The following is a 114809-nucleotide window of genomic DNA, read 5'->3' on the forward strand; positions in this document are numbered from 1 at the left end:
AGCAGTTCACGGTCGTCGGGGCCGAGTGTCTCTGTCGCGCGCTCGAGAGCGGATCGGTCGAGGAGCAGGTCGTCGCCCGGCTCGAGGTCGCCGAGCCGCTCGGCATGCTCGCGGAGCGCCGGCTCTCCGCGCCGCTCGACATCGTCCAGGATCGTCCGCGCGACCTCGAGGGCTGCCGGGTCGAGCGCCGGCGAGCGCACCGCCCGCACGGCTTCCTCGAGGCCGACCGGCGGCAGGATCCCGCCCGCAACCGTCGCGGCGGGGGCCGCAGCCGTCCGACCGGTCGGCCCTCCCGGCGGCCTCGGAGCTCGACGACGCACCTTGAGGGCGCGCCGCTCGAGTTCGAGGCGCACGTCGTCGAGGGAGCCGCCGGCCTTCACGAGGCGCGTGAGCGCGAAGTAGTACAGGTCCGCGAACTCCGCCACCGCGTCGGCCTTCGACCCGGCTTCCGCCAGTTCATGCGCTTCCTCGACGAGTTTCCCCCGCAACAGTTCCGGATCTCCGGCGAGTCGCGCGGTGAGCGACCCCGGCTCCGGATCGGCGAGTCGCTCGCGGAGACGGGTCTCGAGATCGGGCGCATCGTCGAAGCAGGTCGGGGCGCCCGTGTGACAGAAGCCGGTCCCGCGCTGTCGCACCGTGAAGCGCAGCGTGTCGCGGTCACAGTCCGCCGCCACGCGGACGAGTTCCTGCGTGGCGCCGGAGGTCTCACCCTTCCTCCAGAGTCCCCGTGATCGGCTCTGGTAGACGCCGCGCCGTTCGCTGACGGCGGTGCGCAGGCTCTCCGCGTTCGACCAGGCCAGCCCGAGCGCGCGCCCGGCCGTGTCCTCGACCAGCGTCGCCCACAGCCCGTCGGCCCGGTCGGACCGCAGCGGAGCCGAGATGGCGTCCGCCAGGTCCATGCGCCCGCTGTAGATCGCCATCCCCACCTGCGCGTCCGCGCCCATTCGGTCCAGTGCCGCGATCTCCGAAACCTCGCGGACTCCCCCCGCCACCGTAACGCGCGCGGATCCCGCGGCGCCGACGAGGGCGGATACGCGATCCAGCGGGATTCCGCCCAGCGTGCCCTCCACCTCCACGAAGGTGACCAGGTAGCCGTCCGCGAGGCCATCGAGTTCCTCCATCCGCCCGATGACGTCGCGGCCCGTACCGCGCTGCCAACCCTCCACGACGACCTCGCCATCACGGGCGTCCAGCGCCGCGATCACCCGTTCCGCGGGAAGTCCGTCCAGGACTTCGGGACTCGCCGCCGTGCCCAGGATCACGCGGCGCGCACCCGCGTCGAGCCAGTCGAGCGCCGCCTCGCGGGACCGAATGCCGCCGCCCACGCGACAGGGAGCGAGCGGGAGCAGTTCCCGGATGAGGGCGGCGTTGTCTCCACGGCCGAGCGCCGCGTCGAGATCGATGACCGCGACTTCCCCCGCGACCGCGAACCTCTCGGCCAGGGGCCGCGGGTCGCCGGCATCGATTTCCAGCGTGGAGCCCTGCCGAAGCTGCACGGCCCGGCCCCCCATGAGATCGATGGATGGGATGATCATCGACGCACCGCGACCCCGAGCTGCTGCAGTCGATCCTTGAGTCTGCCGATCGACCAGTCGCCCTGGTGGAAGATCGACGCCGCGAGCACGGCGTCGGCCCCGGCCTCGACCGCCGCGCACATGTGACCCGCATGGGCGCCCCCGCCGGAAGCCACGATCGGCAGCGGCACTGCCTCGCGGATCACGCCGATCAGGGCCAGGTCGTAGCCGCTCCGCGTACCGTCGCGGTCGAAGCTCGTGAGGAGGATCTCGCCCGCGCCGAGTGCCGCCGCGCGGCGACTCCAATCCGCGGCATCGAAGCCGGTGCGTTGCCCTCCCGAGTGCGTCAGAACCTCGAAACCGCTCGGACACGCCTCGTCCGAGGTCGCGCCGGCGTCCAGCGCCAGCACGACGCACTGGGCCCCGAAACGAGTCGCGATCTCCGACAGGACTTCCGGTCGCTCGACCGCCGCCGTGTTGACCGCGACCCGGTCCGCCCCCGCCTCCAGCAGAGCGCCCGCGTCCTCCGCCGTCCGCACGCCGCCGCCGACCGTGAGCGGAATCGAGATCTCATCGCGAACGCGGCCGACCGTCTCGAACCGAGCCACCCTTCCCTCCGCCGTGGCCGAGACATCCAGGATCACGAGTTCGTCCGCCCCTTCGCGCTCGTAGCGTCGGGCGAGCCGGGCGGGGTCGCCCTGATCTTCGAGGTTGTCGAAACGGACGCCCTTCACGACCCTGCCGTCCCTCACATCCAGGCACGGAATGACCCGAACGTTCAGCATGCCGCCGCGAGCGTGGGCCGTTCCACGCGCCGTTCGAACTCGGCTGCCGCGCCCGGCGCCTCTGCGAGCCATCGCTTCAGCAGGCCGGCGCCGACCTTCCCCGACAGCTCCGGGTGGAACTGGCAGGCGAGGACTCCGCCGCGCTCCAGTCCCGCCACGAACCGGCTTCCGTGCCGCCCCATCGCGGCGGTCCAGCCGGCGGGCCCCGCTTCGAGCCCGTAGGAGTTGGCGAAATAGACGATGGATGACCTCAGGAACGTGGTCCCGGCCGGGGCACCGAGACGGTTCCAACCCAACTGGGGAACCCGGCAGTTCTCCGCCAATCGGACCACGCGGCCCGGCACACACCCAAGACCGGCGGTGCCCGGAGCTTCCTCGCTCTCCTGGCACAGGAGTTGAAGCCCGAGACAGATGGCGAGCGTCGGCCGTCCCTCCGTCACGCGCCGGCGGACGGCCTCCGCCCATCCACGCCGGCGAAGTTCCGCCATGCCTCCGGCGAAAGACCCCACGCCGGGGAGGATGACGTAATCGGCGCTCGAGATCCCGGCCGCGGAATCCAGCAGCCGCGGGGTTCTTCCCAACCGCCGGAAAGCGGCCGCCACCGCCTCGAGGTTCGCCACGCCCGTCGGGACGATCCCCACATCGTCCGGGCCCGTCGCCACGCGCGCGGCGCTCATCGGGACACCGTCTCGAGGGCCCCGGCCCCCGCGTCCTCTTCCACGTCCTCTTCCACGTCGGCCGCGGGCAACTCGCCCGATCCGAGCACTCCCTTCGTGCTCGGGACTCCGGCCGCGGAGCGTTCCGCCACCGCTTCGGCGAGGGCGAGCCCGAAGGCCTTGAAGGCGGCCTCCGCGCGATGGTGGTCGTTATCGCCGCGGATGACATCCAGGTGAAGCGTCAGGCCTCCCGCCGTGGCGAGCGAGGCGAAGAAATGGGTGAGATTTTCGGTCGCGACGGCCCCCAGCATCTCGCGCCGGAGGCCGAGGTCCACCTTGGCGAAGGGGCGTCCGGAGAGGTCCACGACCGCCCGGGCCAGCGCCTCGTCGAGAGGCGCGTAGGCGTACCCGAAGCGGCGAATCCCCTCCCGGTCCCCGAGCGCGTCGCGGATGACCGAACCGAATACGAGCCCGCAATCTTCCACTGTGTGGTGATCATCGATGTCGAGGTCGCCCTGAGCGCGCAGGTCCAGCGTCATGCCGCCGTGAAAGACCGCGGCGCCGATCATGTGATCGAGAAACGCCAGCCCCGTATCGATGCGGCTGCGTCCCCGCCGGTTCAGGTCCAGCCGGGCTTCGATGCGGGTCTCGAGCGTTCGGCGCGACCGTTCTCCCACCCGCCGGGTGGCCGAGCGACCCTCTCTGGAGTCCGCGTTCATGGAATCCCCTTCACGAGATGTGTCCAAGCGTCGTGTCGAGCACACGGAGGACGCGGCGGAACGTCGCCTCGTCCCCCGGAAGCGTGATCCGGGCAAGGTCCGGGAGGTTCGGAAAGCGTCGGATGGCGATGCCCCGCTGCCGAAAGCGGCGGTACAGCGCAACCGCCCGATCCGTGGATGCGAGCACGAAGTTCGCCTGCGACTCGAAGGGCGCCGCCCCTGCCGCGAACAGCGCCGAGACAAGCTCCTCGCGCTCGCGGCGCACGGCGGCCACGTACGTCCCCGTGACCCGGTCGCCCAACGCCAGCGCCCGTTCCGCCAACCAGATGGAGGGGGCCGAGAGCGGGAAGGGCGCACCGCAGGCCCGCAGCTCCGCGATGACCGCCGGCCGGCCCAACGCGAAACCCACGCGAAGCCCGGCGAGGCCCCAGGCCTTGGACAGCGTCCGTACGACCAGAATGTTGTCGTGCTGCAGCAGTTCGGGTGTCGGGTCGCGGTCGGCGAACTCGACATACGCGAGATCCGCGAGCAACATCGCCTTCGCCGGCAGGCGGTCGGCGATGGTCAGGACCCGCCCGACCGGGACCGCCTTTCCCGTGGGGTTGTGCGGGGAGATCACGGTGACCAGCCCCGTCCGTTCCCCGAGTCGATCGAGTATGGGTTCAAGAGGAGCGGGGTCGTTCAGCGACGGTATCGACCGCACCCGCCCGCCCGCGAGCGCCGCGAACATCGGCACCATCTCGAACGTCGGAGCCACCGTGATCAGTTCCCGGCCTCCGGCGAGACAGCGGCGGCAGGCGCGGTCGATCGCGTCGTCCGCCCCCGCCGTGACGAGCACCCGATCCGGCTCGATCCCCATGGCTTCAGCCAGTCGTCGCTCCAGCCTCGAGGCATCCGGATAGCGCGTCAGCGTGCTCGCCGGAACCTTCGGGAGGAGACGGACGAGTTCCGGCGCCGGAAACAGGCGCTCGTTGTGATCGAGCCGGAGCCGTTCGCCCGGTCGCGCGGCCACCGCCATTCCGTTCATGCGACGATCTGTCCCGGCGTCGTCACGACGAGATCGGTGCCGCCGCGCGCCTTCACGCGGGGGATCAGGCCCGGAAGGGCTTCGCGCAGCACTGCGACCCGGATGGCGTACCCCTCTTCGCCGTGCAGACGCGAAACGGTCGGCTTGCGCATGCAGGGAAGCACGGCCACCAGGTCGTCCAGTCGCACCGCATCCACGTTGACTTCGAGCATGACCCGCTGCCGGGCTTCCACGACCGACTTCAGCACCACGACCAGGTCGTCGATTCGCTCGCGGTGCCGCGGATCCTCGAGCGCCCGCGGGTTCGCGTAGAGGCGAGTCGATGAGGTCATGAGTTCGTCGACGATCTCGAGCCCGTTGGCGTCGAGCGTCGCGCCCGTCGCGGTGTTGTCGACGATCACGTCGGCGTCCTCCGGCGGAAACACCTCCGTCGCGCCGTACGATCGCACGAGCGTCGCATCGAGGCCCCGGGTTTCGATCCAGCGCGAGGCAAGCCGCGTGTATTCGGACGCTATCGTGAGGTGGCGGCCGGCGGCGTGCAGTCCCACCCGGGCGACCGGGGTCGGAGCGGCGGCCACGACGCGCACCGGGTCGAGCCCGGTGTCCAGCAGCTCGACGAGCGATCCGTTCAGTTCCGCCACCCAGTCGGCCCCCGCGAACCCCAGGTCGCGAGATCCCGCATGCAGCATCTCCACGACGTTCTGCGGCTTGAGCAACTTGGCGCCGAAGCCGGGGACCGAGATGACCGGACGGTAGCGGCGCTCTCCGAGATCCACCCGCACGCCGCCGGCGGTCAGCAGTTCGAGCACGCCGGACTGCATCCGACCCTTGGGCAGGGCGAGTCTTGTCGTCTTGTGATTCATGTCGTGGGCTGTCGTGGACTCTGGAGGCCGACACCGACGGGGAGGCAGCGACAAAAAAAGCCGGCCACCCCGGGCCGGCATCGATCGTTCGCAACCTGTGTTCAGGAAACAGCTAGACGATCACCGGCCTCCGCGCACGCGGTGGATAAAATAATGGCCGAAAAACGGATGGGTGTTCGTCATGGGCGCGGAGGATCGCATCGCGCCGTTAGCTTGTCAAGCCGGCGACCCGGCGCGCCCCCGCGGCGTCGACCGGCTGCCGGACCCAGGACAGCTCCACCTCAACCCCGGGGAAACCATGACCGAACCTCCGGCCTCCGGCACCCGGCCCCTGACGCCGACCGAGAGCCGCGAGACACGCGCGCGCGTCGCGCCGTGGATCGAACGCACGCCCGTACGACGCTGGGTTCCCGATCGCGACGTCGCTTCTCTGCCCGAAGGAATCGAGCTTTTTCTCAAGCTGGAACTCTTCCAGCGCACAGGTTCCTACAAGGTCCGGGGCGCCCTGAACAACGTCCTCTGCGCGGAGGCGGAGACGCTGCGCCGAGGCGTCACGGCCGTGAGCGCCGGGAACCACGCCATTTCCGTGGCGTACGCCGCCCGTGCCGCCGGTACGACCGCCAGGGTCGTCATGCTGTCATCCGCCAATCCCGCCCGCGTCGCGCGCTGCCGGAACTTCGGGGCGGAAATCGAGTTCGCGGACGACGGGGCGGCCGGCTTCGCGCGCATGGAGGAGATTGCCCGGCAGGAGGGCCGGCTCGGGATCCATCCGTTCGAGGGCGAGGCGACCGTTTCCGGCACTTCGACCGTGGGTCTCGAGGTCGCGGAACAACTTCCCGACCTCGATGCACTCGTCGTTCCCGTCGGGGGCGGAGGCCTCATCTCCGGCACGTCGAGCATCGTGAAACAGCTTGCGCCCGCGTGCCGGGTCTACGGAGTGGAACCCGTCGGCGCCGCCTCCATGCGACGCAGCCTCGATGCGGGCGAGCCGGTGGCCCTCGATCGCATCGACACGATCGCGGACAGCCTCGGCGCACCCCACGCCGCGCCGTACAGCTTCGGCCTCGTGCAGCGCTATGTGGACGACGTCGTGCTCGTCGATGACGACGCGATTCGCGCCGCCCTGAAGGCGTTGTTCCTCGACGCGAAGCTGGTCGCCGAACCCGCCTCCGCCGCACCGCTGGCCGCCGTGTGCGGCCCCCTCCGGGAGAGGCTGGAAGGTTGTCGCGTCGGCCTCGTCCTTTCCGGGTCGAACATCGATCTCGACACGTTCTCCGCGCACATCCGGGCAAGCAGGTGATGCCCCGCCTCGGCGTCGGCCCGGCCTGAGCCACCCGCGCCTCCGGCACTCGCGGCCGTCGTCCCGGACCGGGCCAGCTACTACAATCAGGTGCGCCGGCACTCCTCGGAGACCGGCCGCCCCTGAGAATCATCGGAGCTTTCTGCCGCGAGGACTGGAGAAACGGAATGAGAGCAGGAGTCGTGAGACGTTTTCCGGCGGTGACCACCATGGGGCTCGCTGCGCTCCTTTCCGGCATCCCGCTCCTCCCCGTCGCCGGGCAGTCGATCACCGTCGTGTCCTGGGGCGGCTCCTACGGCCGCGCCGTCAACGAGGGCGCCAACATTCCCTTCACCGAAGCGACCGGCATCCGCATCAGCGTGGAGGACTACAACGGCGGCCTGGCCCAGATACGGGCCCAGGTGGACATCGGCAACGTCCATTGGGATGTGGTCGACCTGGAGATCGCCGATGCCGTGCGCGGTTGCGACGAAGGGCTGCTCGAGCTGATAGACATCGACGATCTGCCTCCCGGACCCGACGGCACCCCCGCGGCCGACGACTTCGTGGCCGAGAGCCAGACGGAGTGCGGCGTGGGCAATCTGTACTGGTCGACCGTGTACGCGTACAACAGCAGGGATTTCCCGGGCGAAAAGCCCACGACGATGGCCGATTTCTTCGACCTGGAGAGGTTCCCGGGTCGCCGCGGGATGCGGCGCGTGCCGCAGGTCAACCTGGAGTTTGCCCTGATCGCCGATGGCGTGCCGCTTGATGAGGTGTACGCCACGCTGGGAACCCCGGAGGGCCTGGACCGGGCCTTTGCCAAGCTCGAAACGATCAAGGACGAGGTGGTCTGGTGGGAAGCCGGCGCTCAGCCACCGCAGATGCTGGCCGACAGGGAAGTGGTCATGAGCACGGCGTACAACGGCCGCATCTTCAATGCCCAGGTCCTGGAAAACCAGCCGCTCGTGATCGTGTGGGACGGGCAGTTGCTGGACGTGGGTCAGGTCGGGATCGTCGCGGGTACGCCCAGGCTGGAAGAAGCACTGAGATACGTGGCCTTCAGCACCAGCGCCGAGTCTCTGGCGCGGATCGGCCGCCGCATCTCCTACTCCCCGGCGCGTAGATCGGGCATGCCGCTGGTGACGACCCATGTCGTCGCGGGGGTCGACATGGCGCCCCACATGCCGGCCGGCGCGGGCAACGCGGATCGTGCGCTTCGTTATGACTGGGAGTTCTGGGTCGACTACCAGGACGAACTGAACGAGCGCTTCAGCGCCTGGCTGGCGCGCTAGAGGCGGCTGGCGCGCCGGAAGGCGATCGCGGGAGCACCGCGGCCGGTGTACGCGCGCTGGCGCGTCAGAACACCACGCGATAGCTGACGTTCAGCCCCCGCCCGGCCTCCGGCATGATTTCCTTCACCCGGGAGAGGTGGTTGCGGTACACGGTATTCCCGGCGTTGACGAGGCTCACGGTCAGGACGTTCAGGCGCCCGCCCAGCGTTAGCCGCACCCCTGCGGTGGCGTTGAAGACGGTGTACCCACGCGTCGGCGTCTCGAATTCGCCGACCCGGTCCTGCTCGTCCGCCATCTCGGCCTCCGCCCGGACATACCACGACGGCCGCTCGTACTTCAGGGCGACATGTCCCTTGAGCGGAGGAACGAGGGGCAGAGGCCGATCGGTCTCCTTGAGACTGCCATTCACCAATGAGGCCACTCCCTCCAGCGCCAGCCCCCGTCCGGCGTCAACGTCCACGCCGGCTTCGAAGCCGCTGAACACGGCGTCGTTGCCCCGGAACTGATAAATGGGGAGGCGCACGCGGCTCAGGCGGCCCGTGTCCTCCCCGTAGATGTGGTTCCTGATGTCGTTGTGGAAGCCGGTGACCTCGGCCCTCACCCGGTCGGACTCGAAGCGGAGGAAGACATCGAGCCCCCTCCCGACCTCGCTCTCCAGAGATGGGTTTCCGACTTCGAAGACGTAGGCCGCCAGATGGGGCCCCTCCGAATAGAGTTCGGGGACGTCGGGCGTGCGGACCGCCCGTGCGACGCTGGCGCCGAGCACCAGCCCCGAGGCGGACTTGTAAAGGACACCCAGGGACCCCGACAGGGAGTGGAATGTGCGGTCGCGAATCTCACCGATGTCCGAAACCCGATCTTCCGCCGGATCGGCCAGGGTCCAGTCGTAGCGTAGCCCCGACTCGATCAGGACGGAGCCCAGGTCGACCTCCTCGAGCAGGTACAGGGCCGCCTTTAACCGACGCGTGTCCGGCGTGTGCAGGGATCCCCCGTATCCGAAGTCCTCCCAGGACGCACGGCCGCCCATCGCACCCGCCGTAAACGGTCCCCACCTTTCATGCCGACCCAGGATGTCCGCGCTTGCGCGCTGTTGCTCGAAGAGCGTGCCCAGAATGTCCGATGCTTCGAGCTCGCGGTGCGTGTACCAGGTGTGCGTCGCGTCGAAGCGGAGGTTGTGGAAGGGTCCGACCGGCTCCTCGACCACGGTCCGGAACTTCGAGGAGACCCGCTCCATTTCGATGCGCACCCCTTCCTGGTGCCCACCCACGAAACCACCCGGGATGCCGTAGTAGTTGCGGTAGCCGCGGAAGGACCCCCCCAGGCGACCCCAATCGGCCACGTAGGCTGTCCCCGCCCCCCCGCTGAACAGTTCGCCGTCGGTGTTGAGAAGCGTGCCGACGGGGGTCTTCAGATCTCCCGCCGTCCGTGCGGCCACCTCCACCCGCAGCGGCACGCGCCCCGCGAGGGGGAACACGGCCGATGCGCTGCCCGCCAGCGAGCCGGTCGAGGTCTCCGTCTGCAGTGTCGCCGCGCCCGTCAGGCGGTGCGGCATGGCCGTCGGAATCTCATCGCGGATCACGTTGATGACCCCGCCCAGCGCGTTGCCCCCGTAGAGCAGCGCGCCCGGACCCCGCACAACCTCGATCCGCCGTGCCGAGGACGGATCGAGTGCGGTGGTGTGATCCGAGCCCGAGTTGGAGGCATCCCCGACCGCAGTTCCGTCCTCGAGCATCAGTACCCGATCGCCGCTCATTCCCCGGATCACCGGTTGCGCAACCGATGGACCCATCCTGGTGGCGGCCAGCCCCGGCATTGACGCCAATGTCCCCGCTACGGTCGCCGTCAGCTGGCGCTGCAAGTCGTCGCCCGCCATGACGCTGACCGGCCGGATCGCCTCGGCCGCGGTCCGCTCGCTGATCGTCGCCGTCACCACCAGGTCCGCCAGCCCAATGGGAGACGGCACCAACTCGATCACGATCTCCGCCGACTCCGCCACCGCTCGGCGTGCGCGCACGGTCCCCACGGTGACATCCACGGTGGCGCCCCGATACCCCAGGCGCTCGGCTCGAAGGGTGTACACGCCCGCGGCCATCCCGGTCAGGTGGAAGGTCCCGTCCCCGCGGGTCACCGCCCGGGTTTCCCTCCCGACCACCGATACGTGCGCTCCCGCCAGCGGTTGACCGGTACCCGCGTCGCGCACGTTGCCCTCGAACACATGCGCTTGCCCCGGCTCCTGCGCGGCGACCTGGGGCATCGCGAGTGTGGGAGCGACCGTAAGACACAAGACGAGCGCCAGCGGATGGCGTCGGATTCCGCCGACACACGCACGAGCCACCATGGACAGCTTCACGTCGGCTTCCACCTGCTCCCCGTCCGGGTTGACGACACGGTCCCTCGCGCCCCTGCGTTCCGGGGCGTGCGCAAGGGCCACAAACTGAATCGCGGGCACGGGACGTTAGGCTGGCGTTGCGGCTTCGGGCAACCTGGCGCAGCAGCGGAAACCCTTTGGTGCCCCCGGGGCGTCATAGACGGTGTGAGAGACAGCGGAAGGGCTCGGCGGAGGCTCCCGTCGAGAGGGAAGATGCGCAGGGGTCGGCGGCTCACGCTCCTGGCCGCGGCGATCCTCGCCACCGGCCTCGGCTATCTGGCCTTCGAGGCTCGCGTGGCACGCGAGTTCGAAGCGCTCGATGCCTCTTCCCCGGAGCGCATCCTCGCGCGACCGTGGACCCTCCGCGCCGGCGACCGGGTCGACCCCCGGCGCGTCATCGACCATCTGAAGAAGGTCGGCTACCGGTCGGTCTCCGGCAGTACGCCGCAAGCCGGAGAGTTCAGCGCACGCGGCCGCGATCTTCTCGTGGGCCGCCGCACGCTTCGCTTCGGAGCCTTCGTCGACCCCGGCGTGCGCGCGCGGGTGCGTTTCCGGAGCAGCTTCCGGAGCAGCCTCCAGAGCAGCCTTCAGAGCAATGCGCGCATCTCGGCGATTCGGGACGCCGATGGCAACGACATCGCCCACCTCCTGCTCGATCCGGAGGTGATCGGGGCGTCCCTCGGAGAGCGCAGCCGGGACCGGGTGCCCGTCCGGCTCGACGAGGCGCCGGAACACCTGCTCGACGCGTTGTTGACAGTGGAGGATCGTCGCTTCTACGAGCACGGCGCGCTGGATCCTCGCCGCATCGCCGGCGCCGCGCTCTCGAACCTCCGGCAGCGGCGGGTCGCCGAGGGGGGGAGCACGATCACTCAGCAACTCGCCCGCACGCTCTTCCTGTCGACGGACCGCACCGTGCTCCGAAAGCTGCGCGAGGCGGCGATCGCGGTGGCGCTGGAAAGACGTTTCTCCAAGCAGCGCCTGCTCGAGGCCTACGTGAACCATATCTATCTCGGGCAGCACCGGGGGACCGCCATCCACGGCTTCGGGCGCGCCGCGCAGTTCTACTTCGGCCGCGACATCTCGGAGTTGACGCTGGGCCAGTCGGCGATGCTGGTCGGGATTGTCAGGGGGCCGAGCGTGTACTCGCCCCATCGGCACCCGGAGCGCGCCCGGGCACGGCGCGACATGGTGCTGCGGCAGATGCACGCGGTCGGGCGCCTCGACGACGATCGGCGCGACGCCGCGCTCGAAGCCGATCCGGAGATTCGACGTCCTCCGGAACGGAACTTCGATGCTCGCTGGTACCTGGATTTCCTGAGGCGGGAGCTGGCGGCCGGCGATGCTTCGCTGGAACTGGGGGGTGGCGGTCGAACGGTGCTTTCTTCGCTCGCACCGGAGCTTCAGCGCGCTGCCGAGACCGCGGTGTCGAACGGGATCCTCAGCATGGAGCGTCGGCGTCCCCGCTTGAAGGAGCAGTCCGGCCCGCTCCAGGCGGCGCTGGTCGCCCTCGACCCGCGGACCGGCGACATCCTGGCGATGGTCGGCGGTCGCTCGTACGGCACCTCGCAGTTCAATCGCGCAGTGGACGCCCGCCGTCAGCCGGGAAGCGCCTTCAAGCCGGTCGTGGCGCTGGCCGCCCTGGCGCCGGAAGCAGAGCCTTCTTTCACCCTGGCTTCCATGCTGAGGGACGAACCGCTCGCACTCGACACGCCCGCCGGCGTGTGGAAGCCGGCGAACGCCGACCGCGCGTTCCTCGGCCCCATCAAGCTGCGCGAGGCGCTCGAGGGGTCTCGCAACGTGCCCTTCGCCCGCCTCGGCCTGGCGGTCGGTCCCGACAGGATCATCGAGACGGCGCGCCGGCTGGGCATTGGGAGCCCCCTCGCGCCATATCCGAGCCTGGCGCTGGGCGCCTCCGAGGTCACGCTGCTCGAATTGACGGCGGCCTATGCGGTGCTGGCGGCGGAGGGCCGGCGCACTCGGCCGGCCTCGGCGCTAACGGTGCTCGACCGCGGCGGTACCGCGCGCCGGGAGACCACGGCCCCCCGCGAGTCGGTCGTCAGTCCGGCGGAGGCGTACCTGATCACGTCCGCGCTCAGGGGCGTCGTCGAACACGGGACCGGGAGCGGCGTCCGTGCCGCGGGGTATCGGGGTCCGCTGGCGGCGAAGTCCGGGACGACGAACGACTCCCGCGATGCTTGGTTCATCGGCTACACGCCGGAACTGGCGGTCGGCGTATGGGTGGGATTCGACGACGGGACGCCGGTCGGTCTCCCCGGCTCCCGGGCCGCGCTCCCGATCTTTGCCGATTTCATGATCCGCGTTCTGGGACCGCGGGGCGGTCGGGACTTCCGCTTCCCCGCGGGAGTGGAATGGGTCGATGTCGAGCCCGCGACCGGACGGCGCGCCGGGTGGGGGTGTCGAGGCGAGCCCGAACTGTTCCTCGCCGGCACGGCGCCCGACGCCTACTGCGGCTACGGCCCCGAACCGTGGCGCCGACGTACGCTGTCTCCCGAGTCGCCGGCGACCGGCGACGACCCCGGATCCTTCAGACGTGGGCGTGTCCGGGTCGGTGCTGATGGTCGCGGCGGCCCTGATGCAGGACGACGTGCAGCAACGAGCCGCTCACGAACGCCTGATACATCTCGAGGACCGAGTGGTCGTCCGGCAGCAGTTCCGTCCCCGCGAGCGCCCCGATCACCGTAGCCACGATGATCGCGGCCACCCCGATCAGGGCGCCCCGCACGCCGTGCCGGGGTTCGAGCAGCCACCATATGAGCAGTCCGACCGCGACGCGGTGAAGGACGAGGGCGTACGTGAAGGGTGTGCTCGAGGGCCCGACCAGCAGGGCGCCGCCCTCGAGGAGGGCGTGCAGCACCATCGATAGCACGCCGAGCAGGATCGTCGCGTTGTCCGCGTGCCGCGCAAGGGTCTCGGAGAGTCTCTCAAGCAGGTAGAGGAGACCGACGCCGGCGCCGACGGCGAGGAGGGGTGCGATCCGACGCTCGAGCCAAACGTGGGGAAGCACCTGCCACGCGATGAGGAGCGGCAGCGCAACGAAGACGATCGTGTCGATGAGCCGCATCGTGCGCGGCCTTCGATGCAGCACAACGTACAGAACGGCGCCGATGGCCGGCGCCACGAGCACTGCGATCAGCTGAACCACTCAGCGTCCGGGCTAGCCCTTCACTGCCGGTCCGTGATGATCGCAGTGATCGCCGTGCTGATGGTGCAGATGGCCGTCGACGACATAGTCGACGTGCCCGTCGTGTTCCACCGCTTCGTGGCCGCAGCCCTCGCCGTGCACATGCGCGTCGTCGTGGCTCTCACAATCGTGATCGTGCCCCGGCGCCGGGCCGTGGTCGTCGCAGTGGTCCCCGTGGACGTGATGCAGGTGGCCATCGACGACATAGTCGGTGTGGCCGTCATGCTCGACGGCCTCGTGGCCGCAGCCCTCGCCGTGCGCATGGCTGCTGTCGTGGTGTTCACAGTCGTGGTCGTGCCCGTCCATGATCTTTGCTCCTGTTGGTTCGCCTAGTGCGGCCGCGCGGTGGCGACGAGGTGGTCGACGTGGTGGTCCTCGTTGCAGTGTGCGGCCGAGCTCTCCACCTGAACCGTGATGTGTTGGATGTTGAACTTGTTGTACGCAATCTCCTGAATCTCGCGCAGTAGCTTCGCCGAATCTCTCTCGTGTTCGGGGTCCACCAGAACATGCGCGGTGAGCGCGTCGTAGCCGGGCGCGAGCGTCCACACATGAACGTCGTGGATGACCGTGACTCCCTCGAGATCTTCGATCTGGTGGCAGAGATTGTACACGTCAACGTGTTCCGGCGTCCCTTCGAGCAGTACGTGCACGACCTTGGCCAGCAGGCGCCACGTGCTGAGCAGGATCAGGATGCCGATGAGGACGCTGAGGATCGGGTCGGAGATGTACCAGCCGAAGGCCCACACGAGCACGCCGGAGACGATGACCGCCACCGAGCCGAGGATGTCGGCGATCACGTGAGCCAGGGCGCCCTCGACGTTCACGCTGTGCTTCGCCGACCGGTGGAGGACCCAGGCAGCGGCGAGGTTGGCGAGAAGTCCGAGAACCCCGATGATCAGCATCAGGCCACCCTCGACCTCCGGAATCTCCCGGAAGCGGTGGTACGCCTCGAAGATCACCCAGGCGGAGATCAGCCACAGCGTGAGGGCGTTGATGAGGGCGGCGAGGATCTCCAGCCGGTGGTACCCGAAGGTGCGCTCCACGGAAGCGGCACGCGTCGCGAAGTGCACCGCGAACAGCGCCAGGCCGATCGAGGCCGCGTCCGTGAGCATGTGTCCCGCGTCGGCTATGAGCGCCAGGCTGCCCGACAGGATGCCGCCGATGACCTCGACGAACATGAAACTCGCGATGATCACCAGCGCGATCGTGAGATCCCGCTTGCTGGCGTTTCTCAGTTCCTCCGAGTGATCGTGGGCCCCGAAAATGCCGTGGTGGTGATGGTGGTCATGATCGTGGCCATGGTGGCCGTGATCGTGGTGATGGTGTCCATGATCGTGGTCATGGTCGTGACCGTGGTCATGGTCGTGATCGTGCCCATGGTCGTGGTCGTGATCATGGTCGTGATCATGATCGTCATGACTGCCGTCGTGGCTCATCGGAACCATGCCCAGCCAGGGTTGAACATCAGCCTGCAGTCGGACGGGGAACCTGTCCCGCCGCTACCGGGTCGAACCACCCTCTCGCAAGAACGGCGATTCGACAAATCTCGTCAAGGGATCGCGGTGTAGTGGCCGTGGATGCAGAGCCAGCGGCCGGCCTCCCGCACGAAGATCCTCGTCGACTTCCCCCTGCTCGTGAAACGTCCCGCGTCGGTGTAGCCGGAATCCGTCCAGTAGTAGGTAATCCAGGCCACATCGCCCCGTATCGTGACTTCGGGTTGGTGCATCTCCGTGTGTACGTCGCGCGCGCGCGTCAGGTAATCTCCGTAGCTCCTGAGTTCGAGCGCCCGGCCTTCGGCGAGGTAGACGTCGTTTTCCCCGAAGGCGGTGAAGTCCGGGTGGATGTACTGCGCGTAGGTGTCGAGGTCGCCGGCTTCGATCGCGGCCCACATTGCGACGAGCGTATCGATGACGTCCTGTTCGTCGCTCTGGGCCCACGCCGCCGGCGGGGCCAGCGCGGCCAGAGCGAGGACGAAGGAGACCGGAAGCCCGACCCGCCGCCCCGATCTCCGCGTCGCTCGGCCGGCCACGGACGTCAGCGGCTCTCGTAGACCGACATGCTGCCTGCGGCGTCGAACTGGATGACGTCGTAGGGGTCGACGCGGTCCCCGAACTCCATGCCCGGGGAGCCGACCGGCATCCCCGGCACCGCGAGCCCGCTCGCGGAGGGCTTCTCGGCGAGGAAGCGGGCGATGACTTCCGCCGGGATATGGCCCTCGAACACGTAGCCGCCCACGAGCGCCGTGTGGCACGACTGCAGTTGGAGCGGCAGGCCCGCGTCGATCTTGACGCCGATCATGTCGTCGGTGTCCTCCACGTCGAGTTCGAACCCGGCTTCCCGCATGTGGTCCACCCAGAGCGCGCAGCACCCGCAGGTGGGCGACTTGTAGACCTTGATCGTCGGGGTTTCGGCGATGGTCGCGGCCAGTGCCGCATCGACCGTCGCCCCGACCGTCCCATCGGCCATGGCGTGGGCGGGGGTCGCGGCCGCCGCGTCTCCGCTGTCCGCCGACGCCTCCGGCGCGCACCCGCCGACGAGCAGCGCCAGGCCGATCGAGGCCGCTCCGACGCCCACCTTTCCGAACTTTTCGTTCAACATCATCACTCCCGGTTCGATTCCTGCCGCTCGATCCCCCAAGTTATCCGTGAGGGGGCTCGCACGGTACCATTACGATACGATGGTGCGCGGCATCATGGGGCTCTCATGCATGCGGATGCGGGCGCCACGCGGGTGGCGGGCAAACCCTGAAAGCGGCGAGGCGTGATGGAGAGACTGTCACAACTGTGGAGCGAAGCGGTGGCCTTCATGGCTCCGCGCTGGCTGCCCAGCCTGATCGTGATCGCGGTCGCCGGCCTCGTCTACCTCGTGGCGCTGATGGTCCTGGGCCGCGCGCAGAAGCATTGGGTCACGCGAACCGCGACCCAACTCGACGATCTCGCCGTGCGGCTGCTCCGCCAGGCTCTGCTGCTCTCGAGCGGGGCCTGGGCGGTCTGGCGCCTGCTGGAGATCTGGACCCTGCCCACCGTGGCCCAGTGGGTCTACGCCATCTGGATCGCCGTCCTCTTCTTCCCGTTGAGCCGCTTCGTCGGGGATCTCCTGACGGCGCTCGAGACCGAGGTCGTCTCCCGCACCTCGACGCCGCTCGACAAGACGGCGCTCCCGATGGTCAACAAGGCGATCCGCTTCGCGATCATCGCCCTCGGCATCGTCCTCGCGCTGGCGGAACTGGGCATCAACATCGCGCCTCTCCTCGCCGGCGCCGGCGTCATGGGTCTCGCTCTTTCGCTCGCCGCCAAGGACACGCTCTCCAACGTGATCGCGGGAGTGCTCCTCATCGTCGATCGCCCCTTCCAGGTCGGGGACCGGATCGAACTTTGGACCGCGCCCAACGAGACGGGGTCCTGGGGCGACGTGATCGAGATCGGGCTCCGGGCCACGAAGATCCGAAATCCCGACAATCTCGTCGTCGTCGTCCCGAACAATCAGATCATGCAGCGCGACATCATCAACTACACGATGTCGGGCGAGGACATCCGGCTGCGGATCCCGTTTTCGGTCGCCTACGAGTCGGACATCGAGCGGGCGAAGTCGCTGCTGGTGGACATCGCCCTGAGCGTGGAGGGGGTGAAGGCTGATCCCGCGCCGATCGTCATCGCCCGGAGTTTCGGCCCGTCGGAGGTCAAGCTTCAGCTGCGCGTCTGGATTCTGGAGGCGAGAGCGAGACGGCGCATCGCCGACGACATCAGCGAGAGGGCGCTCCCCGCCTTCGAGAAGGCCGGCGTGGAGATCCCCTATCCGAAGCGGGAACTCTACATCCGGTCCGCGGATGGGTCGCTGGCCGGCAGGGCCTGAGTTGAGGCGCGCCGGGACGCCCGGACGCCGGCCGCTCCTCGCGATCTCCGCGGCAGTGGCGGCGGGTCTCCCCGGAGGGTTGGCCGGCGCCGGCCAGGACACATTCATCGCGCTGCAGTCGGAGTTGTTCACCAATGTGACGGTGATCGACGGCCGCGGCGGGCCACCCCGGCCTTCCTCCGCCGTTCTCGTGCGGGGCGGCCGCATCCAGGACGTCGGCGCCCAGGGTTCCGTGGCCGCTCCGGAAGGCGCCGTCGTCGTGGATCTCTCGGGCTCCTACCTCATCCCCGGGTTCATCGACGCCCACGCCTCGCCTCGAACCACGGACGAATTGCGGGCGCTGCTGGCGGCCGGGATCACGGGCGTGCGCGACGGAGCCGTTTCGCTGGCCGCCTTCGCGGAGCGGGGCCGTGGAGGCTTCGGCGAAGACCCCGTTCCCGCCCTCTACATCGGCGGGCCCGTCCTCGATGCCGGGGACGCGCCGCGCGGCGCGGCGCTGGCATCGGAAGCCGCCGCCGTCGCCGAGGTGGCGCGGCAGGCCGCGGACGGGGCCGACTTCGTCTCCGTCGCCTCGAGCGTGCCTCCGTCGTGGCTGGTCGGGATCGCGCGGGCCGCGCGCCGGGCGGACGTGCCGCTGTGGGCCGACCGCCGGGATGGGGGCTGGCTGCTGGCCCTCCGTGCCGGGTCCGCCGTCGCGAGCCCGCTGGTCTCCGGCGACTCCGAGTTGCTGCCGGAGCGCGCGCGCGGACCCTTCGAGGCGCTCGCGGACGCCGGGCGGGTCCCGGGCCGGATCGCCTGGCTGGAGCGGCTGGAGCCGCACGGACCCGATGTCGACCGCGCCGTCACCGCGCTCCTTTCGAATGATTCGGCCCTCATGCCGTTACTGGCCAGCGCGTCCGCCCCCCTCGACTGCCCGGCCGAGTCCGCCACCTGCACGCCGCTGTCCGACGACGAACGGACCGCGCTTCAGGCGGTCTGGCCCAAGGCCGAGGCGCTGGTCCAGGCCTTCCACGGCCACGGGGTCCGCCTGCTCGTGGGATCCGATGCGCCGCGAACGAGGGCGTGGGGTGAGGGTTTCCATCGTGAGATGCAGTTGCTCGTGGAGGCCGGCATCCCTCCCCTCGAAGTTCTCGGGATGGCCACGAGGAACGGCGCCATAGCGCTCGGCCAACTGCACGAGCGGGGGACGATCGAGATCGGGAAGCGCGCGGACTTCCTCGTCTTGGAGGCGAATCCCGTCGCCGACATCCGGAACGCGCGCCGCATCTCTCTCGTCGTGATGGACGGGCGGGCCTGGACCCTCGGTCCCGATGACGCCTGGAGACGCGTCCGTTTCAACTGACGCAAACGCCCGCTCTGCCGCATCGCGCTCTGCCGCTACGGGCCGCTATCGGGTGCGGTAACAGTAGGCGTCCCGCCGGCGCGTCAGATCCTCGATCACGGCCACCTTGAAGGCTTCCGCGCACTCCGAGCCGCCGAGTGCTCCGCGGTATTCCCCGATGTCCACGACCTCGGCGCCCAGCCAGGCGCGCCGGAAGGGTCGCGGGAAGCGTTCCCCCGGCGCCTGAATGTGATGGAGCCCCCCACTGTAGGCGATGAACAGGCGGCCGTCCGGCGTCGCCCGGAGGATGTCCGCGATCCCCCCGCGTATCGTCATCGGCTTCCCCTCACGATCCAGCCCGGTTCGGCGCATCATCCGCCCTTCGGGGAGGATGATGAGCACGGCCTCCGGATCGCGAACCTGCCGCAGCACTTCCTCCCAGGTGTCATCCTTCTCGCGCGTCACCGGTACCACGTGTTTGGCGATGAGCAGAAAGAGCCGTCCCAGTATCGGCCGGGCCGCGGTCTTGTCCGCCAAGGGCACCACCCCGTGCGTGGCGAGTTGCCAGAGCAGGCGGTTGGGCACCGCCGCGAGGAAGACCGGCTCGAAGAGACTCGTGTGATTGAGCAGCGCGAGCACGCGCAGATCCGCCCACGGTTCGTCGGCGTCCCGAACCCACTCCAGCCGCACCCGGCAGAACGCCTTCCCCGCGACCTTGATCGAAAGGAGAAGAAGAAAGACGATATAGCTGCGCATTTCGCTCAGTGTGCTTCCGGGATTGGCGGGCGGTCAAGAGTTCCGGCGCTTCGGCCGGAGGAGGAGAACGGCATGTTCCGAGTCTGTCGGAGAACGGTCGGAGGATGGCCGCGAACGCTGATTCTCGCCGCGACCGCAGGGGTCGGCCTCTGCGCTCCCGGCGTGGCCGTCGCGCAGGATCATACGATCATCGCCCTGAGCCACGACGATTTCACCGCCTACGAGATCGATCCGAAAACTGGCCGCATCATCAACCGGTTCACGGCCGAGAACCAGCCGCATGAAGCGGTGGTGAGTCCCGATGGCGGCACGATCTTCGTGGCGATCCCCCGCGACCCCCCCTACGTCGTAATCCTGGACGCGAAGACGTTCGAGGAGAAGGGGAGGATCGAGTCGGCGTACTTCCGGCGGCCTCCGGACCTGCGGCCGTACGGCTCCGAGATGATCACCAACCGGTCGGCGCTCCCGCACGGCGTCGCGCTGAACCGGGACGGGACGAAGCTCTACGTCGGCGTGGAGTGGTCCGAGGTGCCCGGCCTCGTCATCTACGACGTGGCGCGCGGGGAGGTGGCGGGGAAGATCGACCTGCTCCTCGAAGGCGGACACTTCCTCGCCGTCGACCGGCGGACCGACAAGCTGTACTACCCCCACCGCGACGATGACCGGGTCGTCGTCATCGACACCCGCACCGACGAGATCGTGAAGATCATCGATGTCCCCGGCGGCCCGGTCGGCGTCGACTTCACGCCCGACGGGGAGGCGTGGGTGCACTCCGACTACGACGGCGCCGTCACGGTGATCGACACGTCGAGCGACGAGGTCGTGGCGACGATCGACACCGGCGGCGGCGGGGCCGGCCGCATCGCGATCTCGCCCGATGGGCGGTTTGCGGCGTCGACCCGGAACGATACCGAAAACGTCGCGATCATCGACGTGAAGGCGCGGGAAGTCGCGGGGCATGTGACGGTCGGCCCCGGTCCCGGGTTCCCCCTCTTCTCGCCCGATGGCGAGAGGCTCTATGTGATGGTGCGCGGACGAGGGGACGTCGCGGTCATCGACCTGGAGGCGGACGGTTCCGGCGCCATTGCGGCCCGCTATCCGGCGGGCGTGACTCCGTTTGGCGGCACCCTGCTGCCGAAGGGCTCCAACTGAGAAAACAAGAGTTTGCATGCAGAGTTGGCATTGGCTCAGGCATGGCCCCATCTTCGGGCGCCCGGCGGTACGCGTCGGGCGCTACGCGGCGTCCGTATCCAGGTCCGTATTCAGGAGTGCATCCCATGAAAGCTCGACCTTTTTTTGCAGCTCTTTCTCTCGCGACCCTGTTCACCGGTCTCTTCTCCACCCCCGTCCTCGCGCAGCGTGATTTCTCGGCTGTCCGGATCGAGGCGACGCATGTGGCCGGCAGCGTCTGGATGCTGGTGGGGAGCGGTGGCAACATCGGCGTGTCCTCGGGCTCCGATGGAGTGCTGATGGTCGACGACCAGTTCGCGCCGCTGGCGGACAAGATTCGCGATGCGTTGCGCGAGGTCGGACAGTCGGAGGAGGCTGCGGAGCCGCAGTTCCTTCTCAACACCCATTTCCACGGCGATCACACGGGCGGGAACGTCGAGTTCGGGGACGCTTCCACCATCGTGGCGCACACGAACGTGCGGACGAGGCTGGTGGCGGGCGGATCGCCCGAGGTGGCCCTGCCCGTCGTCACCTTCGATGACGCCGTCTCCATCCACTTCAACGGCGAGGAGATCCGGGCGTTCCACATCCCGCACGGACACACGGACGGGGACGCCCTCATCTACTTCACCGGCTCGAACGTCCTCCACATGGGAGACGACTTCTTCGCCGGACGCTTCCCCTTCGTCGACATCGACAGCGGCGGGAGCGTGGAGGGGCTCGCGAACGGGATCTCGGACGTGCTGGACAACGTGCCCGCCGACATCCGCATCATCCCCGGGCACGGCCCGCTCTCTTCCGTGGACGACCTGCGCACGTACCACCGCATGATCACCGAGACGATCGCGATGGTCCGCGGGAAGATCGACGCCGGGATGAGCAGCGAGCAGGTCCAGGGCGAGGGCGTCGCCGAGGAGTGGGCGGACTGGGGCGCCGGGTTCATCTCAACGGAACGTTGGCTCGACACCGTGCACCGCAGCCTTTCCGGCGCGGCGGGCGGTGAGGACGTCGAACACGGCCACGGCCACGGACACGGACACCATTAGGTGAGCGAGGATGGAGGCCGCGCCGCTGTTGACGGCGGCTGGGCCGCGGACGGCTACAACGCGGGATACGCCGAGAGGCTGGTCGAACGGGCGCTCCGCGACCGGGGTGTGATCCCGCCTCCGCTGGCGGGCTGGGATCCGTCGGCCGGGGCGGCCGTTGAAGCGCCACCGGGGACGGCCCTTCCTGCCCCTCCCCCCGCTCCTCCCCCGCCCGAACCCACGCCGGCCGAGGCGGAGGTCGTGGCGACGGAGGACCTGCGGCTCGCCGCCATCGCCGGGGCGCTCGTCGAGGCCTACCGGGCGTACGGACACCTCGGGGCGCGCATCGACCCGCTCGGCTCCGAGCCTCCGAGGCACCCGCTGCTCGAGCCGGAATACCACGGCATCCGCCGCGAGGAACTCGCGCGCGTGCCCGCCACCGCGGTCTGGCTCAAGCACCTGGGCAACAACGCCGCCGAGGTCATCGACCGCCTCGAGGAGATCTACTGCGGCCCCATCGGCTACGAACTCGACCAGATGGAGAACCCGACCCAGCGCGACTGGCTCGTGGACTACATCGAGTCGCACCGCCACCGGCTCCTCATGAGCCGCGTGCGGGCGCAGGCGTGCCTCGAGTGGCTGACCCGCGTGGAAGGGCTCGAGACTTTCCTGCACCGCACCTACCTCGGGAAGAAGCGCTTCTCCGTCGAGGGGCTCGACATGCTCGTGCCCATGATGCGGGGGATCATCGGGAGCGCCGGGCGGCGCGGGGCGCGACAGGTGTTCGTGGGGATGGCGCACCGCGGCCGGCTGAACGTGCTGGCGCACGTCATGGGGCTGTCCTACGAGTCGATCGTGGCCGAATTCGAGGAACAGGCCGCGCGCGGCATCATGACCGCCCTCCCGGAGCATGGCTCCGGCGACGTGAAGTACCACGTCGGGGGCCGGTCGCAGGTCGCGGAGGACGAGGTTGAACTGGACGTGCGCCTCGCCCCCAACCCGAGCCACCTCGAGCATGTGAACCCCGTCGTCCTCGGCATGGCCCGGGCGGCGCGCTTCACCGGCGAGGCCTCCGACTCCTCGGCGATTCTCCCCATCATCATCCACGGCGACGCCTCCTTCGCGGGACAGGGGGTCGTGGCGGAGACGCTGAACCTGTGCCGGCTGCGGGCCTACGAGACGGGCGGCACGCTCCACATCATCACGAACAACCAGCTCGGCTTCACCACACTGCCCGGGGACAGCCGCTCGACCCGTTACGCGAGCGACCTGGCGCTCGGCTTCCGCCTCCCCGTCGTGCACGTGAACGCCGACGATCCCGAGGCGTGCATGGCCGCCGTGCGGCTCGCCATCGACTACCGCTTCGAGTTCGGAGAGGACCTGGTCATCGATCTCGTGGGCTACAGGCGCTACGGGCACAACGAAGGTGACGAACCCTCGTACACCCAGCCCATGATGTACGAACGAATCGCCTCGCACCCGCGCGTGCGCGGGCAGTTTGCGGATGTCGTCGTCGAGCGGGGGCTTCTCTCCCGCGACGAGGTCGACACCATGGCCGCGGACGTGAACGCGGAACTCGAGGCGGCGAGGGGGACGATCGCCGCGCACAAGGAAGCGGACGCACAGGGGGGAGCGGCGCCGGACCCGAAGCGGCTCATGGATCCGGCGGAACCGGCGCGGCCGACCGGCATTCCGGAGGCGCGGCTGCGGCGACTCAACGACGCGATCCACCGCTGGCCGGACGACTTCACACCCTTCCACAAGCTCGAGCGACAGCTGGAACGGCGACGGGCCGCGCTGGATGCGGGGATCGACTGGGGGCATGCCGAGGCGCTCGCGCTGGCGGGCCTCCTCACCGAGGGCGTCCCCGTGCGCCTCACCGGCGAGGATGCCGAGCGCGGCACGTTCAGCCACCGCCACCTCGTGCTGCACGACGCCGAGGACGGGCGCCCCTACACGCCCATGGCCCACCTCGAACAGGGGCAGGGGGCGTTCAGGATCGCGAACAGTCCCCTGTCCGAGATCGCCACGCTCGGCTTCGAGTACGGCTTCTCCACCATCGCCGCCAACGCGCTCGTCATGTGGGAGGCGCAGTTCGGCGACTTCGCCAACGTCGGACAGGCGATCATCGACCAGTTCATCGTGTCCGGGCGCACGAAGTGGGGGCTGGAGTCGCGGCTCGTCCTGCTCCTGCCGCACGGCTACGAGGGCCAGGGCCCGGAGCACTCGAGCGCCCGGCTGGAGCGTTTCCTGCAACTGGCCGCCGAGGGCAACATCCGCGTCGCGAACTGCACGACGCCCGCGCAATTCTTCCACGCCCTGCGCTGGCAGGCGCTGCGCGCGACCTGTCGCCCCCTCATCGTGATGACGCCCAAGAGCCTGCTGCGCCATCCGCGCGCCCGTTCCACGATCGGCGACCTCACTGGCGGCGCCTTCCGCCCGGTCCTGCCGGACCCCGACTTCCAGGCCGATCCCTCGCGCGTGAGCCGGATCGTCGTGTGCAGCGGGAAGGTCTACTTCGATCTCCTCGCCGAGGCTCCCCCCGCGCACGACATCCCGATCCTGCGCGTGGAACAGCCGTATCCCTTCCCGGTGGAGGAACTTGCCGCGGCCCTGGCCCGGTATCCCCGCGAGGCGGAGATCTGCTGGGTACAGGAAGAGCCGGAAAACATGGGCGCCTGGACGTCCGTGCGCCCGCACCTGCGCCAACTCATCGGCCGCGAGCCGCTCTACATCGGCCGCCCCGAGCGCGCGAGCCCGGCGGAGGGGTATTTCGGCAAGCACGTCCGCCGCCAGCGCCGCTTTCTGAGAGCTGCCCTCCGACTGGACTGACCGCCGCAAGGAAGCAGTTCGGACGCCGTACCGCCTCCCCCCCCCGGGCCTCGCGCGTCCGGTAATCGCAAGACAGTCAGTTACATACCGTGTTGAGAGTTCCCAACTTCCTTCAAGAGTTTGCGTGATACAATTACTTAGCTAGAACATCTGCAATATTTGCACCTCTTGACGTATAGGTCCGGGGCTGCGCATACATACACATGGACCGGAGATTCCCAGCCTCCTGCCTGAGCCGACTTGCTCACCGTGACGTCCTCATTCTCGCGTCGCTCATCTCCAGTTTCTCCCTGAGTGGGTGCCGCCCGGACACCGCCTTGACGGAACCGGCGGGTACGCCCCCCGCCCTGAACGCCGTACCCAACACGGACATTCCGCTGGGCACGGAGTTGCAAGTGGAGCCGCGGCGGGCCGCGTTCTTCACCCGGGCTGGCGCCCTCCCGCGGGCGGTCACGGTTACCGCCCGACTGCTCGACTCCGCCGGCGTTGCCATGAATCCACCCTCCCCGGGCGTGCGTTGGATCCGCGCCGAGCGAAGCGATCTGACCGTCGCGCCGCCTCGCGTGTCCAGCGATGGCCTCACGGCGTCGGTAGAGGTGTTCGCGGGTCGCGCGGGCCGGGACAGCCTCGCCGCCGCCGCCGGTTACCTGTCCGCACACAGCGCTCTGACGAACTGGGAATGGGTCCATGGTTCCGTCACGGGTCCGAACTGGACGCTTCCCGGCCGCTCCTCGTGCTTCGGAGTGTCCGGCGTCAATGCGGATGGGGATACCGTCCGCCTCGAGGACTACGACTACGTGTCCATCCTGTCGCTGGATCCTGAAGTGTCGCGCGTCGATTCGCTGGTGTTGTCCGCTGATGGCGCGACCGCCCGGCTGTGCGCCACTGCGGAGGGAGTCGGCCGGACCCGGTTGGGCGTTGTGGCGTGGGACACGACCTCTTTCCGGTACTTCGGCGAGTACCGGAACTACTACGTCCTCCAGGAACCCCTCGCGTTCGAAGTTGACGCGGAGGAGTGGCAACTGGGCGTGAGCCAATCCCATTTGGCATCGCTTAGGCTCACGGACGCCCACGGCACGACGGTCTCCATCGATCCTGCGTGGATCGACTCGTGGGAGAGTTCCAATCCATCCGTCGTGACCCTGAAGGCCGGCATGGTGACCGGCACAGGTGCCGGCTCGGCCGAATTCCGGGCTGACTATTTGGGCCAGCGGGCCGCGGCGAAGGTGGAGGTGTACGCGATCACCGGCTTCCGCTTCAACCAGGATGTCGTGTGCGTCCTGGTGCAACGCGGGGAGGTGCGCTGCTGGGGCAACCGGAACCACCCGCTGTGGGGGTACGGTACGCAGATGGCAGGGATCGTCACCCCGACCGAGGTGCATGAGAGCCTGGATCTGGGCGGAGCGGTCGCGAGGCTCAAGGGGGGCACCCTGCACGAATGCGCCCTCCGCTACGCCGGCGATGTCGTGTGCTGGGGACGGGCGGTGGGCGGGCTGCTGGGCTACGGCAACCTGAATGACATCGGGGACGGCGAAACCCCCGCCTCGGCGGGACCGGTGCCCACCGGCGGATCCGGGAGAGTGGTAGACATCGGCGGCGGCTCCGACACGGTCTGCGCGGTCTACGACAACGGGAGCGTCCGCTGCTGGGGGAGCAACCACGCCGGACAGCTCGGACTGGGCCACCAGGAGCAGATCAACGTCGGAGATGACGAGAGGGCGGAGACGTACGGCGAGGTGCTCCTCGGCGGCCGCGCCGTGCAGGTGGCGGGCGGCCGCTACAAGGTGTGCGCCCTGCTCGACACCGGGAAGGTGAGGTGCTGGGGGCTCAACGGCGAAGACTGGGATTGGCGGACCGGGGAGCTGGATGGAAGAAGCTTCGGCCTCGGGTACGGTGAGTTGGGCACCACGGAGCCGATCGGGGACGACGAAGCCCCCTCGGAAGCCGGCGACCTGGAGTTGCCCGGCCGGGCGACCAAGGTCGCGGCGGGCGGATACCACATGTGCGCGCTGATGGAGGTTGGCGCCGTCCGCTGCTGGGGAAGCAACACCTACGGCCAGTTGGGCCATGGGCTCGGCCACTGGTTCCATATCGGTGACGACGAGACTGCGGCGGAAACGATCCCGCTGCACTTCGAGGCGCCGGTGGTGGACATCGTGGCGGGCTATTGGCACACGTGCGCACTCCTGGTGGACGGGTCCGTCCGGTGCTGGGGTCTGGGTACGAGCGGAAGCAGCCAACTCGGCCTGCTGGAGAACCTGCGTGTGGGCGACGACGAGGCGGCTTGGGAGGTGGACCCCGTGGACGTGGGAGGCCCGGTCACACGGATCTTCGCCTTCGAAGATGGTACCTGCGCCGTCATGGAGTGGGGCGGTTTGCGCTGCTGGGGATACAACGGGGGGCTGCTGGGCTACCCGTTCCGCAGCGGCATTGGCCGGTTCGAGACGCCGGCCTCCGTGGGGGACGCCACGATCTTCCCGGGCCCCATTCCGCCTCTTTCCGGTCGGCCGGCCCGGTCGGCAGCGGTTGCGACCGCGCGGGCCGGTTCGGCACAGGCCGCGTCCCTCCTGATCGTGCCGGCGAGTCGGACCCACGGTGAGGGTGCGCCGGGGGGGTATCCCGAGGGAGGTCCCGGTCCGCTGGACGGGCCGGACGGCGTCATCCTGCCGGCCGCGCTCGCGCCCGCCACGGTCCGTCCCGTGGATACAGGCGGATCGCGCACCGCTCCACGGATTGACGAGAGCAACGAAAGGAACCGAGGCAGTCCGTGAGGATGAGAAGCCGAAGATCCATCCCGCTCGCGGGGCTGGGACTCGCCCTCGTCCTCGCGTGGAACTGCGGCGAGCCGACGGCGCCGCCACCGATGCCCGATCCGGCGCCGCCACCGATGCCCAATCCGCCGCCGCCGCCTCCTCCTCCTCCCCCGCCCCCGCCCCCGCCGGAGGCAGTGTCAGTCTCCGTTACCCCCGAGGCCGCGGCGTTCAGCGCACTCGCGGACACGGTCCGGCTGGTCGCTCGCGTGCTGGACCGGCACGGACAGGCCATCGCGGGCGCCAGCGTAACGTGGACGAGCGAGGACGTATCGGTCGCGGTCGTCGATGCCGGTGGCCTCGTCACAGCCGCGGGGAACGGGGCGGCCATGATTCGCGCCACTTCTGGGCAGGTCGGCGGGGATGCCGCCATTACGGTGCGCCAGTTGGCTGCCGACGTGGCGGTCATCGCGCCGGTCGACACCCTGTATGTCATCGGCGAGACGGCGGCCTTCAATGCCGAGGCCAGGGACACCAACGAGTTCGTGATCGAGGACGCCAGCTTCGCATGGGAGACCTCCAATCCTCGCATCGCGACGGTCGACAGCGCTGGCCTCGTCACAGCGACGGGTGACGGCGAGGTGCGGATTACGGCCACACGGGATGACAAGAGCGGCAGCGCCCTACTGGTCTCCTCCACGGTCTACCACTTGCGAGTCTCGGCGCTCGACACGACAGTCGCCATTCCGGTTGACGCGGGTGGCGCCGACTTCAGCTACGAGATCAAGGAGTCGCGTTGGCTGGAGGAGATGCCCGTCATCGACGGACATACGAAACGAACGGGTCCCCCGGGCGAACTGGTGCTCGAAGTCGCCGGTCCCGGCTGGGTGCGGGCGGATCTCACGGCCTCCGGCACGCGGCTGAGGTCCGTGCAGCTCAATGTCTTGCCCTCCGAGCCGTTCGTCGCCTCCATCGAGCAGCGCGAACTGCCAGCCAGCGACGCGATCACGGTGAGGGGGTACGCCGTAGACCGCATTCTGTTGCCGGCCGTCTCTGTCAGCGGGCTGACGGCGGTCGAGGCGTTCGGCGACAGCGCCCAGATGCGGTTCGCGTTCCCGCCGCACCGCGGCGGCGCGTGCGCTGGCCCGCCGCTGGCGGAGGGGGATGTGTCCATGCCCGGCCTGTCGGCGGGGACCGATCCGCGCGTCACGCGGCTGGCCGGACCCGTGGCCGTGCTCGAAGTGGGCGAAGCATACCGCGTGGACGGGGCGGACGAGTGTCTTCGCCTCGCGGCGGATCGTCCCGCCCGCTACATCCTCGCGGGCGTCGAGCGCAGCGACATCGACGCGGCTCGGAGCCGGGCCCCGGAGAGTGCGTACGGCGGCGGCAAGCCTTACGTGATCGACGTCAGCGACGCTACGGCAGAACCATCCGCGGACCGACTGCTCCCGCCGTTGCCGGAGCTTCGCGACGAGCCTCGGTCCAGACCCTTCCGCGCGCCCGAGCCGCCGCGCTCGCATCCACGCGCGTTCGATGTGCGCAGCGATACGCTCGGGGTCGGCAACCGAGTCGAGCCGTGGGCCGAGGGCGACATATTCCACTGGTACACCAGCGACGACCGCGAAGGCCTCTTCGAAGTGATGGGATTGTTCTCCCCGAATATCGTCCTCGCCGTATTCCGGGAGGACATCCCCATCATCTGGAGCGCCGCCCAGGCCGCGGAAATGAAGGGGATCCTCACGTGGCTCGGCTCTGATGACGCCTTGGGTGTCTACCGGACGCTGTTCGGGGACGAGCAGCCGATCAGCAACACGAAGAATCGGCAGATGGTCGTCCTGTACAACCACGCAGCCCAGGGCAACCCCCCGACGGGCGTGGCGTACTACAACATCGATGGCCGCACCGAACCCACCGCCACCGTGCATGTGACGCACTTCGAATGGGGATCCCAAGGGTGGTACCGGAGTCTCACCGCCCACGAGCTTGCACACGCGTGGGACGCGCGAAACACGCCCAACCGCAGCGCCGTTTGGGCCGTTGAGGGGATCGCGAACTTCGCCGCAGAGGAACAGATGAGGCATGCGGCGGGCCTGTCCCTGGACGCGAACCTCGACGCACGCGAGCCGGTATACGGCCGCAGAATCAGGCTGCCCTGGAACGGAGATTTCCTCTACGGCTACAGCGAGAGTCACCCCTTCTTTCGCTATCTCGTCGAGGAACTCGTCCTGCGCCGCGGGCAGTTGTACGAGACTGCGGTGCGCCGCGTGATGCACGGCGCATCCGGTGGCTGGTTCGGGTACTCGCGCAACCTCTTCGATACCGGAAGGCAACAGAAGGATGCGGGCCTCGCCGACTACATGACGGAGGTGATAGCCGGCTGGGATCCGGTGGATGCGCGGCTGGAATGGATGGTCTCCTTCGCCCTCGACGACCGAAACCTGCTGCCGAACTATGACATCGCGTTCGTCGATCGCGCCTGGCAGCACTTCGAGTCGTGGGAAACGATCGAACTCGGGTCCGGAGCAAGAGCGGGAGGCCAGTCGGCGCTGGGCGGAAACTACTACTTCACGGTCCATGATCCCGGTCTGGGCGGCAGCATCCGCCTCAGGGTGTCCGAAAGCGCTGCTGCCAACATCGCCTGGAAGCTGGTCCGCTACCGCTGAACCCCGCTGCCCGGCCGCAACACCACGCGCTTGCGATCCAACTCGCGGGCGATGGGAGGTCAGCGGATCCGGGTCTGGATCGTCCGCTTCATGTCCGAGAGTTCGGAGACCACCTTCTGGTGGAGCACGCCGAGGGCCTTGCTGTTGCCATCCTCCTCGGAGTCGGAGAGTTCCTCCAGGCGCGTCTTCGCTCCATCGTACTTGCGCTCCAGCCGGTCGATCATGGCCATGATCTGCACTTTTCGGCCGGCGCGGGCCTCGCGGAGCTTCACCCTCAGCTCCTCGGCCCCTTCGCGGTACTTCTCGACCGTCGCGGTCGTCCGCTGCAGCATCTGCTCGTAGTTGTCGGAAAGCTCCATCCAAACCGCCTCGGTCAAGAACTGCGCGGTGCGACGCCACGCCACACCGGCATGGTTCGCACCGTCACCTTCATACTGCCAGCATTTGAAAATAGAGGCCGGAGGCCGGCCGGGGCACCCCCTGTCATCCGCGGGCGGCGCCGGGCTGCCGCCTACGGGCCGCGGCCGGGACTCCCCAGCGCGATCGTCTCGCGCAGCGGGACCTTCGGGAAGGTCGTCGAGTAGGCGCTGTATGCCAGCGCGAACAGGCCGAGGAAGCCGGCCGAGATCATCGCTTCCGGCACGCCGAGCGGCAGTCCCTCCCCGTGCCAGATCGACGGCGCCACCATGTTCCAGCGTTCGACCCAGAAGCCGATCAGGATCAGCAGTCCGACGAACGCCAGCCAGCGCGAACTCATCTTCGGGCTCCGCCCCAGGAGGAAGGGGAAGGGGAGAGCGAAGATGAGCACCATCTGGAGCCAGAACATCCAGCCGAAGGCGCCCGTCGAGCGCGGCATGAAGAAGTTCGTCTCGCGCGGGATGTTGCCGTACCAGATCACGAGATACTGGGCGAACCAGAGGTAGGTCCAGAACGCCACGAAGGCGAACGTCAGCTTGCCGAGGTCGTGGAAATCGTACTTGCCCCACAGCTGCATCCCGCCGGCCCGTCCGTTGGTGCGGTGGGCCACGATCGCGACGAGCGCCAGCATGCCGAGCCAGCCGCCGATGAAGTAGTACGGCCCCCACACCATGCTCATGAACCCCGGCGTGAGCGACATCCCGAAGTCGAACGCCAGGAGCGAGAAGACGACGGCCCAGCTCAGGATCAGCACGGCGGACAACCGCCCGATCCGGCCGCGGCAGCGCTCGACCTCCACGTCGTCTCCGCGCCAACCCCGGGCGAAGAGGGAGACCACGGCCTTGCGCCAGCCCCGATTCTCGGCGGCGACCAGCGGCGCGTCGGCCCGGATCGAGTAGAACAGCCACACGAAGCCGAGCAGGTAGAGCACCGCGAGCAGGACCCCGTTGCGCAGGAAGACGCCCTCGAGCGTCAGCCAGTCGCGGTTCAGGTGCGATGTCTCCACGGGCCCGATCCAGGGGAAGACGTGCTCGGCCCCGAGCCGGAGCGTGAAGAACAAGGCGAAGGAGATGGGGAGGAAGGCCCCCGCCGCCTCGGCGAGCCGGCGGAATTTCTTGCCCCAGTGACCCTTCGCGACCTGGAGGACGGCCCCGAACACGACGCCCGCCATCGAGATTGCCGTCCAGAAGAGGAAGTTCGACCACACGCTCATCCAGGCGCGCTGCGCGTCCCCGCCGACCGTGGTCGCGAAGCCCACGGCCCCGATCGCGACGGCCGCCAGCCACACGGCGAGCCATACCGTCGGAATGCGGCCGCTGATCGTCTTCAGCGCCTCGCCCGTGGTGAGCGTCGGACGGCCGTCGTCGCCGCTCACTGACCCCCACCCGTGCCGGGCGTCTCGCCCGTGGCGCCTGTCTCGCCTGTTTCGCCCGTTGCGGCCTCGCCCTCCGCTGCTTCCACCGCTGCCGCCTCGGCCTCGGCCGCCGCCGCTTCCTCGGCCATCGCTTCGGCCTGCAGTTGCCGCACGTACGCGACCAGGTACCAGCGGTCCATGGCCGGAATGCGCTGGTAGGGCGGCATCAGCCCGCGTCCGTTCCCGATCATGCCCCAGATGTAGCCGTCCGTGTACCCGCGCGTGAGTTCGCCGCGGATGTTGAGGAGGGGGATGTTCGGGATCCGGTTCTGTCCCACGACCGAGCCGTCGCCCGCGCCCGTCACGCCGTGACAGGGAGTGCAGAACTGGCTGTACAGCTCCGCGCCCCGGGCCAGGTCGGCCTCCGTGCCCGCGAGCGGGCTGACGAGCATCGTGTCGGCCGCCATCAGGTCGTACGTGCGCTCGCCGTCGATCGGCATCGTGCCGGGCACCGGCGTCCGCGCCCGCTCCTCGAAGGCCTCCACCGAGGGCTGCCAGGACATCGTGTTGAAGAACGGCGTGCGCTGCTCCAGGTGCTTGATCTGGTCGTCGCAGGCGCCCGCCACGAGGGCCGTGAGCAGCACGGCCACAGTCGCCCGGCCGCTCATTCCTGCACCTCCACGTCCACGGCGGCGGTCTCCCGCACCAGCGCCTCGGCGGCGGCGCTGCCTTCGCCGTTGGCCGGGACGAAGATGCCCCAGCGGTCGACCGAGAACGACGTGCGATACGCCGGATCGAGCTTGATCACCGGCCGCCTCGTGTGCACGAGCAGCGCGACCAGCCCGAAGATCCCCGTCAGCAGCACCGTGAGCTCGAACATGAAAATGACGAACGGCGGCAGCGACACGAGCGGCTTGCCCTGCGTGACGAGCGGATAGGCCAGCGACGTGCCCGCCGTGAGCAGCAGCCCGAGCGTACACCCGGTGATCGCGCCCGTCAGCGCCCACACCCGCACCGGCGAGGAATGGATGTCCATCGCCTCCTCGATCTCCGGCGACGGAATCGGCGAGAAGACCTCGATGTCGCGGTGTCCCGCCTCCCGCAGCCGCGCGATGGCGTCGAGCGTGCCGGGCAGCGTGTCGTATTGCCCCAGGACGCCGCTACTCATGGTCATCCCCGTGGTCATCCGCGTGTGCGTGCGCCTGTTCGTGTGCGAGATGTTCCTTCACCTCGGCGATCGAGATCACCGGCAGGCTGCGCGAGAAGAGGAGGAACCAGAAGAAGAACCAGCAGAAGCTGCCGACGAGAATCGACATCTCCACCCAACTGGGCGTGTACAGGCCCCAGCCCCCCGGTTCGTACTCGTGGGCGAGCGAGGTCACGATGATGACGAAGCGCTCGTACCACATCCCGATGTTGACGAAGATCGTGAGCGTGAACAGCGCCGGCAGCGTCGTGCGCACCTTCTTGAACCAGAGCGCCTGCGGCACGACGACATTGCAGAACACCATGACCCAGAACGGCAGGGCGTAGGCTCCCATCGCCCGCCAGCGGAAGCTCTCGATCTCGATCGGGTCCGCCGAGTAGTAGGCGAGGAAGAACTCCGTGCCGTACGAGAAGCCGACGATGAGCGAGGTGAGGAGGACCAGCTTCGCCATGTTCTCGAAGTGGTTCTCCGTGATGTACGCCTCGAGCCCGAACGCCCAGCGCAGCGGGATCATGATCGTGATCACGAGGGCGACCCCGCTGAAGATCGCCCCGGCGACGAAGTACGGGGCGAAGATCGTCGAGTGCCACCCCGGCACGATCGAGAGCGCGAAGTCCCACGAGACCACGGAGTGCACGGACAGCACCAGCGGCGTCGCGATCCCCGCCATATAAAGGTAGATCCGGCGGTAGTGCCGCCACTCGCTCACCGTCCCCTGCCACCCGAGCGAGAACGCGCCGTAGATCTTGTACATCCAGCCCTTGGCCCGGTCGCGCAGGATCGCGAAATCGGGGATGAGCCCGGTGTACCAGAACAGCGCGGAGATCGTGAGGTACGTCGACACCGCGAACACGTCCATCACGAGCGGCGACCGGAAGTCCGGCCAGATCTGCCGCTGCGACGGGTACGGCATCAGGTAGTAGAAGTACCAGACGCGCCCCAGGTGGATGAGGGGGAAGAGCCCCGCCGTCATCACCGCGAAGATCGTCATCGCCTCCGCGGTCCGGTTGATCGTCGTGCGCCAGCCGGAACGGAACAGGTAGAGGATCGCGGAGATCAGCGTCCCGGAGTGGGCGATCCCCACCCAGAAGACGAACGTCGTGATGTAGACGCCCCAGAAGACGGGGTGGGTGATGCCCGCGACGCCGATGCCGGCCCCGATCTGGTAGAACCAGGCGCCGAACATGAGGGCGAGACCCGCCGCCGCGACTCCGAGCACGAGATAGAAGCGCTTCTCGGGCATCGCGATGGGGCGCGTGATGTCGCGGTTCGCGTCGGCCAGCGTCGGGTGGGCGGGCACCCTCTTCTCCGCGGTGGCCATCAGTGCGCCTCTTCGCCCTCTCCGGCCGCGGCCGGCTCACCGTGGCCGCCGGCCGCCATGTGCCGGTGGGTGACGTCCTCGAGATAGGTGATGGCGGGACGCACCCCGAGTTCTCCGAGCGCGTGGTAGCCGCGGGCGCTCTTCGCCTTGCGGGAGACCTCGCTCTCCGGATCCTTGAGGTTGCCGAAGGTGATCGCGTTCGACGGACAACTGGACTGGCAGGCGGTCGTCACCTCGCCGTCCCTCACGGTCCGTCCCTCGTCCTTGGCGTCGATCTTCGCCTTGTTGATCCGGTGCACGCACATCGTGCACTTCTCCATCACCCCCACCTCGCGGACGGTGATGTCCGGGTTGAGCTGGAGGTTCAGGGGCCATGCGAAGGCCCCGCCCTCGCCGCGACCGCGCGCGGCGTCGTGGTTGAACCAGTTGAAGCGCCGGACCTTGTAGGGGCAGTTGTTCGCGCAGTACCGCGTGCCGACGCAGCGGTTGTAGACCTGGACGTTGAGCCCCTCGGGGCTGTGGTAGGTCGCGTACACCGGGCACACGGGCTCGCACGGCGCGTCGCCGCAGTGCTGGCAGAGCATCGGCTGCTGGACCGTCTGGAATCCGCCGTCTTCCGTCTCCTCCTCGAAGCGGTGGATCCGCATCCACGACATCTCCCGCCGCAGCGCGGCCTGCTCCTCGCCCACGGTGGGGATGTTGTTCTCCGAGTAGCAGGACGTGACGCAGGCGCCGCAGCCGGTGCAGGAGTTGAGGTCGATGACCATGCCCCAGCGGTACGGGCTGTTCGGATCCGAGTCCCACGCGGCCTCGACCAGCTCGACGAGGTCGATCTCGTGTGCCTCGATCTCGTGCAGCGCATCTTCCACGTTCATCGCGTGGACGATTTCGCGGTCGAGGTCGTCGGTGGAGCCCTGCGTGACGACGAGCCGGGCGGTCTCCCCGGTAGCCGTGACGTTGACCGCCGTCCCGGCGTACGCCAGCGCGCCCGAGCCGGGGTCCGCGTTCGCCGCGAGAAGGTCCAGCGGGTTCACCCCGCGGCCGCGCGCGTTGCGGCCGTATTCCGTGTGCCCCTGTCCGAGCGGGATCGCCACCGTGTCGGGGCGGATGCCGCGATAGACGTAGACGGGAGCCTCGATGGCGCCCTGGGCGGATTCGACGCGGACGAGGTCGCCGCGCTCGACGCCGAGTTCGGCCGCCATGTCGGGGTGCATCTCCACCCACGAGTTCCACACGGCCTTGGTGATCGCGTCGGGCTGCTCCTGCATCCAGGAGCGGTTCGCGCCCCGGCCATCGTAGAACTGGGCCGTCGGGTAGACGACGAGTTGCGTGCCGGCGGGCGCCTGCGGGAGCTGGAAGCCGCCGAGGTCGCCGACAGCGCCGCCCGCGGGAGCATCGTCCTCACCGCCCCCGGCGCCATCGTCGCCCGCCCATGCCGCCGCCGGGGCGCCGCCGCGCCGGAGCGCGTCGAGCCACGCGGCGTGGCCGCCGAGCCGCTCGGTCCAGGTGCTCCGCAGCACGGTCGCGTAGTCCGTCCCGCCGAACGCGCCGCCCTGTCCCGCCGCGTTCGCGACGTCCAGCAGCAGGTCCTCGCGCTGGCGCGTGTCGAACACCGGGTGCATGAGCGGCTGTCCGAGCGCCATCGCGCCGTCCGCCAGTTCCGCGTCGCACCACGACTCGAGCGCATGGTGGCAGGGCAGCACCCACCCGCTGGCCGACGCCGTCTCGTCGAGGTGCGGTGTGATCGCGACCGTGTTCGCCACGTTCGCCAGCGCCTCCGCGAACCCGGCCGCGGCGGGGAGCGCGTAGGCCGGGTTGCACCCGGCGACGATCAGCGTTCGCACCTGGCCGGCCCGCATGCGCCCGATCAGAGCCTGCATGTCCGCGAAGCTCGCCGTCGTGCCCTCGGGCGCGCCGTCTCCCGGGAGGACCGAGCGGCCCACCGCGCCCAGCACCTCGTTGAGCGCCGCGACCGCCTGGTGCGCCTGCCGGGCATCGGCCCCCTGCGACTCGAGCCCCGGCGGGATCGCGACCGCGTTCTCCGCGGCGGCGAGTTCCTCTCCGAGCGCGCGGATCGCGTCGGCCGGGACCCCCGCGGCGTCCGCGGCCGCCTCCGGCGATACACCGGGCAGTCCGGCGGGCAGTTCGGCGCCGCGGGACGCGGCCACGACGCCGGCGACCGCGAGCGCCACCGCGCCCTCGGTGCCCGCGCGGGCTTCGATCCACTCGTCCGCGTTGGCGCCGGTGAGCGAGAGGCGCGGTCCGACGAAGGTGAACTTCGCGTGGTGGTGGGCCTCGATGTCGCGTGCAGCGGCGAAACCCGCGGACATCTGCGTCGGCGCGAGCCAGGTGCCCAGGAAGTCCGCCCCGAAGCAGGCGATCCGGTCCGCCGAGGAGAGGTCGAAACGCGGCATGCCGGCGCCGCCGCTCACGTCCGCGGTCCCGGTCGCCAGCGCGTCGTTCGAGAACGGCTCCCAGGCGATGTGCTCGACCCCCATCACGCGAGCCCAGTCCGCGATGAAGCGGCCCGTCGTGCCCGTGACCCGGCCCGTCAGCAGCACCCCGCCGCCGACGCGAACCGCATTCGTGAGCGCGGCCGTCGCATCTTCCCAACTCGCGAACTGGAAGGGAGGCGCACCCTCTTCGGTCGACGGGTTCCGCTGGAGCGGCTGGCTCACGCGATCCGGATCGTAGAGGTCCTGGAGCGTGGAGTGCGTCAGCGACGAAAGGCCGCTCGTGCCGCCCCCGAACCGGGAGTTGGGGCTCAGGCCGAGGACGCGGCCGTCGCGCACCTGCGCGTGCACCGGCACCGGCTCCGGCCCCGCGTCCGGCAGCACCGTTGCGTAGGTCTCGGAAACGCCCGGCGTGATCCCCTCTTCCTCAACCAGGTGCGGGATGAGCTTGTCGGCGAAGTCCGGAGGGCCGCAGGCGGCCATCGTCGCGGCTCCGGCGCCGGAAGTTCCCAGCACCTTCAGGAACCGGCGGCGCGAGGTCCCCGTCCCGTTCACCGCGCCGTCTGCGGAGCCGTTCATCGCGCCGTTTGCCGAGCCGTTCGTCGCGCCGGGCTCGGGCCTGACGTCGCCCGAGCAGCTTCCGCCGCATCCGCAGCCGCCGTGGCCCCCGTTCAGAAGTGACATGCCGCGCAATCCGTGGGAGCCCGGGTCCGGCCGTAGTCCGTGTCGATGTCCCGTGGGTAGAACCCTTCCGGCTGGCGAGGCGCGGGCGCCCGTGGAGGCGGGTTGTCCCGCGCCAGCGTGTGGTCGGTCGCGAAGTCGGCGTCGGACGGAGGTTGCCGATGGCACTCGAGGCACCAGCCCATCGTCAGCGGCGCCCACTGGTAGACCCGGTCCATCTCCTCGACCGGCCCGTGGCAGTCCTGGCACTCGAGGTTGCGCAGGTGCGCCTTGTGGCTGAACTGCACGAACTCGGGCAGCTTGTACACCCACTCCCACTCCACCGGCTCGCCGCGCGCTTCGTACTGACGGAGTTCCTCGACCGGCGGAAGCCCCGTGCCCGCGATGCGGTGGCACCCCATGCAAACCTCGAGCGACGGGACGACTCCCGACACCGACCGCTCCGTCCCCACGTGGCAGTACATGCAGTCGATCTGCAGGTCCGTGACGTGGAAACGATGGTTGAACGGGATGGGCTGCTCGGGTCCTCGGCTCGCGTTCTCGTGATCGTAGATCGCGCGCCACTGCGGGGGCATCGTCGCGAGGTCCTGCTCATCGGCGTACTGAGCGGATGCCGCCGCCGTCTCGCCCTCGCCCGCGGCCTGCGGATCCGCGCTCTCCTGCGCGTGCAGGAACGAAGACGGATCGAGACTCGCGACCGCGAGCTCGAGTTCGCCGGTTGAAGGCCGGTACAGCGCCAGAGCGGTGGCGCCGAGGGCCGCAGCGAGGACGCCCGCGGCCGCGCGAGAGCTTATCTTCATCCGCCTCTCTGAGGGGGAATCGACGATGTGAGTCGCCCGGCAGCCTCCGGCGTGGGAGGCGCGGGTCGCGAACAAGGTAAAGCCCGTTCCGGTGGATGCAACCGTCGCCCGGGACGCCCCATCCAACGCCCGCCGAGGCGCCCGCCAAGGTTGACCGATTCAGGCCGTTCCTTTAGCATTGTGTCGTCCGAGCGGGCTCCCACCCGGGGTCCGCTCGTCGTGTCTTTCGGAGGGGCCTTAGCTCAGATGGCTAGAGCGCTACGTTGACATCGTAGAGGTCACTGGTTCGAGTCCAGTAGGCCCCATCGAAACGCCGCTACGGGGGGCTGTAGCTCAGCCTGGTTAGAGTGCCGGTCTGTCACACCGGAGGTCGCGGGTTCGAATCCCGTCAGCCCCGTTTCCAAACAACGTGTCGAGCGAGGGGCCGTAGCTCAGTCTGGGAGAGCGCTTGAATCGCACTCAAGAGGTCGCGGGTTCGAGTCCCGCCGGCTCCACTGCCGTCGCGTCCACCCCCCGCAGCCCCCGGCGAAACCCTCGCCCCGGGCGGCACGGGTAGCGTCAGGCGGCTCGCCACCGTAGCTCAGGGGTAGAGCACCGCATTCGTAATGCGGCGGTCGTCGGTTCAAATCCGACCGGTGGCTCTGGCAGCACCCCTCCAGCTTGGCCGGCCCCGCGGGCCGCAAGCCGGAGGAAACAACACAAGCGGGTGTAGCTCAGCTGGTAGAGCGCAACCTTGCCAAGGTTGAGGTCGCCGGTTCGAATCCGGTCACCCGCTCTAGAAAGCCGACTCGCCGCTCCGTCAGCGAGCGCGAGCCCGGCCCCGCGCCAAGCGCGCGGTCCGCAGTACCCCTCGGGGCGTGGCTCAGTCCGGTAGAGCGCTGCGTTCGGGACGCAGAGGTCCCCGGTTCAAATCCGGGCGCCCCGATTTTTCGCCCGCCTTGTCATCTCAGCTGGGCGTACTGTTGAGACCCTAGGCCTGCCAAGCCGCCCCCCGGATTACGCGGGCCGCCGAAGGCGGTCGTAGCGAAATCCGGGCGCCTCGGCCCGGTCAACGTGCTGTTTTTTCAAGGCCTGTCGCTTGACCGCGCCAGCGGTCGCGGCCCATCCAGTTGTGGCAAGATGTTCTGCGGACTCTCGCAACAGGGCGAAGAAAGTCGACGACCAGGCGCGCCGGGAGCTGCTGGAGAGGATGTTCACACGCCACATGGCTGAGCGTGAGCGGAGGATCCTCGTCCTTTACTTCGGCCTCGACGACGGCAGGGGATGACGCTGGAGCAGATCGGCGAGCTTCTCGGCGTGACGCGGGAGCGGATACGCCAGATTCGGAACCGGGCCTTCGACAAGCTCCGCGTCTCGCCGGACGGAGAGGCCTTGGAGGGCTTCTGGCGCGGCCACGGGTAGGCCCTCGCCTCCCACGACGGAGATCGGCGCCAACCCAGAGGAGTCTTGGTTTCGGAACCTATTCGGTTGACGCGGAACATCGAACTGTAGACAGTATCGCTCCGCTGCCACTGTGCACGCGAGGAGTGGGTGAGAGGATGAGTCTTCCGGTCATGACAAGGCGCGACGCAATCATCGACAACCAGGACCGCTTGGTTGGCGACTTTCTGCGTGATCGCATCACGCACGGGAGCCTCCTGTCGGTCGTGTCGGCGTACTTCACGATCTACGGGTACGGCGCCCTTCGCGACCGACTCGACGAGATCGGTCGGCTGAGATTCTTGTACGGGGATCCGCGTGGACTCGGCACGTTGGACCCGGAGGAAGCAGAGGACAAGGCATTCCGGCTGACCTCTGAGGGTGGTCTGGAACTGGCACAGGCGCTTATGCAAAAGCCGCTAGCCCGCGCCTGTGCTCGATGGATCGAAAGCAAGGCGGACATTCGGACGGTTCAGCGGAGTAACTTCCTCCACGGGAAGATGTACCACGTCGCCAAGCCGGACGATTCGGGCACGGAGTCTCGTGAGACCTCAGCCCTCGTGGGCAGCTCGAACTTCACCCGCCGCGGACTCGGCTACGGCCACAGCCCCAACCTCGAACTCAATCTCCAAGTGCAGCGTGCGGAGGACAGGGGACCCCTACTGCAGTGGTTCGACGATTTGTGGCATGATCGGGAGCTGACCCGTGACGCCAAGCGGGACGTGCTGGACGCCTTGGAGCGCCTGGGCCGGGACTATTCCCCCGAATTCGTCTACTACAAGACGCTGTTCCATGCGCTCGGAGACCGCTTGGCCCAGCAGCAGGAGGACGAACGGGGAGTGGCTGGCACCCACCTCTACGATTCGGAGATCTGGAAGCATCTCTACGAGTTCCAGCGGCAGGGCGCGAAGAATGCGATCAACCGCCTTCGTCGGCACAACGGCTGCATTGTTGCCGACAGCGTGGGGCTTGGGAAGACTTTCACGGCGTTGGCCGTGATCAAGTACTTCGAGTCGTACAACGAAAGGGTTCTGGTGCTCTGCCCGAGCCGACTCAAGGCGAACTGGCTTAGGTACGTGGCACATACCGGCCAACGGTCCAACCCCTTCCTCGGCGACCGCTTCGGTTACACCGTTCTCGCCCACACCGATCTCAGCCGCACTCGCGGCATGGCTGGCGACAATAATCTCGCCGGATTCAACTGGAGTGGTTTCCACCTCGTCGTCATCGACGAATCCCACAACTTCCGCAACGAAGGGCGGGACAAGCGAGACAACGAGGGGAATCTCATCTCCCGGAGCCGCTACCGTCGCTTGCTTGAGGAGGTGCTCACAGAGGGAACGAAGACCAAGGTGCTCATGCTGTCGGCGACGCCGGTAAACACAACCCTGCGCGACCTGCGCAACCAGATATACTTGATGACCGAGAAGCGCGAGGACGCCTTCCGCGAGCTCGGCATTGGCGGCGTGAGTAACATCTTCGCGCGTGCCCAGAAAGAGTTCCGGAAGTGGGAGGAGTCCCTCGCCGATGGCGGCACTCGCGACAAGGCCGTGTTGCTCGAGCGGTTGGGCGCCGACTTCCTAGCGGTCTTGGACGCGGTAACGATCGCCCGCTCGCGCCGCCACATTCGCCTATACTATCCGGACTTCGAGAAGGAGCACGGAGCGTTTCCGGAAAGGGCGAAGCCGCGGAACCTGTACCCGGCGACCGACACTAGGGGCGCGTTGTCCTACGACCAGCTACACGAGGTCATCAGCAGGTTCCGGATGGCCGTGTACATGCCCTCACAGTACGTCACCGACCCCACGGATCTGGACGAGGAGAAGCGGAAGCTCAATTTCGACCAGCGCGACCGGGAAAGGTGGCTGATCGGGATGATCCGCGTCAACCTGCTCAAGCGTCTGGAAAGCTCGGTGGATTCGTTCGCGCTGACGATGGAGCGGATCATCGGGAAGATGGACGAGCTGGATAACCTCATCGAGCGCTGGGAGGCCACGGGCGAGGGCAGGCACCAGTTCGGCATGGGGTTGGCCGACGAGGAGGACGATGAGTTCACGCTCGGCGAAGGAGCTGCGTCGTACAGGCTGGAGCAGCTGGACATCCCTCGACTGCGAGATGATCTGCGCGCGGACCGGGAGAGTTTCCGTAGGATCCTGCGACAGGCACGCGCGGTCACGCCCGCTCGCGACGCCAAGCTGCAGGAGTTGGGGCGCGTTCTGGCCGAGAAGGTGCGTGAGGCCCCGCGGGACAGGGAGGGGCGCCCGAACCGCAAGGCGCTGGTGTTCACCACCTTCTCGGACACCGCGAAGTACCTCTACGAGAACTTGGAGGAGTGGGCTCGCGACGCGGGTATCGGCATGGCGCTGGTGGCGGGGAGCGCGGGGAACCGGGCAACCGCGGGGAGCACCCGCTTCGAAGACATACTCGCGCGTTTCTCGCCCCGGTCGCACGGGGAAACGGCCGATCCGGGGACGGACGAGGAGATCGACATCGTGATCGCCACAGACTGCTTGTCCGAGGGACAGAACCTCCAGGACTGCGATCTAGTGGTCAACTACGACATCCACTGGAACCCCGTCCGCCTCATGCAGCGCCTAGGGCGGATCGACCGCATCGGCAGCACCAATCGCGAGGTGCGAATGGTGAACTTCTGGCCCACGGAGGATCTTGATCGATACCTCGATCTCAAGAACAGGGTCGAGGCGCGCATGATGCTGGCGGACGCGGCGGGGACCGGTGCCGACGATCCGCTGGGGCTGGACGAGGTCGGGGTCGACGACGGGCGCGAAGCCGCGCAGGCGGAACTGAGGTTCCGCGACCGGCAGCTTCGGAAGCTACGCGAGGAGACGCTCGACATCGAGGATGTGGACGACGGCGTGTCCCTTACGGACTTCACGCTCGACGACTTTCTTGCGGACCTAGCCAACTATCTGCAGCGCCACAGGAAGGAGCTGGAGAGTGCACCGTTCGGCATTCTGGCAGTGGTGCCGCCTCAGTCGGAACGCGATGGCGTGCGCGAGCGGCCGAGGGAGCTTCAACCTGGCGTGATCTTCTGCTTCAAGCAGCGCAACAGTCCGGAGCAGCCGACGCCGAACCGGCTCCAACCGTACTTCCTAACGTACGTGCATGACGATGGCACCGTGCGCTACGGATTCCAGAACGCAAAGGAGACTCTCGGGTTGTTCGCGACGGTGGCGCGTGGCCGAGACCGAGTACAGAGGAACTTGGTAGAGGCCTTCGACAGCGAGACGGGGCGTGGCCAGGAGATGGCGAAGTACAACGGCATGGTGAAAGCGGCGCTTGCGAGCTTGGTTCGTGCCTTCCGCAGGAAGACGCTGGCTGGCCTGACCCAGAGACGCGGCGCGAGGGTCCCCAAGCGATCGGAGCAGCCGAAGCGCGGCGAGGACTTCGAGCTCGTGACTTGGTTGGTGATCCGAGAGGAAACCGATCAAGACTGACGAGGGGGTCGCCCGCCTCGAAGCGGTTCGTGAGGCCCTCCGTGCCTTCGAGGTCGAACCGTTACGAGACCGCGCCGAGGCGCTGCTCGGGGTTCTGGGCTATGGGAGTGAGCGCTGCGACGAGGACTTCGATTACGGGCCGGAGGACTTCCTCGACTGGGCCGATAGGGAGACCGATGGTCGCCGGATCCCCGAGCGGCCTCGGAAAATGATCCGCGAGACATGGAACCGGATCAAGATGGTGTTGCAGTACACCGAGGCCGAACTCGGCAGGCAGGTGGACCTGTTCAGTGGGGAAGCCGACCCGCACCGGTGGGAAAAGAGTCGGGCGAAGTCGTTTCTCTTCCTCGCCGTGGACCTGAGGGAAGGCGACCATCCGCGCCACAGGCTGGCTGCCATGACGCGCGCAGTCAATCGTCCCCTGAAGATGCCCGGCATCATCTTCTTCCGGCATCGTCGCGGCGACGGGTCCACCGCCCTGACCTTGGCGGTGATCCACCGCCGAGCCCACAAGCGTGATCGGGATCGCGATGTGCTGGAGCGCGCCACGCTGATCAAGGACATCCGGGTGGCCGACCCGCACCGGGCGCACGTCGACATTCTTACGGAGCTGGCCCTGCCGTCGCTGGCGCTCGAGCACCGCACGTTCGATGCGCTCCACGCAGCCTGGGAGAATGTGCTCGACACCGAGGCGCTGAACAAGCAGTTCTACAGGGAGCTGTTCGGGTGGTTCGAGCGGGCGGTCGCGGAGGCCAAGTTTCCCGACGCGGCGCCAGCCGAGGAGCAGGTGATTCGCCTGATCACGCGGATGTTGTTCGTCTGGTTCGTCAAGGAGAAGGGGCTGGTGGCCGAGGACTGGTTCGACGAGTCCGCGATGCGGAGCCTGCTGCGCGATTTCGACGGATCGGACTACTACCGGGCGGTGCTGCAGAACCTGTTCTTCGCCACGCTGAACACGCCGATGGACCAGCGGCGGTTCAGCGCCCGCACGCGGACCACCCACCGCGTCTTCTCCCGCTATCGATACCGAAGCCTGATTAAAGACATCGAACGGTTCAAGCTCCTGATGCAGCGGACGCCGTTCATCAACGGCGGCCTCTTCGATTGCCTTGACGACGAGCAGTCGAGGAGCGCCGGGGGCAGGCGCATCGACATGTTCAGCGATCCCGATCCCCGCGACGGTCCGGAAGCCGCTCGGGCACGCCGGGAGGCATGGGAACAGCTCAACGTGCCCGACGAGCTCTTCTTCGGGGCCGAGGGCCTCTTGGGGCTCCTAGCGAGTTACAAGTTCACAGTTGAAGAGAACACGCCAGTCAACGTAGAGGTCGCTCTCGACCCGGAACTGCTCGGCCGAGTATTCGAGAACCTGCTCGCGGCGCACAATCCCGAGACACGCGAGCGCGTGCGGGGAGACCGGAAGCGAACGGGCTCGTTCTACACGCCACGGAAGATCGTTGACTACCTTGTGGATCAGACCCTGATCCCAGCGATCGAAGCCAAGGCCAAGCCTTCGGACGGCGACCCCGTGTTCTGGCGCGAACGCCTCCGCTACTTGTTGGACTACGAGGACGCCGGCGAGCTCTTCGAGAGAGCGGACACCCACGCGATCACGCGCGCGATCTCAACGCTGAAGGTGCTCGATCCGGCCGTCGGATCCGGGGCCTTCGCCATGGCCGTCCTCCAGAAGCTGACCCTGGCCCTTCGGCGACTTGATCGGGACAACACGGTCTGGCAGCAACTCCAGAAGGAACGGGCCATGGGGCAGGCCGATTCCGCCTTTGATGAGCAACAGAAAGTCGCTCGAGATGCGGAGCTGCTCGAGATCAGCGAAGCGTTTGCGCGCTATTCCGGCGACTTCGGACGGAAGCTCTACCTCATCCAGAACAGCATCTACGGAGTGGACATCCAGTCCATTGCGTGCCAGATCGCACGGCTGCGGTTCTTCATTTCGCTCGCCATCGAGCAGGAGCGAGATGACTCCGCGGAGAACATGGGGATCAGACCGCTTCCCAATCTGGACACGCGATTCGTCGCGGCTTCCACGCTCTTGGGTCTGGCCGAGACGCAGCGCACCTTTCCGGGGGACAACGTGCATGACATCGAGGAGCAACTCGCTGCCAACCGGGAGCGGCACTTCCACGCGCGAACTCGACCCGAGAAACTGTACTGCATCCGCACGGACCGGACGCTTCGGACGAAGCTTGGCACGGCGCTCGAGGACGCCGGGTTCTCCGAAGCCGTGGCCACGAGGATCGCCGAGTGGGATCCATACGACCAGAACGCCAGGGCCGACTGGTTCGACGCTGAGCACATGTTCGGTGTGCGCGACGGCTTCGACATCGTGCTTGGCAACCCGCCGTACGTACGAGCGGATTTCCCGGATGATCGGCACCGCGAACTCCGCGAGACCATCATGGCCAGCGGGCAGTACAAGACGCTATGGGAGAAGTGGGACCTGTTCGTGCCATTCATCGAGAAGGGATTCCAACTGCTGAGCCCGAACGGAACGATGGCCTACATCGTGTCCGACGCCTACTGCCACGCCAAATATGCGGAGAAATCCCGGGATTGGTTCCTGCGTAATGCACGCATCGTTCGCTTGGACTTCCTGAGTAGGTTGAGAGTCTTTGACGCTGCCGTTCACAACGTGATCTTCGTGTACCAGAGGGCGGACGGCCGTGTGAACCAGCCCCAGCGGCGGCTTCACGACGAGAGATTCGGCAAGGTTACGCGACTGCCGACAGGCGAGCAACGCTCTCTTACTGCGCGGCAGACGTTCTTCCCCGAGGGGATCCCCGTTTCCCGTACTGAGGATCACACAAGCCCAACAATCCAGCTGAGTCGGATTTGCTACATCAGCAAGGGCATGGTCGTGCACGCTCACGAGAGGCGCGCGCCGGGAGCGTTTCGGATGATGGATCTTGTGTCAAACGTGCAAGACGAACAGCATCGCAAGCGCTTCGTGGAAGGAAAGCACTTGGCCAAGTGGCTCCCGGCAACTCACCGGTGGATTGAGTGGGGGACGCAGCGCGCCCCCGTGCTGTTCAGTCGCCCCACTTTCCCGGAGATGTACGACGTCGCAGAAAAGTTGATCGCACAACGTAGTCCCGGTCCTGATCCAATGACGTGTCTCGACACTGAACAGTTACGCTTCCCCGAGAGCTGCGTAGGGTTCATCCGATGGCACGACCTCTCCGCTGTTCGCAATCGATCCATCAAGCTCAAGACCCGATACGTCGATGAGAGGCCAAGACGCCCGGATCTGCCCCGACGGGAGGATCTAGAGGAAACCAGCAGCCGCTTTGCCACGAAGTACCTACTGGGCGTCATGAACTCGACGTCTGCGCGGGATTCCCTTCTCGCGAATCGTCGTAGCAACATCCATCTCTACCCGGCCGACTGGGGCAAGCTGCCGATTCCAGATTGTGCCGAAGGGGACCAGGAGCGGGTCGTTCGCATCGTCAATACCATCCTCGCGGCCAAGCGCGCCGACATCGAAGCTGACGTGACCGCCGAGGAGGAAGAGCTGGATCGCGTGGTGCGGGAACTCTACGGTGTGAATTCGTCACCGTAACAGTACCACCGGCTCAGGCAAATCTCACAATCGTTTGGGTGCTCGGCGACCAGGCCTGCCGCCACGGCATCTCCACCAGCTACTGTCACCTCTCACGGCTCCTGGACAAACTCACCATCGCCCGCGGGGACGGGCACCTACCCCAAGGTCGTCCAACGGCTCGCCAGAACCCGACTCTTCATCCTCGACGACCTCTACGCCCGTGGAGGCACCCGGCTGGCCAGCCAAGTTCCCGTCGAGCACTGGCACGACGTCGTCGGAGATCCCGCCTTCGGCGACGCCATCCTCGACCGCCTCCTCGACAACGCACACCGGATCACCCTCAAGGGCGCTTCCATGAGGAGGCTCTACGACTCTCGAGGAAGGTCGGTGACAGCCGGTAGACTCCAACCCTCAACCCCACACCCCGGCTCCGCTATGGATCTCTGCTCCTCCAACGTGATCGGCATGGATCGGAATCACCGGTCGGCTTCGTCCGAATACGCACCTACGCATCCCTGGTTCTTGGATCAACGTGCTCGATCCGTGTGGGTGTCGCGAAACGACCGAGGCAAACTCGGGCACTCAGCGGCGCGGTCGGCGCCAATACGGTCGATGACTTCGCGGAGTCGCTGACGGGGAACTTGCATGCGCGCATCGCGCAACGCCAAGAAGATCGCCTCGCTCTGGCCAGGCTCCCCAAGTCGCTCCGCCACCAAGGGGTGGAGTAGCATTGCGACTGTCGACGCAAACAGCAGGCTAGGGAAACGGACAGCACATATCCTCCTTGCCTTGCGTTCGTCGATCAGCGCGAGGCTATCGTGCCCCACCGCATAGGCGATCGTTGCGGCTTCTCCGTCGTCCAGAGTCCTCTCGAATCCGCCTTCGACGAGCGACCGGTAGACAACGTCATCGCAAGATCTGAGTTCCGCCAACGCAATTGATCCTTGGCTGATCAATGCTTCGAGTTCTTCCCCGCATCGGTGTCCATGGGACCCGCCGAGGGACAGCTCACGGAGGACGTTGGGGGTCACGAAGAAAGGGTTCGGGAAAGCACCGATAATCGCGGCCGCACTCGCAGTCGCGTTGAGGTTGATGATCACGCTGGCATCGGCCACGACGGGGATGTCTGGGTTAGCGGGGAAGTTCGACGAGTTCATCAGCCTCGCTTTTTTCGGTCTCCACACCGTCAAGAAGCTGCCTCACCTCGAGACGATGAAGCTTGAGCAATCGTGCGAGCTGGCCCTCGCTGTAGAAGGTCTTCTTCCATGCTTCGCGTGCGAGAAGCGCCAAACGTGGCGGGACGCAATCCAGATGCGAAATCCCATCCTCCTGCTTGTTGGGCGACGCGCCTAGCACTTCCTCCGCTTGCCTGTTCGTAATGCCCCCGTGGGCCTGAAACCAATCCCAGGTTCCATCGCGAGCAAGCCCTAGTTCTTCGAGTCGCCGGACCATGGCTTCGCGCGAGACGCCAAAGCAGTGAGCCAGAAGAATCACATGACGGCGCGTGAGGTGTGAATGACCTGCCGTCAGTTCGGCAAAACGCTGCTTGACGGCGTGCGCAGGAGTCAAGAAGGAACGCGCGAAGTAGTCCGCGTATCGCTCTTCCCGCGAACTCGGGCTGCTATCGGCCCTCAGGACACCCGGCTCTCGACGCGTTGAAGTGAAGTGTCCCAACTCGTGTGCGACAGTGTACGTGCGCCGACCGCTGGGATGGCTGGCATTCAAGAGCATACATGCGCCCGCTGCGTCATCGTAGGCAAACAGTCCGGAGATGCGGCTGTCGAGAGGCCGCAGGTACACGCGAATCCCGAGGTCCAGATCCACCATGGAAACGACATCCTTGACTGGACCTCCTCCAAGTCCAAGCCAGATACGCAAATCTTGCGCGTCCTGCTCCGCTTGCGCGCGAACGTCGCCGGGAAGGATGCGCTTCTCGCGAGGATAGTTGCGATGCCGCTCGACACCGAGGGCATTCTCCAGCTCTACCTCGGCACTCACCAAGTCGGTAAGAAGTCGTGCGGCTCCATCCGTTGCCCCGTCAGCGCTTCGCCGCAGTCGTCGGAACTGGGGCACGAGATCAAGGTGAACCGCGTCTCGTCGCAGAATCGCGTTTGCGGAGGTCCCGTATAGGAACGCAAGCTCCTGCAATTCTCGAGTCTTGACTCGCCGTCGCCCCTGTTCAATCGCGACGAGCGTGGTACGCGCAATCTGGATTTTTTCAGCCGCCTCGGCTTGAGTGAATCGCGCCACCTGCCGCGCGGCCTGGAGGCGTTCACCGATGGCGGGGTCGGCCAACGTCTCGGTGATCAAGCTCATCGGTCACCCCGAATCCAGTTCCTGACGAACGAACCTGCCCCCAACGAATTTAGATACGCTTTCCACTCAGCTGCATGGCGTTCCAAGAGGCGAATCAGGTGCCCCTCCGAATCCTCGGTGTGCCGGAGAACGCGTCGGAGAGAAGCTGCGTGCCGTCTCACGATCCGCCGTGCTCGGACATCGGCCATCTCGGCGAGGTCATCCATGTGCCTGACTCCCGCGATGGCGTAGTCTCGATAGGCGTCGTTCAGATGCTTGAAGTCGGGGTCTACCGCCGACGCCAGCGTGGCCGCGCTCATGTCAGTGCAGACGTAGGTCTCCGGGTTTTCCGAGAGGCCGGCCGCGTGAACGCTCACGCGCCTCAACATACACGCAGCGCAAACCCCGCAGTGGCGCCACGACCCTCGGACCGAGCTCCAGCGATTGTCTCGCCAGCAGGACTTGGTAGACCGCCAGGTCTCATCGCCATCGATGGCGACGTAGCGCGCAAGAGTTTCCCCCTTCGTGCACCAGAGGCGGGGGAAGCGGTAGCGGATAGACTGTTCAAGAAGCGCTGCCAGGAACCGCTCCATGCGGCGCATAAACCGCGGGTGATTGCGGTAATCGTAATAGGCATGTCCAACGCTCACGAGCGATGGCCCAAGGGCACCCTGTCCGCTCTCGGGGATGATGATTTTGTTCGCGCCGGTCAGGTAGGCCGCCAGTCCTGAGATCATCGCGAACTTGAATCCACGGTTCATCGCGGTCGGCTCGTGGCGCGTGGCTCTAACGCGATAGGGTACCGAAACGAATGGCCGTCCGTTGGCGTTCGTGGCACGCTCCACTCCACCGACGCGCACGCGCACCACGTCGTCGCCAAGACAAGCCTTGGCGAGTCCTGCGACCGCCAGCGAATCGACGCCTTCGCTGTAGGGTAGGACGGCCTTGGACGGGGGGAATAGAGGGAAGCGGTCTCCTCCCGAGTGCTCCAGCCCCCCCGTGCGCTTGAAGAAACTGAGCGACCAGTGGTCGCCCGTGACGAACTCGAGGGCCTCCAGCAATCCGTCTTTCGCCGCTGGCTCTTCCCAGCGGTCTGGATCATCTACTGGAATACGAATCGATAGGCGTCGAGACCATCCCAGAGACGGGCGCCGACATGATAGGTCGGTGAATTCCACGCTCGCCGCCACAAGCATCGCATCGAAGATCAGCGTCTCCCACCTGGAGAAGGCGTAGGATTCGAGGGCTGCCGTAGAGAACTGGATGTTCCGGTTGAGTTCACACCTGAGCCAGCCATCGCGCGGTGGACTCCCGGGCTCGCAAACAGCTACCTTCACTTCGGGAGGCAACGCGCCGGACGCCAGCTGGATCACAGCTGCGGCCCGTCATCAAGCCCTGAGCGTTTCGCAGGACTGGGGGACGAAGCGGAGGAACCAGTCGGTGCAATCATCCGAGATGCTAAACCATGAAAATCACACAGGCGGTGGGCCGAGGCGAGTCGACGGTCAACGGCGACCGTGGGTGAGCGGTTCTTCCTGTAGTAGTGTTCCTGAATGGCACGTGAGTGATCGCGAGCGCACTCGTCAAGCGTGTCAGCAACGGCCGCTTCCACCAGATCAGATCCAGATGAGCCGCTGGATTCCTCGTCGAGCAAACAGGTGACGAACGTTTGGGCGACCTTCGACCCGGGATGCTCCCGCTTGAGCGCATCCAACTCGACGCTCAAGTCGGGCGTGAACAGAACGCCTTGGCCATCGGGGGCGACAGCGCGACAGACCGCTTCAAGAGGAAGCGCCTTCGCCTCCTTCTGGAGCGCAGCCTCTAACGCTCCGGAAAGCTCGTCGGTTGAGAAGGCTCGTTTCTCTGCTTGCTTTGCGACCTGTTTCCAGTGCCGTCGCATCGGCAAGCTCCTCCACGGTCCGTCACTCATGGTAGGCCATCATGTCAGAATTGTAAACATCAAGACGTGACAATGTCAAGGCCGACGGAAAGCAAGCGACTTGGTGGGGCCACGGAAGCCCACGAGGGGCGGCGAGAGGAGTGCATGCCTGGCGAGCCAGAGAGTCCCGGTCCTGATCGACGCGGACGGGGGAAACGACGGAATCGATGGATCCCCGCCTTGATCAAGTCCGACCCGGACCGCACTGCGAGGCGGATGCGGAACCTCGGAGAATACGTTCGCCGTAACCTGCTCGACGGTGATCGCTTCATCTGCAAACACCACCGCGACTGCCGCGCCACCGCACCCCCGTATTTCTACGAGGGCCAGATGAGCCACGTCGGCAAGCACTACGATCTCGTGGTATGCGATCAGGAACTGCGGATCGTCGTGGTTGGACAGGAGTACGGACAGGCTTTCGCGCGTGTCGACCTCAAGAGCCGCACGTCGATGATCGACGGATCGGCCAGCGAGAGTTTCAGCGGTCGAAATCCACATATGCGTGGCACCACCTCGATACTGCGACTGCTGCTTGGTAGGCGCCTTGGTACCAACGAGGAAGGAGAACGGCTCTTCGCGGACGGCGCGTCGACCGCGCATATCTTCGATGGCTTCGCCCTCGTCAACGCTCTTCTTTGCTCCGCGCTGAACGATCCCCCGGACGGCATGAGGGCGGGCAAGGGCGCTTCGAGTCCGCTGATGCGGCGGAACTGCGCTCGACACTTCCTCGGGACCATGGAGATTCTCGAACCGACGGTCATCGTTGCCGAGGGTCAAGGGGTCCGAGACTGGATCGGTGGTCCGCTCGGACTCGGGTCGAAGCCGACCGCCTCGTACGATGGTCCCGCGACCATTGAGCACGGTCGAATTGCTGGAGAGCGAGTGGATGTCCTGACGTTCAACCATCCGTCGGCACCCGGCCCGTCGGCGTGGTGGGGGAGATCTCCCCGCTCGAAGTACCTGCAGCAAGTTGTCGAGCCCACGATCGCGAGATGGCGAAACGAATCGTCCAGATGCTGACAGCAAACGTCCACGCCGGGGTGAGGCTCGAGCCCGTCGCGCCGCTCGGTTCGTCACGCAGACAAGGTGGAAACCGTCCCTCTGGGGCCGCAGCTGTCAGGTGCTTACCGTTCTAGAATACGATGAACGACCTCGATTCCCTCAGCCGCTTGGATTCGGGCCTTGGACAACTGGTCAGTGACCGCACCCGAGACCCCTAGGGTCGGCTTCTATCCCGCTTGCGGTCTTGATGTGCAGGAGTCCGCAGCGATTCTCGCTCCGTTTGTCGACCGGATCCTGTTCTGCGACATCGACAGGCGAAGGGTCCCGGACTGGAACCGGCTGAAGCGCACCCTCCCCCCGGGCCCGGCGGTCGATTTCAAATGCTGCGACGCGCGTGCTGCGCTTGTGGGCATACCGCGGATCAGCGTCGCGTTTCACCGAAAGGACAGCCAGGGCGAGGGCGGGAGCGCGCTCAGCATCCTCAGGGGCCGCTTGGCGGGGACGATCTTGGACCGGTTCCCTGCAGAGGGTGGGCTCTTCATAACGGACGGCTCGAACCTCTGGGGCAAGCAACTCAAGCGATTGACCCGAGCCAGCGGAGTGCCGGTTCATCTGGCGGATGGGATCGCGGCGATCGGCGAACTTGGCTACAAGCAACTGCGCCTTGCTAGAGGAGTGGCGACTCATCGCTGGCGGCTACGCCCTGCTCCAGACCAGACCCTCCTCGAGTTACATGGACTCTGGATCATCACCGCAACGAAGGAAGGCTAGCTGAGCCAGCCGCGGGCGCTGGGAGTCGCAGCTCCGCCGTCCTCGCCGTGGCAGTGGCGGAGGCGGTAACGTACGGCATGAGAGAGGTCAACGCCCCGCCGGCCCATAGGCCCCCAACCAAACCAACCCCGTGGTCCTTCGCCCGTGCACTCTGGTCGAGTGGGCAGAGCTGGATTATCTGGCCGATGAGGGCTGCGTCCGTCGTCGTTTCCTTGGGTGGGGGGTTGGCGGTCTTTCTCGCTCCGACGATTCGCTGGCCAATTACGGCGGCGATCGCCTTCTTCCTCCTCGTGATGGTTGCAACCGCAGGATTCCTCCTTTGGCGAACGGAGGTGCTGAAGGCGAACCGAGCCTACGAGGCCTTCCAGCCGCGCTTTCGGATCGTCCCGGTTGTTGCGAAGTCCGAGGACAGAGTCCGAGCCGTTGTTGAGATTGTGAACGAGTCGCCGACGCGCATCCATAACCTCCGTGTCGCCGTGGTCGACGTATTTCGGCTATCGAGAGAGCCTGCCGATAGAGAAGCCGTCGGGGATGTAGGCGTGTTGCCTCAGGAGGGCCCAGCGCACTTTGATGGCCCGCCGAAGCGAGACTCCGTAACGCTCGACGGTAGAGCGCGTTTTGACCTCGCGATGGCCATCGTGCATCGAGAAGGAATATTCCAGCACGCTCGAGACCGTCGCAAACAACAAGGAGAGTTACTTCCAGAGGGCGAGGTGTACGTCTTCCGAGTCGAGGCAGCGGCCGACGATGTCCCAAGAATCGAGGAACTACTTGAACTCCGAACGACTCGCGACGGCGCGGTGGATAGCGATCCCGACACCGGAGACGCAATAGCGCGCAAGCCCCTGCCGTCCTTCCGGTTCGACATCGTTTCGGATACGCCCCCGGTGCGCGATAGCGATTGAGGTCGCGCTCGTCGTAGCCTGCTTCGTCTCGTCACGCGGCTGAGGTGGACACACACCGGGCAGTCGCGCTCACCTTCACGATCCAGCCGTTGAGTCCGGAAGGACCCCGTGCTTCGGGCACACCGATCTCATGCAACACACGCCACACTCCGGCGGGCGCCCCGTGTGACACCACCTGTTCCCGAGATGCCATGCCGGCCAGTCGAGTTCCCCCGGCCACTCCGGGTTGAGCTCGCGAGCGCGCAACTGGAGCAGGCCCAGCCGCTCGAACACCCGCAGGACGTGAGTGTCGACCGCAATGTCGGGCATGGGCGCCGTGAGGCGGATGCCGAAGTCGCGAATCAGGATGTTCACGGCCATGTTGGCGATCTTCGGGCCCACTCCGTCGAAGGCCAGGAACCGTCTGGCCACCGCAGCGCCGCTGCTCCCGTCGGTCCAGATACCCGAGGCGTCCCCGCCGTACCTGTCCCCGATGTGCCGGATGGCTGCCGGAAGCAATCGTGCCATCTCGGCGCCCAGGCGGTGGCCCGAGGACGCGAGCACGGAGGCCCACTCCTCCTTCGGAAGGGGAATTACAAAGAAAGGTGTAACGGGCTTCACGTTCACTCAAACTACCTTCGGGTACGGATTCTCTGGTTGTTCCCCCCGAGTCACTTCAAATGTACGGCCTCCGTCTGGCGACAGCATGCCAATCCCCCATACGGACGACCACGCCGCCGCTTCGCTGAGACCGGCGTGAAGCGACTTCCAACCATCCTCGTCCACGAACAAATTCACGGCCATGCGGAACACCTCGGGGTTCTCGTCACCGTACCAGATATGGTCCAATAACAGGAAAAACAGGTCCGGCTCCAAGAGCAAGCCGCTCGAATATACTACTTCCGCCAACTCCTCAGGTACATAACCACAATGACGATACGTTGATGACTTGCGTCCACCTAGGAACTTCTTGTCACCCGGGCCAACACAGATCAATGGCGATAGCGTTAGGATCATACCGGCTTTCCGGCTCTGGCCGATGGCCTAGCGTCAGGTACTCTTCCATCGTTCCATGCCCGGCTTGTACCGCTCGTACTATCTCCGCGCCCCACTCAACCAACTCCATCGTGGACGTGCGAAAACTTGCACCTGCGGCGTTGAATTGCGCGTAATAACAATCGCCCGATACTGTTGCCGTCCATTCAGGATCGATCTTACTCACAACGCTCAGCCTCCCCTCTTCCCATCACTTCTTCGTTTGCGGATCTGCCTGAACAGCGCACGGGCCAGCGCCTGCGGCGTTGCGCCCTCGAAGCCCGGTGCTTCGGACGGCACGTCGTACTTCGCATGTAGCTCGTCCTTCGTCGGCACCGGGTCGCGACGATCTTGTTTCTTCTCTTCCACTTCAACTCCCGTGAATCGTAGTATTTACAGGGTACGTACAACCGTATCTTCATGCTACGTCAACTCACAACAAAAGGTCAAGTCTTATGCCATCTCTACCTCCACCAACATTACCAATAAGCCGTCTTCGTGAAGAGCTTCCCGGTCGCTATTCATGTATCATATTTCGGCGGCGACGAAATGCTCGTCACATTTGACGGACAACAGTACATCACGCTCCCCATTGAGTACGACGAAGACGATGTAGCTCGTCTGCAAGCACACGCGCCGCCTCACGAGTAAGCCTCAACCAATGCTGTTGGTTTCCCGGTCGTGGTGACTCGTCCGCTGATATGAGAATATCTACATGGCTATCGTCGTCACCTGTACTTGAAGAACCAACGATGACATATACACTCTCCAGCTTGGTGAAAGAATCCTGCATCAACGTAGCGCTTACCACATGATCGCTAGACATATTTCTTACTCCTTTTCAAAGGGAATTATACGCTTGTCTAGATCACCCATCCTGTACATCATCTTCAGGCTTGTTCCACATAGCGGCTGCAACACCGGGACCGACAAGCATACCGAACCAGCTTGAAGACACATCGGCTGCTAAAACCAACATCCCCAACACAAACAAGACGACAACACCCTGCCATCTCCAATAGTTACCAATCAGCGCTGATGCGAGAGCAAGTGATCCGCCTGTCACCAAACCGCCCCACGGCGCTATACCGAATCCGTAAAGTACAAAGCCGACAACAACACCTCCCAACGCCAACACAACATTGAACTCTGGTCTCATCTAGATATCTTCCAACTCGTCACGTCGCGCCTCGATGATCGCCGCCACCTTCGGATTCTTCGGGCGCATGAGCGCCAGCGCCACGTCCGACATCCATGCCGTACCGTAACGCGGGTTCACCGCCTGCACGTCGAACGGCTCCGGTTGTTCCTTCAACACCAACTTCACCTTGCGTTTGTCCATGCTCTCGTTACTCACCGTTTGTCTTTCTCCACCACCCGTTGATAGCCATCGAGCGACGAGATGCCTTTGTATACCTGAAGCGTCTTACCGTGTGTCAATCCCGCGCAATTCTTGTATTCCTCCTCCGTATCAAACAGAATGTACCCACTCTCATCGAACAACGCGGCGGGAAACCGAGTCAAATGACCATACCAGTTTCTAACACCGTCGTACGTTTTGCTATACCTTGGCTGCTTCGCTCCCACTCCCCATTTGTCGTTCAAATACTTTGCTTTGTTCCGCCTACTCATCGTCCGATTCTCCTCGATCCGCCGTCATAGCGTCGAACAGGACTTCACACCTCCGCTGCGCTCAGTAACTGGCCACATCCGCCCGGCTCACAAGATCGCGGTACAGCAGCCGCTTGCCAACCAGCCCCGCCACCACGTCGCGCATCTGGTCCAGCGGGATATGACCCCCAGATCCTGGACACCCCACCATTGTGACGTTTGACCTCCGGGCGCGGTGCTGCGCAGGGTAGAACCTGGCAGACCGGAAGGAGGTCGACATGGCGCGGCGGCGGTACACGCCCAAGCTGAAGGCGCAGGTGGTGCTGGAGGTCCTGGGTGGCGAGAAGACGCCCGGGCAGGTGGCCAAGGCGTACGGGGTGCACCCGAACTCGGTACAGCTCTGGAGGCGGCGGTTCGTGGACCGGGCGCCGGAGGTCTTCGCCCGGGAGACGACGGTGAAGGAGTACGAGCGCCGGATCCGGGATCTGGAGCAGCTGTTGGGCAAGAAGGAGGTGGAGATCGCCCTCTTAAAAAACTTCTTGGGCCGGAGCGACTGAGCGTGGTGGAGAAGGCGGCGCTCGTCTCCGGAACGTATGAGGCGTACGGACTGGGGCCGTCGCTGCGGGCGGTGGAGCTGGCGCGCTCGACGTGGTACCACCACACGCGGACGAGAGTGCCGTACGCGGAGAAATACGCGCACCTGGAGGCGCCGCTCAAGGCGATCGCCGAGGCGCACCCGGAGTACGGGTACCGGCGGACCGCCGCCGAACTCCGGGAGACGTACGGCCACCGGGTGAACCGGAAGGTCGTGGCGCGGCTGCACCGGCTGTGGGATCTGCCCTTAAGGCGCACGGTTACGCGGCCGAAGCCGAGCGCGGTCCGGCGGGCCATAGACGCGGCGGGGCCGCGGGCGAACCTGTTGTCGGGACGACCGAAGGCGGAGATGGGGCCGCTGGAGGTCTTCCACACGGACTTCACCGAGCTCGTCCACGCCGGCGGGACGAGAAAGGCGTGGCTGATCCCCATTCTCGATCACGCGACGAAGTACGTGCCGGGCTTCGCGGTCGGGGCGTCGGCCGACTCCGGCCTGGCGCTCTCGGCCTGGACGGCGGCGGAGCGGACCCTGGCCAGCCTTCGGAACTCGCCGGACGGGATCATCGTCCACCAGGACCGGGACCCGGTGTTCACCGGCTATGCGTGGACCGGCCGGCTGCTGTCGGCGGGCGCGCGGCTCTCCTACGCGCTGCGCGGACCGAGGGACAACCCGGAGATGGAGAGTTTCTTCGGCCGGTTCAAGGTGGAGAACCGGTCGCTGATCCTCGACGCCGGCTCGCTCGAGGAACTCGCGGCCGTCGTCCGGGACCGGATCAATTACTACAATCGGGTGCGTCGTCACTCCTCCCTCGGAGACCGGCCACCCCTGACCATCATCCAGGACTTCTACCGCGAGGGTTGAGCAGCACAATAAACCCGGAGATCGGGTGTCCAACTTTTGGGGGTCACTTCAAGCGTGTCCATGTCCCTGACGTTGTGACGGCCAGCGTACTCGTTCACGTACCGGTGCAAATGCTTCGGGCTCATGTGATGGTAGACGCCGTGGTAGCCGCGCTTCAGCATGCTCCAGAACGACTCCACGCCGTTCGTGTGCGCCTGACCCCGCACGTACTCCTTCACGCTGTGCTTCACCGTCTCGTGGTTCTCAAGACTCACGTACACACTGGAATCGTCGGTGTAAACCTTCGTGTCGCCGTCCTTGCGGTGCGACTCGACGAACGGGACCAGCGTAGCGGCGTCCGTCCGCTCTACCACCCTTGCGCGAACCCGGTTGGTCGCCCGGTCCTTCACGCCCACCACAGCCGTCTTGCCCACAGGTCCGCGACCGGCGTTCAACTTCTTGCTGGCGTGCTTGTTCTTCTCCAGCCCGCCCATGTACGTCTCGTCCACTTCGACCGGGCCGTCGAACCGCTCAGGCGCGTAGCCCCACGCCTCGCGGATGCGGTGAAGCATGAACCATGCAGTCGGCTGGCTCACGCCAAGGTCGCGATGCAGCTTCATGCTCGATACGCCCTTCAGGTTCGTCAGGCACATGTAGATCGCGAACGCCCACTTCCGGTAACTGATCTTCGAGCCCTCAAGCGCCGTGCCCATCTTGGCCGAGAAGTAGCGCCTGCAATCGCGGCACCGATACGGCATCTTCTGGTTTTTCACGGCGTACGTGTCCACCCCGCCGCAGCGGGTGCAACAGCGCTCGCCGTTCGGCCAGATCAGCGACTCGAACCACTTCCGCGATGTCTCCTCGTCGGGGAACATGCTGGCCAACTCCAGCAGCGTGATCCCTTCCCGATGCGCCTTCCCCGGCGCGTTGTAGTGCCCGTTTGACTTCCTTGCCTTCCGCATCGTACCTTCGTTTCGCTCCCTCATTTAGCGTTGTGTAGTCGGGTCTGTCCCGGCCACGCCTTCAAATTCGCGAAACACTAACGAAACGCAATAGGCAAATGCGCATACAGAGATTGCACCTGACCGACTACAAACGCTTCACCGATCTCACCGTTGGCGATATCCCAAGCTCCGCACGCCTCGTAGTCTTGGTAGGGCCAAATGGTTCTGGCAAATCTTCTCTTTTTGATGCTTTTCTTCTCAAGGTTCGTAATGCCCGTAGCAATTACGTAATGGACACGCCCAACGCAGAGTACTATCTTAAAGATCGTTCAGTTCACAAGTCCGTCGCACCATCTGACACGCGCTCGCTGGCAAATCGCGTACAGATCACTTTCCATTCGACTCAACCTCCTTCACACCAATTAGGGACAATCTTCAATATCCGTTCTCCTTATCGCCATGAAGCTGATTTTCAACTTACACAGTTAGGGAAACTTGCACCTTCCTCCGATAGCGTTCGATTCCCACGGATCATCGACGCAGATGCTGCCGTCTCCGAGAACTATGCACGCTTGGCGTGGAAGCGCATGGCTGATCTTGACAATAAGGCCCCCGGCAATATGACATTTGCCAAGTATCGTCGTGAATCTCTACTAGAGTTACAACAGGCAATGAGTATACTCTTTCATGATCCTCCTCTCACTTTGCAGGATTTCGGCGGCATAACTGAAGCGGGCGTCTTCCGGTTCACGAAAGGTGCAGCAGTTAACTTTCATTACAAGAATCTGTCTGGCGGCGAGAAAGCGGCGTTTGATCTCCTGCTTGATCTCTTCGTGAAACGCGAGGAATTCACCGATGCGATTTTCTGTGTCGATGAGCCAGAAGCGCACATCGCCACGCCATTACATGGGGCACTATTGGAAGCCATGTGTCAAATGATACCAGAAGAATCGCAATTATGGATCGCTACCCACTCCATCGGGTTCATTCGTAGGGCGTATAAAATGAGCGACGAATCGGATACGGTAACCTTCTTGGATTTCTCGGGACATGACTTCGATAAGACAGTCACCATTAAACCTCGCATTCCAAGTAAATCCTTTTGGCGGAGGACGTATGATGTGACTCTCGATGATCTGGCCGATCTCATCGCGCCACGGCACATCGTGCTATGCGAAGGGAACCCCAGTCGCCCGATAGATGGATTTGATGCGACCTGTTACAATGGCATTTTTAGCGGCACGCACCCGGACACATTGTTCGTGTCGAGCGGTAGCGCCACAGAGGTTGTCAACAAGGAGCACATGATAGCCACGCTCGGAGCAATCGCAAGAGGTGTGACTGTGTGGCGTCTCGTTGATCGAGATGAGATGACCGACACTGCAAGAGAGCAGCAACTTACGGACGATGTGCGAGTACTCCGGCGACGAGAAATCGAGAACTATCTGTACGATGAGTCAGTACTACGGACGTTCTTGCAACTGAATGACAAGTTGGAGTACGTCGAGTCAATACTAGAACGACGCGGCGAACTGCTTAACGGTCAATCGTCAATTACCGGAGACATGAAGCTGATAACGCAACGATTGTTCCAATACATCAAGAGTCAAACGAAGCTTGACAATCTTGGTAATAATAGAACGGAATTTGCGATACAGTTTCTAGTACCTGCTTTACGCGACACTCAATCCGTATTCGATGAACTTGCGGAAGATATATTTCCGTAATCAGATCACCGGCTCCAAGGAGAATTGCGGGCAAGAACGAGAAACCAGAGAGATGTCAGAAGAGATTTGTCGTATGGCTCAATGTGCTGTGATTCAGAACTACTGTGAGAAGGTGAGTCTGTAGGAGGGACATCGGGAATAGAAGTCATGAGCCCTTTACACCTTTCTTTGTAATCCCCTTCGGAAGCCTCAGCAGCGTGTCCAGGTCAAAACCCGAGGCGGCCTCCCGGATCGCATATGGAAGACCCCATGCGATGTCGGCTTTCGTTTGCCGGTCCGCGATGCACGCCAGCACGAACGCGTGCGGATAACGCTCAAGGTCGTTCACGAGGGCGCGCGCGTTTATCCTCCATGTCGATGCCGCTGACGCCGCGCTTCCGCTCAAGCGACTCCGCCGCGAACCGCGTCAGAAGTGAGGTGATATCGTCTACCGGCCGGTTTGCCGTCATCGACACACCATTGACGCTACCGCAGCACCGGGTCGGGGGCACTACGGTCCTCGCGCCATCCGCGTGCCCTTCGCGCCTGCGCAAGCTCATAGCTCGCCTGCATCCGCATCCAGTGATCGGCCGTGCCCCAGCCGAGAGCCTCCAACGCGAGCGCCATGTTCGCCGAGATTCCCGCCTTCCCGTGCAGTAGGCGCGACAGAGTCCCCCGCTCGCACCCCAGTCGCGAGGCCGTCTCGGTCACGTTCCAGCCGACTTCGACCATGCTCTCGCGGATCAGTTCGCCCAGGTGCGGGGGGTTCAGCATCGGACGCACGCGCTCACCGCCTGTGCCGTTCATAACCTTTCTCCCATCCCGTTAGTGGTAGTCGACCAGGTCCACATCCACAGCTTCCCCGTCCTCGAAGCGGAACACCACGCGCCAGTTGCCCGACACCCGCACCCTCCATTGGCCCGCGCGATCGCCCTTCAAGGGATGCAGCCGGAAACCGGGGGAGTCCACACTCCCTGGATGCGTCGCTTCTTGCAGCCGAAAGAGAATGCGCCGCAAACGGCAGTTACACGACAGGGGTTACCAGGTCGGGTCCCAGCTAGGAACTTGCCCGTGGCAGGCCGATGGCCTACAACTCGGCATGAGCACGACGCGCCTGAGAATTGATCCGGACGATCCTGGAAGCCTGCCCGAGGGGAGGGTCGATCACGCGGTGCTGGACGGCACCACCGAGGCGGATCTTGTCTCACAGCAGCGTGACGATGACGCCGAAGCGATGAGGGACGTCGCGCGGCGTGCCCGCCCCAAGGTGCCGAACGCCGAGACCCGAAGGGCCATGGCCGAGGCGGATGAGATGATGAGGCGGGGAACGGCTCGATTCACCAACGCGGAAGAGATGTTCGCGGAGCTTGACGAAGCCGGCGGCCAGTAGGCGGCCCCGCCCGGCCGCTCTCCCTAAACGGCCGCGTCCTCCGCGACGAGCCGCCGCCCCACCTTCGCGAGTGCTCTTTCGATCTGTCCGATGTGTGAGCGGTGATTCGGGTTCAGAAGCTTCCGAACCGCTCCCTCGCTCAGGCCCAGGCGCCGCGCCAGACCGACCTTCGTAAGCCCCTGCTCCCGCATGGCGGTGTTGAGAGCGAGCTTCGCCGCAACGACCAGCGGAACCGCGACCATCTCGTGCTCGCCCACCACGGTCTCCGGCACCGGAATATCCTCGCGACACTGCATGTACGAACCGAGCGCCACGGCCAGGGCGTCCTCGGCCATGGCCAGGGCTTCGTCCCGGTCGTCGCCGCATGTCAGCGCCTCCGGCACATTCGGGAAGGACACCGAGTAGCCGCCGTTCTTCTCGGGCGTCAGCTCACAAGGATAAACGTACCGCATCAGAAGTCCTCCTCACGGATTCCCAGTTGCTTCAACATGCCCCAAAGCGTGCCCGGAGTTCCCCACGCTGTGACGGCCCTGCGGCGTTGGCCCCACCCGGGCGCTACCCGGCGAATTCGTACACGAGGTCGTCGCCGGACACGCCCGTGATTAGAAGCACGACCGTGCCGGCGCCCGGTCCGTAGAACTCCTGATAGCGCGTCCTGACCAGGGCGAGGTCGAAGTCGATGGACTCCGTGATCCACGCCTCGCAGGCATCGCCGTTCGCCTCGTGAGCGAGCAGGGCCCGGAGTTGCACGGGATCAGACTCCAGGAACGTGCTCGAGATCACCAGCGTGAAGTCGTGCCTCTCGCAGCCGCCGCCGTACGAGACCTCGAGGGTCAGTTCGTGTCCGTCGACGGCGGCCGAGTTCACGACGTAGGGGTCGTCTCCGCGGTTGCGGCCGTCCTCGACCACGACGTTGCGTTCGGGGGCACCTGGAGCGACCGGCGATTCACGGCAGCCGGACGCGCCGAACAGGCCGAGCAGAAGCCCGATCGAGGCCACGCCCCTCGCGGTGGAAACCGAGGAACCGGGCCATCCGGATGTCACTGATCGCCGGCCGCTCGATCGTCCGCACGCAGATCGTTGAAGAGGTCCTCTACGTTGGCGAACTGCGGGAGGTCGCCCCGGCGGGCTTCCCGCATCGCTTCAATGGTGTCGTCGTTGGGAACCAGCGGCGCGAACGGCAGCGCTTTCATGTCGAGCATCCGTGTTTCGGGTTGACGTACGATACCATGCAGTCTCGCAGGCTGGCCGGCCACGCGCGAGGCGTCTACGATGATGATAGCCCGACCCCCCAAACGAGAACCTCCTGGGACTGCGCTCGGCCATGAGACTCATGCACGCCGCAATCGGACTGTCGATTGGGATCTCGCTTCTCGGCTCTGAGCTTCACGCGCAGGAGCCCGACCACCGCCTGCACCAGTATCACTACGGAGAAATCTCCATTCCGCCCGCGTCGGAGGATGAACCGATGGCGGAGAATCTGTCCATCGAGCGGGCGGTCACCTACTTGGAAGGTGGAGCCAGGGCCTGGGCAAACAACCGCGGCTGCGTCTCGTGTCACACCACGGGTTGGTACGGGATCCTTCGTCCTCAACTCGCCGAGAGCCTGGGTCGGCCCGATGCAGCCTTCCGGGCCTTTCTCGAACAGCGTCTCCAGGAGAGGCTCGCCAAGGGTCCCGCAGAGCTCCAGCAGGGAGTGGACCCCGCAGAAGTCGTGCATCTGGCCGCGTCTCTGGCATCCTGGGATGCGTACGTGGACCAGCGGCTGTCTCCCGAAACCGAACAAGCTCTTCAGCTCATGTTCAGCCTTCAGCGCGACGACGGGGCCTGGCACTCGCCGGACACATGGCCGCCGTTCGAGTCCGACGCGTTTCAGCTCGCGACCGTTGCGGCCATGGGCGTGGGCCTCGCTCCGGGATGGCTCGAGCAGGCGACCTCTCCGGAGGTGCAGAGGCAGATCGCGAGTCTGCGAGAATACCTGCAGCGGGTTCCTCCTCCCCATGACTACGCTCGCGTGGCCTTGCTCTGGGCGGACCCGTATCTGCCTGGCGTGATCAGCGCCGACAGGAAGCAGGACATCGTCAGGATGATTCTGGACCGCCAGCGTCCGGACGGGGGCTGGTCGATTCGCTCTTTCGCCCAGCCCGAGGAGTGGGGCAGGGGCAACCGCGCGGAACGCCTGCGAGGCGAGGCGGACTTCGGCGAGCCCGCGAGCGATGGCCACCAAACCGGTTTGGCGGTTGTAGTGCTGTCGTCCGCGGGGGTGCCGCCCACGCACCCCGCCGTGCAGCGAGGCGTCGAGTGGCTCCGGCGGAACCAGAGAGAATCGGGCCGCTGGTGGACGAAGTCACTCAATACGGAGACCTGGCACTTCATCACGTATACGGGGACGCTCTACCCGGTGATGGCTCTCACGGTGACGAGTTCTCTGGCGAGTCCCTCGTCCGAGGAGCTTCGGGGGAACCGCGTGGGCGGCCAATGAGCTCCTGACTCGCCGCTCGAAGCGCCGGGAGCCGCAATACTCCGACGATCTGCGTCTCGTTCTGCCCTCACCTGGGCGCGCACCTCGCGGGCGGCCGTGTCTGCAAGGATCGCATCGAGTGTCCCTTTCACGGCTGGCACCGCTTGACCAGCAGGTCGCCTTTCATTGGTTCGCCGAGCGCAGCGTGCCGCGACTTCTGGTGCGGTGTGCCGTCGGAGGCTGGGTCTCCCAGTGGCGCAACGATGTCGACGGGCCGGTGATGCGTCTGCGGGACTGGTACCGACAGTACTTTCCCCCCAGCCGGGAGGCGTCGCGGGACTACCCGAGGAGGCAATCGCCGTGAACGACCGCGAGGGTTAGAGGCCAAGTGCCGAATGGGAGCCCAGACGCACCAGACGCAGGATGTCGGTCCCGGACTTTCTGATAAATCATCAGCAGGTCCGGCTGTAGGTGGCAGTCGCGGAAATCCCGGGGGATGCCCACTCCCGCTACAACGCGCTGGCTCCGTCAATGCGCCTATCGCTACGACTCATCGATTTCGGCAATCTTCATCAAGTGTCTTTGCAAGCCTCGCTTGAGGTCGGCGTTGCCGTGGACGGGGACTGAGATTCGGGCGGCAACGCCCTCCTTCGAATAGATATGATGACTGCCCCTGACTCGCCTCAACTGCCATCCATGGGCCTCGATCAGTCTGCAAAAATCTTTTCCGCTGAGAGTCTTCACACCGCAATCTCGACAACCCTGTCCGTATCCGAGACGGGGATGTCGAGCAAGTCCACGGACAGGCAACCCTCAACCGCCTCGCGGATGTTTCGCAGCAGCTCGTCGAACGACTCGCCCTGGGATACGCATCCCGCGATGGCCGGTACTTCCGCCCAGTAGCCGCCTTCCTCCGCCCGATGAACGACGATCTTGAGTTTCATGAGACCTCCACCTAATCCCGGTCTTGTCCAAGGTTTGCCGCAGCGGCAAACCAACGTAATACCTTCGAGCGCACTCGGTAGTCAGATAAGCGCCGTCCCGCAACGTGCCGGGCGGCGAAACCGGACGTTCACGCCGTTTGGATGCGTCTACTCATTCTACCAACCCGTAGGGTGCCGGTTTCGTGTCCGGCGTTACGATCACGGCAGCCGTTGCTCCCGCTCCTCTCGTATCCATCGGACGATCTGGTCGGTCTCGACGGCGGGCAATCGCGCTCGCAGTGCGTCCATCCGGGCGGCGGCGTCCCGTTCAACCGTGATCTCGCCGGCGTGACCGCGCGCCTGCCGTGTAACGCCCAGGCCCTCGGCCGCCCGCGTCACGGTCAGACCCAGCGGCTCGAGGCACTGCCGCCTCACGATGCCGCCCGGATGCGGCGGGTCGTGCATGGCCATGGTTGGTCCTCCCCTTCAGTGATCGTCCACGTAGTCCACATCGGCCGCCGCCCCATCTTCGAACCGCAAGGTCACCCGCCAGTTGCCGGACTCAACCGTAGAGCGTCGCCTGTCAAGTGACAACTTGCGGCCCGCTGGCGGAGCGACTGGCGGGTCGCCGTCAGCTGAGCAGCACGTTTGCCCGAGCAAGATCTTGATCGATGGCGCCATAAATGGCATCATTAGTACCATGGAAACTACCATCGATAAAGCGGGCCGCCTGGTTTTGCCCAAGGCGGTTCGGGAGGCGAGCCGGTTACGCCCCGGAACCCGCGTCCGATTCCGGGTCCGGGACGGCCGCGTCGAGATCGAACCCGTCCCGCTGGACGTCTCGCTTGAACGGCATGGTTCCGCCGTGGTCGCGGTGCCGCGAGAGGGACGGTCCGTCCTGACGGCGGCGGAGGTCGAGGAGACGACCGCCGGCCTCCGCTCCGGCGCACCCTCGTCGGGCGGGACCCAAGGGGCCGGGTGACCCGTTACCTCTGCGACACAAGCGCCCTCGTCGCGACCGTTTGCTCATGGCATGAACACCACGCGCGAACCCGCGCCGCGATCGAGCGACGCGAGCGGGGAGGCGAAGAGCTTGTTCTTGCCGCTCATTCGCTGGCGGAAACGTACGCGGTCCTCACCCGGCTACCCGGACCGAATCGCCTGCGATCCGGGGACGCCCTCGCGCTGCTGGAGGCCAACTGGGGCGACACCCCGGTTGTGCACCTCACGGCGGCCGAGACCTGGCGCACGCTGCGCAGAGCACAGCGAAGCGGAGTGATCGGCGGACAGACGTACGACATGCTCATCGCGACTAGTGCGCTGAAGGCTCGCGCCTCGACGATTATCACCTGGAACGTGCGCCATTTCGCCTCGGTGGCACGCGAGATCGGCATCGAGGCGCCGGCCTGACGATCGCATCGGCGGATGCTGACTGCGTCAGTTGTCGACCGCCAGATTGATCTTGTGCACGATCTCGCCGTCTCTCCGCACCAGCAGTCCCTGAAACTCCTCCGCAAGGCCCGTCCGCCCGTGTCCGGCGGGCGCGCTGCCAAGAAAGATCCTGTTCGCTCCGGTGCCCACCGTGACGCCGTTCAGGCCGTCGTCGTCCAGGGTCAGCAAGAGACCCTCCTGGATCCGATCCGTGTCGAGGCCCAGACTGACGCGATAGCGGCCGTCCATCGGCAGCAGACCGTACCCCGTCCGCTCGAAGCCCTCGTGGTCGTTGATCACCATGCCCGTGCTCGGCGCGAGACGCCTGCCGATGTTCGGATCGGGCACCGGATCCCCGACGACGAGGCGATCGAACCCGTCCTCACTGAGGATGAGCATCCCGGTGGTCTCGTGGATGTAGTCCTGGTAGTAGCCCATGTAGGCGTCCGGAAACCGGGGTCCCCATACCTCGCGCACGCGGGCTTCATCGGTGCGAACGCGGTTGACGGCCTCCGGGACCGGCGCGCCGATGAGGATTCTCTCGCGCCCGGCCTCGTCCTCGATGATCAGCCCGCGTGTTCTGATCACATCATCCGAAGCCGTCCCGCTCCTGATGAACAGCACGCCGAGCGCGACGGTCATCAACGCAGAATAGACCTGCAACCAGCGAATCGTACGCTTCAATCGGTCGGCGCTCCTACTCACGGAATCCTCCTTCATGCGGCGGATTGGTCCCCCCGGCTGCTCACACGCTCTGTGACAGAGGAACGTTCGACGAGGGTTGTCAGCGGCATCGAGGGGCTGGCCGGTAGGCGACCCCTGCCCGCGGGTGACGCTGAAATTTCAACGATCCGTTGATTTTCCCGCATCTTCACCCCATCATGATGGGCGTCGTGGTGCGTCGGCGGGCGCCCGACCGCGCTGATCGAATCCGCCAAGCCCCGGGAAGTGAGGCCGCATTGACCGAACTCCCTCCGCTCAGCAGGCGAGAGCGCGAAGTCATGGACATCGTCCACGAGTTGGGTGGAGCCGCCGCCGCACGTATCCGCGAGCGAATGACCGACCCGCCCAGCGATTCGGCCGTCCGCTCGGTGCTGAGAATTCTCGTCGAGAAGGGACAACTGTCAGCCGAGTGGGACGGGCCGCGGTACGTCTACTCACCCACGGTGTCAACGCATCGAGCGCGAAGTTCGGCCATGCGGCATGTCCTCAAGACGTTCTTTGGGGGCTCGGTAGAAGGTGCAGTCACCGCGCTGCTTCAGTTGGAGGACAGCACGCTCACCCCCGATGAGCGTGCGCGCATCAGGGCGCTGATCGACCGGGCGTCCAAGGAGGGGCGATGATGGACTCGCCGTTTGACCTCGGCTCTCTCAGCATGCCCGGCCTCGTGATCAAGGCCACGATCCTGCTCTCGGCGGCATTGGCGTTGACGGGCCTCGCTCGAAGCGGGCCTTCACGGGTTCGTCATCTGCTGTGGACCTTGACCTTCGGCTTGCTCCTCGGCCTGCCCGTCCTGAGCCTCCTCGGCCCTGCATGGGAGGTGCCTATCCTGCCTTCCTCAAGCAGCGCGCCCCAGCGCCTGCCCGCGCAGGGCCGTCCGGCTCAGGGCGCCGCAGGCGGTGTTATCATCATCCGGCCCACACCTGACGCCGCAGTGCCGGACGCGGCATCCGCCGCGGAATTCACGGCCGGCGCGGAATCCACTGCCGCCCCGGCGAAGGAGCCCCTGTCGCCAGCGCGCTCGATCCCCCTTCCACTTCTGCTGTGGGGCATCGGCTGCACCGCCGCGCTGGCATCGCTGACGGTAAGCGCGGTTCGATGTTCCAGACTTGTGCGGGCGGCAAACCCGCTTCGCGACCCAATCGCGCTTCGGGAAGCGGAAGCGATCCGCCGCCGGTCGGGGATCCGCGGCCACGTTCGGTGCTTCCTGAGCCCGGCAGTCACCACACCGATGACGGGCGGCCTGTGGAAGCCTGTGGTCCTGTTCCCCATGTCGGCGGCGGCGTGGTCCTCCGAGCGGTGGAGGGTTGTCCTGATGCACGAAATGATTCATGTGCGCCGCCGCGACGTGCTCCGGCAGTTCATCGTCCGGGCCGTGCTCGCGCTTTATTGGTTCCATCCCCTGAGTTGGGTCGCGGCACGGCTCGCGGCGAACGCGAGCGAAGAGGCCTGCGACGAAGAGGTGTTGGCGCTCGGCATCCGCCCCTCGGCGTACGCGACACACCTTCTTTCTGTGGCCGAGGGCGTCAGGGCCCATCGGTCGGTCTTGTCTCTGGCCATGGCCCAGCGCGCACACTCGCGGCTGGAGAGCCGAATCGCGGTCATTCTCGAACCACGTCGACCGGGTTGGAGCACGATTGCCACAGCGCTTCTGGTTACGGCGCTCGGCGGAGTGGGGGTCTCGGTGGCCGCTGCCCACCCGGTCCACACCGCCCAGTCAAACACCGTATCCGCCATCGTCGAGGCGCGGATCGGGGACACGGGGTTGGACGACGCGACCGAGGAGTCCCTCTTCGGCGACGCGATGTCCGTGGCCGCTGATCCACAAGGGCGGCTAAACGTCGCCGATCGCCTTTCGCCATCGATACAGGTGATCGAGCCCGATGCCACGCCCGATGCCACGCCCGATGCCGACCGTGTACCGGCCAATGGGTTGCTGGCCGGGATGCCCTTGGTCGCCCGCTCCGTCCCGCCCGCCGCTCAGTGGGGATCGGCGGCGGTCGTGTGCGTGGGGAGCGAACTGCAGACGCTGGACAGTTCGAGCCCCGTTCGGCGCGTCATCAAGGAGGACGTGGCTGTCGTTTACCGGGTCGGCGTCCAGGACGACGACCGGGAGGGGATGGAACAGTCCCTTCTTTCGGAACTGGGGGACCTTGAAGAAGCGTCGTGCACATGGTCGAACCCCGGAGACCGCTACGTCGTGATCATCCGGTACACGGGGGCGATCCGGCGCGACCTGACGCTGGATCCGGATGACCCGCGGTTCCAGGCCTTCGCAATGGGCTACGGGGCGAGCGCCGAGGCGGCGGAGGAGAACGCGACGAGGGATGCCCGTTTCTCGACGTACGCCGACGAGAGCGGCTACGAGGTGCTGGTCGCGGAAAGCTGGGCCGTGGCGGACGGCGTTGCTGCGGGCGCGGACCCCGGTGCGGCGGCTGCGCCCAGCGGACAGCCCGGCGCGCCAGGGCTCTCCTCGGGGACCGAGTTCAGCGACTGCGAGGCCTGCCCCCGGATGGTGGTCGTGCCGGCGGGGACGGTCACGATGGGTTCGCCGGCGTCGGAGGAGGGCCCGCTTGACCGAGCGGGGCCGCAGCGCTCGGTCACGATCCCCGCGCCATTCGCGGTGGGTGTGCACGAGGTGACGTTCGCCGAGTGGGATGCGTGCGTACGCGCGGGCGGCTGTGGCGGCTACGTGCCGGACGATCGGGGCTGGGGACGGGGAAGCCGCCCGGTGATCAACGTGAGCTGGGACGACGCCCAGGCGTACGTGTCGTGGCTCTCGCAGCAGACGGGCGCGCGCTACCGGCTGTTGAGCGAGCCGGAATGGGAGTACGTGGCGCGGGCGGGCTCGCGGACGGCGCGCTACTGGGGGCAGAGCGAATCGAGCCAGTGCCGTTACGCGAACGGCGGAGGTCCGCGGTGCGACGACGGATATGACTTCACAGCGCCCGTGGGGTCGTTCGCGCCGAACGGGTTCGGGCTGCACGACGTCATCGGCAACGTGTTCGAGTGGACGCACGATTGCTGGAACGGACGTTCTGCTGGCGCTCCGGCGGAGGGGAGCGCCTCGCAGTCTGGAGAGTGTGGACGTCGCGTGCTCCGCGGTGGGGCTTGGGACTACTACCCGTGGGACGTCCGCTCCCCGATCCGGGGCCCGATGCTCTCCGGAGGCCGGTCTATCAGCCTCGGATTCCGCGTTGCCCGGGCGCTCAACTAATACCGGTAGTGGTCGGGCTTGAAGGGTCCGTCCTTCGGCACGCCGATGTAGTCCGCCTGTTCCGTCGTCAGTTCCGTGAGCCGCGCACCCAGGTGATCGAGGTGCAGGCGCGCCACCTTCTCGTCCAGGTGCTTCGGCAGCATGTAGACCTGGCGCTCGTACGCTTCGGGGTTCCGCGCGAGTTCGATCTGCGCGAGCACCTGGTTCGTGAAGCTCGCGCTCATCACGAAGCTCGGATGCCCCGTCGCGTTCCCCAGGTTCAGCAGGCGCCCCTCGGACAGGATCAGCACCGAGTGCCCGTCCTCGAACACGAACTCGTCGTACTGCGGCTTGATGTTGTTCCGCGTCACGACGGCCTTCCCGAGTCCGGCCATGTCGATCTCGTTGTCGAAGTGGCCGATGTTCCCGACGATCGCCTTGTCCTTCATGCGCGCCATGTGATCGGAGGTGATCACGTCGCGGTTGCCCGTCGCCGTGATGAAGATGTCCGCCGTCTCGACCACGTCCTCGAGGGTGCGCACCTGGAAGCCCTCCATCGCGGCCTGCAGCGCGCAGATCGGGTCGATCTCCGTCACGACGACGTGCGCCCCCTGGCCCTTGAGCGCCTGCGCGCACCCCTTGCCGACCTCGCCGTAGCCGCACACCACTGCGGTCTTGCCCGAGATCATGACGTCGGAAGCGCGGTTCAAGCCATCGATGACCGAATGACGGCACCCGTAGATGTTGTCGAACTTCGACTTCGTCACCGAGTCGTTCACGTTGATGGCGGGGAACAGCAGCGTCCCCTCCGACGCCATCTCGTACAGGCGGTGGACGCCCGTCGTCGTCTCCTCCGACACCCCCTGGATGGCGGGCGCCGTGCGTCCCCACCGTCCGGGATCCTTCGCCGCGATCCGGCGCAGTGTCTCGAGGATCACGCCCCATTCCTCCGGCTCCGTCTCCGGATCGAAGTCCGGAATCTCCCCCGCCTTCTCGAACTCGAGGCCGCGGTGGAGGAGAAGCGTCGCGTCGCCCCCGTCGTCGACGATGAGGTCCGGGCCCGAGCCGTCCGGCCACAGGAGCGCCTGCTCCGTGCACCACCAGTATTCCTCGAGCGTCTCCCCCTTCCAGGCGAAGACCGGGATCCCGCGGGGGTCGTCGGGCGTCCCGTCGGGGCCCACGGCGGCGGCTGCTGCCGCATGATCCTGGGTCGAGAAGATGTTGCAGGAGACCCAGCGCACGTCCGCGCCCAGATCGGCGAGCGTCTCGATGAGGACGGCCGTCTGCACGGTCATGTGCAGAGAACCCATCACCTTCCGTCCCGCCAGCGGCTGGGCGTCCCGGTACTCGGCGCGGACCGACATCAGCCCCGGCATCTCGTGCTCGGCGAGTCGGATCTCCTTGCGGCCCCACTCCGCCAGGCTGAGGTCGGCAACCTTGAACGGAAGCCGGCCGGCGGCGGTCTCGGTCATGTCGTGAAGCACGGCGCTTTCCATCGTCTATCTCCTTCGGTGTTCAGGCAGGGTTCAGACAGCTCTCAGACAGCTTTCCGGGCGGTGGCGGCGAAGAGCGCCGGCCCCGACGCCTCGGGCTCCGGGGCGAGTGGAATGTGATGGTACGCTTCGAGGCCGGCGAGACGCGTCCAGTCCCGCATCTGATCCTCGGTGAAGCCGGGCCAGAGGTGGCCCATGGTCTCGCGGTATTCGTCTCTGTCGTGCGCGCGCATGTCCAGCACGAGCAGGCGTCCGCCCGGAGCGAGGGCCCGGGCCGCTTCGCCCAGCACCCGTCCGGGGTCCACCGCGAAGTGGAGGACGAGCATCAGGATAGCCAGGTCGAGTTCCGCGTCGTCAACCGGGAGCGACTCCAGCTCTCCTTCGCGGACCTCGACCTTCTCACGATCGCCCAGCCGGACCTCGGCCGCCTGCAACATCTCCGGCGACCTGTCGACAGCGATGACCCGCTTCACGAAGGGCGCGATCATGTTTGCGAGCGTCCCCGTCCCCGTGCCGAGGTCCCCCACGACCCACTCCGGATCGAGTAGCCCGAACAGCGCCGCGAACCGTGCGTCCCGTCCGAACAACTCGTCCCTCAGCGTGTCCCACCTCGTCGCGGACTCCGAAAAAAAGGTCGCAGCCCGCTCACGGCGCTCGGCGAGTATTCTCTCGGCCCGTTCCGCATCGTCCCGGATCCAACGGGCGCCGGCGAGACTCCCCTCCGCCAGCTGCCAGAGTTCCCGGGCCCCCGACTCGAGTTCGCCCTCCATCCGGTAGTACCGGGTCTTCCCCTCCTGCCGCCGGCGCACCCAGCCATCATCGGCGAGTACCCGCAGGTGACGCGAAACCGTGGACTGCGGCAGCTGCAGGACGGAGACGAGTTCCGACACCGTGAACTCGTTACGGTCCAGCAGGGTGAGAATCCGGAGCCGGTTCTCATCCCCGAGGGATTCGAAGCGGGAGAGAAGGTCCCGTGTCGGCGCCGGCACTTGCGTGATCATCGTATCCATGAATCCGAATATATGGATATGACGATGTTGGCGCTACGCTCAGTTCCTCAATCCCGGCCCGAGGCGGTTCGTGGGCCGGGCCGTTCGGCCGTCAGCTTGACCCTGTCACGGTACAAGCTAGCTTCACGGTCCACATCGGGGCGTGGCGCAGCCCGGTAGCGCGCCTGAATGGGGTTCAGGAGGTCGCGAGTTCAAATCTCGCCGCCCCGATTTTCTTCAAGTTGCAGCACCTCGGTTTTATCGTCTTCTGCGGAGTCTGGACCATGGGCTCACGATCGGTCGTAGCGACGGTCGCCTTTATGTCCCTCCTCTCCTGGCCGACTTCAGCCACCGCGCAGGAGACTTCCGCGCCGCTGGCGATCGTCGGGGCGACGATCATCGACGGAAACGGAGGCGCCCCCATCGCCGACGGGACCCTCGTCATCGAGGGCGATCGAATCGTCGGGGTGGGCGATCGCGCCTCGGTGGCTGTCCCCGAGGGTGCCGAAGTCATCGACGGGAGCGGCAAGTTCGTCACGCCGGGCTTCGTGGACACGAACGTCCACATGTCGCTCGCCTTCGGGCGCGGAGGGCGCGTCGAGGAGCACGCCGCGTACTGGGCGCACCACGAGCAGATCATCCTCCAGGGACTTCAACTCCACCTCAAGCACGGAGTGACGACCGTCAGGGACAGCTACGGCGTGCTGCGTCCCATGCAGCGGGTCAAGAAGAAGATCGACTCGGGCGAGGAGATCGGCCCGCGCACGTACCTCGCCGGCAACATCGTGGGGTGGGGCGGCCCCGCCTCGGAGACGTTCGCCGGGCTCCCCGAATCGGAGATCAGCTTCTTCGCCGAGCGGATGAACGACGAGGTCACGCTCGGGAGCGGCGAAGAGATGATGCACATGACGCCCGACGAGCTGCGGGTCGCGATCAACGCCTACCTCGACCACGGGCCGGACTTCATCAAGTACGGCGCCACGCACCACTTCAACTATCCGGCGGGGATCTCCTTCTCGCCGCGGGCCCAGCGGGTGATCGTCGAGGAAACGCACAAGCGCGGCCTCGTGGCCGAGACCCACGCCACGAGCCTCGAAGGCCTGCGCCTCTCGATCCTCGCCGGGATCGATCTCATCCAGCACCCGGACAACGTCGGGAACCGCACGATCACCGATGAACTCGTCAACCTGATCGTGGAGCGCGACATCGTGTGCTCGATGCTCATCAACCAGTTCACGGGCCCGAGCTGGCAGTTCCACGTCCGCAACATGGAGCGCGCTCGGGAGGATCTCGCCGAGGCTCAGGCCGCCGACCGCCAGCGACGCATCCCCCCGACGACCGCGGAGATCCGCCGCCGCGTCCAGGACACCGGTCTTCCGCAACCGGGATCCGTGATGGAGGGGCGCTATACGACGAAACGGACAAACGCGAAGAAGCTCATCGACGCCGGCTGCATCGTGACCGTCGGCACCGACAACACCCTCTTCGGGCGCGGCGGCGTGGCCGCGGACTTCCTGCGCGAGGAGCCCGAGAACATGGAGCACCAGCTGCCGGGCCTGGGCACCATCTTCGCGATCGAGGGGCTGGTCGAACTCGGCATGACACCGTCCGAGGCGATCGTCGCCGCCACGAAGAACGGCGCCATCGCAAGCAAGGCGCTCGACGAATACGGCACGCTCGAGACGGGGAAGGCGGCGGACATCGTCGTCCTCGACGCGGATCCGCTCGCCGACATCGCGAACATCCGCAAGCTCTCGACGGTCATCAAGGGCGGTCGCATCATCGACATCGACGCGCTCCCGACGAACCCGATCGCCCTCGACTGGACCGCCGGGGCGCCGAAGAGGTAGCGTCGCGGCTCGGCCGTTAGTTCAGGGCATCAGGGGCAGCAGCACGTGCGAGGCGCTCCCGGCCTCGTGGTGGACCGTGTTGTTCGCGACGCGCCACCGGCGGTCGCGCGGATCCCCGGTGTTCCGGTTGATGTCGAAGTTGGGGAAGCTGCTGCTGTAGACGTCGACCCGGATGCGGTGTCCCGCCTTGAAGAGGTTGGCGGCGGGTTCGAGCGGAAACTCGAGCCGGTAGACCTCTCCCTCCTCCATGAGCACGGACTGCTCGAACCCGTCCCGGTAGCGCGCGCGGAGGATCCCCTCGGACACCGGGAACGCGTATCCGCTCGGATAATCCGGGCTCGATGGATGGACGTCGAGGAGCTTCACGTAGAAATCCGTGTCCGGCGCGTCGGATGAGATGAAGAGGACCGCCGTGATGTCTCCGGCGATCGTCAGATCTTCGGGGAGCGGAGCGGTCTGGAACACGAGCACGTCCGGGCGGGAGGCGATCGGCATCCCGGGGATCCCGTGGCCGGGCAGCGTCTCCATCTCGATCTGGTCGCGCGGGCCCATCCCCTGGAACCCGAACTCGAGCGCCGGGCCGTAGGCCACAATGCAGCGGCCGTTGCTGGAGACCGTGTTGCGAGGGTCGTAGGTGTAGGTCGTCGTGGAGGACCGGACGGAGGGCGCCTCGGGGGCGAGCGCTCCGCTCTCGTGCAGATAGAATTCGGTGGGCCGGGCCGCGGCCGGAGGCCAGTTCTCTTCGTAGCGCCACTCGCCGCCCTGGTTGATGCGGCCGTTCTCGGCCTTCCGCCCGTCTCCCCCGCCCATGATGAAGTACTTCGCGGGCGCCCACACGTCGGCGCTTTCGTCGCCCTTCAGCCAGCGGTCGAACCAGCGCAGTTCGAGGTTCAGGTAGTCGTCGTAGGTCACGATCCGGGCGCCCTCGGTGCCGAAGTTCACGTCCCCGATCGACGACGCGAAGTTGTTGTGGGTCCAGGGACCGATGAGGATGTGCTGGTTCTCCCGCCCCATGTCGACCATCGCCTGATAGCCGTCGCTGATCGTGCGCGGATACCAGTCAAACCAGCCCACGACCCACAGGATCGGCATGTCCGGGTAGGACTCGAAGTGCTCGTCCATCCCCAGACCCGGCTGTCGCCAGAAGTCGCTGTAGTCGTAGTTCTCGAAGTAGAGCTGGAAGGCGGCCTCCTCGTACGTCGGCGCCAGGCTGAGGGGCGTCTCTCCGCGCCGCCAGGGGATGCGCGAGGCCCAGTCGAGGAAGGTCTGCCCGGTCCGCATCTCATCGATTGCCTCGGTGATCTGCGGGTTCGCCCGCGCCTCGTTCCCGTTCGACGCGACGGACAGAATCCACTGCAGCAGCCCCAGACCCAGGGCGCCGCCGCACTTCATGCTGTAGGTGTAGGCGTTCGTCGGTCCCTCGTACGGGATCATCGTTTTTAGACCGGGCGGGTTCAGCGTCGCGGTCTCGAACTGGACCCACGCCTGGTACGACACGCCGTACGTCCCCACCTGCCCATCGCAGGACGGGTGCCGGGCCACCCACTCCACCGTGTCGTAGCCGTCCTCCGGCTCCTGCACGAAGGGGAAGAAATCGCCCGGCGAGTTGAAGCGCCCCCGGCAATCCTGGACGACGGAGACGTACCCGTTGCGCGCGAAGAACATCGCGTGCTCGATCGAGATCGGGCGCATCTTGTCGTACGGGGTGCGCGCGAGGACGGCGGGGAGCGGCTCGTCCAGCGGGACGCCGTCTACCGCGGGCAGGTAGAGATCCGTCATGAGTTCGAGGCCGTCCCGCATGGGGACCGGCACGTCCTTCACGATGACGACATCTCCATCGGTCTCAGCGGCGAGTCGGCTCTCCGAGGCTCGGGTGCTCCCCGCGAGCGCCTCCGGGTCGAACGCAGCTCCCAGCCCCGCCATCCCCGCTCCGGCCAGCCCGGTTCGAACGAACGATCTGCGGTCCATGCGGCCTCCTCCGGCGGGTGTGCGAGGGAACCATCGACGGCGGCGGACCCTCGATTCTCAACTTACGGATGTCGACCACAGCGTCCAGACGTGGCGGGCGGCGGCGCATCCGGCCGCGTACGGCGGCGCCTTGTCAGGGGAAACGCCCGCATCGAACGTTGGAAGCGCGATGACGGGCAACCAGTTCCACCTCGGGATAGATGTGGGCGGCACGTTCACGGACGCGGTCCTGATCTGTGAAGAGACCGGGCGCATCAATACGGCGAAGGTCCCTTCCACGCCCGCGGATCCCTCCATCGGCTTCATGGCGGCGGTGGCGCGCGCGCTCGAGAAGAGCGGGGTCGATGCCGGAGCCATCTCCCACCTCGTCCACGGGACGACGGTCGCCACGAACTCGCTCATCGAGGGGAAGACGCCGAAGACGGCCTTCGTGACCACCGACGGTTTCGGCGACATGCTCGAGATCGCCCGCCAGGTCCGGCCCTCGCTCTACGACGTCCACTTCGAGAAGCTCCGCCCGCTCGTCCCGCGCGACCTGTGCTACGAGGTGCCGGAGAGACTGGACGCGGCGGGCGGCGTGCTGAGGCCTCTGGAGGAAGACGCCGTCCGGGAGATCGCCGCGGCCCTGCGAATGCGAGATGTCCGGTCCGTGGCGGTGTGTCTCCTGCACGGCTACGCGAACCCGGCGCACGAGGAGCGGGTGGCGGAGATCCTTCGCGAGGAGGATCCGGAGCTTCTCATCTCGCTCTCGTCGAGCGTGTGCCCGGAGTTCCGCGAGTACTTCCGGGCCAGCACGTGCGTGATCAACGCCTGCATCGTCCCCGTGGTGGCGCGCTACCTCGCCGGGATCGAGGAGGGGCTGGGGCGGGCCGGTCTCGATGCGGCGCTACTCGTCATGCAGTCGAACGGCGGGGTGCTGACCGCGGAGCAGGCGGCGAGCAAGCCCGTGTTCATGGTCGAATCGGGTCCGGCGGCCGGCGTGGTCTCCGCCAACTTCATCGCGGGCCAACTCGGCCATGCGGATCTGATCTCGTTCGACATGGGAGGGACGACGGCCAAGGCCGGCCTGGTTCTCGATGGCCGCCCGCGAGTCACGAAGGAATACGAGGTCGGCGCGCAGGCGCAGCCGGGGCAGGGAATGACGCGCGCCGCCGGCTACCCCATCCGCACGCCGGTCATCGACCTCGTGGAGGTGGGCGCGGGCGGGGGAAGTCTCGCCTGGGTGGACGCCGGAGGAGGGCTCCGCGTGGGACCCCGGAGCGCGGGCGCGGACCCGGGGCCGATCTGCTACGGGAAGGGTGGGACGGAGCCGACGATCACGGACGCCAACCTCGTGCTCGGCCGGCTGAACCCCGACTACTTCCTGGGCGGCGAGATGGCGCTCGACGTGGACGCGGCCGCCGCGGGCATCCGCGAGAGGTGCGCGGAGCCGCTGGGGCTGGACCCGATCGAGGCGGCGTACGGGATCATCGAGATCGCGAACGCGACGATGATCAACGCGCTGAGGCTTGTGACCGTGCGCCGGGGCAACGACCCGCGGGAACTGACGATGGTCGCCTTCGGCGGCGCCGGGCCGCTGCACGCGAACCGGCTGTGCATGGAGATGGGGATTCCGGCGCTCGTGATTCCGCCGAGTCCGGGGACGGCTTCCGCCCTGGGCCTCCTCGTCACGGACCTGAGGCACGAGTTCTCGCGTACGCGGGTCGTGGCCGCCGATGCCGCGGACACCGGGCGGATCCAGGCGCTCTTCGAGACGATGGAGGAGGACGGCCGACGCACGCTCCGGCGCGAAGGCGTGGCTCAGGAGGACATGGAGTTCCGGCGCGGGATCGAAATGCGGTATGCCGGCCAGTCGTCCGAAGTGGCAGTGACGCTGCCGCACGACGGCACGGCCGGGGAGGCGGACGCGGGGTTGGACACTGCCGCGCTGGCCAAAGCGGTGCGCCGCTTCCACGTCGAGCACGAGCGGGCCTACGGGCACGGATACCCGGAGCAGCCCGTCGAACTCGTGAACTTCACCGTTACGGCGATCGGCAGGATCGCCCGGCCGCGCCTTCCGAGGATCGACTCGAACGGAAAAGGCGTCCCGGACGGGCAGCGGGGGAGGAGACCGGTGTTCTTCTCCGGCGAGGACGGCGGCTTCGTCGAGACCGCGATCTACGACCGGGCGCGCCTGCGGGCGGGCCATCTTGTCGCGGGCCCGGCGATCATCGAGGAGGTCGACTCCACCACGCTCGTGCATGCGGGGTATCGCGCCGCCGTGGACGAGTTCGGCAACCTCCTGATCTCTCCGGGAGACGCCTCGTGAACGGGTCGGATGCGCGCCGGGGGCGCCCCGACAGCGACGCGGCGGACCCGCAGGCCGCGGACCCGACGGCCGCGGACCGCCCGGAGCCGGCGCGCATGGATCGGATCGCGCTCCCGCGCCTCAACCCGTGGCTGGTGCTTCTCATCCTCGTGCTCCTGGGCTTCGGCTACATCGGGCTCTGGGGCCGGCTGCTGGGAGGGTAGCCGGGGATGGACGGAATGCAGGGGGCTCAACTGTCGTGGTGGCTCATCGGGGCCTACCTCGCCCTCATGCTCGGGGTCGGCCTCTGGTTCCGGCGGCGCGTGCGCTCGGTCGAGGACATGGCCGTGGCGGGGCGGCATTCGGGGGTGTGGCTCATCGCCTTCTCCGTGGCCGCCACCTGGATCAACGGGACGACCCTGATCGGGATCTCGGCGCTCGGCGCGGACTTCGGCCTGGATGCCTACTGGAGCGGCGGCTCCTTCATGCTGGGAACGATCTGGATCGCGTACTTCATCATCCCGCGGCTGTGGGAGACCGGGGTCATCACCATCCCGGAACTCTTCGGCCGCTGCTTCGGTCCGCGGCACCGGATCGTCTCGCTCCTTCTCGTCATCCTCCGGGACATGGGCGTGACGGCGGGGACGATCGGCGCGCTGACGCTCGTCACCACCGCGGTGCTCGGCATTTCCGTGGCCGAATCGCTCCTCCTCTGGCTCGGCGTCACCTCCGTCTACGTGTTCCTGGGCGGCATGTGGGCGGTGATGGCGACCGACGCGATCCAGTTCTTCATCATCCTGGCCGGTTCGATCGCGGTGTTGGTGGCGGGGCTCGCCGCCGCCGGAGGACTCGGCGAGCTGAGCGCCGACCTCGATCCGGCGCTGATCGACATCTTCGGGCGGGCCGGCGTCACCCAGGTCCTGGCCTGGATCGTCATCGGCCTCGCGATCACGGGCGCGTACCAGGGGTTGATCCAGCGGGGATTCGCGGCCAGGAGCGCGGACGTGGCGCGGCGGGGGTTCCTGTACGGCGGGGTCATCGCATCGATCTGGTACATGACGCCGCCGCTCATCGGGATCGTCGCCCGGACCATCTACGGACCGGACTTGGCGGCCGAGGACGCCTTCGTCACGCTGGCGTTCGGGGCGGCGGGAGATGAACTGGCGAGCCTCGTCGTGGTGTGCGTGCTCGCGGCGAGCATGTCGACGCTCTCCAGCACCATCAACACGATCGCCTCCAACTTCACGCTGGATCTGTACACGCGCTTCATCGCCCCCACGGCGAGCGCCGCCCGGCAACTGTGGGTGTACCGCCTCAACGTCCTCCTCGTGGGGGCGCTCGCGGCGGTCCTCTACCTGGCGCTGCCGCTCCTCATCGAACTGTTCTGGATCGGGGGACGGATCATGGGGGCCTCGGTCGCCCCGTCGCTGATCGGGATCGTCCTCTTTCCCTCGCTCCGGCAGGCGCCGCGGACGGTGATGGCGGCGATGCTCATCGGAGCCGCGGTACAGACCGTGTGGCAGACGTTCGGGGCGATCCGCGAGGTGGGCGCCGTGGTCATCATCTGGGAACTGGATCCGATTCTGGTCGGACTGCCGCTCACGATCCTGATTCTGTGGATCGGGGCGCGTCTCGAAACTCGAACGGGGGGCCGAAATGCCGCAGCCTGAGAGCCGCGCCGGGGGGGCCGTGGATCCGGTCCTGTTCGAGGTTATCCGGAACGCGCTCGTCGAGGCGACGGAGGAGATGTCGGTCACGCTCCAGCGCACCGCCTATTCGACGAACATCAAGACGCGTCTCGACTATTCGTGCGCCTTCGTGGACGCGGAGGGACGGATGATCGCGCAGGCGTTCTGCCAGCCCGCGCACCTCGTGACGATCGGGCGGCTCGTCCCCCGCGCGGTGGCCGAGTACGAGGCCGAGCACGGGGAGGGAACGCTCGGTCCGGGGGACGGGCTGCTGGTCAACGATCCGCACCGGCAGGCGAGCCACCTCAACGACGTGTTTCTCATCACCCCCTTCTTCCACGAGGGCGACCTCGTGGGATACGTCGCCAACTGCTGCCACCACGTGGACGTGGGAGGCGGGGCGCCCGCGAGCATCGGGGCGTTCCGCGAGATCTACCAGGAGGGGATCATCCTTCCTGTGGTGAAGCTCTTCGACGGCGGCGACCTGGTGGAGGACGTGCTGAAGCTCATGCTCGCAAACGTGCGCGCGAAGAAGGAGGTGGCGGGCGACCTGCGCGCGCAGCAGGCGGCGAACGAGATCGGGCTGCGGCGGCTGTCCGCGCTGTGGGAACGCTACGGCGCGGAGATGCTGCGCTCCTACATGGGCCGCATGATCGAGTACAGCGAACGGCGGCTCCGGGCGGAGTTGGCGGACCTTCCGCGGGGAGAATTCGCGGCGGAGGGGTGCCTCGACGACGACGGGATCACCGGGGAGCCGGTCCGCCTGAAGGTCCGAATCCGCTTCGACGGCTCGACGGCGCGCTTCGACTTCACTGGGACGGACGCGCAACGCGCGGCGCCGATGAACTGCAACCTCACGCAGTGCTTCACGGCCTGCGTCTACGTGCTGAAGTGTCTGGTCGACCCCGACATCCCGCTGAACGAGGGCTTCTATCGCCCCATCGAAGTCGTCGCGCCGGAGGGATCGGCGGTGAACGTCCGGCCGCCGGCCGGGGTCGTCGGCGGATGGGAAGTCGCGATGCGGCTGTGCGACATCATGTTCCGGGCGCTCGCCGACCCCATGCCGGAGCGCGTGCCCGCGGGAACGAAGGGGATGATCTGCCACGTGGGGTTCGGGGGCGAGGATCCGGCGACCGGGGAGTACTACTGCTTCCTCGAGACGCTCGCGGGCGGGTACGGCGGGCGGCATGACGCCGACGGCCCGGACGCGGTCCAGACCCACATCCAGAACACGCAGAACGCGCCGATCGAGGAGACCGAACTCAACTATCCGGTGCGCATCCACGAATACAGCCTCGTCCCGGACTCGGAGGGGGCGGGCCGGCAGCGGGGCGGCCTCGCGCTCTGCCGCGAGTACGAGTTCGTGGGACACGAACCGACATTCACGACGCTGGCGGACCGGGCGCGGTTCCCCGCCCACGGCCTGCACGGCGGCGGCGACGGGAGGGTCGCGAGCTACCGGCTGATCTCGGGCGGAGCGGCGCGGGATCTCGGTTCGAAGGCGACGGTGCAGTTGGCCACCGGCGATCGAGTGCGGATCGAGACGGCGGGCGGCGGCGGGTTCGGGCCGGCGCACGAACGGGATCCGGAGGCCGTGCTCCGGGACGTGCGGGAAGGCAAGGTTTCGCGCGCCCGGGCGCGCGAGGCCTACGGCGTGGCCATCACGCCGCGGGAGTGGACGCTCGACCTCGCGGAGACGGGGAGGCTGCGCGGATCGCCGGGACGATGACGACGAAGGTGAAGACCGCCGATGCCGTCGTCATCGGGGGCGGGATCATGGGCGCGAGCGCCGCGCACTTTCTCGCCAAGAGGGGGTTCGGCCGCGTCGTCCTGCTCGAGAAGGGACGCCTGGCGGGCGTGAGCACGGGACATTCCGCCGCGATCGTCCGCACGTACTACTCGAATCCGATCACGCTCAAACTGGCGAAGCGGGCGCTGCACATGTTCGAGAACGACCGGGACCTGCTCGGCGGCGACTGCGGGTTCCGGCCCATCGGCTTCCTGCTCCTGATCGGCGAGCGCCTGCGCGCCGCCGGAGAGCACATCCTCGAGTCGGAGCGACGGCACGGGCTCCACGTCGAACGCCTCACCGTGGACGAGGTGGCCGAGCTGGCGCCTCCCCTCTCTCTGGACGGCGTCTCGTACGGCATCCTCGAGCCGCGCTCGGGTTACGCCGATCCCACCCGCACGACCGAGCACCTCGTGGCGGCGGCTCGTCCGTGGGGACTCGAGCCCCGCGTCGGCGTCGCCGCTACGGGCGTCCGCCTGCATGGGGATCGCGTGGCTGCCGTGGAGACCGAGGAGGGGACGATCGCGACGGATGTCGTCGTGAACGCCGCGGGCCCCTGGGCCGGTCGCGTCGGCTCGTGGCTCGGGCTCAGGTACTCGCTGCGCTGGAGCCGCGAGAGCGATCTGTTCGTGGAGAGGCCGGCCCGCTTCGGCGATCTCCCGGTCGTCTCCGATCCGGGTCTGCGCGTCTACCTGCGACCCTACGGCGACGACCGGATCATCGCCGGGCTGGGGGCGCCCAAGGACATCGAGTCCGTGGATCCCGACGAGTGCGGCCCGGGCCTCGATCCCGAGATGCGCGAGCGCATCGAGCGCCCGCTCTTCCAGAGGATCCCTGCTCTGTCCCGTGCCCGGCACCTGGGCGGCTACGCCTCGCTCTACACGATCACGGACGATTGGCACCCGATCGTGGGCGCGGAGCCCGGTCTCGAGGGCTACTACGCGTTGTTCGGTGGGAGCGGCCACGGGTTCAAGCTCGGCCCCCCGATCGGCGAAGCACTGGCCGACGTGATCTGCGGTGAGGCGCCGGAAATCGATCTCTCGCCCTTCCGCCCGGCCCGCTTCGTCGACGGCGAGCCGCTCACCTCCGCGTGGGGCGAGGGCAACCGCGGCTGACGCGTTGATTCGTGCTTGAAGGGCACGCGTATGTTGCCTACGAAGACATGCTTTCGACACAGGATCGAGGGTTGCGATCCAGGCGAGATTCGTCTTTTATTCGGTATCATCAGTTTCGAGATTCATTTGCAGAGGAACGCCACGCATGGGTGAACAAACAGCCATCGAGTGGACCGACGCCACATGGAATCCGGTCACCGGATGTACGAAGGTAAGTGCGGGCTGCGACAACTGTTACGCAGCGGCATTTGCTCGCCGGCGACTCAGGCACACCTATCTGGCCCGTCGACCCGAGGTTGAAACGGGGGAAAACGCGCAGGACCCCTTCGCCGTGAGGCTGTGGCCGGAACGCTTGGGGCAACCGGAACGCTGGGCTCAACCACGGATGATCTTTGTGAACTCGATGTCCGATCTCTTCCACAAGGACATCCCGGTCGAATACGTGCGCCGCATCTTTGAGGTCATGCTGGCCTGCGACCGGCACATCTACCAGGTGTTGACGAAGCGTCCGGCTCGGGCGGCCGCCTTCTGGGTGTCACACTGCGACGCATTGGGGCATACCGAGATCCCGGCGCACATCTGGATGGGTACATCGATCGAGAGCCAGAGAGTCGCCTACCGCCGCTCTCACCTGGCTCGAGTCCCCGCCGCAGTGCGTTTCCTTTCATGCGAGCCGTTACTTGGCCCTCTGAAACTCGACCTCGAGGGCATCCACTGGGTCATCGTCGGAGGTGAGAGCGGGCCGGGTCATCGACCCATGGCATTGAGCTGGCCACGCACGATCCGCGAGCAGTGCCAACGGAACTCCGTGCCCTTCTTCTTCAAGCAATGGGGCGGCCACACGCCGAAGGCCGGCGGCCGACTCCTGGACGGGCGGGAATGGAGCGGCTTCCCGATGGTCCTGAGTTCGCCCTAACGTCCGTTACTCGACGGACTCGATGGCTCCCCAAATGACGAGTCGCAACTCGCTATCGTCGACCTCGGTGTACTCCGGCCGTCGGCCCGACAACTCGTCGCTTGCGCTGAAGATGATGGGAACCCCGTCCCCGCGACGGTCCATGATATGTGACCGACTCAATGCCTCGTCGTTCGGAACTGGACAGCGAGCGAGCAGCGACACGATGAGTTCGTTCCGACTATATTGACGCAGTTCCATGCTGTCTGTAGTAAGCGTGTTTGCCAACCCGCCGGGCACATAGAATTCAAGGCGATCCATGAACATGTGAAGACGAATCCGTGCCCCGGCCATGGAGTAGTCTCGATGCGCGACTGCGTTCGCGACTGCCTCAAACACGGCTCGCTCACTAAACTGAGGAACATCGACCCGGCCCGTTCTCTTCGTCGCTCCGACCCGCATATTTCGCCTCACGAACTGCAATGCTCCGAAGATCTGGGAGTCAAGAGATCCACTAAAGTCCCTGGCATCGATCTGGTAGTTGACATCGGATCGCATCCCTACGTAGCTGACCGCCTGAATATACGCATGCGGAAGCCACTTCGTCGGCTCCCGTGTGCAAAGCAGTGCTCCGCTCACCGTAACCCTGGGGACGCCTTCTTGATCGTCCGCGACGATTCTGAGCTTGCGCGCCGTGGTCGTCGAGAGTTCCACATCTGGCCGCAGGAATCTGGACACCAACTTAGGATCCAGATCGTCGGGCGAGGAGCCGGGAATTGGTGTCTCGTCGAACCGGATTACTCGAGACTGGCTGCGCTCCTGAAAGAGACGCGCAAGTACCTCAGTCGCCAGTTTTCGTTTAGAACTCCCGACTCTCCGAAAGTAGCCTCTCGGACTTTCGTGAACGAACATGCTACGAGGAACGAGTACTACGATCACGGGCACTAGCTCGCCGTCGCTATTGGGCAACTCGACCTTGCTAATGTCGGCGTCGATCGGTGGTTTGATGGAATCGTTGCATATCTCCCTTATCCATCCCTCGACGTTGTCGAGCCGATCCATGGGAATTCCTAGGATCTCACGGCTCTTGTCTTCCACCCCCAACACCAGGATTCCGCCTCTTCCGTTGGCCAGAGCGGCCAGTTCATCTGCAACATCCTGCCTCTTTGGGTCTGTAACTCTGTCACCGGAGAGAAGAACCTGTTTCAGTTCCAGAGTCGAATCCTCGCCGAGTCGAATCCTGCGCGACAGGTCGTCCCAAGCCATCATCATACCGGCCATTCGGGTGGCATGATTCGTCGATAGCGGCGCTCGAATGCGTCTCGCCCCCCCTCCATGACTCGGCAGATCTCGTCTCGCACCTTTCGCTCCTGAAGTCCTCCCTCGCATAAGACACGGCTTTGGCCGTTTCCGGCCTCGAGAGAGAGTACATACTCGGCGTCTCCGTGGACCACGATGTTGGGGTTGTGCGTCACAACAATTACTTGGCGATGGCGCTTGGTCGTCCTCAACTGCTTGACGAGGAGATCGTAGATGAGCGTCGTGTCGAGATCGTCCTCGGGTTGATCGAGAATGATAGGTTCGGAACCATGACCAAGGACGAACGCCAAGAGGGCGGCCGTCTGCTGTCCCGGAGACCCCTGTGCGAGTGGTCTCCAACTCTTCCCCGGGTCCTTGAAGCGCACTTGTACCAAGTCTCCAGGCACATACAACGCGAGACGATCGATTCTCTCTGGCGGGACCTTCGCCAGCGCGCCCCTAAAGCGCCCATCTTGGGCGGGCCAAGAACTCGAGTCGTCCTTCAGAAAGGTACGGATGTCGGATACAAGTTTGTCCAAGTCCTCCCAACCCCACGCGCCCTCGGGGCCATCTTTGGGCATAATCCTGCGCGCAAGCGCCCTGCGATCCGCGTCAAACCGCTCGATTCCAAGAACACTTGTCAACTCGTCCTCGAGGTTGCCCGTATTGTCAAAGGGGACGATCGAGACGCGGATCAAATCGCTTGAAATGTCCCCGGCCAGTGATTGACGCCGCTCCGCCAGTTCGTGATGATGCTTCCGGTACAGTTCAAGAGCTTCGGCCGCTTCCAAGTCGAGGGCCTTCGCCTGCTCCCGCTCCCCCTTGAGAGTTTGTATCTCGCGCGTGATCCGGGCCGCTTCCGCCAGTAGCTCGCCGTATCCCGAAGGGTCCCGTATCCCTCGTTCGGCAAGCTCCGCGGATGCTCCGCGAAACGCTTCTTCGCTTGTCCGGAACGCCTCTCTCCATCGTTCGCCGTCTTCGCCTTTGACGATCTCCATGATGGCCAGCGATGTGTCGTTTGCTGCTGCCTGCACAGTTTCCTTGAAGCTCTCAACCGCACGTCTCAGAGCCTCGTGGACGATCTCGAGGCTAGCCCATGAGTCATCGGAGGAATCGTTTCGTGCGGCCGGTAGATCCGCCACCGTCAGGTCGCTGGCTTCGACTCGAACGGCGTCCACATCGCGGATGGCGGCCTCTATCACCGCCCTCCACGTATCGTCCTGCTGCTTCCGTTTTCTGTAGTCGCTCAGGTGTCGGGCCTGTCCACCTTCCTGAAGGTAGTCCAACTTGCGCTGGATATCGCTAAGCTCCGCCTCCCGAGCGTTCACATCCTCGGCCCGCGCCGCTGCGGCGCGAGCCTGGGCACGGAGAGAAAGATATCTTGACCTGAGCGTCTCGATCTCGCGGTGCTTTTCAGCGGCTTGGACGGTTGGACTGGCATCAATGATCGCCAACAGAGCGTTCGGATCCTGGGCAAGTGAAAAAAGCTGCTTTTGACTGTAGATACGCACGGGGAACCGGTCCGGGATACCACCTTGCTCGGGCGTGCTTCCGTCTGCTCCCAATCGACAGATGGGCTGAGCTGTTCCATCACGGCTCCAAGACAGGGCGAACCGCTCGCGGTGTTTCTGATAGATGACTTCAACAGAGGTATCCGACTCCAATAGCCCTTCTGCACCGCGGGAGCGAGGCTTGTCCATCCGGCGGTCGAAGTGTGCCCGCAGGGATCCTTCTTCACCACGGCCGCTGCGACCGAGTTCCGTTTCCCGCCGGAGGACCTTGCGGCAGAGGTCGACGAGCGTCGATTTGCCCGTCCCCCTGCCACCGATAATAGCGTTCAGCCAAGGATTGAACTGCACGGTCACGGGGTTCGGCCGCCCCATGAACCGCGCGTTGCGAACGGTGATGCTCTCGATCACCAACTCTCCACGCCGCGAGTTAGGATCCACTGGATCATCACGCAGGGCGGTGTCGAGTGACGGAGGTCCGTCTAGGAGTGCCAGGCGCAAACCCTCAAGATCCGGACGAGTCATCTTCACCCAAGTGAAGCGCCGCCCAATCTCTTCGAGACTGTGGGCATCGGAGGACCACAGCCGCGCGATCTCTCTCCCAACCTCGCCCTTGCTTCCATCAAGCCAGGATTCGTCCAGTTCTCGTGACGGGTCCACCTCCACTGCCGCCAGATTGGGGTTCTTCAGCACCGCAAGTCGCTGTTGCCCGTCGTGCTCGGCTAGGAGCCCCTTCGGGCCGTTTGCATGCGCACCAAGGACTAACGCCTCCGTCCCGAATTGATCGAGGATCTGCTCAACGCTCAGCGTGGAGCGCGCGTCTTCCCTGTCGCGCGCGTCAGGGGGCACCCCCGCTCTGGAGAGGAGATCCTCGATGTCCTCTTGCCGGGAAGTGCGGTCCGACAGAAGGATCAAGTGCACCCCGTCATTAGCCGTCAACTCAACGCCGGGGAACAGGACCGGAGGATCCCTTGCCTCCTCCATGGCCGCATGGAGTTCCGTAACGGCCGCTGCGGTATTGTGGTCGGTTATGGCGATGGCATGCAGACCCGCATCGCGGGCGGCTTCGATCCAGCTCGGCCAGTCCGGATCTCCGCCCCAATCCGGGACATCGTGGGATACCGGCGAGTGGATGTGCAGATCAAGGCGCCACCAGCGCGAGCCCGGCCAGACCCAATCTCCGTTCATTAGCTAGCTTCCCCCCAGCTCCCCAAACCGCATCGATACTTCTCGCGAACTGCTCTTCCTCGGTCGACGACAACCCAAGATAAGGTCGCCTCGAGAATCTTTCAGCAACCCGACCAAGTCGTCATGGAAGCAACACAGGGCTCCTCCGACTAGGGCCGAGGTCGGCACTCTCGCACGGTCGGACAGGTTCAGGTCTGGAGCTGAAGGAGGTCATCTGCTCTCCGCCGCGGTTGTCGGATCGTTCTCGCACTGCTTCTCATCTGAACTCGGCGGAAGCCGGACGGCCGCTCGGTCGCGCCGTGTCGCCGGGGGCTGAAGCCCTGGGCCCGGCAGCCGGGGGAGGCCGCACCGGCATAAAACGGGAGGCGGCCGATGGGGACTCGCTGCTCACTGGCCTACGGGCTCGCCGCGCTCCTCACTGTTCGGAGTTGATCGCTTCGAGCTCCCTGCGCACTCGCTCTACCCTCCGCCGGTTTACCCCGAAATCGTAAAGGCCGACGCGCGATGTCGACCTGACATGGGCGACGCCGTCCGACGGACACCACCGGAACTCGAGATCGTCGCGGAACCCCACTCGAGTCCTGCAGACGGCGTGCAGGTAATCGTCCGTCGCCGTCACGATACGGGTACGTGGCATGGCGGCCACGACGTCCCGAAGGCGCCGAAAGAGTGTGACAGGGTCTCCTGACGTGTGAAACGGCGCCACCCGGTGAATCCACCACTCACCAGGCTCGCTGCTCACATGGTCGTGCCTGAGCCGTCCGAAACGGGCGTGTCCCAATCTCGTTCCGTATCAGCGGGGGGTGAAGCGCTGGACCCGGCGGCCGGTGGAGGCTTCGCCGACGTAGATGTTGCCGCGGGAATCCACGCTCATGCCGTGCGGGCGCAGGAACTGGCCCACCTGGCGCCCTCCGCGTCCGAACTCGCCCACGATCTCGAGGTCGCTGCGGCGCAGGATCCACACCTTGTGGTTGGTGCCGTCGGCGAGGTAGAGCCAGCGCTGCTCCGGGTCGGGCGAGAACGCGACGACGAAGGCCGAACCCGAGGCGCGCGTCAGGGGCGCCACGATCCTCTCGGCCTGGAACGCGCCGGTCTGGTCGAACACCTGGATCCGGTTCCCGCGGCGGTCGGCCACGTAGATGAGGCCGTCGTTGGATCCCGCGAGTCCGTGGACCGTGGAGAAATGGCGGGGCGGCTCCGAATCCGGCCCGCGGCCCGAGTAGTCGTACTCGTACGTGTCGTCCGGCGGCTCGCCGTAGGCGCCCCAGTGGCGGAGGTAGGCTCCGGTCTCGCCGTCGAAGACCACGACGCGGCGGTTCCGGTATCCGTCGGCGATGAAGACCTCGTTGTCCTCCGGGTCAACCCAGATGCCGGCGGGGCCGCCGAGAAGCTCCGTGTCATCGCTCCCCGCGTTCTCGTCGTAGCGGCCGATGGTCATGACGAGGTCGCCGGAGCGGGTGAACTTCATGACGCGGTGGTGCCGGTAGGTGCCCACCCACACGTAGTCGTTGTGGTCGACGAAGATGCCATGCGCGTTCCGTGGAAACTCCGAGATGTCCTGGGTGGCCGGGTCGCCCCAGCCCTGAACCACGTTCCCCTCGGGGTCGAACTCGATCACGACCGGGGCCGGGACGCAGCAGGCGCCGATCGGCGGATCCTGTACCGCAGACGTCTCCTCCGGGGTCAGCGTCTCGGGGAGGTGCGTGACCCAGACGTGGTCCCGCGCGTCGACGAACACGCCCGTCACCGAGCCCATGATCCACAGGTTCGGCATCTCGCGCGGCCAGCCCGGATCGACCGCGAACGACGGCACGCCGGTATCGCTCGTCTCGCCGGACCCTCCCGCCTCCGGGTTCGCGCATGCCGGAAGGAGGGCCGCAAGTATGATGAGCGCGAGCGCCCCGACCCCGGTTTCCGCGCGATTCCTCGCCGTCCCCGCGCGCTTCATGCCGTTTCGCATGGCCGTCCTCCTGGTCTTATCCGGGTTCCGTCCCGGATCGTTGCCTCCCGCAACGGGAAGATCCACTGTAAACGCTCACTCTCAGCGTGGGAGACCGTTCCATGTCGAGTCAAATGAAGGCGGGCCTGGTCGCGCTGGGCTGCACGCTCGCGCTGGGGTGCGCGCCCCCGACGTACGAAGACGCGGGCGACGGCGGGGCCGAGGCGATCGTGCCCGACCACGTCCTGCCGTCGCGGCCGGAGACGCTCAACTGGGGCTGGTATCCGATCGACAGGGAACCGGTGCTCCGCATCGCCTCCGGCGAAACCGTTCGGATCCAGACGCTGACCCACGTTGGGGCCACGCAGAACGAGGATCCGGTGGAGTTTCTGACCGGACTCGGCGTGCCCCGGGAGGAGATCCTCGAAGACGTGATCGACTTCTGGGCCTCGCGCGACGACCGTCCCCGCGAAGGCCGCAGCGGCCACGTCATCACGGGTCCGATCCACATCGACGGCGCGGAGCCGGGCGACATGCTCGAGATCCGGATCCTCGACATCGAGACGCGCGTCCCGTGGGGGGTGAACTCCACCAGCGGGCGGGGCGGGATCTTCTCCCCGAGCTACCCCGGCGCCGCCCCGGAGGACGAACCGCTCGACATCCCGGCCGGCCGGCACCTGATCCGGACGGGTGAAGTGGACGGGCGGGAGGTGGCCTTCTTCTCTCCGGAGATCCAGGTGCCGCTGGCGCCGTTCATGGGCATCCTCGCGGTCGCGCCCGATCCGGTCGTGGGAGAGCCGGGGGTGACGGTGGAAGGCGTCCAGGGCTCGCGACCTCCGGGGCCCTTCGGCGGCAACCTCGATGTGAAGGATCTCACCGCGGGGACCACGGTCTACCTCCCGGTCTTCCACCCGGGCGCTCTCTTCTACGCGGGGGATCCGCACGGGGCGCAGGGAGACGGCGAGGTGAGCGGGACCGCGATTGAACAGTCGCTGACGGGCGTGTTCCGCTTCGTCCTCCACAAGGGAGTGTCGATTCCCGCGCCGAGGGCCGAGACCGACACGCACTACCTCATCATGGGGATCGACCTGGATCTCAATCGTGCGGCGCGCGAAGCCGTCCGGCTCGTCGTCGAGTTCCTGACCGAGGAGAAGGGACTCGCGCCGGACAAGGCGCTGTCGCTGGCGAGCATCGCCGTCGACTTCCGCGTGAGCGAGGTCGTCGACCTCACGCAGGTCGTCACCGGGTTCATCCCGAAGAGCATCTTCCTCGAGGCGTGAAGACTCCACGAGTTGACGGGCGGTGGGGCCTTCCCCTCACCCGCCGGGTCGCCCTCGCGGGGGCTATCGCCGGCGGCCTGGGCGGCGTCGGTGGGGTCGGCGGCCCCGGGCCCTTCGGCCCCGACGAGTTGCGGGCGCAGGGGGTCGGCGTCGAGGACCGGCAGGAGATGCGGGCCACCCGCGACGCGGGCCGCACGCTGCGTCTCGACGGCTTCCTGGACGACGCGGTGTGGGAGGAGGCGGAGTTCGTCACTTCGTTCTGGCAGCGCGAGCCGGACGAAGGCCGGCCCGCCACGCGGCGCACGGAGGTCGCGTTCGCGTTCGACGATGAGGCGCTGTGGATCGCCGGGCGCATGTACACGGACGATCCCGACGGCATCCAGGCCTACCGCACCCGCCGCGACCAGAACACCGGCTCCGAGCGCCTGCTGGTCTCGCTCGATCCGTACCTGAACCAACGCACGGCCGTCTCCTTCGGCGTGAACGCGGCGGGCAGCCGCACGGACTGGTACCACCCCGAGGACAACGTGACGAACCGCGACTACACGTGGGACCCGGTGTGGTCGGCGCGCGTGCAGCGCGACTCGCTCGGCTGGACGGCCGAGATGCGCATGCCGTTCTCGCAACTGCGCTTCAACGGCGACGAGCCGGCGTGGGGCGTGAACATCAATCGCTACATGCCCGACATCCAGGAGAACCTCCTGTGGGAACTGGTGGTTCGGAGCGAACCGGGGTGGGCCTCGCGCCTCGGCGATCTGACCGGACTCGAGGGTGTGCGGGGGAGCCGGGGGATCGAGTTTCTCCCCTACGTGGCGGGCGATCTGCGAACTCCCACGAGTGGCCCGATGACGGGCGTGGTGACGCGGAGCGAATCCCGCGTGGGCGCGGACTTCAAGGTCGGTCTCGGTTCGAGCCTCACGCTCGACGCCGCCGTCAACCCCGACTTCGGGCAGGTCGAGGCGGACCCCGCGGTCGTGAACCTGACGGCGTTCGAGGAGGTCTTCGAGGAGCGCCGCCCGTTCTTCACGGAGGGCCGCCAACTCATGGAAGGGTTGGGTCCGCGCTACTTCTACTCGCGCCGCATCGGGGCGCCGCCACCGGGACGGGCCGCGGCCGACAGCGTGGTCGCGCCCGATCAGACCACGATTCTCGGGGCGGGGAAGATGACGGGCCGGCTCCCGGGCGGGACCTCCGTGGGCGCGCTCTTCGCCGTCACCGGTCGCGAGGATGCCCGGGCGTTCCACTTCACGCGGCGCGGGGCCGCGACGGACACGACCGAGAGCGCCGTCCCGGTCGCCCCCTCGAGCGCCTTCGCGGTGGCGAGACTCGAGCAGGAGTTCGGTGAGGAGGGGTCCACGCTCGGCTTCACGGGGACCACGCTCAGCCGCGAGGGCCGTCCCGAACTCGCCGCGCTCCTCCCGTGGCGCGCCTACGCCGGGGGCACGGACTGGAATCTGCGCTTCGGCGGGGGGGAGTACGAACTCACGGGCCACGCGGGCTTTTCCCATCTCAGCGGCAACCCCGAATCGATCCTGCGGGTACAGCGCTCGAGCGCGCGTTTCTTCCAGCGCCCGGACCGCGAGACCGCGCGGCTGGATCCCTCGCGCTCCGCGCTCTCCGGGTATACGGCGGCTCTCGGGATGGAGAAGGTGGGGGGGCGGCGCTGGCTGTGGCGCGCGCGAGGCGAAGCCATCTCGCCCGGCTTCGAGATCAACGACGTGGGCCAGATGTTCAACGCGGACCGGCTCACGGCCGAAGCCGATGTCGCGATCCGCGAGACCCTCCCGACCGCGTTCGCCCGCTCGTGGCGGGTCGGTCTCACCTCGGCGAGCGCGTGGAACTTCGACGGCGTGCGCACCGAGACGACGCTCGGGGCCGACGCCACCGCCACCTGGCACAACTATCTGCGCACGACGCTCAACGGCGAATACCAGCCTCGCGCGCTCAGCGACCACCTGACACGTGGCGGCCCGCTCATGGAGACGCTGGCCCGCTGGCACGCCGGGCTGACGCTCGCCACCGACCGCTCCTTCCGGACCGGCTTCCGCCTCATGGGATCCTACGGACAGGATGAAATCGGCGGATGGATGTACGACGTGAGCGGCTCGCTCACCCTCCGTCCGGCGACGGCGCTTCAGCTCGAGGTCGAACCCAGCTACCGGCGCGAAGCGGAATCGCGCCAGTACCTCACGACGCTGGCCGGCGGCCGGCGGGCCACGTTCGACCGGCGCTACATCTTCTCCACAATCGACCGCAGCACCCTCGCCCTGCGTCTCCGGGGCGCCTACGCCTTCGGCCCGGATCTCACGCTCGAGGCCTACTTCGAACCGTTCGCGGCGAGCGGACGCCGCCACGGCCTGGGTGAACTCCTCGAACCCGGCCAGCGGGACCTGCTCCTGTACGGCGAAATGGGGTCGAGGATCGAGCGCCGGAGCGACGGGTCGTGGGACGTGACCCAGGGCGGCCGGTCGTTTTCGCTCCCCGACGGGGACTTCAACATCCTCTCCCTGCGCAGCAACGTCGTCCTGCGCTGGGAGTGGCAGCCGGGCAGCACGCTCTTCCTCGTCTGGCAGCAGGATCGCTCCGACATGCGGAGTTCGGGCGAACTCGTGGACCCCGGCCGCCTCGTCGACAGCCTGCGCGCCCGAGGGCAACACGTGTTCCTGCTCAAGATCGCCTACTGGCTCCCGATTTGACGCCGTGAACCGCTTCCGGTAGTCCGCGGGCGCGCTGTCGTACCCACCCGTAGATCGCCATCTTGATGGACGTCACCGTACCCGAAGCGCACTCCCACCAACTATCCTCCAGGAGGTCACGATGTCACGGTCGCGGCGGTCCAATCGTGGCCCTCTCGTCGGTGACAGCCCCAGTCCCGGCGAGATCCACGCGCTCCCGGCGACCCTCGCCGCCCTGATCGCAGCTCCGAAACGGCTCAGCGCGCGGCGGCTCTGGAGGGCTCTCGAAGAGGGAGAGAAGTCGTCGGCCCTCAAGGAACATATTCTCGAGAGGGAGGCCCGTGACGCGCTCGTACAGAGCGTGGCGGAAGCCCGCAACTTCCGTACGAAGACGGTGCGAGGCTGGAACGACAACAAGATCGTGGAATGGGCCCTGCGCGTAACGCCGGATAATCCGCTCGCGCGGGAGCTGCTGAAGACGCTGCATATCGCCCGGCGCCGGGAAATGCTTGCGCAGTTTCTCGATAGGTTGGGCATCCCCAACGATGACGGCATTCGGCCAACGGATCCAGAGGACGAACGCCCGGGTTCCGGCCCGGCCGAGGCGGATGTGCACGCGGCGGCCGACGACCTCGCGCGCGAACACGGACTCCGCCGTGTCGTCGTGTACTTTCTCACCGCAGCGATTCTCGAAGAACCCTATACGGCCCACCTGATCGCCTGGTTGACGGCGCTTTCCCCGGACGCCGCGCCCCCCGATGTCGCCTCAAGCGACGGCGAGCCGACTCCCGCGCTGGACGATGAAGTGGAGGAGGACGAAGGAGATCCGGCCCGTCACCGCTCCTTCACGACTCTTGATCGACTGCTGATCGAGGCGATGGTTGACGCCAGACAAGACGTTGTCGGCAGCTTGGAGGAGGACGAAGTAGACGATGCCGTGGACGAGTTCGTGAATCTGAACCGATCGCGGCAACACTCATACTTCCATGTCGGACTTCGGGATGTCCTCTTCAAGGGCGGCGCATCGGCGGAACTCCCCGCCCCGAGCGAAGAAAGGATCCGGTGGTATTGGGCGGGCTCGATCATGGGGTGGGTGCGCTCCGAATCGTGGGCCGACATCGTGGCAGCCTACGAGGCACACGCATCCGTACGCAGCCTCGGCAACGGAGCGGACTTTGCGACCAGGGCTGCCGCCCCTCACGTGGTCCACGCTCTCGCGCGAGAGCGGCGCGGTGGAGAGGTGGCGGGTTTCGTGCAGGTTCGCGCCCTGCTTCGATTCCCTCAGCTGTTCAGAACGATGCTCGAGGTCGGGACGAACTCGCTGCGCCGCGGCGAGGAGAGTGATGCGCGCGCGATCTTCGACCGGCTCATGGAGGCCGTGCGAGCCTTGGAAGACGAAGGCCAGCCACCGGCTTACCGCCCCTTCCTGACCGTGCGGCGCCGTCGGGCGCACTGTCTGCAACGGGCACTCGAGCACGACCGTGCGCGGCGCGAACTCGAGGAACTGCTCGACCTCGAATTTGATCCAAACCACCGGGCGATGGTCCACGCGGACCTCGGCTTGCTCGCCGGGCGCTTCAACCGTTTGGAGGATGTGTCGCTGCCGGCGAGCCGCGACGGGCTCCAGGATTTCGCCGACCGCTTGAGCGAAGGAATCGAACATTTCGAGCGGTCTGTGGAAGGGGGCCACGATTACACGGCGCACGGACACTTCTGTCTCGGCGTCCTCGGCATGGCGCGACGTGCGCTTGATCGACACAGAGGCGGCTTCGGGGAGGTCGAGAACCACCTCCTCCGGGCTTGGAGCCGTTTCGGCGGACGCGCGAGAAGCTACGGGCAGGATCTTGTTGACCGGACGGCTCTCTACCTCGGGATTGCACGCGCCGCGCGGGCGCATTCGGCCGGTGATCTGTCACATGCGGCGGGCCTCATGGTCAACGCGCTCGACGCAGGAGCAGCGTTCCCCCCATATCTCATTGACGCCGTGGTGGATGGTCTGGATCTGGGTGCGCCGGAGGATCTGGCACGATTCGCCGGGGCGCTGCTGAGGGCCTCCGGCAGCGAGGCGCTCGATGTGCTCGCCCGGAGCGCGACTGCCGTAAACCAATGCCGGGAAGTCACCGACGCGCTTCGCGCGCGCGCCAAGGAACGAGGGGCCACGGCGGCGGCGGCGGTCGATCTCCGCGCCTGCTTGAACGGTTACCTTGAAACCGGCTGTTATGATGACGCCGAAGACGTGCTGGACCGCTTGGAAACGCTGGCGGTTCGCGAGATCGGCATCGCTGAATTCGAAGCGCTGCTCTCCGACGACGCCAGCTACCAGCCAGCATGGGAGCCGATGGACGCTAAGGTTGCCCGCGCCCGCTGCCTCGAATCCAGGGGCGACATCGCGGGAGTCTTCGGCCTGCTTGGCCCTTTGGTTCACCAGTATGTAACGGAGAACGATGTACACTCCGCGGCCGGCCTGCTCGGATACCTGCGGAGTATTGGGCTGCCGGACGACCATCTGACCGACCTGACGAGCCGAGTGGATGCCCGGCGGTCCGCACTCGTCGGCGGTTCGCGTGCCGACAGTCCCTCCCAACTCCGGCAGGCGCCCCCGTCGAAGGTGCGAGTGCTGTTTGTCGGCGGAGATGAGCGGCAGAAGAAGAGTTCGGGCGCCGTCAAGGACGCGGTGGCGAGTCGCTCAACCAACGTCCAGGTAACGTTCATCCACCCCGGGTGGAGCGGGAACTGGAGTCCGTGGCTGGAGAAGACCAGGGCCGAATTGGAGAGGCACGACGCCGTCGTCCTAATGCGCTTCATGCGAACCCAGCTGGGCCGACAGATCAGAAAACGCTGCGACGGGAAGCCTTGGCGCTTTTGCTGGGGTGCGGGAAGAAGGACAATGACGGACGCGATCCTCGAGGCGGCGGGCGCGGCGCGTGGCTTGGACTGAGACGAGATGAGGCCGGACATGACCGGCAGGGTTGCGCTCGTGACGGGCGGGACGAAGGGCATCGGACGCGCGATCGCGGAGCATCTGCTTGCCGCAGGCGCGTCGGTCGCCATCTGCGCGAGGACCGAGGCGGAGGTGCGGGCGGCCGAGGCTGAACTCGGCGGGCGCGCGCTGGGCGTCGTGTGCGATGTGGCGGACGCGGGCGCTTGCGAGCGCACGGTCGAGGAGACCGTGGCCCGTTTCGGCCGGCTCGATGTCCTCGTGAACAACGCGGGCCTCGGGATCTTCAAGCCGCTGCGGGAGATGAGCGTCGAGGAGTGGCGGCTCCAGATCGACGTCAACCTGGGCGGGGTCTTCTACTGCTCGAAGGCGGCGCTCCCGCACCTGAGCGCGAGCGGCGACGGCTTCATCGTGAACATCGCATCGCTCGCCAGCCGTCATCCCTTCCATGGCGGCACCGGGTACAACGCGAGCAAGTACGGCCTCCTGGGACTTACCGAAGCGATGCTGCTCGACGTGCGCTACGACGACGTACGGGTGAGCATCGTGATGCCCGGGAGCGTGGACACGTATTTCAACGGCCGGGAGCAGGTGTCGGAGCGGACTTGGCGCCTGCACGTGGACGACTGCGCCGCGGCGGTCATGCAGCTCCTCTCCTATCCGAAGGAAGCCCATGTGAGCCGCGTCGAACTTCGTCCGTCGCAACCGCCCCGCAAGTGACGACGGTGCCGGCGGGCCGCAGCGGAGCCCCGGCTGACGAACTCGGCGCCCACGTCTCGGTGGCGGGGGGTGTGCAGAACGCGCCGGGGCGGGCGGCGGAGATCGGGGCGGCCAACTTCCAGCTCTTCACCAAACAGCCGAACCGCTGGGCCGAGCCGAAGATCGATGACGAGACGGCGGCGGCGTTCAAGGCGGCACGCGCCGAGCACGGGATCGCCGTCGCCGGAGCCCACGACTCCTACCTGATCAATCTCTCCACACCGGACCGCCGGTTGTGGCGGATGTCGCAGCGCTCCTTCCAGAGCGAACTCGAGCGCTGCGCGCGCCTCGGCCTCGAGTTCCTGGTCACCCATCCCGGGAACGCCACGGACGGCGACATCGAGGAGGGGCTCACGCGCAACGCCCGGGGCGTGACCGAGTCGCTGGAGGCCGTGGAGGGCCCGACCCGCGTCCTCCTCGAACTCACCGCCGGTGCGGGGACGACGGTCGGGGCGAGCTTCGAGAACCTCCGCGCCATCCGTGATCGGATCCCGGAGTCGCAGAGGGACCGCGTGGGCGTCTGTCTCGACACGTGCCACGCCTACTCGGCCGGCTACGACCTGGTCGGCGACTACGACGGGGTATGGGAGGCGTTCGACAAAATCCTCGGACTCGAGCTGCTCGGACTCATCCACATGAACGACTCGAAGCACCCCTTCGACTCCCGCAAAGACCGCCATGAGGAGATCGGAGCGGGAAGCCTCGGCGAGGGCCCGTTCCGGCGGCTGATGCGGGATGCCCGCCTCCGTCACGTCCCCAAGATCCTGGAGACCCCCAAGGGTGGGGACGGCGCGGACGCGGACATCCGGAACCTCGCCCGCCTGCGGAGTTACCGCGAAGGGAGTCCGTGAAGATGTCCGATCCCGTGAAGGCCCGACGCCCGGCAGGGCCGCGAGCGGGATCTCGGCGTTGAAGAATCGCCGCCCTCAGCGGCCACCGGCGGCCTGGTCCCGGTAGAGCCCGAGGCCCTCCTCGAACGTCGCGATGACTTCGGCCTTGTGCGCGGGGTCGTCCCAGCGGTCCATCGAGTGGAGATCCTCGAGCGTCCGCTCGATCCAGCGCACGAAGAAGGCGGCGTCCTCCCGCGACCGGATCGGCTCGCCGTCGGCGATGACGAACACCGGGTTCGTGTGCGCGAACAGGTAGCTGTCCATGGCGCCGTGCTGTGCCGGCCCGAGGACTCGAGCGGCGATCCAGCCGCTCCCATCCATTGGCACGTCGATCTCCGCCTCCAGCGTTCGGCCGTCGCCGCTCGCCTCGACCGTGTGGATGATTTCGCCGTTCCGGATGATGTCGAGGCGCTCCATCTGGAACAGCGAACGCGCGGTAACCGCGACCGTCACGCTCTCGCCGCTTGAAACCGCGAGTTCCTCGCCCATCCCCATGCCGTCCACGTCGAGCGTCAGGAGGGGGCCGCTCGTCACGAAAGCGTGGCCGCCGGCCATGGCGTCGGCCCACTCGTCGTAGTCGAGTTCCTCTTCCCCCGTGTAGACGTAGGAGCGCGTGGTCCCCACGGCCGGATGCCGCCACATGTCCGTCATGGCGTCCGTCCCCGCCGTGGCCGGGATCCGCGAGCCGGTGTTGAGGAGGCGATACCAGATCGCGGCCGTCCCCAGTTCGTCGCTCCAGATGCAGGAGACATCCACGAAGTCGGCCAGCCCGAGGATCGCGTCGACGGGCAGTTCGCGCGCCCCGCCGGGCGCCGGGTCGGGCCCGCGGTGGCTGAGGCCGAACGGATGCACATAGCCGCCGATGCCGCCCTGCTCGTGCACCCGCCTGAGCACCGCCGCGTTGTCCGGGTAGAGTTCGCGGTAGGCCGTCCCCTCGTACCCGATGTAGAAGGGCGTGATGAGTTCCACGAGATTCAGCAGCGACATGTGGGCGAAGAAGTTCGGCCGGTACTCCTCGTTGTAATAGACGATCGTCCGCGGATCCGGGTGCGGGTGGGGGTGGCCGAGGAAATGTTCCAGATCCTCCACGCGACTGTTCGCCCAGTAGTTGGCGATCATCCCGTTCGCCACATTGAGGTCTTCCGCCAGCGCCTTGTTCCCGAGGTCGAGCGGCGTGACGAAGTAATGGCCGCCATAGTTCGGGTGAATGTGATTGTCGCCGGAGTACCAGCCCTCCGCGGCCATGTTGATCCAGCGCTCCAGCCGCACATCCACGTTCGTCCACTCGCCGGCCCGCACGTCAACGGTCTGCGCGACGGGTTCGTACTCGAATCCGCGCCACACCTCGAGTTGCGCCGTCCCGACCGGGAGGGTGACGGAGAAGCTCCCGTCCGTGTGGAAGTAGTAGTCCTCCGGCCCGCTCAGGACGCGGGGGAAGCTGCCGTCCGGGAAGTAGCTCCGCCCGTCCGAGGCCTCGAGGTAGATGCGGGAGGGGATCCGCCGCCCGCTCGCGTCGCTTACGCGCACCTGCACCTGGCCCGTCGGTTCGGACCACGCGTAGTCCTCGATCCGCACCGGAACCGGCTCGCCGCCCCCGCGCCCCGTCGTGTAGAGCCCGAACCCCATCCCGCCGTCCGTCGTCCGATCCTGGCCGTGGATGCCCCCGTTCCGCGCGTAGACGAGGCGCTCCCCATCGGGGGACCAGGACGGGAAATACTCGTCCGTCCGCGTGTGCGTGAGCCGAACCTGCTGGATTCCGGGGCTGGAACGGTCCTGCGCCGCGCCCGCCCGGTAGGTCGGGACCTGGTAGATGTCGTTGTTCCCCGACGCGTCCGTCACGTAGGCGACCGAGCCGCCGTGCGGGGCGACGACGGGCGAGGCCTGGTAGTTCGTCTCGATGCGGATGAGGAGTTCGGCCTCGCCGGTGTCCGCGCTCCAGCGCCACAGCGAGCCCGAGCCGAGCGCCGCCTCTCCGCGCTTGGAGACGAAGACGATATCGCCCGTATCCCCGATCCAGTCGCCGGCCATGTCGTTCGCCCCGGGGTGGGCGATGACGGACTCCATGGCTCCGGACCCCAGGTCGTACGCCCAGAGGTCGAACGTCCCGTCCCGTCCGGTCGTGAACAGGATCCTGGACCCGTCGGGAGAGAACCGCGGCCGCATGTCGATGGCGGGGTCTTCCGTCAGCCTCCGGGATTCTCCCGTCTCGAGGTCGAGCAGGAAGATGTCGAGGTTGAGGTCGACATCCGCGGCGTAGGCGATGTGGCGGCCGTCCGAAGACCAACTCGGCATGGAGTGGTATCCGGCCCCGGACGTGAGTTGACGGGCCACGCCCCCCTCGGCCGGGACCGCCCAGATCCGCCCCTGGTAGGCGAAGGCGATCGACGCGCCGTCGGGCGAAAACGCCGGATAGGTGGGAGACGCCGTGACGGGAGGCGGGAAGTAGCTCTCCATGTACATCTTCCCGGATCCGCCGATCCCGCTCATGGCCGGATACCCGCCCGGAAACGGCCCCGGATACCGATCCGCGTCCTGCCCGGACAGCGGAAGGGCGGCGGCCGCGCCGCCAACGAGCAAGGGGACTCCGAACAGTCGCAGGCGGTGCAGCGTCCGCGTCATTTGAACCTCCGTAGCGTCAAGCGGGGATCTGATCCTCGAAACAGTGGCCGGCAGGTGCCGTTGCCGCCAGACGATGGCCGACTCGACCTTGACGCACTGCGATCCGCAAGACTAGACTAGATGAAATAACTAGTTACACGAGATGGTTATGATTGAAGTCGGAACCTTCGAAGCGAAGACGCACCTGTCCTCCCTCCTCAAGAGAGTAGCGGACGGAGAAGAGGTGCTCATCACGAGGCGCGGCGTACCCGTAGCCCGGATCGTCTCGGCGGGGCATGCCACCGGGGCCGAAGTCGATCGGGCGATCGAGGAGTTGATCGCGCTCCGCGAGGGATTGCGACTGGACGGGTTGAGCTGGAAGGACCTGCGGGACGCTGGCCGCAGGTGAACCCGTTCGTTCCGGATTGCTCGATCGCCGCCGCATGGCTGTTCGAGGATGAGGCGGGGCCCGCTACGGATGCTCTTCTCCGCCGCCTTAAGCGTGACGGCGCCTTCGTGCCCAGCCTCTGGCGGTTGGAACTGGGTAACGTCCTCGCACAGGCGGAACGCTCCGAACGCACTGACGCGACGCGCATCGCACGCTGGATCGAGCGGTTGGAGAAGCTGCCCATCGTCGTCGACCCCGAAACCGGAAGCCGCGCGTTCAGGGAGATCCTGGGATTGGCTCGGCAGGAGCGCCTGACGACGTACGATGCAGCCTATCTGGAGCTCGCGATCCGAAAGGCAATCCCACTCGCGACTCTGGATCGCGCGTTAGCCCGAGCGGCGCGGCGCCGGGGTGTCGCGATCCTGCCTCGGAACGAACGGACTACGTCATGAACGCAGGGCGAGGGCGGGAGGTCTACGGCGCCATGGTGCTCGGCTTGGCGCTCATGGGATGTGGACGAGGCGATGTACCCGGCGGGCCGGAGCCGTTCGACGTGTTGATCGCGGACGCGCGGATCGTGGACGGGGCGGGGAACCCGTGGGTGCGCGGCGACATCGGCCTCCGCGGCGACCGGATCGCGGCGGTCGGCGACCTGGACGGTCACGCGGCGGCGCGCACGATCGACGCGGCGGACCGCGTGGTCACCCCCGGCTTCTTCGACATGATGGGCCAGTCGAGCGTCGTCCTCATCACGGATCCCCCGAGCGCCGAGAGCAAGCTCCGGCAGGGGATCACGACCTACCTCTCCGGGGAAGGCGGGTCGGCCGCGCCCCAGAGCGACGTCACGCAGCCCGAGGGTCCGGTCGTGAACGGCGAGGAACTGCGCTGGCGGACGTACGCGGAGTACTTCGCGCACGTCGAGCGCCTCGGCATCCCGATCAACGTGGTCCACGACGTGGGGCTCACCCAGGTGCGGCGCGTGGTTCTGGGCGAGGAGGATGTGCAGCCGACGCCCGAGCAGTTGGAGGAGATGAAGGCGCTCGTCCGGCAGGCGATGGAGGACGGCGCCGTCGGGACCTCGACCTCCCTCATCTATCCGCCCGCCGTGTACGCGACGACGGAGGAACTCGTCGAACTCACGCGCGTCGCGGGCGAGTACGGCGGCACGTACTTCACGCACATGCGCAACGAGTCGCACTCGGTGCTGGAGGCGATCCGGGAGGCGATCGAGATCGGCGTCCGTGCCGGCACCCCGGTCCACATCTACCACCTCAAGGCGGCGGGGCAGGAGAACTGGCCGCTGATGGCCGAGGCCCTCGCCCTCATCGACTCGGCGCGCGTGGCCGGGATCGACGTGACGGCGGACATCTATCCCTACATCCGCAACGGGATCGGTCTCGGCTCCTTCCTTCATCCGCGGCACTACGCGGACGGCACGGCGCCCTTCCTGGAGACCCTGGCCGACCCCGCGGTGCGGGCCGAACTCCGCCGCGAGGTAGAGACGACATCAGACTGGGAGAACTGGTACCGCCACGTGGGGATGGACTGGGACAAGGTCCTCATCGTCTCCGCCCCGGACGACGTGGACGAGCGGGTGATCAACCGCTCAATCGCCGAGGCTGCGGACATCCTCGGGACGGAGGAATGGGATGCGTTCTTCGATCTCGTGCAGGCCGGCGGCGTGAGCGTGAACCCGCAGAGCATGAACGAGGAGCAGAAACGGCAGGCGCTCCGGGCGGAGTTCGTGATGATCGACACCGACGCTTCGCCCACGAATCCGGCCACGACGGCGAGTGCGCATCCGAGGGCGTTCGGGGCCTTCCCGCGCGTCATCGCGAAGTACGTGAGAGAGGACGGGATCCTGAGTCTGGAGGACGCGGTGCGCCGCATGACGTCGCTCGCCGCCCGTCGGCTGGGGCTGGCGGACAGAGGCCTGATCGCGCCGGGGATGGCGGCGGATCTCGTGCTCTTCGATCCGGACGAGGTGCGGGACATGGCCCGGTTCGGGGACGCAATGCGCTATGCGGAGGGGATGGATTATGTGTTCGTGAACGGCGTGCCGGTGATCGATGACGGCGCGCTGACGGAGGCGCAGCCCGGCAGGCTCCTGCGCCGGGAGACGGGAGCGGGGCCGCGATGACGGAGATCGGGGCTTCACGGACCGTCGCCGTGCTGGCGGCGCTGTGCGTCGCGGGGCTGGGGCTTACGGCCTGCGGGGCGCCCCCGCGGGAGGCGGCGGATCTCGTGTTCGTGGACGGAGACGTGCTCACGCTCGGGGCGCCGGGGGTGGTGGAGGCGCTGGCGGTGAGCGGCGGCCGGGTGCTGGCGGTGGGGACTTCGGAGGAGATTCGCGGGTTGGCCGGACCCGACACGCGCGTCGTGGAGTTGAACGGACGCACCGTGATCCCGGGGCTCACCGACAACCACTACCACGGGATCGGGGGCGGGCCCGGCGTCGACCTGACACGCGCGCGATCGATGGCGGAAGTGATCGACGCGATCGCCGCCTTCGCGCTGGAGACGGCCCCCGGGGAGTTGATCGTCACGAACCGCGACTGGCACGAAGGGCAACTCGCCGAGCACCGCCTCCCCTACCGTGACGATCTCGACGGCCCGGCGCCCGGGCAGCCGGTCGTCGTCGTCCGCGGCGGGCACGAATACGTGCTGAACAGCGCGGCGCTCGCCCGCTGGGGCATCGACGAATCGACGCCGGAGGTACCGGGCGGTCGCATCGGACGCTATCCGGACGGGCGGCTGAACGGCGAACTCGTCGACCGCGCCAAGGACCTCGTGACGCTGCCCCAAGCCGCGCCGCCCGACCCGGAGGCCGTCCTCGATGCGCTGGCCGAGGAGTACGCCGCGCTCAACGCCCGCGGCCTGACGAGCATCCGCTACCCGGGCGGCCCCCCCGAGCAGTACCGGGCCATCGAGCGGCTCCGGGACGAGGGCCGGCTCACCCTGCGCGTGAATTACGTTCTCCGCGCCCCCCGAGGCGCCGGAGCGCCGCCGCTCGCCGACGCGCTCGCGGCGTGGCCCGCCATGGGCGAGGGCAACGACTGGCTTCGCGTCGGCGGCGTGAAGCTCGGCGTGGACGGCGGCTTCGAGGGCGGCCTCATGCGCGAGCCGTACGAGGAGCCGTGGGGCGAGGGCGGCACCTTCCACGGCCTGCAGACCGTGCCCACCGAGCGCTACATCGAGACCGTCCGCGAACTTCACCGGCAGGGTTGGCGCGTGGCGACGCACGCGGTGGGCGACGCGGCCATCGACCTCGTCCTCGACGGCTACGAGGCCGCGAACGCCGATGCCCCGATCGACGGCCTGCGCTGGGTCATCGAACACGGCTTCATTGCGCGCGAGGACCACTTCCCGCGCATGCGGGCGCTCGGCCTCTCCGTGACGGCGCAGAACCACCTCTACGTGGCGGCGCCGAGTCTCGTGAAGTACTGGGGCGAGGAGCGCGCGGCCCGGACCACCCCCGTGCGCGCCTATCTGGACGCCGGGATCCCGGTGTCGCTGGGGACGGATTCCCCCGTCATCCCCTGGGACCCGTGGTGGATGCTGCACCACTTCACCACGCGCGGCACGATCAGCGCCGGCGTGCTGGATCCGGCCCAGGCGATCGCCCGCGAGGAGGCGTTGCGCGCGGTGACAAGCGGGTACGCGCATCTCACCTTCGAAGAGGAAGAGAAGGGGACGCTCGAGGTCGGCATGGCCGCCGACCTCGTCGTGACGGCCGAGCACGTGCTGGAATGTGAGGACCCATGTCTGGAATCGATGGAGGTCGATCTCACCGTGGTCGACGGCCGGGTCGTATACGAGCGGTGACCCCCCGCGTCAGTCGGACTTGCGTTCTCACCGGCGCTGTCCTCCTGGGCTCGGGGGCGCTGGGTCCGCTGGGGGAGGCCTCGCCACCGGCCGCGCACGGCAGCGAGGCCCGCTTCGTGGTCGAACTCGAGTGGCCGCGCGAGAACATCGCCCGCACGCTGGGCGTCGCCCGCTCGGAACTCGGCATGTACGGCCGCGGCAACCCGTTCCAGACGCGCGACATCGGCGACCGCACGTGCGTCGTGGGCCCCCTCTTCGCGCTCGACATCGACGACGAGTTCGCGTTCGACATCGATGAGCCCGTCGACCTCGTGGTCACCTACGCTCCGGAACTCACGGGGCCGTTCAGCGTCGGGTTCAACGACAACGGCGGCGACGGCATCGGCGCCTCGGCAACCATCGAACCCGAGTCCGGCTCCGGATCAGGCCCCGCGCCCGGCTCTGCGCTCGCCACGGCCCGGGTGACGCTCGAGCGCGCCCGCTTCGCCGCGCACGGAATCCGCGACACGGACCTCGCCATCGGCGGCCCGGAGGGGATCGCCCTGTGCGACATCGAGGTCGAGCGCAGCCACGCCACGCCCGTCCCGGCCGCCCATGGCATGCTGCGCCTCACGGTTGAGGATGCGGCGAGCGGGCGTTCCGTCCCCGCCCGGTTCGGTCTCTACGACGAGACCGGCCGCGCTCCGCTCCCCTCCGAGCGATCCGTGCTCGTGCACAGGTTCGTGGACGAGGTGCGACTCCTGTGGGTGAACCCGCGCACGTGGTGGCCCTCCGAGCACCGGCTCGCCTTCTACGTCGATGGGGAGTACGAGGCCCGCCTCCCGGTCGGGAGCTACGAACTCGTCGCCACACGGGGCCCCGAATACCGCGGCTACCAGCGGACCGTGGAAGTGCGCGCGGATGAGACGACGGATCTCACCGTCTCCCTCGAGCGCTACGCGGACCTCCCCGCCGAGGGCTGGTACTCCGGCGACTCCCACGTCCACATCGCGCGCGACCATACGGAGGACGACGCCGTGTGGGCGCAGGTCGCCGCCGAGGACATCCACGTCGCGAACCTGCTCGAGATGGGAAACATCGCCGTCACCCACTTCAAGCAGCCGGCGTGGGGAGAGGCCGGACAATACGTGCGCGAGGGCCACGCGCTCGTGTCCGGGCAGGAGGACCCGCGCACCGTCCAGCGCGGCCACACGATCCACCACAACCTGCAGCGCCCCATCCGCCAGGATCCCGAGTCCTACTTCCTCTACCACCGGGTGTTCGAAGAGTCGCACGCCCAGGGCGGGATCTCCGGCTACGCGCACATGGGCCAACTCTTCAACGGGGAACGGGGACTCGCGCTCGACGTGCCGTTCGACCTCGTCGACTTCATCGAGGTCCTGCAGGGCGGGCGCCTGTACGACGACATCTGGTACAGCTTCCTGAACCTCGGCTTCAACGTCCGTCCGATCGCGGGCGCCGACTATCCCTACTTCGGGCCCACGCTGCCGGGGGTCGAGCGCACGTATGTGAAGCTGGACGGGCCGTTCACCCCCAGCGAGTGGTACAACGCCTACCGCTCGGGCCACACCTACGTGAGCAACGGGCCCTTCATCGAGTTCCGGGTGGACGGCCGGGAGATGGGCTCCGAGCTTCGCGTCGCGCGCGGGGAGAGCCTCGAAATCGTGGCCGAGGCGTCGCTCAACCCCGATATCGACCGGCTGAACCGGCTGGAACTCGTCGTGCACGGGGAGGTTGTGGCCACCGCGACCCAAACGTTGGCGGACGGCGACCGGCTGCGGCTCGCCACGGAGATCGAGGCGGATGAGAGCCTGTGGGTCGCCGTGCGCGCCTACGGCGACCGGGACGGGGAGCGCGACATGACCGTCGCGCACAGCGCCCCGGTGTTCGTGATCGTGGACGACGAGCCGTGGTGGAAGCTGGAGGCGGTGCCGGAACTCGTCGCCCGCCACCGGGCCAAGCTCCAGGAACTGCTCACCGCGCCGATCGAGCCCGCGGGCGATCTCGAGTACTGGGAAACGACCCGCCTCCTCGAGGAGGAATGGGAACAGCAGCGCCTCCGCCTCGAACCGCGCGTGCAGGAGGCCGACGCCCGCTACCAGGCCCTCCTCGACCGCGCCGCCGCGACCGCCACCTCGTCATGAGCGGCTGACGCCGATCTTCCCCTCGAAGCGGTCGTCGAGGAACGTCGCCATGTCCTCCGGGACGCCCGCCGCGTCGGCGTACGCGGACCAGGCATCCAGCGCCCCCACCACCTGGTCGATGATGTGGCTTCCCTCCGCGGGCACATCGAACGTGCCTCCGATCCTCAACAGGTCCGCTCGCCTGATGCGGCGGAAGCGGCCGTTCACCGACATCTGGTGCTGCCGCGTCCACGCGTCGTTCTCGGCATACGTCAGGTCGTAGGCGGGCGCGAGGCGCCAGCGGCCGATGCGATCCATGAGAAACGCGAAGTTCTTGACGTGGTCATCGAAATTGACCGTCGCCACGTTGAACACCATGCGCCGGAATGCCTCGTTCACCGACTCCTGTCCCAGTCCGAGGGCGCGGATCGTGTCGAACCAACGCTCATAGCTGAACACGAACTGATCGTTGAAGTCGACATGCTGGAGGCCGCCGAGACTGTGCAGGTGGAGCCGCTGGAAGGCGGCGTCCCCGGCGAGTGGGCGGTCGAACCGTCGCGTCATGAAATGCGCCAGATCGCCGTCCCGGAGCAGATGGGTCTCCGCCATCTCGATCCCGGCGTCTCGCGCCATGCGGGAGTAGGCGTATTCGATGCGGCCCCAGGGACCGGGATGGCGGAGGGCGCGCATGTCCAACCCCGACGCGTCGCGGCTCACGCCGTCGAACTTGATGAGCCAGAGTTCCTCGCCCGCTTCCGCGCGGGCGAACCCCGAGCGCACGCGCTCCGTCGCGCGATCCCAGAGGATCAGCGCCTTGGGCCGGGCGCCGCCCGCGCTTCCTCCCACCTGCATCATCTCCGGCACCGCGACCGAGACATCGCCCTCGATGACGCGCCGGGCCTGCTGGACGAGCGCCCGGACCTCCAGCGCCTCTTCCGTGCCGCGGCCGGGGTCGTGCGGGGGACGGAACTCCAGCGCGCCCATCGCGCGATCTCCCATGTAGAGCAGCCGCTGAAGCGGCGACAGCGCATCTCCCGGGCGTCCCAGTGCGTCGAAGTAGCGTTGGATCACGGCGTTGCCGAACCGGTCCGGCAGCGCGTCGGCGAATATGCCTGGAAGCCCGAGGAAGGCGGGCCGGCGGGCGAGTTCGGGGAAGGAGACCGGCCCGGAACGAGCCAGCGGCAGGTGTATCGGGGAGATTTCGAGTCCTGAGTCCGTGAATCCGGGATCGTATTCGAACGTAATCGGGCCGCCCCGCCCGGACTCGAGGAGGATGCCGACCTCGTGGCCCCATAACCGCACGCGGACCGTCGTGTATCCGTTCACGACCCCGGACCCAACGGTGGGACCCGTCGTGACGCGCGTTGGCGCGGCTTGCCTCTCAACTGTTCGATTTCGTAAGGGGAAGGTTCGGGAAGCGGGATCAGGGCCTCGAACGCCTGGAGTCGCCCAAGGCCACGCATGACTCGCACGAGCGTTTCGGTGCCCACGCTGTGCCCGGCCTCCACCCGGTCGATGGTGCGGGCGCCCACGCCGGCGCGGGCCGCGAGATCTTTCACGCGCAGGTTCTGGCGCAGGCGCAGCGTCTTCAGCCGCGCGCCCAGTTCCCGCAACACATCCGGTGTACGACTTGTGGCGACGATCGCTCCCATCTCCCGGCTCTCCTGTCCGTTCCGCCGCGGTCCCTCCCGCTGTGACGATCCACGATCCGACGAAACGTAAACACGAGGGTGCAGTGCGTCCATAGCGCCATATGTGGCGCTAAAAAGCTCTTTGTGCGGTACTACACGCCATATACGACGTAATAAAACAGTCCGATCAATTCACTTCTGATCCCGGGCTCGCGCCCGCGCGGGGGTGCTTGTCCGGCCGGTGCTCATGTCGGTACTCATGCGCGCGCGGTGATCCTCTCCGTACGTTGCCCAAAGCAGGATGATCGGCCCCGGCACGTCACCAGGAGGACCCCATGCGCCGTCCCACTGTTCTCGCTCTCTGCTTCGTCTTGTCCCTCACCGCCCTGGCGCCCGCCGTCGGGTCCGACACCCATGGGCAGAGTCGTTCGCCCATCGACGCCGAGACTCGCTGGACGCTGGCCGCGGTGGGGGACGTGATCATGAACCGGCGCACGGCGCCGTTCGATCACCCCGGCGATCCCGGCTTCCACGACCTCGCCAACATCATCCGCGCGACCGATGCCGCGTTCCTGAACCTCGAGCAGTCGGTCTTCCGCCTGCAGGAGTTCACGGGCTGGCCGGCGGCGGAGAACGGCGGGAACTACGAGGTGGGTTCGCCCGAGACGCTGAAAGACCTCGTGGACATGGGGTTCAACCTCTACAACCGGGCGAACAACCACTCGACGGACTACGGGGTCGAGGGCATGCGCCTCACGAACCGGCTGATGGACGATTGGGGCCTCATCCACTCGGGGACCGGCGAGAACCTGGGCTGGGCGAGTCGCCCCGGATACCTGGAGACTGCGAAGGGGCGGATCGCGCTCATCGGGATGGCGTCCACCTTCACACCCATGTCGCGCGCGGGCCGGACCGGGCCCACCGTGCAGGGACGCCCGGGGCTGAACCCGCTGCGGTTGAGCACGCGCTACGAGGGGTCGCCGGAGACGATGGCCGCGCTGCGGGAGGTGGCCGGGCGGCAGGGCGCGAACGTGTCGGAGGACCCGGACGCGCCGGTCCGCGTGTTCGGTTCCACGGTGTTCCCGGGCGACGAGGACCGCGCCACCGTGTCTCTCAACGACGTGGACCGCGAGCGCGTACTGCACGAGGTGCGAAACGCCACGGACCAGGCCGACTACGTCGTCGTGAACAGCCATTCGCACGAGCCCGGCAACGCCTTCGTGACGGCGCCCGCGTGGATGGAGGAGTTCGCTCGGCAGACGATCGACGCGGGGGCGAACACGTTCATCATCCACGGGCCGCACCAGCTCCGCGGAGTGGAGATCTACAGGGGACGGCCGATCTTCTACTCGCTCGCGAACTTCATCTTCCAGAACGAGACGATCGATCCCATGCCCTCCGACCAGCGCGACCGCTACGGGATCCCGCTCGACCGGCTCGCGTCCGAGATTTACGACACGCGCTTCCAGGTGGACGAGGACGGGAACCCGACGACCGGCTTCCCCACGGGGGCGGAGTGGTACGAAAGCGTGGTCCCGGTGGCGACCTTCGAGGGCGACGAGGTGGTCGAGATCGTGTTCCATCCGATCGAACTCGAATGGAAGGCGCCGCGGGGACGGCGGGGGACGCCGCGCATCGCGCCGGAGGAGCTGGGCCGAAAGATCATCGAGCATCTGGCCGAGCTGTCACGCCCGTACGGCACCGAGATCGTCTACGAGAACGGGGTGGGCGTCTGGCGACGGTAGCGTTTGCCCCGAGCCTCGGACTTCGGAGCTACGCGCCGACGGCTAACGTGTGCAGATTCGGCGGGATACCTCGGTGTCAAGGCGCAACCGCAGGACGTAGTCAATGTCCAGAGCATCGAACGCGACGAGGTGGATGACACCCCCGGCACCGACCTCGGTCACCGAGACGGCATGGGGTACGGACACGGGTCCGAGGTGCACGCCGCAGTTGTCCATCACGTCCCACGTCGATTCCGGATCATCGCCTGCTCGCCGAGCCAGAATCCAGCCTTCGGGCGAGATGTCCAGTTCCGCCGGTCGCCTCCGCGGGATGTCGATGGTCCGGAGCGTATCGCCCGCGATGGTCAGTTCATGCAGCCGGGGCTGATTCAGGTCGGCCAGCCAGACCGTACCCTCGGGCGAGATCGACCAGGCGACATGATCGCGCTCCGGTCGCATGAGAGTCATAGTCACGGTCCCCCTAAACCGTCCGCTTCCTGTTCGTCGGGTCTGCGGTGGACCCTCCTGTACCGTGGTGCGCGCATCAAGACGCAGCGTGTCTCCCGATAGGGCATAATCCGGGTTGACCGAGCCGCGTGCGACGAAGCTGTGGGTTGAATCGCCGTGCGGCCTGTACTGTTGTTCGTACACCAGACCCTGACGGTCGACAGCCACGACCACCGTCGCCGGGCGATCCAGAAAGCGCGAGAAGTTCGGCACTCGCGTATCTCGCGCCCGCTCCACACCGAGCGAGTCCAGCACCGAGAGAAACACGCTGTCATCGATCCACAGCAGACCGCGCGCTTCGTCCCAGGTCACCCGGCCAGGGAATTGCCTTCGGTGCCGCCTCTCGCCCGGGCCGTCGCCCTCGGGTGCGAGCTGACGGATGAAACGGCCAGCGCGGTCGAACAGGCGCACGTCCTGCCAACCGGGATCGAGTACGTAGATGCGACCGGCCGAGTCGACCGCGAGATCGTGGATCTCGGCGAAGACATCGGGCCCCGACCCGTCGACGCGGCCGATCCGGAGTTCCTGGACGAAACGGAGTTCGGCGGGCTGGGCGGAAGCGAAAGTTGCCCAGCCCACCGGAGCGAGCGCCACGAGGGCGACACGAAACACCGCACGGAAACGGCTCACAGCCGGTCGGTCCGGTCCTCCGCCAAAGCCTGGGATATGTTCGTCGGCAGCTCAGCGGGCGGGTCTTCGAGAACGCGGTGGAGCTCGACGGGCTGGCCGTGGGGGGTGTGGCGGTAGGCGTCCGCCCACGCCTCCTTGCAGTCCTCGAGGGCCGCGGAGGAGCTCAACCGGCGGTCCACGACGAGCCGTTCGAGGGCGGCGACCCAGTGGTGGTAGTACCGGGTCCCGTCGTCCGGTTCGCCGCGCGCCTCGGCCGCCGCGAGTTCGTCGGCGAGCGTCCCGGCCCACTCCTTCCAGGTGAAGTAGCCCTCCTCGGAGAGCCTCACCGCAAGCGCGAAGGCCTGCGCCTGCCACGGCGCCTCGAACACCGGCCCGTCCTCGTCGGCGGGCAGCGGAGGGAGCGCCGCGAGACGTTCGGAGTCGACCCGTTCGGCGCCGGCCCGTCCCGCGGCGGCCATCACGCCGGCTCCAGGTAGTCTTCCCACAGGTCGACGTACACCGCGTCACGCGCGGCGGCCCGCTCGCCCCACAGTTCCCGCCCCTCGAAGCGCACCGAGTACACGTGCTGCGGACGGTCGAGGGCGCGTCGCCCGTCCTCATCGGTATCCTGCAGCGCGTACACACCGTGGTCCTCGACCACCGTCCCCTCACGCCCGCGCACATAGCGCGGCTGCCGGGTGTGGCCTCGCGGGTGGAGGTTGCGGGCGCGCACCCGGTCGCTCGGTCCGAAGCGCGCGGGCAGATCCATGTCGAGGAGTCCGGCCCCCAGCGAACCGGTGTTCGACCCGGGGAGAAGCTCCGGCCGCGGCCCGTCGGGATCCGGGTACCCCGTCTCCAGTTCCGTCTCGGAGATGAGGCCGCTCACGAGCAGCCGGGTCGTCATCATCCGGAACCAGCGCTCGTAATAGGACAAGCTGAGGTACTCGACCGGCGGGATGCTCTCGAGCGTGAAGCGGAAGGAAGGCCAATCACGCCCCCGACCCCATGGACCGACGGCCCTCGTCAGAGCGTAGACACGTCCCTCCCAGCGGTGGTGGAAGACGGGTTCGTTCTCCTCGGGCTCGACCGGGCCGAAGCCGTCCATGCCGCCCATGTCGTGGATCGTGTTCACGCGTCGTCTCCCGGGTTGCTTCCAGACGGCGCCTCGATCCGGGCCACGCCGATCATCGAGTCCCGGCTGACGATCTCCGCCAGGTCCTCTTCGGTCATGTCCTCGGTGCCCGCGGGCCGCTCGGGGAGCACGAGGTAGCGGATCTCCGCGGTGCTGTCCCAGACGCGGATCTCGACGTCCTCGGGCACGTTGAGGCCGAATTCGCTCAGGACTTCGCGCGGTTCGATGACCGCCCGGGCGCGGTATGCGGAGGACTTGTACCAGACGGGCGGAAGGCCCAGCGTCGGCCACGGATAGCAGGAACAGAGGGTGCACACGACCAGGTTGTGCACTCGGGGCGTGTTCTCGACCACCTTCATGTGCTCGCCCTGTCCGCCCAGGTAGCCGAGTTCGCCGATCGCGGCGGTCCCATCCGCGAGGAGGCGCTCCCGGTAGGCGGGATCCACCCAGGCGCGCGCGACGACCTCCGCTCCGTTCCGGGGACCGACCCGGTTCTCGTAGGTGTCGACGATCCCGTCCAGCGCCGCCGAGTCCACCATCCCCTTCTCCACGAGGACGGACTCCAGCGCCCGCACCCGGAGGGCGATGTCCGGCGGCACGTCCTGGTGATCGTGATCGTGGCCGTGCTCGTGACTGTGGTCGTGAGACTCGGTCTGGTCCGCCATCAGCTTCCCCGGGGCGGCGAATGCGGCCGCACCCACCGCCGCGTCCTTGATGAACCCGCGCCGGTCGACCGGCCGCCCTTCCGATTCGTCCATGGGCTCCCCATTGCACGGTGAGGCACGATTGTCAGCGTTCATGGTGACCACGCGCCGCTGGACCACGCAACCGGCCCGCTACGGCGAGGCTGGCGGAACAGGCCGTCACACCGGTGTCCCCGGCCGTCAATCCGGCCCGGGGCTACCTTGGAAACCGCGTCTGATCGTTATTCGAGTGGCGTCCGATCGTTACTGAGGCCTCGGCCAATCGTTATACGAGGGGTGGGATTGCGCCATCCGGGTCCTCGTACGCACCCTTCGCGCATGACCGTCTCCTACGAGAATTCGAAGGCCGTCTTCGACGGGATCAAGGCCGCCGGCATCCGCAGCATCTCGGCCCTTCCCGAGACCTGGCTCGGTCTCCTCCTGCAGCGGGCGGAGGACGATCCCGAGGTCGACCTCATCCAGGTCGCCAAGGAGGAGGAGGCGGTCGGAATCGCGGCCGGGGCGTACTTCGCCGGCGAACCGCACATCCTGC

General features: G+C 66.8%; 98 protein-coding genes, 7 tRNA genes and 2 pseudogenes (2 of these 107 cut by a window edge). 54 read left to right on the forward strand and 53 right to left on the reverse strand.

Annotated elements, in window-relative coordinates; genetic code table 11:
- The 6 genes and pseudogenes from hisD to hisG form a co-directional block, all read right to left on the reverse strand.
- Positions 1–1535, reverse strand: the 5' portion of a protein-coding gene (gene hisD / locus ACOGXI_RS14170; protein ID WP_419939477.1) for a histidinol dehydrogenase. It extends 1063 nt beyond the left edge of the window; the window shows 1535 of its 2598 coding nt (coding positions 1–1535); the start codon lies at positions 1533–1535; its stop codon lies off the left edge, out of view.
- Complete coding sequence (gene hisF / locus ACOGXI_RS14175) at positions 1532–2299, reverse strand: imidazole glycerol phosphate synthase subunit HisF (RefSeq protein WP_419939478.1); 768 nt, start codon at positions 2297–2299, stop codon at positions 1532–1534. The genes hisD and hisF overlap by 4 nt, the downstream gene beginning before the upstream one ends.
- The gene (gene hisH / locus ACOGXI_RS14180; protein WP_419939479.1) at positions 2293–2976 is read right to left on the reverse strand and encodes an imidazole glycerol phosphate synthase subunit HisH; all 684 of its coding nucleotides are present in this window, start codon (positions 2974–2976) and stop codon (positions 2293–2295) included. Before hisH ends, hisF begins: the two co-directional genes overlap by 7 nt.
- Before the next feature lie 83 nt (positions 2977–3059).
- A pseudogene (gene hisB, locus ACOGXI_RS14185) lies at positions 3060–3674 on the reverse strand (imidazoleglycerol-phosphate dehydratase HisB); the annotation flags it as partial.
- 10 nt (positions 3675–3684) lie between these two features.
- The gene (locus tag ACOGXI_RS14190) at positions 3685–4701 is read right to left on the reverse strand and encodes a pyridoxal phosphate-dependent aminotransferase (RefSeq protein WP_419939480.1); all 1017 of its coding nucleotides are present in this window, start codon (positions 4699–4701) and stop codon (positions 3685–3687) included.
- Complete coding sequence (hisG, locus tag ACOGXI_RS14195; protein WP_419939481.1) at positions 4698–5564, reverse strand: ATP phosphoribosyltransferase; 867 nt, start codon at positions 5562–5564, stop codon at positions 4698–4700. The genes ACOGXI_RS14190 and hisG overlap by 4 nt, the downstream gene beginning before the upstream one ends.
- Positions 5565–5862: 298 nt before the next feature.
- On the opposite strand from hisG, the gene ACOGXI_RS14200 reads away from it, so the two are divergent.
- Together ACOGXI_RS14200 and ACOGXI_RS14205 are read left to right on the forward strand one after the other, a co-directional pair.
- Entirely contained in the window at positions 5863–6864 is a 1002-nt protein-coding gene (locus ACOGXI_RS14200; protein WP_419939482.1) for a threonine/serine dehydratase, read from the forward strand.
- Positions 6865–7031: 167 nt separating this feature from the next.
- Positions 7032–8138, forward strand: coding sequence for an ABC transporter substrate-binding protein (locus tag ACOGXI_RS14205; RefSeq protein ID WP_419939483.1), 1107 nt, complete (start codon positions 7032–7034; stop codon positions 8136–8138).
- Positions 8139–8202: 64 nt separating this feature from the next.
- On the opposite strand, the gene ACOGXI_RS14210 is transcribed toward ACOGXI_RS14205, so the two are convergent.
- Positions 8203–10587, reverse strand: a complete 2385-nt coding sequence (locus ACOGXI_RS14210; RefSeq protein ID WP_419939484.1) for a TonB-dependent receptor — start codon at positions 10585–10587, stop codon at positions 8203–8205.
- A gap of 132 nt (positions 10588–10719) precedes the next feature.
- Here ACOGXI_RS14210 and ACOGXI_RS14215 point away from each other — a divergent pair, with 132 nt between their 5' ends.
- Positions 10720–13209 (forward strand): transglycosylase domain-containing protein, encoded by a 2490-nt coding sequence (locus ACOGXI_RS14215; RefSeq protein ID WP_419939485.1) that lies wholly within the window; start codon positions 10720–10722, stop codon positions 13207–13209.
- A gap of 472 nt (positions 13210–13681) precedes the next feature.
- Here the strand turns inward: ACOGXI_RS14215 and ACOGXI_RS14220 are convergent, their stop codons facing one another.
- Both ACOGXI_RS14220 and ACOGXI_RS14225 read right to left on the reverse strand, forming a co-directional pair.
- Positions 13682–14014, reverse strand: coding sequence for a hypothetical protein (locus ACOGXI_RS14220; RefSeq protein ID WP_419939486.1), 333 nt, complete (start codon positions 14012–14014; stop codon positions 13682–13684).
- A gap of 23 nt (positions 14015–14037) precedes the next feature.
- Positions 14038–14973, reverse strand: coding sequence for a cation diffusion facilitator family transporter (locus tag ACOGXI_RS14225; protein WP_419940211.1), 936 nt, complete (start codon positions 14971–14973; stop codon positions 14038–14040).
- Here ACOGXI_RS14225 and ACOGXI_RS14230 point away from each other — a divergent pair.
- A complete protein-coding gene (locus ACOGXI_RS14230) occupies positions 14959–15276 on the forward strand; it encodes a hypothetical protein (RefSeq protein WP_419940254.1) in 318 nt (105 codons plus the stop codon). The genes ACOGXI_RS14225 and ACOGXI_RS14230 overlap by 15 nt on opposite strands.
- On the opposite strand, the gene ACOGXI_RS14235 is transcribed toward ACOGXI_RS14230, so the two are convergent.
- Together ACOGXI_RS14235 and ACOGXI_RS14240 are read right to left on the reverse strand one after the other, a co-directional pair.
- Positions 15258–15737: a YybH family protein gene (locus ACOGXI_RS14235; RefSeq protein ID WP_419939487.1), complete on the reverse strand. Its 480-nt coding sequence runs from the start codon at positions 15735–15737 to the stop codon at positions 15258–15260. The genes ACOGXI_RS14230 and ACOGXI_RS14235 overlap by 19 nt on opposite strands.
- Before the next feature lie 5 nt (positions 15738–15742).
- Positions 15743–16306 (reverse strand): DUF411 domain-containing protein, encoded by a 564-nt coding sequence (locus ACOGXI_RS14240; RefSeq protein ID WP_419939488.1) that lies wholly within the window; start codon positions 16304–16306, stop codon positions 15743–15745.
- 165 nt (positions 16307–16471) lie between these two features.
- Between ACOGXI_RS14240 and ACOGXI_RS14245 the strand changes: the two genes are divergently transcribed.
- Entirely contained in the window at positions 16472–17560 is a 1089-nt protein-coding gene (locus ACOGXI_RS14245) for a mechanosensitive ion channel family protein (RefSeq protein WP_419939489.1), read from the forward strand.
- A gap of 1 nt (position 17561) precedes the next feature.
- The gene (locus ACOGXI_RS14250; protein WP_419939490.1) at positions 17562–18902 is read left to right on the forward strand and encodes an amidohydrolase family protein; all 1341 of its coding nucleotides are present in this window, start codon (positions 17562–17564) and stop codon (positions 18900–18902) included.
- A gap of 45 nt (positions 18903–18947) precedes the next feature.
- Here ACOGXI_RS14250 and ACOGXI_RS14255 read toward each other — a convergent pair whose 3' ends face one another.
- The gene (locus tag ACOGXI_RS14255) at positions 18948–19637 is read right to left on the reverse strand and encodes a hypothetical protein (RefSeq protein WP_419939491.1); all 690 of its coding nucleotides are present in this window, start codon (positions 19635–19637) and stop codon (positions 18948–18950) included.
- 72 nt (positions 19638–19709) lie between these two features.
- Here ACOGXI_RS14255 and ACOGXI_RS14260 point away from each other — a divergent pair, with 72 nt between their 5' ends.
- The 5 genes from ACOGXI_RS14260 (at position 19710) to ACOGXI_RS14280 (ending at position 30077) form a co-directional block, all read left to right on the forward strand.
- Positions 19710–20789 carry a hypothetical protein gene (locus tag ACOGXI_RS14260; RefSeq protein WP_419939492.1) on the forward strand — a complete coding sequence of 360 codons (1080 nt, stop codon included), beginning with the start codon at positions 19710–19712 and terminating at the stop codon, positions 20787–20789.
- Between the two features lie 125 nt (positions 20790–20914).
- The gene (locus ACOGXI_RS14265) at positions 20915–21853 is read left to right on the forward strand and encodes an MBL fold metallo-hydrolase (protein WP_419939493.1); all 939 of its coding nucleotides are present in this window, start codon (positions 20915–20917) and stop codon (positions 21851–21853) included.
- The gene (locus ACOGXI_RS14270) at positions 21854–24664 is read left to right on the forward strand and encodes a 2-oxoglutarate dehydrogenase E1 component (RefSeq protein ID WP_419939494.1); all 2811 of its coding nucleotides are present in this window, start codon (positions 21854–21856) and stop codon (positions 24662–24664) included.
- A gap of 317 nt (positions 24665–24981) precedes the next feature.
- The gene (locus tag ACOGXI_RS14275; protein WP_419939495.1) at positions 24982–27435 is read left to right on the forward strand and encodes an RCC1 domain-containing protein; all 2454 of its coding nucleotides are present in this window, start codon (positions 24982–24984) and stop codon (positions 27433–27435) included.
- A 2-nt stretch (positions 27436–27437) separates the two neighbouring features.
- The gene (locus ACOGXI_RS14280) at positions 27438–30077 is read left to right on the forward strand and encodes an Ig-like domain-containing protein (protein ID WP_419939496.1); all 2640 of its coding nucleotides are present in this window, start codon (positions 27438–27440) and stop codon (positions 30075–30077) included.
- Positions 30078–30136: 59 nt separating this feature from the next.
- On the opposite strand, the gene ACOGXI_RS14285 is transcribed toward ACOGXI_RS14280, so the two are convergent.
- The 7 genes from ACOGXI_RS14285 to ACOGXI_RS14315 all read right to left on the reverse strand — a co-directional run bounded on the left by ACOGXI_RS14285 (position 30137) and on the right by ACOGXI_RS14315 (position 38310).
- A complete protein-coding gene (locus tag ACOGXI_RS14285; protein WP_419939497.1) occupies positions 30137–30436 on the reverse strand; it encodes a hypothetical protein in 300 nt (99 codons plus the stop codon).
- 152 nt (positions 30437–30588) lie between these two features.
- A complete protein-coding gene (locus ACOGXI_RS14290) occupies positions 30589–31869 on the reverse strand; it encodes a hypothetical protein (protein ID WP_419939498.1) in 1281 nt (426 codons plus the stop codon).
- The gene (locus ACOGXI_RS14295) at positions 31866–32516 is read right to left on the reverse strand and encodes a c-type cytochrome (protein ID WP_419939499.1); all 651 of its coding nucleotides are present in this window, start codon (positions 32514–32516) and stop codon (positions 31866–31868) included. Before ACOGXI_RS14295 ends, ACOGXI_RS14290 begins: the two co-directional genes overlap by 4 nt.
- Positions 32513–33016, reverse strand: a complete 504-nt coding sequence (locus ACOGXI_RS14300; RefSeq protein ID WP_419939500.1) for a DUF3341 domain-containing protein — start codon at positions 33014–33016, stop codon at positions 32513–32515. Before ACOGXI_RS14300 ends, ACOGXI_RS14295 begins: the two co-directional genes overlap by 4 nt.
- Positions 33009–34355, reverse strand: coding sequence for an NrfD/PsrC family molybdoenzyme membrane anchor subunit (gene nrfD, locus ACOGXI_RS14305; RefSeq protein ID WP_419939501.1), 1347 nt, complete (start codon positions 34353–34355; stop codon positions 33009–33011). Before nrfD ends, ACOGXI_RS14300 begins: the two co-directional genes overlap by 8 nt.
- 20 nt (positions 34356–34375) lie before the next feature.
- Positions 34376–37408, reverse strand: coding sequence for a molybdopterin dinucleotide binding domain-containing protein (locus ACOGXI_RS14310; protein WP_419939502.1), 3033 nt, complete (start codon positions 37406–37408; stop codon positions 34376–34378).
- 92 nt (positions 37409–37500) lie between these two features.
- A complete protein-coding gene (locus tag ACOGXI_RS14315; protein WP_419939503.1) occupies positions 37501–38310 on the reverse strand; it encodes a cytochrome c3 family protein in 810 nt (269 codons plus the stop codon).
- Between the two features lie 231 nt (positions 38311–38541).
- Between ACOGXI_RS14315 and ACOGXI_RS14320 the strand changes: the two genes are divergently transcribed.
- The 10 genes and pseudogenes from ACOGXI_RS14320 (at position 38542) to ACOGXI_RS14365 (ending at position 47376) form a co-directional block, all read left to right on the forward strand.
- Positions 38542–38615 (forward strand) — tRNA-Val (locus tag ACOGXI_RS14320).
- Between the two features lie 17 nt (positions 38616–38632).
- A tRNA-Asp gene (locus tag ACOGXI_RS14325) sits at positions 38633–38707 on the forward strand.
- Positions 38708–38730: 23 nt separating this feature from the next.
- A tRNA-Ala gene (locus tag ACOGXI_RS14330) sits at positions 38731–38804 on the forward strand.
- 75 nt (positions 38805–38879) lie between these two features.
- Positions 38880–38951 (forward strand) — tRNA-Thr (locus ACOGXI_RS14335).
- Between the two features lie 61 nt (positions 38952–39012).
- Positions 39013–39085 (forward strand) — tRNA-Gly (locus ACOGXI_RS14340).
- A gap of 76 nt (positions 39086–39161) precedes the next feature.
- Positions 39162–39235: transfer RNA gene (locus ACOGXI_RS14345), tRNA-Pro, on the forward strand.
- 326 nt (positions 39236–39561) lie between these two features.
- Positions 39562–39711 (forward strand): annotated as a pseudogene (locus tag ACOGXI_RS14350) (sigma factor-like helix-turn-helix DNA-binding protein); the annotation flags it as partial.
- A gap of 137 nt (positions 39712–39848) precedes the next feature.
- Positions 39849–43187: a helicase-related protein gene (locus ACOGXI_RS14355; RefSeq protein ID WP_419939504.1), complete on the forward strand. Its 3339-nt coding sequence runs from the start codon at positions 39849–39851 to the stop codon at positions 43185–43187.
- A 208-nt stretch (positions 43188–43395) separates the two neighbouring features.
- Positions 43396–46761 (forward strand): Eco57I restriction-modification methylase domain-containing protein, encoded by a 3366-nt coding sequence (locus ACOGXI_RS14360; protein WP_419939505.1) that lies wholly within the window; start codon positions 43396–43398, stop codon positions 46759–46761.
- Positions 46762–46782: 21 nt separating this feature from the next.
- The gene (locus ACOGXI_RS14365; RefSeq protein ID WP_419940212.1) at positions 46783–47376 is read left to right on the forward strand and encodes an ATP-binding protein; all 594 of its coding nucleotides are present in this window, start codon (positions 46783–46785) and stop codon (positions 47374–47376) included.
- On the opposite strand, the gene ACOGXI_RS14370 is transcribed toward ACOGXI_RS14365, so the two are convergent.
- Genes ACOGXI_RS14370 through ACOGXI_RS14385 form a run of 4 tightly spaced genes read right to left on the reverse strand, consistent with a single transcriptional unit; the run spans position 47271 to position 50938 of the window.
- Entirely contained in the window at positions 47271–47900 is a 630-nt protein-coding gene (locus ACOGXI_RS14370; RefSeq protein ID WP_419939506.1) for a hypothetical protein, read from the reverse strand. The genes ACOGXI_RS14365 and ACOGXI_RS14370 overlap by 106 nt on opposite strands.
- Positions 47875–49059, reverse strand: a complete 1185-nt coding sequence (locus ACOGXI_RS14375) for an ImmA/IrrE family metallo-endopeptidase (RefSeq protein WP_419939507.1) — start codon at positions 49057–49059, stop codon at positions 47875–47877. The genes ACOGXI_RS14370 and ACOGXI_RS14375 overlap by 26 nt, the downstream gene beginning before the upstream one ends.
- Positions 49056–50411, reverse strand: a complete 1356-nt coding sequence (locus ACOGXI_RS14380) for a 7-cyano-7-deazaguanine synthase (RefSeq protein ID WP_419939508.1) — start codon at positions 50409–50411, stop codon at positions 49056–49058. Before ACOGXI_RS14380 ends, ACOGXI_RS14375 begins: the two co-directional genes overlap by 4 nt.
- Positions 50408–50938, reverse strand: coding sequence for a hypothetical protein (locus tag ACOGXI_RS14385; RefSeq protein ID WP_419939509.1), 531 nt, complete (start codon positions 50936–50938; stop codon positions 50408–50410). Before ACOGXI_RS14385 ends, ACOGXI_RS14380 begins: the two co-directional genes overlap by 4 nt.
- 219 nt (positions 50939–51157) lie before the next feature.
- Here ACOGXI_RS14385 and ACOGXI_RS14390 point away from each other — a divergent pair, with 219 nt between their 5' ends.
- The 3 genes from ACOGXI_RS14390 (at position 51158) to ACOGXI_RS14400 (ending at position 53655) form a co-directional block, all read left to right on the forward strand.
- Positions 51158–51997, forward strand: coding sequence for a hypothetical protein (locus tag ACOGXI_RS14390; protein WP_419939510.1), 840 nt, complete (start codon positions 51158–51160; stop codon positions 51995–51997).
- Between the two features lie 162 nt (positions 51998–52159).
- Positions 52160–52750 carry a hypothetical protein gene (locus tag ACOGXI_RS14395; protein ID WP_419939511.1) on the forward strand — a complete coding sequence of 197 codons (591 nt, stop codon included), beginning with the start codon at positions 52160–52162 and terminating at the stop codon, positions 52748–52750.
- A gap of 185 nt (positions 52751–52935) precedes the next feature.
- A complete protein-coding gene (locus ACOGXI_RS14400; protein ID WP_419939512.1) occupies positions 52936–53655 on the forward strand; it encodes a hypothetical protein in 720 nt (239 codons plus the stop codon).
- 75 nt (positions 53656–53730) lie between these two features.
- On the opposite strand, the gene ACOGXI_RS14405 is transcribed toward ACOGXI_RS14400, so the two are convergent.
- The 5 genes from ACOGXI_RS14405 to ACOGXI_RS14425 all read right to left on the reverse strand — a co-directional run bounded on the left by ACOGXI_RS14405 (position 53731) and on the right by ACOGXI_RS14425 (position 56011).
- Entirely contained in the window at positions 53731–54198 is a 468-nt protein-coding gene (locus tag ACOGXI_RS14405) for a hypothetical protein (RefSeq protein WP_419939513.1), read from the reverse strand.
- 63 nt (positions 54199–54261) lie between these two features.
- Positions 54262–54651 carry a hypothetical protein gene (locus ACOGXI_RS14410; RefSeq protein ID WP_419939514.1) on the reverse strand — a complete coding sequence of 130 codons (390 nt, stop codon included), beginning with the start codon at positions 54649–54651 and terminating at the stop codon, positions 54262–54264.
- A gap of 210 nt (positions 54652–54861) precedes the next feature.
- Positions 54862–55038: a hypothetical protein gene (locus tag ACOGXI_RS14415; protein WP_419939515.1), complete on the reverse strand. Its 177-nt coding sequence runs from the start codon at positions 55036–55038 to the stop codon at positions 54862–54864.
- 499 nt (positions 55039–55537) lie between these two features.
- Positions 55538–55828 (reverse strand): hypothetical protein, encoded by a 291-nt coding sequence (locus ACOGXI_RS14420; RefSeq protein ID WP_419939516.1) that lies wholly within the window; start codon positions 55826–55828, stop codon positions 55538–55540.
- Positions 55829–56011, reverse strand: a complete 183-nt coding sequence (locus tag ACOGXI_RS14425) for a hypothetical protein (protein ID WP_419939517.1) — start codon at positions 56009–56011, stop codon at positions 55829–55831.
- A gap of 547 nt (positions 56012–56558) precedes the next feature.
- Here ACOGXI_RS14425 and ACOGXI_RS14430 point away from each other — a divergent pair.
- The gene (locus ACOGXI_RS14430) at positions 56559–56837 is read left to right on the forward strand and encodes a transposase (protein WP_419939518.1); all 279 of its coding nucleotides are present in this window, start codon (positions 56559–56561) and stop codon (positions 56835–56837) included.
- Positions 56838–56839: 2 nt separating this feature from the next.
- Positions 56840–57736: an integrase core domain-containing protein gene (locus ACOGXI_RS14435; RefSeq protein ID WP_419939519.1), complete on the forward strand. Its 897-nt coding sequence runs from the start codon at positions 56840–56842 to the stop codon at positions 57734–57736.
- On the opposite strand, the gene ACOGXI_RS14440 is transcribed toward ACOGXI_RS14435, so the two are convergent.
- Positions 57721–58590, reverse strand: coding sequence for an IS1595 family transposase (locus tag ACOGXI_RS14440; protein WP_419939520.1), 870 nt, complete (start codon positions 58588–58590; stop codon positions 57721–57723). The genes ACOGXI_RS14435 and ACOGXI_RS14440 overlap by 16 nt on opposite strands.
- Before the next feature lie 185 nt (positions 58591–58775).
- Between ACOGXI_RS14440 and ACOGXI_RS14445 the strand changes: the two genes are divergently transcribed.
- Entirely contained in the window at positions 58776–60386 is a 1611-nt protein-coding gene (locus tag ACOGXI_RS14445; RefSeq protein WP_419939521.1) for an AAA family ATPase, read from the forward strand.
- A gap of 145 nt (positions 60387–60531) precedes the next feature.
- On the opposite strand, the gene ACOGXI_RS14450 is transcribed toward ACOGXI_RS14445, so the two are convergent.
- The 3 genes from ACOGXI_RS14450 to ACOGXI_RS14460 all read right to left on the reverse strand — a co-directional run bounded on the left by ACOGXI_RS14450 (position 60532) and on the right by ACOGXI_RS14460 (position 61382).
- Positions 60532–60771 carry a hypothetical protein gene (locus tag ACOGXI_RS14450; protein ID WP_419939522.1) on the reverse strand — a complete coding sequence of 80 codons (240 nt, stop codon included), beginning with the start codon at positions 60769–60771 and terminating at the stop codon, positions 60532–60534.
- A gap of 80 nt (positions 60772–60851) precedes the next feature.
- Positions 60852–61172, reverse strand: a complete 321-nt coding sequence (locus ACOGXI_RS14455; protein WP_419939523.1) for a HigA family addiction module antitoxin — start codon at positions 61170–61172, stop codon at positions 60852–60854.
- An 18-nt stretch (positions 61173–61190) separates the two neighbouring features.
- Complete coding sequence (locus tag ACOGXI_RS14460) at positions 61191–61382, reverse strand: type II toxin-antitoxin system RelE/ParE family toxin (RefSeq protein WP_419939524.1); 192 nt, start codon at positions 61380–61382, stop codon at positions 61191–61193.
- Between the two features lie 82 nt (positions 61383–61464).
- Here ACOGXI_RS14460 and ACOGXI_RS14465 point away from each other — a divergent pair, with 82 nt between their 5' ends.
- Positions 61465–61755: a hypothetical protein gene (locus ACOGXI_RS14465; RefSeq protein ID WP_419939525.1), complete on the forward strand. Its 291-nt coding sequence runs from the start codon at positions 61465–61467 to the stop codon at positions 61753–61755.
- 23 nt (positions 61756–61778) lie between these two features.
- Here ACOGXI_RS14465 and ACOGXI_RS14470 read toward each other — a convergent pair whose 3' ends face one another.
- From ACOGXI_RS14470 to ACOGXI_RS14480, 3 genes are all read right to left on the reverse strand, one after another.
- Complete coding sequence (locus tag ACOGXI_RS14470; RefSeq protein ID WP_419939526.1) at positions 61779–62207, reverse strand: type II toxin-antitoxin system HicB family antitoxin; 429 nt, start codon at positions 62205–62207, stop codon at positions 61779–61781.
- A 103-nt stretch (positions 62208–62310) separates the two neighbouring features.
- Positions 62311–62754, reverse strand: coding sequence for a hypothetical protein (locus ACOGXI_RS14475; protein ID WP_419939527.1), 444 nt, complete (start codon positions 62752–62754; stop codon positions 62311–62313).
- A 41-nt stretch (positions 62755–62795) separates the two neighbouring features.
- On the reverse strand, positions 62796–63035 hold the full coding sequence (locus ACOGXI_RS14480; RefSeq protein WP_419940213.1) for a type II toxin-antitoxin system antitoxin, RelB/DinJ family: 240 nt from the start codon (positions 63033–63035) through the stop codon (positions 62796–62798).
- A gap of 53 nt (positions 63036–63088) precedes the next feature.
- Between ACOGXI_RS14480 and ACOGXI_RS14485 the strand changes: the two genes are divergently transcribed.
- On the forward strand, positions 63089–64237 hold the full coding sequence (locus tag ACOGXI_RS14485; RefSeq protein WP_419939528.1) for a hypothetical protein: 1149 nt from the start codon (positions 63089–63091) through the stop codon (positions 64235–64237).
- 47 nt (positions 64238–64284) lie between these two features.
- Positions 64285–64497, forward strand: a complete 213-nt coding sequence (locus ACOGXI_RS14490; RefSeq protein WP_419940214.1) for a Rieske 2Fe-2S domain-containing protein — start codon at positions 64285–64287, stop codon at positions 64495–64497.
- Between the two features lie 262 nt (positions 64498–64759).
- Here the strand turns inward: ACOGXI_RS14490 and ACOGXI_RS14495 are convergent, their stop codons facing one another.
- The 3 genes from ACOGXI_RS14495 to ACOGXI_RS14505 form a co-directional block, all read right to left on the reverse strand.
- A complete protein-coding gene (locus ACOGXI_RS14495; RefSeq protein WP_419939529.1) occupies positions 64760–64960 on the reverse strand; it encodes a type II toxin-antitoxin system HicA family toxin in 201 nt (66 codons plus the stop codon).
- Complete coding sequence (locus ACOGXI_RS14500; RefSeq protein ID WP_419939530.1) at positions 64957–65160, reverse strand: type II toxin-antitoxin system HicB family antitoxin; 204 nt, start codon at positions 65158–65160, stop codon at positions 64957–64959. Before ACOGXI_RS14500 ends, ACOGXI_RS14495 begins: the two co-directional genes overlap by 4 nt.
- 198 nt (positions 65161–65358) lie before the next feature.
- A complete protein-coding gene (locus ACOGXI_RS14505; protein WP_419939531.1) occupies positions 65359–65610 on the reverse strand; it encodes a helix-turn-helix transcriptional regulator in 252 nt (83 codons plus the stop codon).
- A 229-nt stretch (positions 65611–65839) separates the two neighbouring features.
- Here ACOGXI_RS14505 and ACOGXI_RS14510 point away from each other — a divergent pair, with 229 nt between their 5' ends.
- Both ACOGXI_RS14510 and ACOGXI_RS14515 read left to right on the forward strand, forming a co-directional pair.
- The gene (locus tag ACOGXI_RS14510; protein WP_419940215.1) at positions 65840–66121 is read left to right on the forward strand and encodes an AbrB/MazE/SpoVT family DNA-binding domain-containing protein; all 282 of its coding nucleotides are present in this window, start codon (positions 65840–65842) and stop codon (positions 66119–66121) included.
- Positions 66118–66549, forward strand: coding sequence for a PIN domain-containing protein (locus tag ACOGXI_RS14515; RefSeq protein ID WP_419939532.1), 432 nt, complete (start codon positions 66118–66120; stop codon positions 66547–66549). Before ACOGXI_RS14510 ends, ACOGXI_RS14515 begins: the two co-directional genes overlap by 4 nt.
- 27 nt (positions 66550–66576) lie before the next feature.
- Here the strand turns inward: ACOGXI_RS14515 and ACOGXI_RS14520 are convergent, their stop codons facing one another.
- Entirely contained in the window at positions 66577–67275 is a 699-nt protein-coding gene (locus tag ACOGXI_RS14520; RefSeq protein WP_419939533.1) for a hypothetical protein, read from the reverse strand.
- Between the two features lie 254 nt (positions 67276–67529).
- Between ACOGXI_RS14520 and ACOGXI_RS14525 the strand changes: the two genes are divergently transcribed.
- Both ACOGXI_RS14525 and ACOGXI_RS14530 read left to right on the forward strand, forming a co-directional pair.
- Positions 67530–67913 carry a BlaI/MecI/CopY family transcriptional regulator gene (locus ACOGXI_RS14525; RefSeq protein WP_419939534.1) on the forward strand — a complete coding sequence of 128 codons (384 nt, stop codon included), beginning with the start codon at positions 67530–67532 and terminating at the stop codon, positions 67911–67913.
- Positions 67910–70507 (forward strand): SUMF1/EgtB/PvdO family nonheme iron enzyme, encoded by a 2598-nt coding sequence (locus ACOGXI_RS14530; protein WP_419939535.1) that lies wholly within the window; start codon positions 67910–67912, stop codon positions 70505–70507. Before ACOGXI_RS14525 ends, ACOGXI_RS14530 begins: the two co-directional genes overlap by 4 nt.
- On the opposite strand, the gene ahcY is transcribed toward ACOGXI_RS14530, so the two are convergent.
- Both ahcY and ACOGXI_RS14540 read right to left on the reverse strand, forming a co-directional pair.
- Positions 70504–71958 carry an adenosylhomocysteinase gene (ahcY, locus tag ACOGXI_RS14535; RefSeq protein ID WP_419940216.1) on the reverse strand — a complete coding sequence of 485 codons (1455 nt, stop codon included), beginning with the start codon at positions 71956–71958 and terminating at the stop codon, positions 70504–70506. The two genes, ACOGXI_RS14530 and ahcY, sit on opposite strands and share 4 nt — an antisense overlap.
- A gap of 65 nt (positions 71959–72023) precedes the next feature.
- Positions 72024–72980 (reverse strand): ArsR/SmtB family transcription factor, encoded by a 957-nt coding sequence (locus ACOGXI_RS14540; protein ID WP_419939536.1) that lies wholly within the window; start codon positions 72978–72980, stop codon positions 72024–72026.
- A gap of 145 nt (positions 72981–73125) precedes the next feature.
- Between ACOGXI_RS14540 and ACOGXI_RS14545 the strand changes: the two genes are divergently transcribed.
- Both ACOGXI_RS14545 and ACOGXI_RS14550 read left to right on the forward strand, forming a co-directional pair.
- A tRNA-Pro gene (locus tag ACOGXI_RS14545) sits at positions 73126–73199 on the forward strand.
- A 53-nt stretch (positions 73200–73252) separates the two neighbouring features.
- Positions 73253–74818 carry an amidohydrolase family protein gene (locus ACOGXI_RS14550; protein WP_419939537.1) on the forward strand — a complete coding sequence of 522 codons (1566 nt, stop codon included), beginning with the start codon at positions 73253–73255 and terminating at the stop codon, positions 74816–74818.
- A gap of 21 nt (positions 74819–74839) precedes the next feature.
- Here the strand turns inward: ACOGXI_RS14550 and ACOGXI_RS14555 are convergent, their stop codons facing one another.
- Positions 74840–76786, reverse strand: a complete 1947-nt coding sequence (locus tag ACOGXI_RS14555; protein ID WP_419939538.1) for a CocE/NonD family hydrolase — start codon at positions 76784–76786, stop codon at positions 74840–74842.
- 169 nt (positions 76787–76955) lie between these two features.
- On the opposite strand from ACOGXI_RS14555, the gene ACOGXI_RS14560 reads away from it, so the two are divergent.
- The 6 genes from ACOGXI_RS14560 to ACOGXI_RS14585 all read left to right on the forward strand — a co-directional run bounded on the left by ACOGXI_RS14560 (position 76956) and on the right by ACOGXI_RS14585 (position 84581).
- Positions 76956–79094: a hydantoinase/oxoprolinase family protein gene (locus ACOGXI_RS14560; protein WP_419939539.1), complete on the forward strand. Its 2139-nt coding sequence runs from the start codon at positions 76956–76958 to the stop codon at positions 79092–79094.
- Positions 79091–79297: a hypothetical protein gene (locus tag ACOGXI_RS14565; protein WP_419939540.1), complete on the forward strand. Its 207-nt coding sequence runs from the start codon at positions 79091–79093 to the stop codon at positions 79295–79297. Before ACOGXI_RS14560 ends, ACOGXI_RS14565 begins: the two co-directional genes overlap by 4 nt.
- A gap of 6 nt (positions 79298–79303) precedes the next feature.
- A complete protein-coding gene (locus tag ACOGXI_RS14570; RefSeq protein ID WP_419939541.1) occupies positions 79304–80743 on the forward strand; it encodes a sodium:solute symporter family protein in 1440 nt (479 codons plus the stop codon).
- Positions 80730–82490 (forward strand): hydantoinase B/oxoprolinase family protein, encoded by a 1761-nt coding sequence (locus ACOGXI_RS14575; RefSeq protein WP_419939542.1) that lies wholly within the window; start codon positions 80730–80732, stop codon positions 82488–82490. Before ACOGXI_RS14570 ends, ACOGXI_RS14575 begins: the two co-directional genes overlap by 14 nt.
- The gene (locus tag ACOGXI_RS14580) at positions 82487–83665 is read left to right on the forward strand and encodes an NAD(P)/FAD-dependent oxidoreductase (protein WP_419939543.1); all 1179 of its coding nucleotides are present in this window, start codon (positions 82487–82489) and stop codon (positions 83663–83665) included. The genes ACOGXI_RS14575 and ACOGXI_RS14580 overlap by 4 nt, the downstream gene beginning before the upstream one ends.
- A 145-nt stretch (positions 83666–83810) precedes the next feature.
- Positions 83811–84581: a DUF5131 family protein gene (locus ACOGXI_RS14585; RefSeq protein WP_419939544.1), complete on the forward strand. Its 771-nt coding sequence runs from the start codon at positions 83811–83813 to the stop codon at positions 84579–84581.
- A gap of 6 nt (positions 84582–84587) precedes the next feature.
- On the opposite strand, the gene ACOGXI_RS14590 is transcribed toward ACOGXI_RS14585, so the two are convergent.
- From ACOGXI_RS14590 to ACOGXI_RS14605, 4 genes are all read right to left on the reverse strand, one after another.
- Positions 84588–85826 (reverse strand): RNA-binding domain-containing protein, encoded by a 1239-nt coding sequence (locus ACOGXI_RS14590; RefSeq protein WP_419939545.1) that lies wholly within the window; start codon positions 85824–85826, stop codon positions 84588–84590.
- A gap of 2 nt (positions 85827–85828) precedes the next feature.
- Positions 85829–88555, reverse strand: a complete 2727-nt coding sequence (locus ACOGXI_RS14595; protein ID WP_419939546.1) for a TrlF family AAA-like ATPase — start codon at positions 88553–88555, stop codon at positions 85829–85831.
- 415 nt (positions 88556–88970) lie between these two features.
- A complete protein-coding gene (locus ACOGXI_RS14600) occupies positions 88971–89297 on the reverse strand; it encodes a DUF1499 domain-containing protein (RefSeq protein WP_419939547.1) in 327 nt (108 codons plus the stop codon).
- A 51-nt stretch (positions 89298–89348) separates the two neighbouring features.
- Positions 89349–90515, reverse strand: a complete 1167-nt coding sequence (locus ACOGXI_RS14605; protein WP_419939548.1) for a hypothetical protein — start codon at positions 90513–90515, stop codon at positions 89349–89351.
- A 101-nt stretch (positions 90516–90616) separates the two neighbouring features.
- Here ACOGXI_RS14605 and ACOGXI_RS14610 point away from each other — a divergent pair, with 101 nt between their 5' ends.
- The 5 genes from ACOGXI_RS14610 to ACOGXI_RS14630 all read left to right on the forward strand — a co-directional run bounded on the left by ACOGXI_RS14610 (position 90617) and on the right by ACOGXI_RS14630 (position 98997).
- Positions 90617–91774 (forward strand): acetamidase/formamidase family protein, encoded by a 1158-nt coding sequence (locus ACOGXI_RS14610; protein WP_419939549.1) that lies wholly within the window; start codon positions 90617–90619, stop codon positions 91772–91774.
- On the forward strand, positions 91771–94470 hold the full coding sequence (locus tag ACOGXI_RS14615) for a DUF5916 domain-containing protein (RefSeq protein ID WP_419939550.1): 2700 nt from the start codon (positions 91771–91773) through the stop codon (positions 94468–94470). The genes ACOGXI_RS14610 and ACOGXI_RS14615 overlap by 4 nt, the downstream gene beginning before the upstream one ends.
- Positions 94471–94591: 121 nt before the next feature.
- Positions 94592–97387 carry a hypothetical protein gene (locus ACOGXI_RS14620; RefSeq protein WP_419939551.1) on the forward strand — a complete coding sequence of 932 codons (2796 nt, stop codon included), beginning with the start codon at positions 94592–94594 and terminating at the stop codon, positions 97385–97387.
- Positions 97388–97405: 18 nt separating this feature from the next.
- Entirely contained in the window at positions 97406–98107 is a 702-nt protein-coding gene (locus ACOGXI_RS14625) for an SDR family oxidoreductase (protein WP_419939552.1), read from the forward strand.
- Positions 98104–98997, forward strand: a complete 894-nt coding sequence (locus tag ACOGXI_RS14630) for a deoxyribonuclease IV (protein ID WP_419939553.1) — start codon at positions 98104–98106, stop codon at positions 98995–98997. Before ACOGXI_RS14625 ends, ACOGXI_RS14630 begins: the two co-directional genes overlap by 4 nt.
- A gap of 75 nt (positions 98998–99072) precedes the next feature.
- On the opposite strand, the gene ACOGXI_RS14635 is transcribed toward ACOGXI_RS14630, so the two are convergent.
- On the reverse strand, positions 99073–101655 hold the full coding sequence (locus ACOGXI_RS14635; protein WP_419939554.1) for a CehA/McbA family metallohydrolase: 2583 nt from the start codon (positions 101653–101655) through the stop codon (positions 99073–99075).
- 148 nt (positions 101656–101803) lie between these two features.
- On the opposite strand from ACOGXI_RS14635, the gene ACOGXI_RS14640 reads away from it, so the two are divergent.
- From ACOGXI_RS14640 to ACOGXI_RS14660, 5 genes are read left to right on the forward strand one after another with little or no spacing between them, the layout of a single operon-like run.
- The gene (locus ACOGXI_RS14640) at positions 101804–102043 is read left to right on the forward strand and encodes a type II toxin-antitoxin system Phd/YefM family antitoxin (protein ID WP_419939555.1); all 240 of its coding nucleotides are present in this window, start codon (positions 101804–101806) and stop codon (positions 102041–102043) included.
- Positions 102040–102474, forward strand: coding sequence for a type II toxin-antitoxin system VapC family toxin (locus ACOGXI_RS14645; RefSeq protein ID WP_419939556.1), 435 nt, complete (start codon positions 102040–102042; stop codon positions 102472–102474). Before ACOGXI_RS14640 ends, ACOGXI_RS14645 begins: the two co-directional genes overlap by 4 nt.
- Positions 102471–104162 (forward strand): N-acyl-D-amino-acid deacylase family protein, encoded by a 1692-nt coding sequence (locus ACOGXI_RS14650; RefSeq protein ID WP_419939557.1) that lies wholly within the window; start codon positions 102471–102473, stop codon positions 104160–104162. Before ACOGXI_RS14645 ends, ACOGXI_RS14650 begins: the two co-directional genes overlap by 4 nt.
- Positions 104159–105847 carry an amidohydrolase gene (locus tag ACOGXI_RS14655; protein WP_419939558.1) on the forward strand — a complete coding sequence of 563 codons (1689 nt, stop codon included), beginning with the start codon at positions 104159–104161 and terminating at the stop codon, positions 105845–105847. Before ACOGXI_RS14650 ends, ACOGXI_RS14655 begins: the two co-directional genes overlap by 4 nt.
- Entirely contained in the window at positions 105844–107991 is a 2148-nt protein-coding gene (locus ACOGXI_RS14660) for a CehA/McbA family metallohydrolase (RefSeq protein ID WP_419939559.1), read from the forward strand. Before ACOGXI_RS14655 ends, ACOGXI_RS14660 begins: the two co-directional genes overlap by 4 nt.
- On the opposite strand, the gene ACOGXI_RS14665 is transcribed toward ACOGXI_RS14660, so the two are convergent.
- Positions 107986–109296 carry a type II toxin-antitoxin system HipA family toxin gene (locus ACOGXI_RS14665; protein WP_419939560.1) on the reverse strand — a complete coding sequence of 437 codons (1311 nt, stop codon included), beginning with the start codon at positions 109294–109296 and terminating at the stop codon, positions 107986–107988. The genes ACOGXI_RS14660 and ACOGXI_RS14665 overlap by 6 nt on opposite strands.
- Positions 109293–109622, reverse strand: coding sequence for a helix-turn-helix domain-containing protein (locus tag ACOGXI_RS14670; RefSeq protein WP_419939561.1), 330 nt, complete (start codon positions 109620–109622; stop codon positions 109293–109295). Before ACOGXI_RS14670 ends, ACOGXI_RS14665 begins: the two co-directional genes overlap by 4 nt.
- 314 nt (positions 109623–109936) lie before the next feature.
- Here ACOGXI_RS14670 and ACOGXI_RS14675 point away from each other — a divergent pair, with 314 nt between their 5' ends.
- Positions 109937–111346 carry a CapA family protein gene (locus ACOGXI_RS14675; RefSeq protein WP_419939562.1) on the forward strand — a complete coding sequence of 470 codons (1410 nt, stop codon included), beginning with the start codon at positions 109937–109939 and terminating at the stop codon, positions 111344–111346.
- 42 nt (positions 111347–111388) lie between these two features.
- Here ACOGXI_RS14675 and ACOGXI_RS14680 read toward each other — a convergent pair whose 3' ends face one another.
- Genes ACOGXI_RS14680 through nthA form a run of 4 tightly spaced genes read right to left on the reverse strand, consistent with a single transcriptional unit; the run spans position 111389 to position 114331 of the window.
- Entirely contained in the window at positions 111389–112462 is a 1074-nt protein-coding gene (locus ACOGXI_RS14680) for a hypothetical protein (RefSeq protein ID WP_419939563.1), read from the reverse strand.
- Positions 112459–112920 (reverse strand): nitrile hydratase accessory protein, encoded by a 462-nt coding sequence (locus tag ACOGXI_RS14685; protein ID WP_419939564.1) that lies wholly within the window; start codon positions 112918–112920, stop codon positions 112459–112461. Before ACOGXI_RS14685 ends, ACOGXI_RS14680 begins: the two co-directional genes overlap by 4 nt.
- Entirely contained in the window at positions 112920–113573 is a 654-nt protein-coding gene (gene nthB / locus ACOGXI_RS14690; protein WP_419939565.1) for a nitrile hydratase subunit beta, read from the reverse strand. Before nthB ends, ACOGXI_RS14685 begins: the two co-directional genes overlap by 1 nt.
- Positions 113570–114331 carry a nitrile hydratase subunit alpha gene (nthA, locus tag ACOGXI_RS14695; RefSeq protein WP_419939566.1) on the reverse strand — a complete coding sequence of 254 codons (762 nt, stop codon included), beginning with the start codon at positions 114329–114331 and terminating at the stop codon, positions 113570–113572. The genes nthB and nthA overlap by 4 nt, the downstream gene beginning before the upstream one ends.
- A gap of 264 nt (positions 114332–114595) precedes the next feature.
- Here nthA and ACOGXI_RS14700 point away from each other — a divergent pair, with 264 nt between their 5' ends.
- A protein-coding gene (locus ACOGXI_RS14700) for a thiamine pyrophosphate-binding protein (protein ID WP_419939567.1) crosses the window boundary here: on the forward strand, positions 114596–114809 show its start. It continues 296 nt past the right edge of the window; 214 of the gene's 510 nt are visible here — the first part of the coding sequence; the start codon lies at positions 114596–114598; its stop codon lies off the right edge, out of view.

Origin of the sequence: Candidatus Palauibacter sp. (assembly GCF_965208055.1) — a bacterium.
GTDB lineage: Bacteria > Gemmatimonadota > Gemmatimonadetes > Palauibacterales > Palauibacteraceae > Palauibacter.

What these genes read in the sequence shown, in the direction of transcription:
- hisF (WP_419939478.1), bottom strand. Translation starts at nt 2,299, where the DNA reads ATGCTGAACGTTCGGGTCATTCCGTGCCTGGATGTGAGGGACGGCAGG.
- hisH (WP_419939479.1), bottom strand. Translation starts at nt 2,976, where the DNA reads ATGAGCGCCGCGCGCGTGGCGACGGGCCCGGACGATGTGGGGATCGTC.
- ACOGXI_RS14190 (WP_419939480.1), bottom strand. Translation starts at nt 4,701, where the DNA reads ATGAACGGAATGGCGGTGGCCGCGCGACCGGGCGAACGGCTCCGGCTC.
- hisG (WP_419939481.1), bottom strand. Translation starts at nt 5,564, where the DNA reads ATGAATCACAAGACGACAAGACTCGCCCTGCCCAAGGGTCGGATGCAG.
- ACOGXI_RS14200 (WP_419939482.1), top strand. Translation starts at nt 5,863, where the DNA reads ATGACCGAACCTCCGGCCTCCGGCACCCGGCCCCTGACGCCGACCGAG.
- ACOGXI_RS14205 (WP_419939483.1), top strand. Translation starts at nt 7,032, where the DNA reads ATGAGAGCAGGAGTCGTGAGACGTTTTCCGGCGGTGACCACCATGGGG.
- ACOGXI_RS14215 (WP_419939485.1), top strand. Translation starts at nt 10,720, where the DNA reads ATGCGCAGGGGTCGGCGGCTCACGCTCCTGGCCGCGGCGATCCTCGCC.
- ACOGXI_RS14220 (WP_419939486.1), bottom strand. Translation starts at nt 14,014, where the DNA reads ATGGACGGGCACGACCACGACTGTGAACACCACGACAGCAGCCATGCG.
- ACOGXI_RS14240 (WP_419939488.1), bottom strand. Translation starts at nt 16,306, where the DNA reads ATGTTGAACGAAAAGTTCGGAAAGGTGGGCGTCGGAGCGGCCTCGATC.
- ACOGXI_RS14245 (WP_419939489.1), top strand. Translation starts at nt 16,472, where the DNA reads ATGGAGAGACTGTCACAACTGTGGAGCGAAGCGGTGGCCTTCATGGCT.
- ACOGXI_RS14255 (WP_419939491.1), bottom strand. Translation starts at nt 19,637, where the DNA reads ATGCGCAGCTATATCGTCTTTCTTCTTCTCCTTTCGATCAAGGTCGCG.
- ACOGXI_RS14260 (WP_419939492.1), top strand. Translation starts at nt 19,710, where the DNA reads ATGTTCCGAGTCTGTCGGAGAACGGTCGGAGGATGGCCGCGAACGCTG.
- ACOGXI_RS14265 (WP_419939493.1), top strand. Translation starts at nt 20,915, where the DNA reads ATGAAAGCTCGACCTTTTTTTGCAGCTCTTTCTCTCGCGACCCTGTTC.
- ACOGXI_RS14280 (WP_419939496.1), top strand. Translation starts at nt 27,438, where the DNA reads ATGAGAAGCCGAAGATCCATCCCGCTCGCGGGGCTGGGACTCGCCCTC.
- ACOGXI_RS14285 (WP_419939497.1), bottom strand. Translation starts at nt 30,436, where the DNA reads ATGGAGCTTTCCGACAACTACGAGCAGATGCTGCAGCGGACGACCGCG.
- ACOGXI_RS14295 (WP_419939499.1), bottom strand. Translation starts at nt 32,516, where the DNA reads ATGAGCGGCCGGGCGACTGTGGCCGTGCTGCTCACGGCCCTCGTGGCG.
- ACOGXI_RS14300 (WP_419939500.1), bottom strand. Translation starts at nt 33,016, where the DNA reads ATGAGTAGCGGCGTCCTGGGGCAATACGACACGCTGCCCGGCACGCTC.
- ACOGXI_RS14310 (WP_419939502.1), bottom strand. Translation starts at nt 37,408, where the DNA reads ATGAACGGCTCCGCAGACGGCGCGGTGAACGGGACGGGGACCTCGCGC.
- ACOGXI_RS14315 (WP_419939503.1), bottom strand. Translation starts at nt 38,310, where the DNA reads ATGAAGATAAGCTCTCGCGCGGCCGCGGGCGTCCTCGCTGCGGCCCTC.
- ACOGXI_RS14355 (WP_419939504.1), top strand. Translation starts at nt 39,849, where the DNA reads ATGAGTCTTCCGGTCATGACAAGGCGCGACGCAATCATCGACAACCAG.
- ACOGXI_RS14360 (WP_419939505.1), top strand. Translation starts at nt 43,396, where the DNA reads ATGATCCGCGAGACATGGAACCGGATCAAGATGGTGTTGCAGTACACC.
- ACOGXI_RS14370 (WP_419939506.1), bottom strand. Translation starts at nt 47,900, where the DNA reads ATGAACTCGTCGAACTTCCCCGCTAACCCAGACATCCCCGTCGTGGCC.
- ACOGXI_RS14375 (WP_419939507.1), bottom strand. Translation starts at nt 49,059, where the DNA reads ATGAGCTTGATCACCGAGACGTTGGCCGACCCCGCCATCGGTGAACGC.
- ACOGXI_RS14385 (WP_419939509.1), bottom strand. Translation starts at nt 50,938, where the DNA reads ATGCGACGGCACTGGAAACAGGTCGCAAAGCAAGCAGAGAAACGAGCC.
- ACOGXI_RS14400 (WP_419939512.1), top strand. Translation starts at nt 52,936, where the DNA reads ATGAGGGCTGCGTCCGTCGTCGTTTCCTTGGGTGGGGGGTTGGCGGTC.
- ACOGXI_RS14410 (WP_419939514.1), bottom strand. Translation starts at nt 54,651, where the DNA reads ATGATCCTAACGCTATCGCCATTGATCTGTGTTGGCCCGGGTGACAAG.
- ACOGXI_RS14420 (WP_419939516.1), bottom strand. Translation starts at nt 55,828, where the DNA reads ATGAGACCAGAGTTCAATGTTGTGTTGGCGTTGGGAGGTGTTGTTGTC.
- ACOGXI_RS14425 (WP_419939517.1), bottom strand. Translation starts at nt 56,011, where the DNA reads ATGGACAAACGCAAGGTGAAGTTGGTGTTGAAGGAACAACCGGAGCCG.
- ACOGXI_RS14430 (WP_419939518.1), top strand. Translation starts at nt 56,559, where the DNA reads ATGGCGCGGCGGCGGTACACGCCCAAGCTGAAGGCGCAGGTGGTGCTG.
- ACOGXI_RS14440 (WP_419939520.1), bottom strand. Translation starts at nt 58,590, where the DNA reads ATGTTCCCCGACGAGGAGACATCGCGGAAGTGGTTCGAGTCGCTGATC.
- ACOGXI_RS14445 (WP_419939521.1), top strand. Translation starts at nt 58,776, where the DNA reads ATGCGCATACAGAGATTGCACCTGACCGACTACAAACGCTTCACCGAT.
- ACOGXI_RS14455 (WP_419939523.1), bottom strand. Translation starts at nt 61,172, where the DNA reads ATGAACGGCACAGGCGGTGAGCGCGTGCGTCCGATGCTGAACCCCCCG.
- ACOGXI_RS14465 (WP_419939525.1), top strand. Translation starts at nt 61,465, where the DNA reads ATGAGCACGACGCGCCTGAGAATTGATCCGGACGATCCTGGAAGCCTG.
- ACOGXI_RS14470 (WP_419939526.1), bottom strand. Translation starts at nt 62,207, where the DNA reads ATGCGGTACGTTTATCCTTGTGAGCTGACGCCCGAGAAGAACGGCGGC.
- ACOGXI_RS14485 (WP_419939528.1), top strand. Translation starts at nt 63,089, where the DNA reads ATGCACGCCGCAATCGGACTGTCGATTGGGATCTCGCTTCTCGGCTCT.
- ACOGXI_RS14500 (WP_419939530.1), bottom strand. Translation starts at nt 65,160, where the DNA reads ATGAAACTCAAGATCGTCGTTCATCGGGCGGAGGAAGGCGGCTACTGG.
- ACOGXI_RS14505 (WP_419939531.1), bottom strand. Translation starts at nt 65,610, where the DNA reads ATGGCCATGCACGACCCGCCGCATCCGGGCGGCATCGTGAGGCGGCAG.
- ACOGXI_RS14510 (WP_419940215.1), top strand. Translation starts at nt 65,840, where the DNA reads ATGGAAACTACCATCGATAAAGCGGGCCGCCTGGTTTTGCCCAAGGCG.
- ACOGXI_RS14530 (WP_419939535.1), top strand. Translation starts at nt 67,910, where the DNA reads ATGATGGACTCGCCGTTTGACCTCGGCTCTCTCAGCATGCCCGGCCTC.
- ahcY (WP_419940216.1), bottom strand. Translation starts at nt 71,958, where the DNA reads ATGACCGAGACCGCCGCCGGCCGGCTTCCGTTCAAGGTTGCCGACCTC.
- ACOGXI_RS14540 (WP_419939536.1), bottom strand. Translation starts at nt 72,980, where the DNA reads ATGATCACGCAAGTGCCGGCGCCGACACGGGACCTTCTCTCCCGCTTC.
- ACOGXI_RS14550 (WP_419939537.1), top strand. Translation starts at nt 73,253, where the DNA reads ATGGGCTCACGATCGGTCGTAGCGACGGTCGCCTTTATGTCCCTCCTC.
- ACOGXI_RS14555 (WP_419939538.1), bottom strand. Translation starts at nt 76,786, where the DNA reads ATGGACCGCAGATCGTTCGTTCGAACCGGGCTGGCCGGAGCGGGGATG.
- ACOGXI_RS14560 (WP_419939539.1), top strand. Translation starts at nt 76,956, where the DNA reads ATGACGGGCAACCAGTTCCACCTCGGGATAGATGTGGGCGGCACGTTC.
- ACOGXI_RS14570 (WP_419939541.1), top strand. Translation starts at nt 79,304, where the DNA reads ATGGACGGAATGCAGGGGGCTCAACTGTCGTGGTGGCTCATCGGGGCC.
- ACOGXI_RS14575 (WP_419939542.1), top strand. Translation starts at nt 80,730, where the DNA reads ATGCCGCAGCCTGAGAGCCGCGCCGGGGGGGCCGTGGATCCGGTCCTG.
- ACOGXI_RS14580 (WP_419939543.1), top strand. Translation starts at nt 82,487, where the DNA reads ATGACGACGAAGGTGAAGACCGCCGATGCCGTCGTCATCGGGGGCGGG.
- ACOGXI_RS14585 (WP_419939544.1), top strand. Translation starts at nt 83,811, where the DNA reads ATGGGTGAACAAACAGCCATCGAGTGGACCGACGCCACATGGAATCCG.
- ACOGXI_RS14590 (WP_419939545.1), bottom strand. Translation starts at nt 85,826, where the DNA reads ATGGCTTGGGACGACCTGTCGCGCAGGATTCGACTCGGCGAGGATTCG.
- ACOGXI_RS14595 (WP_419939546.1), bottom strand. Translation starts at nt 88,555, where the DNA reads ATGAACGGAGATTGGGTCTGGCCGGGCTCGCGCTGGTGGCGCCTTGAT.
- ACOGXI_RS14605 (WP_419939548.1), bottom strand. Translation starts at nt 90,515, where the DNA reads ATGCGAAACGGCATGAAGCGCGCGGGGACGGCGAGGAATCGCGCGGAA.
- ACOGXI_RS14610 (WP_419939549.1), top strand. Translation starts at nt 90,617, where the DNA reads ATGTCGAGTCAAATGAAGGCGGGCCTGGTCGCGCTGGGCTGCACGCTC.
- ACOGXI_RS14620 (WP_419939551.1), top strand. Translation starts at nt 94,592, where the DNA reads ATGTCACGGTCGCGGCGGTCCAATCGTGGCCCTCTCGTCGGTGACAGC.
- ACOGXI_RS14625 (WP_419939552.1), top strand. Translation starts at nt 97,406, where the DNA reads ATGACCGGCAGGGTTGCGCTCGTGACGGGCGGGACGAAGGGCATCGGA.
- ACOGXI_RS14635 (WP_419939554.1), bottom strand. Translation starts at nt 101,655, where the DNA reads ATGACGCGGACGCTGCACCGCCTGCGACTGTTCGGAGTCCCCTTGCTC.
- ACOGXI_RS14640 (WP_419939555.1), top strand. Translation starts at nt 101,804, where the DNA reads ATGATTGAAGTCGGAACCTTCGAAGCGAAGACGCACCTGTCCTCCCTC.
- ACOGXI_RS14650 (WP_419939557.1), top strand. Translation starts at nt 102,471, where the DNA reads ATGAACGCAGGGCGAGGGCGGGAGGTCTACGGCGCCATGGTGCTCGGC.
- ACOGXI_RS14655 (WP_419939558.1), top strand. Translation starts at nt 104,159, where the DNA reads ATGACGGAGATCGGGGCTTCACGGACCGTCGCCGTGCTGGCGGCGCTG.
- ACOGXI_RS14670 (WP_419939561.1), bottom strand. Translation starts at nt 109,622, where the DNA reads ATGGGAGCGATCGTCGCCACAAGTCGTACACCGGATGTGTTGCGGGAA.
- ACOGXI_RS14675 (WP_419939562.1), top strand. Translation starts at nt 109,937, where the DNA reads ATGCGCCGTCCCACTGTTCTCGCTCTCTGCTTCGTCTTGTCCCTCACC.
- ACOGXI_RS14685 (WP_419939564.1), bottom strand. Translation starts at nt 112,920, where the DNA reads ATGGCCGCCGCGGGACGGGCCGGCGCCGAACGGGTCGACTCCGAACGT.
- nthA (WP_419939566.1), bottom strand. Translation starts at nt 114,331, where the DNA reads ATGGACGAATCGGAAGGGCGGCCGGTCGACCGGCGCGGGTTCATCAAG.